This window comes from Kitasatospora sp. NPDC088134 (assembly GCF_044741705.1).
GTDB lineage: Bacteria > Actinomycetota > Actinomycetes > Streptomycetales > Streptomycetaceae > Kitasatospora.
Map to the genome: position 1 here is coordinate 1 of NZ_JBIUTD010000006.1, position 112,958 is coordinate 112,958.

General features: G+C 73.5%; 100 protein-coding genes, 3 tRNA genes and 1 riboswitch (1 of these 104 running past the window's edge). Of the genes, 39 read left to right on the forward strand and 64 right to left on the reverse strand.

Annotated elements, in window-relative coordinates:
- Nucleotides 1-150 precede the first annotated feature (150 nt).
- The 4 genes from ACIOHG_RS11760 (at nt 151) to ACIOHG_RS11775 (ending at nt 2,638) form a co-directional block, all read left to right on the forward strand.
- The gene (locus ACIOHG_RS11760; protein WP_400948526.1) at nt 151-606 is read left to right on the forward strand and encodes a hypothetical protein; all 456 of its coding nucleotides are present in this window, start codon (nt 151-153) and stop codon (nt 604-606) included.
- A 2-nt stretch (nt 607-608) separates the two neighbouring features.
- Nucleotides 609-761, forward strand: coding sequence for a hypothetical protein (locus ACIOHG_RS11765; RefSeq protein WP_400948529.1), 153 nt, complete (start codon nt 609-611; stop codon nt 759-761).
- The gene (locus ACIOHG_RS11770; protein WP_400948532.1) at nt 758-1,648 is read left to right on the forward strand and encodes a hypothetical protein; all 891 of its coding nucleotides are present in this window, start codon (nt 758-760) and stop codon (nt 1,646-1,648) included. The genes ACIOHG_RS11765 and ACIOHG_RS11770 overlap by 4 nt, the downstream gene beginning before the upstream one ends.
- A gap of 102 nt (nt 1,649-1,750) precedes the next feature.
- A complete protein-coding gene (locus ACIOHG_RS11775) occupies nt 1,751-2,638 on the forward strand; it encodes an LLM class flavin-dependent oxidoreductase (protein ID WP_400948535.1) in 888 nt (295 codons plus the stop codon).
- A gap of 81 nt (nt 2,639-2,719) precedes the next feature.
- On the opposite strand, the gene ACIOHG_RS11780 is transcribed toward ACIOHG_RS11775, so the two are convergent.
- From ACIOHG_RS11780 to hisC, 12 genes are all read right to left on the reverse strand, one after another.
- On the reverse strand, nt 2,720-4,573 hold the full coding sequence (locus ACIOHG_RS11780; RefSeq protein WP_400948537.1) for a GAF domain-containing sensor histidine kinase: 1,854 nt from the start codon (nt 4,571-4,573) through the stop codon (nt 2,720-2,722).
- A 50-nt stretch (nt 4,574-4,623) separates the two neighbouring features.
- Nucleotides 4,624-8,313: a thiol reductant ABC exporter subunit CydD gene (gene cydD / locus ACIOHG_RS11785; protein WP_400949259.1), complete on the reverse strand. Its 3,690-nt coding sequence runs from the start codon at nt 8,311-8,313 to the stop codon at nt 4,624-4,626.
- Between the two features lie 43 nt (nt 8,314-8,356).
- On the reverse strand, nt 8,357-9,358 hold the full coding sequence (gene cydB / locus ACIOHG_RS11790) for a cytochrome d ubiquinol oxidase subunit II (RefSeq protein WP_400948540.1): 1,002 nt from the start codon (nt 9,356-9,358) through the stop codon (nt 8,357-8,359).
- Between the two features lie 11 nt (nt 9,359-9,369).
- Nucleotides 9,370-10,911 carry a cytochrome ubiquinol oxidase subunit I gene (locus tag ACIOHG_RS11795; protein ID WP_400948542.1) on the reverse strand — a complete coding sequence of 514 codons (1,542 nt, stop codon included), beginning with the start codon at nt 10,909-10,911 and terminating at the stop codon, nt 9,370-9,372.
- A gap of 264 nt (nt 10,912-11,175) precedes the next feature.
- The gene (locus ACIOHG_RS11800; protein ID WP_400948543.1) at nt 11,176-12,669 is read right to left on the reverse strand and encodes a sensor histidine kinase; all 1,494 of its coding nucleotides are present in this window, start codon (nt 12,667-12,669) and stop codon (nt 11,176-11,178) included.
- Nucleotide 12,670: 1 nt separating this feature from the next.
- Nucleotides 12,671-13,432 carry a response regulator transcription factor gene (locus ACIOHG_RS11805; protein WP_400948545.1) on the reverse strand — a complete coding sequence of 254 codons (762 nt, stop codon included), beginning with the start codon at nt 13,430-13,432 and terminating at the stop codon, nt 12,671-12,673.
- Nucleotides 13,433-13,581: 149 nt separating this feature from the next.
- Complete coding sequence (locus ACIOHG_RS11810) at nt 13,582-14,196, reverse strand: hypothetical protein (protein ID WP_400948548.1); 615 nt, start codon at nt 14,194-14,196, stop codon at nt 13,582-13,584.
- Nucleotides 14,197-14,208: 12 nt separating this feature from the next.
- On the reverse strand, nt 14,209-15,411 hold the full coding sequence (locus ACIOHG_RS11815; RefSeq protein WP_400948550.1) for an ABC transporter permease: 1,203 nt from the start codon (nt 15,409-15,411) through the stop codon (nt 14,209-14,211).
- A complete protein-coding gene (locus ACIOHG_RS11820) occupies nt 15,408-16,187 on the reverse strand; it encodes an ABC transporter ATP-binding protein (protein WP_400948553.1) in 780 nt (259 codons plus the stop codon). The genes ACIOHG_RS11815 and ACIOHG_RS11820 overlap by 4 nt, the downstream gene beginning before the upstream one ends.
- A complete protein-coding gene (locus tag ACIOHG_RS11825; RefSeq protein ID WP_400948555.1) occupies nt 16,187-17,575 on the reverse strand; it encodes an efflux RND transporter periplasmic adaptor subunit in 1,389 nt (462 codons plus the stop codon). Before ACIOHG_RS11825 ends, ACIOHG_RS11820 begins: the two co-directional genes overlap by 1 nt.
- A 217-nt stretch (nt 17,576-17,792) precedes the next feature.
- Nucleotides 17,793-19,085 (reverse strand): TrpB-like pyridoxal phosphate-dependent enzyme, encoded by a 1,293-nt coding sequence (locus ACIOHG_RS11830; RefSeq protein ID WP_400948559.1) that lies wholly within the window; start codon nt 19,083-19,085, stop codon nt 17,793-17,795.
- A 125-nt stretch (nt 19,086-19,210) separates the two neighbouring features.
- The gene (gene hisC, locus ACIOHG_RS11835; RefSeq protein WP_400948560.1) at nt 19,211-20,287 is read right to left on the reverse strand and encodes a histidinol-phosphate transaminase; all 1,077 of its coding nucleotides are present in this window, start codon (nt 20,285-20,287) and stop codon (nt 19,211-19,213) included.
- Between the two features lie 287 nt (nt 20,288-20,574).
- Between hisC and ACIOHG_RS11840 the strand changes: the two genes are divergently transcribed.
- The 3 genes from ACIOHG_RS11840 to ACIOHG_RS11850 all read left to right on the forward strand — a co-directional run bounded on the left by ACIOHG_RS11840 (nt 20,575) and on the right by ACIOHG_RS11850 (nt 24,305).
- On the forward strand, nt 20,575-21,732 hold the full coding sequence (locus ACIOHG_RS11840) for a LacI family DNA-binding transcriptional regulator (RefSeq protein ID WP_400948563.1): 1,158 nt from the start codon (nt 20,575-20,577) through the stop codon (nt 21,730-21,732).
- Between the two features lie 145 nt (nt 21,733-21,877).
- Nucleotides 21,878-23,023, forward strand: coding sequence for a metallophosphoesterase (locus tag ACIOHG_RS11845; protein WP_400948566.1), 1,146 nt, complete (start codon nt 21,878-21,880; stop codon nt 23,021-23,023).
- Between the two features lie 154 nt (nt 23,024-23,177).
- Nucleotides 23,178-24,305: a hypothetical protein gene (locus ACIOHG_RS11850; protein ID WP_400948569.1), complete on the forward strand. Its 1,128-nt coding sequence runs from the start codon at nt 23,178-23,180 to the stop codon at nt 24,303-24,305.
- A 23-nt stretch (nt 24,306-24,328) separates the two neighbouring features.
- Here ACIOHG_RS11850 and ACIOHG_RS11855 read toward each other — a convergent pair whose 3' ends face one another.
- The gene (locus ACIOHG_RS11855) at nt 24,329-25,786 is read right to left on the reverse strand and encodes an MFS transporter (protein WP_400948572.1); all 1,458 of its coding nucleotides are present in this window, start codon (nt 25,784-25,786) and stop codon (nt 24,329-24,331) included.
- 119 nt (nt 25,787-25,905) lie between these two features.
- On the opposite strand from ACIOHG_RS11855, the gene ACIOHG_RS11860 reads away from it, so the two are divergent.
- On the forward strand, nt 25,906-26,904 hold the full coding sequence (locus ACIOHG_RS11860; RefSeq protein WP_400948574.1) for an Lrp/AsnC family transcriptional regulator: 999 nt from the start codon (nt 25,906-25,908) through the stop codon (nt 26,902-26,904).
- Nucleotides 26,905-27,166: 262 nt separating this feature from the next.
- Here ACIOHG_RS11860 and ACIOHG_RS11865 read toward each other — a convergent pair whose 3' ends face one another.
- Both ACIOHG_RS11865 and ACIOHG_RS11870 read right to left on the reverse strand, forming a co-directional pair.
- Nucleotides 27,167-28,387 (reverse strand): M20 family metallopeptidase, encoded by a 1,221-nt coding sequence (locus tag ACIOHG_RS11865; RefSeq protein WP_400948577.1) that lies wholly within the window; start codon nt 28,385-28,387, stop codon nt 27,167-27,169.
- Nucleotides 28,388-28,473: 86 nt separating this feature from the next.
- Complete coding sequence (locus tag ACIOHG_RS11870; protein ID WP_400948580.1) at nt 28,474-29,130, reverse strand: TetR/AcrR family transcriptional regulator; 657 nt, start codon at nt 29,128-29,130, stop codon at nt 28,474-28,476.
- 95 nt (nt 29,131-29,225) lie between these two features.
- On the opposite strand from ACIOHG_RS11870, the gene ACIOHG_RS11875 reads away from it, so the two are divergent.
- From ACIOHG_RS11875 to ACIOHG_RS11885, 3 genes are all read left to right on the forward strand, one after another.
- Nucleotides 29,226-29,750, forward strand: coding sequence for a carboxymuconolactone decarboxylase family protein (locus ACIOHG_RS11875; RefSeq protein ID WP_400948582.1), 525 nt, complete (start codon nt 29,226-29,228; stop codon nt 29,748-29,750).
- Nucleotides 29,747-29,947, forward strand: a complete 201-nt coding sequence (locus ACIOHG_RS11880; RefSeq protein WP_400948585.1) for a hypothetical protein — start codon at nt 29,747-29,749, stop codon at nt 29,945-29,947. The genes ACIOHG_RS11875 and ACIOHG_RS11880 overlap by 4 nt, the downstream gene beginning before the upstream one ends.
- A gap of 86 nt (nt 29,948-30,033) precedes the next feature.
- Nucleotides 30,034-30,921, forward strand: a complete 888-nt coding sequence (locus ACIOHG_RS11885; RefSeq protein WP_400948588.1) for a SecDF P1 head subdomain-containing protein — start codon at nt 30,034-30,036, stop codon at nt 30,919-30,921.
- 185 nt (nt 30,922-31,106) lie between these two features.
- On the opposite strand, the gene ACIOHG_RS11890 is transcribed toward ACIOHG_RS11885, so the two are convergent.
- From ACIOHG_RS11890 to ACIOHG_RS11910, 5 genes are all read right to left on the reverse strand, one after another.
- The gene (locus ACIOHG_RS11890; RefSeq protein ID WP_400948590.1) at nt 31,107-31,505 is read right to left on the reverse strand and encodes a type II toxin-antitoxin system VapC family toxin; all 399 of its coding nucleotides are present in this window, start codon (nt 31,503-31,505) and stop codon (nt 31,107-31,109) included.
- Between the two features lie 37 nt (nt 31,506-31,542).
- Nucleotides 31,543-31,770, reverse strand: a complete 228-nt coding sequence (locus ACIOHG_RS11895; protein ID WP_400948592.1) for an AbrB/MazE/SpoVT family DNA-binding domain-containing protein — start codon at nt 31,768-31,770, stop codon at nt 31,543-31,545.
- 348 nt (nt 31,771-32,118) lie between these two features.
- Nucleotides 32,119-32,538, reverse strand: a complete 420-nt coding sequence (locus ACIOHG_RS11900; RefSeq protein WP_400948595.1) for a PIN domain-containing protein — start codon at nt 32,536-32,538, stop codon at nt 32,119-32,121.
- Nucleotides 32,535-32,756 carry a type II toxin-antitoxin system VapB family antitoxin gene (locus tag ACIOHG_RS11905; protein WP_400948598.1) on the reverse strand — a complete coding sequence of 74 codons (222 nt, stop codon included), beginning with the start codon at nt 32,754-32,756 and terminating at the stop codon, nt 32,535-32,537. Before ACIOHG_RS11905 ends, ACIOHG_RS11900 begins: the two co-directional genes overlap by 4 nt.
- A gap of 137 nt (nt 32,757-32,893) precedes the next feature.
- Nucleotides 32,894-33,046 (reverse strand): thiamine biosynthesis protein ThiC, encoded by a 153-nt coding sequence (locus ACIOHG_RS11910; protein WP_400948600.1) that lies wholly within the window; start codon nt 33,044-33,046, stop codon nt 32,894-32,896.
- A gap of 156 nt (nt 33,047-33,202) precedes the next feature.
- On the opposite strand from ACIOHG_RS11910, the gene ACIOHG_RS11915 reads away from it, so the two are divergent.
- The gene (locus ACIOHG_RS11915; RefSeq protein WP_400948602.1) at nt 33,203-33,742 is read left to right on the forward strand and encodes a hypothetical protein; all 540 of its coding nucleotides are present in this window, start codon (nt 33,203-33,205) and stop codon (nt 33,740-33,742) included.
- A gap of 70 nt (nt 33,743-33,812) precedes the next feature.
- On the opposite strand, the gene thiC is transcribed toward ACIOHG_RS11915, so the two are convergent.
- On the reverse strand, nt 33,813-35,606 hold the full coding sequence (gene thiC, locus ACIOHG_RS11920) for a phosphomethylpyrimidine synthase ThiC (RefSeq protein ID WP_400948605.1): 1,794 nt from the start codon (nt 35,604-35,606) through the stop codon (nt 33,813-33,815).
- Nucleotides 35,602-35,735: riboswitch (TPP riboswitch) on the reverse strand. Its footprint overlaps the gene before it by 5 nt.
- A gap of 147 nt (nt 35,736-35,882) precedes the next feature.
- Between thiC and ACIOHG_RS11925 the strand changes: the two genes are divergently transcribed.
- From ACIOHG_RS11925 to ACIOHG_RS11955, 7 genes are all read left to right on the forward strand, one after another.
- A complete protein-coding gene (locus tag ACIOHG_RS11925) occupies nt 35,883-36,083 on the forward strand; it encodes a hypothetical protein (RefSeq protein ID WP_400948606.1) in 201 nt (66 codons plus the stop codon).
- A 188-nt stretch (nt 36,084-36,271) separates the two neighbouring features.
- A complete protein-coding gene (locus ACIOHG_RS11930; RefSeq protein WP_400948609.1) occupies nt 36,272-37,756 on the forward strand; it encodes a flotillin family protein in 1,485 nt (494 codons plus the stop codon).
- 160 nt (nt 37,757-37,916) lie between these two features.
- Nucleotides 37,917-38,924, forward strand: coding sequence for a 3-oxoacyl-ACP synthase III family protein (locus ACIOHG_RS11935; protein ID WP_400948611.1), 1,008 nt, complete (start codon nt 37,917-37,919; stop codon nt 38,922-38,924).
- Complete coding sequence (locus ACIOHG_RS11940; protein WP_400948614.1) at nt 38,921-39,661, forward strand: glycosyltransferase family A protein; 741 nt, start codon at nt 38,921-38,923, stop codon at nt 39,659-39,661. Before ACIOHG_RS11935 ends, ACIOHG_RS11940 begins: the two co-directional genes overlap by 4 nt.
- Nucleotides 39,662-39,914: 253 nt before the next feature.
- A complete protein-coding gene (locus ACIOHG_RS11945; protein ID WP_400948615.1) occupies nt 39,915-41,375 on the forward strand; it encodes a class I adenylate-forming enzyme family protein in 1,461 nt (486 codons plus the stop codon).
- On the forward strand, nt 41,372-42,445 hold the full coding sequence (locus ACIOHG_RS11950) for a cytochrome P450 (RefSeq protein WP_400948617.1): 1,074 nt from the start codon (nt 41,372-41,374) through the stop codon (nt 42,443-42,445). Before ACIOHG_RS11945 ends, ACIOHG_RS11950 begins: the two co-directional genes overlap by 4 nt.
- Nucleotides 42,446-42,706: 261 nt before the next feature.
- A complete protein-coding gene (locus ACIOHG_RS11955) occupies nt 42,707-43,603 on the forward strand; it encodes an NAD-dependent epimerase/dehydratase family protein (protein ID WP_400948619.1) in 897 nt (298 codons plus the stop codon).
- A gap of 63 nt (nt 43,604-43,666) precedes the next feature.
- On the opposite strand, the gene ACIOHG_RS11960 is transcribed toward ACIOHG_RS11955, so the two are convergent.
- From ACIOHG_RS11960 to ACIOHG_RS11970, 3 genes are all read right to left on the reverse strand, one after another.
- Nucleotides 43,667-43,867, reverse strand: a complete 201-nt coding sequence (locus tag ACIOHG_RS11960) for a hypothetical protein (RefSeq protein WP_400948622.1) — start codon at nt 43,865-43,867, stop codon at nt 43,667-43,669.
- A 164-nt stretch (nt 43,868-44,031) separates the two neighbouring features.
- Nucleotides 44,032-44,691 (reverse strand): thiaminase II, encoded by a 660-nt coding sequence (gene tenA, locus ACIOHG_RS11965; protein WP_400948624.1) that lies wholly within the window; start codon nt 44,689-44,691, stop codon nt 44,032-44,034.
- A 64-nt stretch (nt 44,692-44,755) separates the two neighbouring features.
- Complete coding sequence (locus ACIOHG_RS11970) at nt 44,756-45,073, reverse strand: cupin domain-containing protein (RefSeq protein ID WP_400948627.1); 318 nt, start codon at nt 45,071-45,073, stop codon at nt 44,756-44,758.
- 104 nt (nt 45,074-45,177) lie between these two features.
- On the opposite strand from ACIOHG_RS11970, the gene ACIOHG_RS11975 reads away from it, so the two are divergent.
- Nucleotides 45,178-45,552: a phage holin family protein gene (locus ACIOHG_RS11975; protein ID WP_400948630.1), complete on the forward strand. Its 375-nt coding sequence runs from the start codon at nt 45,178-45,180 to the stop codon at nt 45,550-45,552.
- 46 nt (nt 45,553-45,598) lie between these two features.
- Here the strand turns inward: ACIOHG_RS11975 and ACIOHG_RS11980 are convergent, their stop codons facing one another.
- Together ACIOHG_RS11980 and ACIOHG_RS11985 are read right to left on the reverse strand one after the other, a co-directional pair.
- Nucleotides 45,599-46,027: an SsgA family sporulation/cell division regulator gene (locus ACIOHG_RS11980; RefSeq protein WP_400948632.1), complete on the reverse strand. Its 429-nt coding sequence runs from the start codon at nt 46,025-46,027 to the stop codon at nt 45,599-45,601.
- Nucleotides 46,028-46,243: 216 nt separating this feature from the next.
- Complete coding sequence (locus tag ACIOHG_RS11985) at nt 46,244-47,053, reverse strand: IclR family transcriptional regulator (RefSeq protein WP_400948635.1); 810 nt, start codon at nt 47,051-47,053, stop codon at nt 46,244-46,246.
- A gap of 363 nt (nt 47,054-47,416) precedes the next feature.
- Here ACIOHG_RS11985 and ACIOHG_RS11990 point away from each other — a divergent pair, with 363 nt between their 5' ends.
- A complete protein-coding gene (locus tag ACIOHG_RS11990; RefSeq protein WP_400948637.1) occupies nt 47,417-47,944 on the forward strand; it encodes an NUDIX domain-containing protein in 528 nt (175 codons plus the stop codon).
- Nucleotides 47,945-47,951: 7 nt separating this feature from the next.
- On the opposite strand, the gene ACIOHG_RS11995 is transcribed toward ACIOHG_RS11990, so the two are convergent.
- The 4 genes from ACIOHG_RS11995 to pdhA form a co-directional block, all read right to left on the reverse strand.
- Nucleotides 47,952-49,640 carry a globin domain-containing protein gene (locus ACIOHG_RS11995; protein ID WP_400948640.1) on the reverse strand — a complete coding sequence of 563 codons (1,689 nt, stop codon included), beginning with the start codon at nt 49,638-49,640 and terminating at the stop codon, nt 47,952-47,954.
- A gap of 193 nt (nt 49,641-49,833) precedes the next feature.
- Nucleotides 49,834-51,144, reverse strand: coding sequence for a dihydrolipoamide acetyltransferase family protein (locus ACIOHG_RS12000; protein WP_400949261.1), 1,311 nt, complete (start codon nt 51,142-51,144; stop codon nt 49,834-49,836).
- A gap of 5 nt (nt 51,145-51,149) precedes the next feature.
- Nucleotides 51,150-52,157: an alpha-ketoacid dehydrogenase subunit beta gene (locus ACIOHG_RS12005; RefSeq protein ID WP_400948642.1), complete on the reverse strand. Its 1,008-nt coding sequence runs from the start codon at nt 52,155-52,157 to the stop codon at nt 51,150-51,152.
- Nucleotides 52,154-53,299, reverse strand: coding sequence for a pyruvate dehydrogenase (acetyl-transferring) E1 component subunit alpha (gene pdhA, locus ACIOHG_RS12010; protein WP_400948644.1), 1,146 nt, complete (start codon nt 53,297-53,299; stop codon nt 52,154-52,156). The genes ACIOHG_RS12005 and pdhA overlap by 4 nt, the downstream gene beginning before the upstream one ends.
- 147 nt (nt 53,300-53,446) lie before the next feature.
- Here pdhA and ACIOHG_RS12015 point away from each other — a divergent pair, with 147 nt between their 5' ends.
- A complete protein-coding gene (locus ACIOHG_RS12015) occupies nt 53,447-53,914 on the forward strand; it encodes an Lrp/AsnC family transcriptional regulator (RefSeq protein ID WP_400948645.1) in 468 nt (155 codons plus the stop codon).
- A gap of 4 nt (nt 53,915-53,918) precedes the next feature.
- Here the strand turns inward: ACIOHG_RS12015 and ACIOHG_RS12020 are convergent, their stop codons facing one another.
- From ACIOHG_RS12020 to ACIOHG_RS12030, 3 genes are read right to left on the reverse strand one after another with little or no spacing between them, the layout of a single operon-like run.
- Nucleotides 53,919-54,440 carry a hypothetical protein gene (locus ACIOHG_RS12020; RefSeq protein ID WP_400948648.1) on the reverse strand — a complete coding sequence of 174 codons (522 nt, stop codon included), beginning with the start codon at nt 54,438-54,440 and terminating at the stop codon, nt 53,919-53,921.
- On the reverse strand, nt 54,437-55,021 hold the full coding sequence (locus ACIOHG_RS12025) for a TetR/AcrR family transcriptional regulator (RefSeq protein WP_400948650.1): 585 nt from the start codon (nt 55,019-55,021) through the stop codon (nt 54,437-54,439). Before ACIOHG_RS12025 ends, ACIOHG_RS12020 begins: the two co-directional genes overlap by 4 nt.
- 57 nt (nt 55,022-55,078) lie before the next feature.
- A complete protein-coding gene (locus ACIOHG_RS12030) occupies nt 55,079-55,984 on the reverse strand; it encodes a glycosyltransferase family 2 protein (protein ID WP_400948653.1) in 906 nt (301 codons plus the stop codon).
- Between the two features lie 268 nt (nt 55,985-56,252).
- On the opposite strand from ACIOHG_RS12030, the gene ACIOHG_RS12035 reads away from it, so the two are divergent.
- Nucleotides 56,253-57,509 (forward strand): hypothetical protein, encoded by a 1,257-nt coding sequence (locus tag ACIOHG_RS12035; protein WP_400948655.1) that lies wholly within the window; start codon nt 56,253-56,255, stop codon nt 57,507-57,509.
- A 228-nt stretch (nt 57,510-57,737) separates the two neighbouring features.
- Here ACIOHG_RS12035 and ACIOHG_RS12040 read toward each other — a convergent pair whose 3' ends face one another.
- Together ACIOHG_RS12040 and ACIOHG_RS12045 are read right to left on the reverse strand one after the other, a co-directional pair.
- Nucleotides 57,738-58,151 (reverse strand): hypothetical protein, encoded by a 414-nt coding sequence (locus ACIOHG_RS12040; protein ID WP_400948658.1) that lies wholly within the window; start codon nt 58,149-58,151, stop codon nt 57,738-57,740.
- Nucleotides 58,148-58,375 (reverse strand): hypothetical protein, encoded by a 228-nt coding sequence (locus ACIOHG_RS12045; RefSeq protein WP_400948660.1) that lies wholly within the window; start codon nt 58,373-58,375, stop codon nt 58,148-58,150. The genes ACIOHG_RS12040 and ACIOHG_RS12045 overlap by 4 nt, the downstream gene beginning before the upstream one ends.
- A 168-nt stretch (nt 58,376-58,543) precedes the next feature.
- On the opposite strand from ACIOHG_RS12045, the gene paaN reads away from it, so the two are divergent.
- The gene (gene paaN / locus ACIOHG_RS12050; RefSeq protein WP_400948663.1) at nt 58,544-60,229 is read left to right on the forward strand and encodes a phenylacetic acid degradation protein PaaN; all 1,686 of its coding nucleotides are present in this window, start codon (nt 58,544-58,546) and stop codon (nt 60,227-60,229) included.
- A gap of 101 nt (nt 60,230-60,330) precedes the next feature.
- On the opposite strand, the gene ACIOHG_RS12055 is transcribed toward paaN, so the two are convergent.
- Nucleotides 60,331-61,566: a glycosyltransferase gene (locus ACIOHG_RS12055; RefSeq protein WP_400948666.1), complete on the reverse strand. Its 1,236-nt coding sequence runs from the start codon at nt 61,564-61,566 to the stop codon at nt 60,331-60,333.
- Between the two features lie 123 nt (nt 61,567-61,689).
- Between ACIOHG_RS12055 and ACIOHG_RS12060 the strand changes: the two genes are divergently transcribed.
- From ACIOHG_RS12060 to ACIOHG_RS12075, 4 genes are all read left to right on the forward strand, one after another.
- Nucleotides 61,690-63,165 (forward strand): FAD-dependent monooxygenase, encoded by a 1,476-nt coding sequence (locus tag ACIOHG_RS12060; RefSeq protein WP_400948668.1) that lies wholly within the window; start codon nt 61,690-61,692, stop codon nt 63,163-63,165.
- Nucleotides 63,166-63,343: 178 nt separating this feature from the next.
- Nucleotides 63,344-65,512 (forward strand): protease pro-enzyme activation domain-containing protein, encoded by a 2,169-nt coding sequence (locus ACIOHG_RS12065; RefSeq protein WP_400948671.1) that lies wholly within the window; start codon nt 63,344-63,346, stop codon nt 65,510-65,512.
- 250 nt (nt 65,513-65,762) lie between these two features.
- Nucleotides 65,763-66,794, forward strand: coding sequence for a hypothetical protein (locus ACIOHG_RS12070; protein WP_400948673.1), 1,032 nt, complete (start codon nt 65,763-65,765; stop codon nt 66,792-66,794).
- Nucleotides 66,795-67,002: 208 nt separating this feature from the next.
- Entirely contained in the window at nt 67,003-68,265 is a 1,263-nt protein-coding gene (locus tag ACIOHG_RS12075; protein WP_400948676.1) for a peptidoglycan-binding protein, read from the forward strand.
- A 7-nt stretch (nt 68,266-68,272) separates the two neighbouring features.
- On the opposite strand, the gene ACIOHG_RS12080 is transcribed toward ACIOHG_RS12075, so the two are convergent.
- From ACIOHG_RS12080 to ACIOHG_RS12100, 5 genes are read right to left on the reverse strand one after another with little or no spacing between them, the layout of a single operon-like run.
- Entirely contained in the window at nt 68,273-68,950 is a 678-nt protein-coding gene (locus ACIOHG_RS12080) for a TrmH family RNA methyltransferase (protein WP_400948678.1), read from the reverse strand.
- Nucleotides 68,947-71,091: an FUSC family protein gene (locus ACIOHG_RS12085; RefSeq protein ID WP_400948681.1), complete on the reverse strand. Its 2,145-nt coding sequence runs from the start codon at nt 71,089-71,091 to the stop codon at nt 68,947-68,949. Before ACIOHG_RS12085 ends, ACIOHG_RS12080 begins: the two co-directional genes overlap by 4 nt.
- Before the next feature lie 60 nt (nt 71,092-71,151).
- Complete coding sequence (locus tag ACIOHG_RS12090; protein ID WP_400948683.1) at nt 71,152-72,159, reverse strand: HTTM domain-containing protein; 1,008 nt, start codon at nt 72,157-72,159, stop codon at nt 71,152-71,154.
- Nucleotides 72,156-72,779 carry a DUF5819 family protein gene (locus ACIOHG_RS12095; RefSeq protein WP_400948686.1) on the reverse strand — a complete coding sequence of 208 codons (624 nt, stop codon included), beginning with the start codon at nt 72,777-72,779 and terminating at the stop codon, nt 72,156-72,158. The genes ACIOHG_RS12090 and ACIOHG_RS12095 overlap by 4 nt, the downstream gene beginning before the upstream one ends.
- A 54-nt stretch (nt 72,780-72,833) precedes the next feature.
- Nucleotides 72,834-73,955 carry a rhodanese-like domain-containing protein gene (locus ACIOHG_RS12100; protein WP_400948688.1) on the reverse strand — a complete coding sequence of 374 codons (1,122 nt, stop codon included), beginning with the start codon at nt 73,953-73,955 and terminating at the stop codon, nt 72,834-72,836.
- A gap of 216 nt (nt 73,956-74,171) precedes the next feature.
- On the opposite strand from ACIOHG_RS12100, the gene ACIOHG_RS12105 reads away from it, so the two are divergent.
- A complete protein-coding gene (locus tag ACIOHG_RS12105) occupies nt 74,172-76,877 on the forward strand; it encodes a SpoIIE family protein phosphatase (RefSeq protein ID WP_400948690.1) in 2,706 nt (901 codons plus the stop codon).
- 30 nt (nt 76,878-76,907) lie between these two features.
- Here ACIOHG_RS12105 and ACIOHG_RS12110 read toward each other — a convergent pair whose 3' ends face one another.
- Both ACIOHG_RS12110 and ACIOHG_RS12115 read right to left on the reverse strand, forming a co-directional pair.
- Nucleotides 76,908-77,675 carry a hypothetical protein gene (locus tag ACIOHG_RS12110; RefSeq protein ID WP_400948693.1) on the reverse strand — a complete coding sequence of 256 codons (768 nt, stop codon included), beginning with the start codon at nt 77,673-77,675 and terminating at the stop codon, nt 76,908-76,910.
- Between the two features lie 221 nt (nt 77,676-77,896).
- Nucleotides 77,897-79,645, reverse strand: coding sequence for a phosphatidylglycerol lysyltransferase domain-containing protein (locus tag ACIOHG_RS12115; protein WP_400948695.1), 1,749 nt, complete (start codon nt 79,643-79,645; stop codon nt 77,897-77,899).
- Between the two features lie 218 nt (nt 79,646-79,863).
- Between ACIOHG_RS12115 and ACIOHG_RS12120 the strand changes: the two genes are divergently transcribed.
- Both ACIOHG_RS12120 and ACIOHG_RS12125 read left to right on the forward strand, forming a co-directional pair.
- Entirely contained in the window at nt 79,864-80,535 is a 672-nt protein-coding gene (locus tag ACIOHG_RS12120; RefSeq protein ID WP_400948697.1) for a response regulator, read from the forward strand.
- Nucleotides 80,532-81,674 (forward strand): sensor histidine kinase, encoded by a 1,143-nt coding sequence (locus tag ACIOHG_RS12125; RefSeq protein WP_400948699.1) that lies wholly within the window; start codon nt 80,532-80,534, stop codon nt 81,672-81,674. Before ACIOHG_RS12120 ends, ACIOHG_RS12125 begins: the two co-directional genes overlap by 4 nt.
- Nucleotides 81,675-81,760: 86 nt before the next feature.
- Here the strand turns inward: ACIOHG_RS12125 and ACIOHG_RS12130 are convergent.
- Nucleotides 81,761-81,844, reverse strand: a tRNA-Leu gene (locus ACIOHG_RS12130).
- A gap of 352 nt (nt 81,845-82,196) precedes the next feature.
- On the opposite strand from ACIOHG_RS12130, the gene ACIOHG_RS12135 reads away from it, so the two are divergent.
- The 6 genes from ACIOHG_RS12135 to pknB all read left to right on the forward strand — a co-directional run bounded on the left by ACIOHG_RS12135 (nt 82,197) and on the right by pknB (nt 90,471).
- Nucleotides 82,197-83,057, forward strand: a complete 861-nt coding sequence (locus tag ACIOHG_RS12135; RefSeq protein ID WP_400948702.1) for an FhaA domain-containing protein — start codon at nt 82,197-82,199, stop codon at nt 83,055-83,057.
- Nucleotides 83,058-83,069: 12 nt separating this feature from the next.
- Entirely contained in the window at nt 83,070-83,585 is a 516-nt protein-coding gene (locus tag ACIOHG_RS12140; protein ID WP_400948705.1) for an FHA domain-containing protein, read from the forward strand.
- A 45-nt stretch (nt 83,586-83,630) separates the two neighbouring features.
- Nucleotides 83,631-85,157 (forward strand): PP2C family protein-serine/threonine phosphatase, encoded by a 1,527-nt coding sequence (locus ACIOHG_RS12145; RefSeq protein WP_400948706.1) that lies wholly within the window; start codon nt 83,631-83,633, stop codon nt 85,155-85,157.
- A gap of 33 nt (nt 85,158-85,190) precedes the next feature.
- Entirely contained in the window at nt 85,191-86,690 is a 1,500-nt protein-coding gene (locus ACIOHG_RS12150) for an FtsW/RodA/SpoVE family cell cycle protein (protein WP_400948709.1), read from the forward strand.
- On the forward strand, nt 86,687-88,144 hold the full coding sequence (locus ACIOHG_RS12155) for a peptidoglycan D,D-transpeptidase FtsI family protein (RefSeq protein ID WP_400948711.1): 1,458 nt from the start codon (nt 86,687-86,689) through the stop codon (nt 88,142-88,144). Before ACIOHG_RS12150 ends, ACIOHG_RS12155 begins: the two co-directional genes overlap by 4 nt.
- A 299-nt stretch (nt 88,145-88,443) precedes the next feature.
- Complete coding sequence (gene pknB / locus ACIOHG_RS12160; protein ID WP_400948713.1) at nt 88,444-90,471, forward strand: Stk1 family PASTA domain-containing Ser/Thr kinase; 2,028 nt, start codon at nt 88,444-88,446, stop codon at nt 90,469-90,471.
- An 85-nt stretch (nt 90,472-90,556) separates the two neighbouring features.
- Here the strand turns inward: pknB and ACIOHG_RS12165 are convergent, their stop codons facing one another.
- From ACIOHG_RS12165 to ACIOHG_RS12185, 5 genes are all read right to left on the reverse strand, one after another.
- Nucleotides 90,557-91,288: a class E sortase gene (locus ACIOHG_RS12165; RefSeq protein ID WP_400948716.1), complete on the reverse strand. Its 732-nt coding sequence runs from the start codon at nt 91,286-91,288 to the stop codon at nt 90,557-90,559.
- 20 nt (nt 91,289-91,308) lie between these two features.
- Nucleotides 91,309-92,292, reverse strand: coding sequence for a class E sortase (locus ACIOHG_RS12170; RefSeq protein ID WP_400948718.1), 984 nt, complete (start codon nt 92,290-92,292; stop codon nt 91,309-91,311).
- 4 nt (nt 92,293-92,296) lie between these two features.
- Nucleotides 92,297-92,959 (reverse strand): aminodeoxychorismate/anthranilate synthase component II, encoded by a 663-nt coding sequence (locus tag ACIOHG_RS12175; protein WP_400948720.1) that lies wholly within the window; start codon nt 92,957-92,959, stop codon nt 92,297-92,299.
- 56 nt (nt 92,960-93,015) lie between these two features.
- A complete protein-coding gene (locus ACIOHG_RS12180) occupies nt 93,016-93,186 on the reverse strand; it encodes a hypothetical protein (protein WP_400948723.1) in 171 nt (56 codons plus the stop codon).
- Nucleotides 93,187-93,277: 91 nt separating this feature from the next.
- On the reverse strand, nt 93,278-94,048 hold the full coding sequence (locus ACIOHG_RS12185; RefSeq protein WP_400948724.1) for a DUF881 domain-containing protein: 771 nt from the start codon (nt 94,046-94,048) through the stop codon (nt 93,278-93,280).
- Nucleotides 94,049-94,200: 152 nt separating this feature from the next.
- Between ACIOHG_RS12185 and crgA the strand changes: the two genes are divergently transcribed.
- Nucleotides 94,201-94,452 (forward strand): cell division protein CrgA, encoded by a 252-nt coding sequence (crgA, locus tag ACIOHG_RS12190; protein ID WP_400706592.1) that lies wholly within the window; start codon nt 94,201-94,203, stop codon nt 94,450-94,452.
- 308 nt (nt 94,453-94,760) lie between these two features.
- Here the strand turns inward: crgA and ACIOHG_RS12195 are convergent, their stop codons facing one another.
- Both ACIOHG_RS12195 and ACIOHG_RS12200 read right to left on the reverse strand, forming a co-directional pair.
- A complete protein-coding gene (locus ACIOHG_RS12195; protein ID WP_400948726.1) occupies nt 94,761-95,588 on the reverse strand; it encodes a rhomboid family intramembrane serine protease in 828 nt (275 codons plus the stop codon).
- A gap of 238 nt (nt 95,589-95,826) precedes the next feature.
- Nucleotides 95,827-96,354 (reverse strand): peptidylprolyl isomerase, encoded by a 528-nt coding sequence (locus ACIOHG_RS12200; RefSeq protein ID WP_400948728.1) that lies wholly within the window; start codon nt 96,352-96,354, stop codon nt 95,827-95,829.
- A gap of 169 nt (nt 96,355-96,523) precedes the next feature.
- Between ACIOHG_RS12200 and ACIOHG_RS12205 the strand changes: the two genes are divergently transcribed.
- Complete coding sequence (locus ACIOHG_RS12205; protein ID WP_400948731.1) at nt 96,524-97,357, forward strand: DUF5324 family protein; 834 nt, start codon at nt 96,524-96,526, stop codon at nt 97,355-97,357.
- 82 nt (nt 97,358-97,439) lie between these two features.
- On the opposite strand, the gene ACIOHG_RS12210 is transcribed toward ACIOHG_RS12205, so the two are convergent.
- From ACIOHG_RS12210 to dnaA, 13 genes are all read right to left on the reverse strand, one after another.
- Nucleotides 97,440-97,512: transfer RNA gene (locus tag ACIOHG_RS12210), tRNA-Ala, on the reverse strand.
- 109 nt (nt 97,513-97,621) lie between these two features.
- Nucleotides 97,622-97,750 (reverse strand): DLW-39 family protein, encoded by a 129-nt coding sequence (locus ACIOHG_RS12215; protein ID WP_014137031.1) that lies wholly within the window; start codon nt 97,748-97,750, stop codon nt 97,622-97,624.
- A 277-nt stretch (nt 97,751-98,027) separates the two neighbouring features.
- On the reverse strand, nt 98,028-98,792 hold the full coding sequence (locus tag ACIOHG_RS12220) for a hypothetical protein (RefSeq protein ID WP_400948733.1): 765 nt from the start codon (nt 98,790-98,792) through the stop codon (nt 98,028-98,030).
- 284 nt (nt 98,793-99,076) lie between these two features.
- Nucleotides 99,077-99,150 (reverse strand) — tRNA-Ile (locus tag ACIOHG_RS12225).
- Nucleotides 99,151-99,166: 16 nt separating this feature from the next.
- Complete coding sequence (locus ACIOHG_RS12230) at nt 99,167-100,543, reverse strand: class I SAM-dependent methyltransferase (RefSeq protein WP_400948735.1); 1,377 nt, start codon at nt 100,541-100,543, stop codon at nt 99,167-99,169.
- Nucleotides 100,544-100,777: 234 nt separating this feature from the next.
- Entirely contained in the window at nt 100,778-101,497 is a 720-nt protein-coding gene (locus tag ACIOHG_RS12235) for a DUF3566 domain-containing protein (RefSeq protein ID WP_400948738.1), read from the reverse strand.
- A gap of 156 nt (nt 101,498-101,653) precedes the next feature.
- Nucleotides 101,654-104,257: a DNA gyrase subunit A gene (gyrA, locus tag ACIOHG_RS12240; protein ID WP_400948740.1), complete on the reverse strand. Its 2,604-nt coding sequence runs from the start codon at nt 104,255-104,257 to the stop codon at nt 101,654-101,656.
- 38 nt (nt 104,258-104,295) lie between these two features.
- On the reverse strand, nt 104,296-106,287 hold the full coding sequence (gyrB, locus tag ACIOHG_RS12245; RefSeq protein WP_400948742.1) for a DNA topoisomerase (ATP-hydrolyzing) subunit B: 1,992 nt from the start codon (nt 106,285-106,287) through the stop codon (nt 104,296-104,298).
- Nucleotides 106,288-106,559: 272 nt separating this feature from the next.
- Nucleotides 106,560-107,072, reverse strand: coding sequence for a DUF721 domain-containing protein (locus ACIOHG_RS12250; protein ID WP_400706622.1), 513 nt, complete (start codon nt 107,070-107,072; stop codon nt 106,560-106,562).
- Between the two features lie 67 nt (nt 107,073-107,139).
- Entirely contained in the window at nt 107,140-108,276 is a 1,137-nt protein-coding gene (gene recF / locus ACIOHG_RS12255; protein WP_400948744.1) for a DNA replication/repair protein RecF, read from the reverse strand.
- A gap of 36 nt (nt 108,277-108,312) precedes the next feature.
- Nucleotides 108,313-109,188 carry a phosphogluconate dehydrogenase (NAD(+)-dependent, decarboxylating) gene (gene gnd, locus ACIOHG_RS12260; RefSeq protein ID WP_400948747.1) on the reverse strand — a complete coding sequence of 292 codons (876 nt, stop codon included), beginning with the start codon at nt 109,186-109,188 and terminating at the stop codon, nt 108,313-108,315.
- A 143-nt stretch (nt 109,189-109,331) separates the two neighbouring features.
- Nucleotides 109,332-110,462, reverse strand: coding sequence for a DNA polymerase III subunit beta (gene dnaN / locus ACIOHG_RS12265; RefSeq protein WP_400706631.1), 1,131 nt, complete (start codon nt 110,460-110,462; stop codon nt 109,332-109,334).
- 1,047 nt (nt 110,463-111,509) lie between these two features.
- On the reverse strand, nt 111,510-112,958 hold the 3' portion of the coding sequence (dnaA, locus tag ACIOHG_RS12270) for a chromosomal replication initiator protein DnaA (protein WP_400948750.1). It continues 447 nt past the right edge of the window; 1,449 of the gene's 1,896 nt are visible here — the last part of the coding sequence; the start codon falls outside the window, past its right edge; its stop codon occupies nt 111,510-111,512.

Genomic DNA, 112,958 nt, shown 5'->3' on the forward strand with positions numbered 1-112,958 from the left:
CCTCGTCCGGCACGCCGAGGACTACCGGCGCGACTACAACACCGTCCGACCCCACGAGGCCCTGGCCTGGAACCGGCCCAACGACGTCCACACCGACGCCGCGGACCCGCTCGTCCCCAACTTTCCCGAACCCGAAAACCTGCCAACTGCTTGACGCGGGACAACAACACCCGCGAGATCGAGGCCAAGCACACCAAGGACCTGAAGAAGATCCTGGAGCAAGGGAAGGAGGATGCCCGGCCGGTGGCCCTGTCCGCCAAGGCTTCATCTGCGGCGCACGGCGCGAAACCGGAAGGACCGCCATGGCCCGTGGTGGACGGTATTGCGGGCGCGGCGCGAGGCAAGAGTCTCAATCCTCCGCATCGGCGACACACGCTCGCCGGTGTGAAAGGTGGTCAGGTCAAGGCGGAGAACAGTGTCATCCTCAGGGGGTACGAGAGCGCGGTCCATGACGATGTCGCTCAGATCGCAGCCGGACAGGCCCACTGGAACGCGCAGACCCAGCGCTACGAGATCAGCAGACCCAGCGCTACGAGATCAACGGTCGGAGCTATGGTGTCGAGCCGCACGGAACCGTCTTCCCGGATTCCGGCGTCGGGATCGTGAATATGGATCGCAACGAATACGCAGCGTTGAAAGAGCTCGCCAAGGCCGACGGTGACCCGTCCAGGGTTCCGGCCTTCTCCAGGGACCCCCGGTTCCGCGACAACCCGCACGTGATCACCAAGGCTCATGCCGTCTACCACGGGACTCACAAATGACATACAACCTTTTTCTCACCGGCTCGCTGCAGCGGGACAGCATCACTGACGTGCTCGCGGAGCAGTTCGGTCGACCTGCCGACGATGTCGATGTCGCAGATGCGGACGACTACGACAGCCGGAACTGGGACGCGACCGTCAGCTGCACCTACGAGCAGGTCCACGGCGATGTCACCTGGTCGCTCGACATCCATGTTCCCGACGATCTCCCAGCCCGCCCGGCCGAGGGGCGGTTGGCCGCAGCATTGGCCGGGAAGCTGGGGCAACCGGTGCTGTTCGCCGCAGCGGAGCCGCTGCCGAGCGCCTACTGGCTGGCCGCTCCGGGCGGTTTGCTCACCCGGGCGCGCTTGTACGAGTCGGACGATGAGGATGCGACCTTCACCATCGACGCGGTGGCACAGCCGGTGCCCGAACTCCCGGATGTTCCGGTGGACCGCCAGGCCGAGGTCATCCGGGAGTACCGGGTCTCCACGCCCGTCACCGATGCGTTCGGCGCCTGGCTCGCCGGACGAGGAACATCCGGAAGCGAGGGGCAGAGCGAGGCGGAGTGGTACGCCCGAACTCGCCTGGGCGCCTGGGAGGGACTTACTGTCCGCATGTCCACGGCCTGGCCGCCGGACGGCTGGTACCCGGTCGACTTCTACCAGGAGGACCTCGACCTGCGGGATCAGCTGGTGCAGACCGCCGCCGAGCTCACCGGTGAGACCGCGGCCCGGTTCACGGAAGCGTTGGCCCGGGTCGATGAGCTCTTCCGGGAGCACACCGTCGACGACAAGGGCGTGGCGCTCAGCGAGACGCTGGGCCTTCCACGACTCGATCTCGCGCTACGGAACTGGTGGTGGCAGCGCCGACCGGACCCGATGCCGTGGCCGCTCCCGGGGGAGTGAGATCGCACGACCCCGAGTTCCGGGCCACCGACGCTGGCACGGTCACCAGGAACGGCCACCAACACTCTCTGGCCCGTTCCTGAGCCGCATAGGGTCGGCGGTATGCGACTGAGTACGGTGATCCTCCCCATCCACCGGTGGGCCGAGGGGCAGAAGATCTGGCGGCGGGCCGAGGAGCTGGGGTTCCACGCCGCCTACACGTACGACCACCTGAGCTGGCGGAGCTTCCGGGACGAGCCGTGGTTCGGGGCGGTGCCGACGTTGACGGCCGCGGCGGCGGCCACGGAGCGGATCAGGCTGGGGACGCTGGTGACCTCGCCGAACTTCCGGCATCCGGTGACGCTGGCGAAGGACCTGATCACGTTGGACGACGTGTCGGGCGGGCGGGTGACGCTGGGGATCGGGGCCGGCGGGGGCGGGTTCGACGCGACGGTGCTGGGGCAGGAGGCGTGGTCGCCGAAGGAGCGGGCGGACCGGTTCGCGGAGTTTCTGCCGCTGCTGGACGAGTTGCTGCGCAACGACGCCACCACCCGGGAGGGGACGTACTACTCGGCGGTGGAGGCGCGGAACGTCCCCGGCTGCGTGCAGGTGCCGCGGGTGCCGTTCTATGTCGCGGCGACCGGCCCGCGCGGGCTGCGGCTGGCCGCCGAGTACGGGCAGGGCTGGGTGACGTACGGGGACGCGAAGGGCCCGGCGGACGTGCCGGCCGAGCAGGCGCCCGGGGTGATCGCCCGGCAGCTCGAAAAGCTGGCGGTGGCCTGCGAGGCGAAGGGCCGGGACATCGGCGAGCTGGAGAAGGTGCTGCTGCAGGGCTCGACGCTGGAGCAGCCGCTGGAGTCGGTGGACGCGTTCGTCGACTGGGCGGGGACGTACCGGGAGCTGGGCATCACCGAGCTGGTGGTGCACTGGCCGGTGCCCGACTCGGTCTTCGCCAACGACCTCGGCGTGTTCGAGCGGATCGCCACCGAGGGCCTGGCCCAGCTGGGCTGAGCCGGGGCTGCTGACGGCGGGGCTGCTGACGGCGGGTCGACTGGCGGGGGGTCCGCTGATGGCAGGTCCGTTGACGGCGGGTCAGAGCCGGGCGGTCCAGCGGACCCGGGTGCCCTTGCCGTGCGGGCCGGGCTCGTGCCAGGCGTCGCCGCCCAGGGCCTCCGCGCGGCGGGTGAGGTTGCGCAGGCCGGAGCGGCGCCCGCCGTCCGGGATGCCTACCCCGTCGTCGGTGACGGTGAGCAGGACGCCGGGCAGGCCGGTGCGGGCCGGGTGCGCGGAGACCGGGCGGCCGTCCGCGTCGAGGTGGACGGTGGCGTCGAGCTCGACGGCGACCCGGGAGGCGCGGGCGTGCCGGGCCGTGTTGGAGAGCATCTCGCGCAGTGCGGCGAGGAGTTGGCGGGAGGTCTTCTCGCCGACCAGGCTCTCCACCGGCCCGGTGAAGGTGATGGTGGGCCGGAAGCCGAGCGCGGCCGCGGCCTGGCTGCCCTCGCGCAGCACCCGGGTGCGCAGGGTGTCGGGCCGGTCGTCGGTGTCGCCGTGCTGGAGCGCGTAGATGGTGGTGCGGACCTCCTGGATGGTGGCGTCCAGCTCGTCGACGGCCTGGCCGATCCGCTCCTGCACCTCGGGGACGACGGCGCGGCGGGCCGCGGACTCCAGCATCATCCCGGTGGCGAACAGCCGCTGGATGACCAGGTCGTGCAGGTCGCGGGCGATCCGGTCGCGGTCCTGGAAGACCGCCAGCCGCTGCTGGTTGAGCTGGTACTCGGCCAGCCGCAGGGCGAGCGCGGCCTGCGAGGCGAAGGTCTGGGCGAGCTGCTGCTCGCTGTCGGTGAAGGGCACGGTGCCGGCCCGCCGCCATACGCAGAGCGCGCCGAGGACCCGCCCGGAGGACACCATCGGGACGGCCATCGAGGGCCCGAACTCCCTTGCCAGCCGGTCGAACTGGGCGTCCGACCCGGTGTCGGGCGAGGTGGCCGGGTCGTCCAGGTGGACGGCCTCGCCGGCCAGCAGCCGGGACGCGAGGCCGTGCTCCGGGAGGAGTTCGCCGGTGAGGAACTCGGCCCGCTCGCCGGCCGCGTGGGCGACCCGCATCCGGTCCTCGCCGGCCGGCAGCAGCACCATCCCGGTCGCGCCCTCGGCGAGTTCGCGGACCTGCTCGGCGGCGACCGTCAGCGCGATCCGCGCCTCGTCGGTGGAGAGCAGCGCGGTGGTGACGGCGGCCGCGCCGGTGATCCAGCGCTCCCGGCGGCGCCCCTCCTCGTACAGCCGGGAGTTCTCGATCGCCACGCCGGCCGCGGCGGCCAGCGCCAGCACCACCTGCTCGTCCTCGGGCGTGAACGCGGCGCCGCCCTGCTTCTCGGTCAGGTACAGGTTGCCGAACACCTCGCCGCGGACCCGGATCGGGACGCCGAGGAAGGACACCATCGGCGGGTGCCCGGCCGGGAAGCCGACCGAGCGCGGGTCGGTGGACAGGTCGGTGAGCCGCAGCGGGCGCGGGTCGTCGATCAGCGCGCCGAGGATGCCGCGGCCGGACGGCAGGTGGCCGATCCGGTCGGCCGTGCCGTCCGCGATGCCGACGTGGATGAAGTCGGACAGGCCGCTGCCGTGCAGGTTGACCACCCCGAGCGCCGCGTACCGCGCGTCGACCAGCTCGGCCGCGCCGGAGGCGATCCGCTGCAGGGTGGCGTGCGGGTCGAGGCCCGCACCGACCGAGACCACGGCCTCCAGCAGGCGCTGCATCCGGTCGGTCACGGCGGCCGCCGACTGGAGCCGCTCGGAGACCTCGGTGACCAGGGTGTCCAGTCCGAGCGAGGAGATCTCGGGGATGCGCGGCTGGCCGCCCCCGGCGACCGGATCGACGGGATCGACCGGGTCGACCGGGTCGGCCGGGTGGTTCGAGCCGTTCGGGCCGTTCGGGTCCTCCGGGGTCTGCATGGCACCAGTGTGCCCGTTCATCACTTTTGTCCCCCCGGTTACGGCGCGACTTACGGGGCGGGGACACCCGCTCGGGCCAGACCCGCGCCGGCCGCCTCACCGGCCCGTTCCCGCTCGACCATCCCGGCCAGCCGGCCGCCGGGCCGCCCCGCCAGCTCCGACCAGCGCCCGCGCTCGACCACCCGGCCGCCGTCCAGCACCAGCACCTCGTCCACCGAATCGTCGTCCAGGCCGGCCAGCCGGTGGGTGATCAGCAGGGTGGTGCGGCCCGCGGTGGCGGCCAGCAGGTCGGCGGTCAGCGCGTCGGCGGTGGCGGTGTCCAGGTGCTCGGCGGGCTCGTCCAGCACCAGCACCGGGAAGTCCGCGAGCAGCGCCCGGGCCAGCGCCAGGCGCTGGCGCTGGCCGCCGGAGAGCCGGGCGCCGTGCTCGCCGACCGGGGTGTCCAGCCCGGCGGGGAGGCCGTCCACCCAGTCCAGCAGCCGAGCCCCGGCCAGCGCCGCGCGCAGCCGCCCCTCGTCGGCGTCCGGCCGGGCCAGCCGCAGGTTCTCCCGCACCGAACTGTCGAAGACGTGCGCGTCCTGCGCGCACAGTCCGACCACCCGGCGGACGTCCTCGCCGGACAGCTCGCGGACGTCCGTCTCCCCCGGCCCGCCGACCGCCAGCCGCACCGTCCCGGCCGCGGGCTCGACGAAGCGCAGCAGCACCTGCGCCAACGTGCTCTTGCCCGACCCCGACGGGCCCACCACCGCGACCCGCCGACCCGCCGTCAGCTCCAGGTCGACGCCGGACAGCGCGTCGCGCTCCGCGCCCGGCCAACGGACCGTCAGGCCGCTCACCACGAGCGGCAGCCGGACCTCCGGCAGCGGGCGCGGCTCGGCCGGCTCCCGCACCGGGACGGGCGCGGCCAGCACCTCGGCGAGGCGCTCGCGGGAGGCCCGGGCCCGCTCCCGGAACCGCACCGCGGTCGGCATCCCCGCCACCGCCTCGAACGCGGCCAGCGGCGTCAGCACCACCACCGCCAGGCAGACGCCCGGCAGCGTGCCGTCCGCGACGCCCCGCACGCCCGCCGCCGACGCGGCCACCACCGTCAGGCCGGAGACCAGTGCGACCAGGCCCGCCGAGAGGGCGGCGAGCGCCGCCGAACGGGCCGCCAGCCGGGTCAGCGCGCCGTCCGCGTCGCGGGCCGCCCGCAGCCGGGCCGGGAGCGCGCCCGCGACGGTCGCCTCGGCGGTGCCGGTCAGGGTGTCCAGCACGGCCGTCGCCAACTCGCCCCGGGCCGGGGCGTGCCGACGCTCGGTCCGGCCCGCGACCAGGCGCTCCAGCGCTGGGACGGCGACGCCCGCCAGCACCAGGCCCACCGCCAGCACCAGGCCCGCCACCGGCAGGAACGCGGCCAGCGCGAGCGAGGCGCCGACCGAGACCACGGCCGCGACGGCGGCCGGGAGCCGCCAGCGCAGGTGGAAGTCCTGGACGGCGTCGACGTCCGCGACCAGCCGGGACAGCAGGTCGCCGCGCCGGAACTGCGGCAGCCCGGCCGGGGCCAGCCGCTCCAGCCGCCGGTAGACCGCGACCCGGACCCCGCCCAGCGCCTTCAGCACCGCGTCGTGCGCGAGCAGCCGCTCGGCGTACCGGAACACGCTGCGCCCGATGCCGAACGCCCGCACCGAGGTGACGGCCACCATCAGGTACAGCACCGGCGGCATCTGCGCGGCCCGCGAGATCAGCCACCCGGACGTCCCCATCAGCGCCACCGCGCACCCGAGCGCGAGCGCCCCGAGCAGCACGGCCGGCCACAACCGGGGCCGGGCCACGGAGTCGACCCGACCCACCTCACGCCCCTGGCGGGGCGAGGAAGCAGCCGGTGCCGGGGAAACAACCTGATCCACCGTCCCTCCCGCCTCGCGCAGTTCCCCGCGCCCCTGGCGGGGCGAGAAAGCGGCGGGTACCGAGAAGTCGACCTGCTCTGCCCCGCGCCCCTGGCGGGGCGAGGAAGCAGCCGATGCCGAGGAAACAACCTGATCCACCGTCTCTTCCGCCTCGCGCAGTTCCCCGCGCCCCTGGCGGGGCGAGGAAGTGGCGGATACCGAGAAGTCGACCCGGTCCGGCTGGCGGGGCGTCGGAGGGGTGGGCGGGGTGGCCGGGGCCGGGAGGTGGAGGTGGTGGTGGGCGAGGGGGAGGAGGGTGGGGCGGTGGGTGATGAGGAGGACGGTGCGGTCGAGGGTGCGGAGGGTTTCGAGGAGGGCGGCTTCGGTGACGGGGTCGAGGTGGGCGGTGGGTTCGTCGAGGACGAGGAGGGGGCGGTCGGCGAGCAGGGCGCGGGCCAGGGCGAGGCGTTGGCGCTGGCCGGCAGAGAGGCCGTGGCCGTTCTCGGCGAGCGGGGTGTCGGGGGTGGTGAAGTCGACGTGCGCGGCGGCGAGGGCGGCGGCGAGTTCGGTGTCGGTGGCGTCGGGCCGGGCGAGGCGGACGTTCTCGGCGACGGTGCCGGCGAACAGGTGGGGGTGCTGCGGGACCCAGGCGATCCGGGCGTGCCAACTGGCCGGGTCGGTCTCGGCGAGGTCCTGACCGTCGATCAGGATCCGGCCGCCGTCCGGCCGGACGAAGCCGAGCAGGGCGTCGACCAGGGTGCTCTTGCCGGCGCCGCTGGGGCCGGTGAGGACGGTGGTGCGCCCGGCGGGGACGGTGAGGGTGAGGCCGTCCAGGGTGGCGGTCGGGCGGCCGGGGTGGCGGACCGTCAGGTTCTCGACCCGGATCTCGGGGCGGGCGGGGGCGGGCCGTCGGCCGTCCGCCGGCCGGGGGGTCTCCAGTACGTCGAAGATCCGGGCGGCGGCGGCCAGGCCCTCGGCGCTGGAGTGGTAGAGCGCGCCGACCTGCCGCAGCGGCAGGTACACCTCGGGGGCGAGGACCAGCACCAGCAGGCCGGTCTCCAGGTCGAGGGTGCCGCCCACCAGGCGGAAGCCGATCGAGACGGCGACCAGCGCGACGGAGAGGGTGGAGAGCAGTTCCAGCGCGAAGGAGGAGACGAAGGCGAGCCGCAGGGTGCGCAGGGTGGCGCGGCGGTAGTCCTCGGTGATCCGGCCGATCGCGGCGGCCTGCGCCTTCGCCCGGCCGAAGACCTTGAGGGTGGGCAGGCCGGCGACCACGTCGAGGAAGTGGTGGGAGAGCCGGGAGAGTCCGGCGAACTGGCGGTCGGTGCGGGCCTGGGTGGCGTACCCGATCAGGACCATGAAGAGCGGGATCAGCGGCAGCGTCACGCAGATGATCGCGGCGGACTCCCAGTCGGCGCCGAGGACGCGGGCCAGCACGACCAGCGGGACGACCACGGCGAGGGCCAGCTGCGGGAGGTAGCGGGCGAAGTAGTCGTCGAGGGCGTCGATGCCGCGGGTGGCGAGGGTGGCGAGGTCGCCGGTGCGGCGGCCGGCCAGGTAGCCGGGGCCGAGCGCGGTGGCGTGGTCGAGCAGCCGGCGGCGCAGGGTGGACTTCACGGCGGCCACCGAGCGGTGCGCGGTGAGTTCGGTCAGCCAGGCGACCAGGGCCCGCCCGGCCGAGACGGCGGCCAGGCCGAGCAGTTGCCCCCACAGGCCGGAGCGGCCGTCCTGGAAGGCCCCGACCACCAGCGAGGCGATCAGCGCGGCCTGGGCGACCAGCAGGAGGGCGCCCGCCCCGCCGAGGACGACCGTCCCGGCGAGGAAGGCGCGGGTGGTGCGGGCGTACGCCAGCAGCCGGGGGTCGATCGGACGCATCCGCTGCCGGCTTTCCATCAGCTGTGCTCCTGCGGGAGGGGGGTCAGTGGGCGGCGGGGATGTTGCGGACGCCGATCCGGCGGCGGAACACCCAGTACGTCCAGCTCTGGTAGAGCAGCACGAGCGGGGTGAAGATCACCGCGACCACCGTCATCACCTTGAGGGTGTAGGGCGAGGAGGAGGCGTTGCCGACGGTCAGCGACCAGGCCGGGTCCAGGGTGGAGGGCATCACGTCGGGGAACAGCGAGAGGAAGAGCATCCCGACGGCGGCGACGATGGTCAGGCCGCTGAAGGCGAACGCCCAGCCCTCCCGGACCAGCCGGGTGGCGGCCAGCGCGGCGAGCAGCGCGACCACGGCGAGGATCAGCGCGGCGAGGCTCCAGCCGTTGCCGGAGTGGGCCTGCGTCCAGACCAGGAAGACCAGGGCGAGCACCGCGGTGGCCAGGCCGAGCGCGGTGGCCTGGGCGCGGGCCCGGACCCGGATCTCGCCGTCGGTCTTCAGCGCGGCGAAGACCGCGCCGTGGAAGGTGAACAGCACCAGGGTGGTGAGGCCGCCGAGCAGGGCGTACGGGTTGAGCAGGTCCCAGAGGGTGCCGACGTAGTTCTTGTCCTGGTCGATGTCGACGCCGTGCACGATGTTGGCGAAGGCGACGCCCCACAGGAAGGCGGGCAGCAGCGAGGTCCAGAAGATGGCCAGTTCCCAGTTGCGCTGCCAGCGTTCGCCGCTGCGCTGGTGCCGGTACTCGAAGGAGACGCCGCGGACGATCAGGCAGACCAGGATCAGCAGCAGCGGGACGAAGAAGCCGCTGAACAGGGTGGCGTACCAGTCGGGGAAGGCCGCGAAGGTGGCGCCGCCCGCGGTGAGCAGCCAGACCTCGTTGCCGTCCCAGACCGGGCCGATGGTGTTGATCAGGACCCGGCGCTCGGTGGTGTTCCGGGCCAGGGTGCGGGTGAGGACGCCGATGCCGAAGTCGAAGCCCTCCAGGAAGAAGTAGCCGATCCACAGGACGGCGATCAGGATGAACCAGAAGTCGTGCAGCTGCATGTGATCCGTCCTCAGTACGCGAAGGCGAGGGGCTGGTCGGCGTCCTCGTCGGAGGAGGGGCCGCGCAGCGTCGGGTCCTGGGCGGGGGGCCGCTCGTCGGTGTCGGGGCCGGCCGCGGCGTACTTGGCGAGCAGCCGGACCTCGATGACGGCGAGGATCGCGTAGAGCAGGGTGAGGGTGGCCAGGCCGAGCACCTGGGTGCCGACGGTGACGTTGGGGGAGACCGCGTCCCTGGTCCGCATCAGGCCGAACACCACCCAGGGCTGCCGGCCCATCTCGGTGAAGATCCAGCCGAAGCTGTTGGCGACCAGCGGGAAGCCCATGGTGAGGATGCCGATCCGCCAGCTCCAGCGGGTGAAGAAGACGTTCATCTCGCGGTTCTTGGTCAGCATCAGCTTGGGCGGCTCGTCCTCGCCGGTGCGGTGCTCGGGGGCGAGCCAGAACTTCCGGCGGGTGGTCCACAGGCCGATCAGGGCGGCGACGAAGGACGTCATGCCGAAGCCGATCATCAGCCGGAAGCCCCAGTAGGTGACGAAGATGTTGGGGATGTAGTCGGTGGGCTGCCCGCCGTACTTGGCCACCTCGGCGGCGGCGGTGTCGTTGATGCCGGGCACCGCGGAGGAGAAGTCGCTGTGGGCGAGGAAGGACAGGAGCCCGGGGATCTCCAGCTCGACCGAGTTGCGGCCCTGGGTGACGTCGCCGACGGAGAACACCGAGAACGGGGCGGGGGCCTGGGTGTCCCAGAGGGCCTCGGCGGCGGCCATCTTCATCGGCTGCTGCTCGAACATCACCTTGCCGAGGGTGTCGCCGCTGATCGCAGTGCCGAGGCCGGCCACCACGGCGATGGCCAGGCCGACCCGGAGCGAGGTGCGCATCGCGGCGGTCTTCCGGCCGTCGGGCTGCTGTCCGCGCTTGGCCCGCCACAGGTGGAAGCTGGCGATGCCGACCACGAAGGCGGCGCCGGTGAGGAAGGCCGCGGTGAGGGTGTGGAAGACCTGCACCACGGTGGTGTTCTGGGTCAGCACCGCGACGATGTCGGTGAGCCGGGCCTTCCCGGTGGCCGGGTCGATCCGGTACCCGACCGGGTGCTGCATCCAGGAGTTGGCGGCCAGGATGAAGTACGCGGAGAGCGCGGTGCCCATCGCCACCAGCCAGATGCAGGCCAGGTGGATCTTCTTCGGCAGCTTGTCCCAGCCGAAGATCCACAGGCCGATGAAGGTGGACTCGAAGAAGAAGGCGATCAGCGCCTCCATCGCCAGCGGGGCGCCGAACACGTCGCCGACGAAGCGGGAGTAGTCGGACCAGTTCATGCCGAACTGGAACTCCTGGACGATGCCGGTGACCACGCCCATGGCGATGTTGATCAGGAAGAGCTTGCCCCAGAACTTGGTGGCGTGGAAGTACTTCTCCTTGCCCGTGCGCACCCACGCGGTCTGCAGGCCGGCCACGATCGAGGCCAGGCTGATGGTGAGCGGGACGAAGAGGAAGTGGTAGACGGTGGTGATGCCGAACTGCCATCGCGAGATGGTCTCGTGAGCGACTGCTAGATCCACTGCGCCCTCTCTCACAGGGTGTGTTGCATACCGGACAGACGCACACATAGCACGCAAACGCACCGAAGCGTGCCAAGCTTGCCCGCTTGTGAACGTGAACACGTTCACAAGGTGAGTATCCACGATGCTTATCGGCACGGATGCACGGGGGTGGGTGTTTTCGGACAAGCAGATGATCCGATGCCCGTCCGGGCCATCACAAGCAGCGGCCGGGCACGCCGGGTGGACCGAACGGCGCTTGACACCCGCCGCGCTGACGTCCCGTCAGTACTGTCGCGGCAGCGACACCCGGAACGCCGCGCCCTCGCCCGGCGCGGTCTGCAGGGTCAGCTCGCCGCCGTGCGCCGACACCAGCGCGGTGGCGATCGCCAGGCCGAGGCCCGCTCCCCCGCCCCCGCCCGGCCGGCGGCTGCGCGAGGCGTCCGCCCGGTAGAAGCGCTCGAACACCAGCGCCGCCTGCTCCTCGGTCAGGCCGGGCCCGCGGTCCGCGACCTCCAGCAGGCAGCCGCCGCCCGCCCGGCCCACGCCGATCCGCACCGCCGTGCCCGGCGGGGTGTGCTTGACCGCGTTGCCCACCAGGTTCGTCACCACCTGCCGCAGCCGGGCCTCGTCGCCCAGCACCGGGGCCGGCTGCGGGGCGCCCACCCCGTTCGGGCCGGTCAGCGCCACCGGGCGGCCCGGGTCCAGCGCGGTCAGGTCGTGCAGGGCGTCCGCCGCCAGCGTGCGCAGGTCCATCGGGGCCAGGTCGAGCGGGCGCTCCTCGTCCAGCCGGGCCAGCATCAGCAGGTCCTCCACCAGGCCGCCCATCCGGACCGCCTCCGACTCGATCCGGTCCATCGCCCGGTCCACGTCCTCCAGCGCGCCCATCCGGTGCAGCTCGGCGAAGCCCCGGATGCCCGCCAGCGGGGTGCGCAGCTCGTGCGAGGCGTCGGCGACGAAGCGGCGCATCCGGCGCTCCGAGGCGGCCCGGTCCGCGAACGCCTTCTCGATCTGCGCCAGCATCCCGTTCAGCGCCGCCGACAGCCGGCCCGCCTCGGTCCGGGCCGGCAGCTCCGGCATCCGGTGCGACAGGTCGCCGTCGGCGATCCGCTGCGCGCCCGCCTCCAGCTGGCGCAGCGGCCGCAGCCCGGCCCGGACGGCGACCGCGCCGAGGCCCGCCAGTCCGACCAGCACCGCGCAGCCGATGGTGAAGAAGGTGGTGCGCAGGTGCGCGATGGTCGACTCCAGCTCGTCCAGCGGCACCGCGACCTGCACGTACCGGGGCGAGGCGAAGTCGCTGCCGGAGGAGCGCTGCAGCGGCAGCACCAGGGAGCGCCAGTGGGTGCCGCGGGCACCCTTCGCGGTGGTGGGCCCGTTCTCCCCCGCGGCCAGCGCGGCGGCGGTCGGGTTGGGCAACTGCGGGGTCGGGTCGGAGTCCGCCACCGGCTGCCGGATCACCGACAGCACCGCGCCGTCCGCCCCCAGGTAGCGCACCACGTACTCGCTGGGCAGGGTCTGCCCGGCCCGCTTGCTGACGGTCTGCGGGCTGAACACCGAGACCGGGGTCTGCTTGGTCGGGGGGCGCCGGGACAGCGGCTCCGCGAACCGCTCCAGCTGCTGGTCGACCCGGTCCAGCAGCTGCCCGCGGACGGTGCCCAGCACCAGGGTGTCGCTCACCACCAGGCCGGTCGTGACCAGCAGCAGGGAGAGCACCAGCAGCCGGACCCGGAGCGAGAAGCGGGCCAGCGGGCGGCGCGGCAGCGGGAGGCGGCGGGCCATGTCAGGCGTTCGGCGGGCGGCGCAGCGCGTAGCCGATGCCGCGCACGGTGTGGATCAGCTTGGGGCCGTGGCCGGGGCCGGAGTCCAGCTTGCGGCGCAGGTAGGAGATGTAGGACTCGACGATGGAGAGGTCGCCGCCGAAGTCGTAGGCCCACACGTGGTCGAGGATCTGCGCCTTGGAGACCACCCGGCCGACGTTGGCCATCAGGTAGTGCAGCAGCTTGAACTCGGTGGGGGAGAGCGAGACCGGGACGCCGGCCCGGGTGACCTCGTGCGCGGTCGGGTCCAGGGTGAGGTCGGCCACCACCAGTCGGCCGTCGTCGGCGGGGCCGCCGGCGCGGCGCAGGATCGCCCGGATCCGGGCGATCAGCTCCTCCAGGCTGAACGGCTTGGTGACGTAGTCGTCGGCGCCGACCGCCAGGCCCTGCACCTTGTCGCCGGTGCCGTCCTTGGCGGTCAGGAACAGCACCGGGACGTGCTCGGGGCTCTGCGCCCACCTGCTCCGGTCGCGCAGCCGCTCGACCACGGTGAAGCCGTCCAGGTCCGGCAGCATCACGTCCAGCACCACCAGGTCGGGGCGCTCGGCGGCGACCGCCTCCAGGGCCTCCTGGCCGGTGGCGGCGGAGGCCACCCGGAAGCCGGAGAACCGCAGGCTGGCGGAGAGCAGCTCGCGGATGTTGGGCTCGTCGTCCACCACCAGCAGGTAGGGCTCGCCGCCCGCCGGAGTCGGCCGGTCCGGGTTCGACTGCGCTGTGCTCGACACGATTGCTCCGCCTCCCGGCCGGACGAATGGGCCGCCCCGGACGTCACGGGGCCTGTCCGACGGCGCGCTGCCGGGCCGAATCCGACCGAACACCGTCAGACAGACCCTAGCCCGGGCAGGCTACGCAAAGTGAATGAAGATTGGATTAGTCATCCGGTCGTGCTCGAACCGGTACCTGCTCCGGCCCCCGGCGCGGCCCCGCCGTTCCCGCCGCCGCGGCCGCCGAAGCCGCCCGCGCCGCCCTCGGTGAGCTGGGTGGCCGCGTAGGAGCCGTCCGCCCCCTTGCTGCCGAGCACCGTCACGGTCTGGCCGGGCTGCAGGTCCCCGACCTTGCCCTCCTTGGTGGTGGTGACCTTGGTGGAGTCACCGGTGGTGATCTTGATGGTCTCGCCGTTGGCACCGGTCAGGTAGACGGTGTCGCCCTCCACCGACTTGACGGTGCCGCGGGTGAAGCCGCCCGCCGCGCCGCCGGGGAACTGACCGCCGCCCTGGCCGGTGCCGCCCTGGCCGCCGCGGCGGCTGCCGTTCTGGCCGTAGCCGCCGGGGAACTGGCCGTTCTGGGCGCCGGCCCGGGTGCCGCCGGCGGGGGCGGGAGTGTCGCCCTTCTGGTACCAGACGCCGCCCGCGAAGGAGAGCACCGCGATGACGCAGCCGGCCAGCGCCAGGGTCGGCCAGGGGAGCTTGCGGCGCGGCGGCGCGGCCAGTTCGGCGGTGATGTCGCGGGCGTCCGGCGCGGTGGCCAGCAGCTCCTTGTCGTCGGACACGGGGGTCTCCTTCTACTCGTGCCGGAGGGCGTCGATGGGCCGCAGCCGGGCGGCCCGGTTGGCGGGGTAACTGCCGAAGAACAGGCCGATGGCGACGGCGATGGCGAACGCGCCGAGCACCGACTCGGGGATCACCACCGGCTTGATGCCGACCACCTGGAAGTGCGAGCCGACGATCCCGGCGAGCACGCCGAGGCCGGCCCCGATCACCGACAGCAGGGTGGACTCGGCGAGGAACTGGCCGAGGATGACCGCGCGGGGCGCGCCGAGCGCCTTGCGGATGCCGATCTCCCTGGTCCGCTCGGTGACGGTCACCAGCATGATGTTGGTGATCCCGATGCCGCCGACCAGCAGCGAGATCGCGGCGACCGCGCCGAGCAGGACGGTGAAGGTCCTGGTGGTGGACTCCCGGGCGGTCAGCAGCGAGCTCTGGTTGCTGATCCGGAAGTCGGCCTTGCTCGCGTCCTTGATCGCGTGGGTGCCCAGCAGGATGCGGGTGACGTCGGCCTGCGCCTCGGTGGTGGCCTCCGCGGAGGCGGCCTGCACCAGGATCTGGTTGACCGAGCCGAAGCCGGTGAACGCGTTCTGCACGGTCGGCAGCGGCGCGACCACCACGTCGTCCGGGTCGTTGAAGCCGGTGGCGCCCTTGGCCTTCAGCACGCCGACCACGGTGAACGGGGTGCCGCCGACGGTGATCCGCTTCCCGACCGGGTCCTCGGCGGCGAACAGCTCCTTGGCGGTGGTGGAGCCGAGCACCGCCACCTTGCGGGAGTTGAGCACGTCGTCGGCGGAGAAGTAGTCGCCCTTCTCGACCTTCTGGTTCGCGGTCTCGAAGTACGCCGGGTAGGTGCCGACGATCTGGCCGGGCTGGTACGAGATGTTCCCGTACAGCGCGGTGCCGGTGGTGGTGACCACCGGGGCGACCGACTTGATCGCCGGGGCGTCGGTGGCCGAGGCGAGCGCCTTGGCGTCCTCCACGGTGAGCTTCTTGGCGGCGGTCGCCGAACCGCGCGAGGCCGCGGAGGAGACGGTCAGGGAGTTGGTGCCGAGCGAGGTGATCGACTCCTTCACCGCCACCGAGGAGCCGTTGCCGACCGCGAGCAGCAGGATCACCGAGGCCACGCCGATCAGCACACCGAGCATGGTCAGCGCGGAGCGGACCTTGTTGGCGGCCAGGCCGCCGACCGCGAAGCGGAGCATCTGCCAGGCGATCACGCGACCACCCCCGGGGTCGCGGCCAGGGCCGGCGGCGGGCCGTCGACCGGGGCCTGCCGGACGTCGGAGACGATCGCGCCGTCGACCAGCCGGATCACCCGCTTCGCGTGCAGCGCCACCTCGTCCTCGTGGGTGATCACCACCACGGTGCGGCCGAGCGCGTTGAGGCCGTCGATGATGTCCAGCACCTCCGCGGTGGAGCGACTGTCGAGGTTGCCGGTGGGCTCGTCGGCGAGCAGCATCGCGGGCGCGGTGACCAGCGCCCGGGCCACCGCGACGCGCTGCTGCTGGCCGCCGGAGAGCTGGTTGGGCTTGTGCCCGCCCCGGTCGGCCAGGCCGACCAGGCCCAGCGCGGCCTGCGCCCGGCGGCGCCGCTCGGCGGCCCGCACGCCCGCGTAGGCCAGCGGCAGTTCGACCTGGGCGAGCGCGGTGGTGCGCGGCACCAGGTTGAAGGACTGGAAGACGAAGCCGATCCTGCGGTTGCGGACCAGCGCCAGCTGCCCCTCGTCGAGGTGGCCGACGTCGGTGCCGTCCAGCAGGTAGCGGCCGGAGGTGGGCACGTCCAGGCAGCCGAGGATGTTCATCAGCGTCGACTTGCCGGAGCCGGAGGAGCCCATCACCGCGACGTAGTCGCCCTCGGCGATGTCCAGGTCGACGCCGAGCGGTTCGCCGTCGGGGCCGCTCGGGCCGCGCAGGGCGTGCACCACGGCGTCGCCGTGGCCGTAGGACTTGGTGAGCCGGCGGATCCGGATCACCGGGGGCTTGGCGGTGCTCATCAGCGACCGCCCCCGCCGCCGCCGTTGCGGGAGCCGCCCCCGCCGTTGCCGCCGCCGCCGAAGCCGCCCGTGCCGCCGCCGAGGCCGCCGTTCAGGCCGGGGAACTGGCCGGACGGGAAGCCGTTGCCGGTGCCCGCGGTGGTGGCGGTCAGCTCGACCTTCTCGCCCTCGGTCAGGCCGTCGACGACCTGCACGGTGGTGTCGCCCTCGATGCCGACGGCGACCTGCACCCGCTCGGTGGAGCCGTCCTCGTGCACCACGGTGGCGGTCCGGGTGGCGCCGGTGCCCTGGAGGGCCGCGGCGGGCACCGAGAGGGCGTTCTCGGCCGAGCCGGTGGTGACCGAGATGGTGGCGCTCAGGCCGGTGCGCAGCGCCGAGGTGTCCGAGCCGATCTGCAGCACCGCGCCGTACTGCACCGCGCCGTTGGTGGAGCTGGAGGGCAGCGAGGAGACCGACAGGACGGTGGCCTGCAGCTTGGTGTCGGACTGCGCGTTGAGGGTGACGGTGGCCGCCTGGCCCTTCTTCAGCTTGAGCGAGTCCAGTTCGGAGAAGTTCGCGCTGACCTCCATCCCGGACGGGTTGGTCAGCACGATGAACCCGGTCGGGGTGGTGCTCGAACTGCCGCCTCCGGTCGAGGACTTGGCGCCCGAGGCGGAGCCGCCGCCGGAGCTGGAGCCGGAGCCGGTGCTGCCGGCGCCGGAGACGTTCTCGCCGACCTTGCCGGAGATCGAGGCGACGGTGCCGTCGGTGCCGGCGGTCAGCGTCGTCCCGGCCAGCGCGTCCTTGGCGTTGGAGAGGGCGGCCTCGGCGTTGTCGACCTGCTGCTGCGCGGCGGCGATCTGCGCCTGGTCGATCTTCACCGTGGTCGTGGTGGTGGCCGGCTGCGGGGTGGCGGCGGCGCTCGCCCCGCCGGAGCCGCCGCCGCGGCCGGAGGCACCGGTGGAGCCGCCCGCGGAACCGGCGGAGCCGGTGCCCGGAACGGTGGTGGTGACCGTCTCGCCCGCCTCGGCCTTGGTCAGGTTGGCCTCGGCGGTGTTCAGCGCGGCCTGCGCCTGGTCGACCTGCTGCTGCGCGGCAGTGGTGTCGACGGTGGCGAGCACCTGGCCCTTCTTCACCGCGTCGCCGACCGCGACCTTCACCGCCGTCAGCCGGCCGCCGGTGGTGAAGTCCTGCCCGGCGTCGGACGGCGAGAACAGCGTGCCCGATCCGGACACCGTGGCCTGGACCGTGCCCTTGGCGACGGTGGCGGTCCGGATCCTGGAGACGGTGGCGGCCTTGCCGGTGCCGCTGTCCACGGTGGTGTACGCCAGCGCGACCCCGCCCAGCAGGGCCACGCCGAGCGCGGAGTTGACGAGGACGGCCCCACGCCGTCGCGGAAGCACCTTCATGGCGCAGAAGCATCGCGGGAGGCTCTTGCGCCCCCCTGTGCGGAACCTGGGAGCGGGCTGGGTCCGTCGATCCGGACGAATCCGGACAGGCCACCCGCCCGGGGGCCGCGACCCCACCGGCGGACGACCGGCCCTTGACCCGCCTCCCAGGAACCTCCCAGCGAAGTCCGGTCACCGCTTCACCCGGCCGCCCGGCCCGACCGGCGGGCCACCCGGCTCAGTCGGTCAGCTTCCCGGCGAAGTGGTCGAGGTACGCCTGCATGTCGAAGTGGCCGTGCCCGGAGAGCGCGAACACGATCGCCTTCGACTCGCCGGACTCCCGGCAGGCCAGCGCCTCGTCGACGGCGACCCGCACCGCGTGGGTGGACTCGGGGGCGGGCACGATGCCCTCGGCCCGGGCGAAGGCGACGCCCGCCTCGAAGCAGGCGGTCTGCGGGACGGCCACCGCCTCGATCAGCCCGAGCTCCTTGAGATGGCTGACGATCGGCGACATGCCGTGGTAGCGCAGGCCGCCGGCGTGGATCGCGGGCGGGGTGAAGCCGTGCCCGAGGGTGTGCATCTTCATCAGCGGGGTGGTGCCGGCGCTGTCGCCGAAGTCGTAGTCGTAGCGGCCCGCGGTCAGCGAGGGGCAGGACGCGGGCTCCACCGCGACCGCCCGGACCGCCCGGCGGCCCGCCAACTGCTCGCCCAGGAACGGGAGGGCGAGGCCGCCGAAGTTGGAGCCGCCGCCGGCCGCGCCGATCACCACGTCCGGGTAGTCGTCGATCCGGGCGAACTGGGCCAGCGCCTCCTGCCCGATCACGGTCTGGTGCAGCAGCACGTGGTTGAGCACCGAGCCGAGCGCGTACTTGGCGCCGCCGCCGGAGCGGGCCACCGACTCGACGGCCTCGGAGATCGCCAGGCCGAGGCTGCCGGTGGCGGCCGGGTCGGCGAGCAGCGCGGCCCGGCCGGCCTCGGTGAGCTGCGAGGGGGAGGCGTGCACGGCGGCGCCGTAGGTCTCCATCAGGGCCCGCCGGTAGGGCTTCTGGTCGTAGGAGACCCGGACCATGAAGACCTCGCAGTCCAGCTCCAGGAAGGAGCAGGCCAGGCCGAGGGCGCTGCCCCACTGCCCGGCGCCGGTCTCGGTGACCAGCCGGGTCACCCCGGCCCGCTTGTTGTAGTACGCCTGCGCCAGCGCGGTGTTGAGCTTGTGCGAGCCGGTCGGGTTGCCGCCCTCGTACTTGTAGTAGATCCGGGCGGGGGTGCCGAGCGCCCGCTCCAGCCGCTCGGCGCGCACCAGCGGGGCGGGCCGGAAGCGGCGGTACAGGTCGAGGACGGCGCCGGGGACGTCCACCTCGCGCGGGCCGCCGAGTTCCTGGGCGACGAGTTCGGCGGGGAACAGCGGGGCGAGGTCCGCGGCGGTGACCGGCTCCCCGGTGCCCGGGTGCAGCATCGGCGGCACCGGCGCGGGCAGGTCCGGGAGGATGTTGTACCAGGTGGTGGGGATCGGGTCGGTGTCGTGCGGGCTCATCCGGGGTCTCCCTGCGGTGCGGTCGCGGCCGCAGGGGTCCTTCCACGCCGAGGGGGTGCGCAACCGCCGCGCGCACCCCCTGGACTGACGTTCGATCAGCTGGCGAGAGGCCAACTTCCGTCCGGTCAGAGCTCCTTGCGGAACGCCTCCGCGGCGGCCAGGAACAGGTCGTTGCCCGCGACCTCGCCGATCGACACCCGGACGCCCTCGCCGGGGAACGGGCGGACCACCACGCCGGCCTCGGCCGCGGCGGCGGCGAAGTCCAGGGTGCGCTCGCCGAGCCGCAGCCAGACGAAGTTGGCCTGCGAGTCGACGACCGTCCAGCCCTGGGCGCGCAGCGCGGCGCTCACCCGGGCGCGCTCGCCGACCAGCGCCTCGACCCGCTCCAGCAGCGCCTCCTCGGCGCGCAGCGAGGCGACCGCGGCGTCCTGGGCGAGCTGGCTGACGCCGAACGGGACGGCGGTCTTGCGCAGCGCGTCGGCGACCTGCTGGTGGGCGACGGCGAAGCCGACCCGCAGGCCGGCCAGGCCGTACGCCTTGGAGAAGGTGCGCAGCACGCAGACGTTGGGGCGGTCGCGGTACAGCTCGATGCCGTCCGGGACCTCCTCGTCGCGGATGAACTCGCGGTAGGCCTCGTCCAGCACCACCAGGACGTGCGCGGGGACGGCGTCCAGGAAGCGGACCAGCTCCTCGCGGTGGATCGCGGCGCCGGTCGGGTTGTTGGGGTTGCAGACGAAGATCAGCCTGGTCCGGTCGGTGACCGCGGCGAGCATCGCGTCGAGGTCGTGCGCCTCGTCGGCGGTCAGCGGGACGGGCACGGGGGTGGCACCGGCGACCCGGGTGATGATCGGGTACGCCTCGAAGGAGCGCCAGGCGAAGATCACCTCGTCGCCCTCGCCGGCGGTGGAGAGCACCAGGGACTGGGCGACGCCGACCGAACCGGTGCCGGTGGCGATGTGCTCGGCGGGGACGCCGAAGCGGGCGGCGAGCTCGGCGGTCAGCTCGCCGACGGCCATGTCGGGGTAGCGGTTGAAGCTCCCGGCGGCGGCGAGGGCGGCGTCCAGGACGCCCGGCAGCGGCGGGTAGGGGTTCTCGTTCGAGGACAGCTTGAAGGCGTCGGCGCCGGCCGGCTTGCCGGGCTTGTAGCTGGGGATGCCGTCCAGGTTCGGCCGCAGCCGGGGACCGTGCTCACGCTGAACCACGGGGTTCTCCGTTTCTTCTTCCTCGGCGGTGGCGCCGTTCCGTCCCCGGTCGGGTGCCGTGAACGATACCGACCGCCCTCACCCGTGAGGGTGAGATGCTCGTCCGGGTTACGGGTGCAGATCAGCCATTCTGCCGGGTTCCTTTGGCACATGTCAGAGGTATCCGAGCCGGAAAACCGCAGCTATCGAAGGGAACGCCCCAAACCTGTTCATGGAGAAACGTATCTTCTGCGACCTGTAGCGAAGCGGTCACGGAACGCCGTCATGAGCCATACGATCGGTCCGCCATGACAGCAGCAGCCAATCAGAACGGTCGTCGGACCACCGCATCACGGCGCCTGGAGCGGGCCGGCATCCGGGACGTCGCGGCGGCCGCCGGCGTGTCCATCACCACGGTCTCGGACGCCCTGAACGGCAAGGGCCGGCTCCCCGACGAGACCCGCAGCCGGGTCCGCGAGGTCGCCGAGCGGCTCGGGTACCGGCCCTCCGCCGCCGCCCGGACCTTGCGCACCGGGCGGTCCGGCCTGATCGGCCTGACCGTCACCACGTACGGCGAGGAGCCGTTCACCTTCACCGAGTTCGCCTACTTCGCGGAGATGGCGCGGGCCGCCACCAGCGCCGCGCTGGGCCGCGGCTACGCCCTGGTGGTGCTGCCCGCGTCCTCCCGGCACGACGTGTGGAGCAACATCGCGCTGGACGGCACGGTGGTGATCGACCCGCCCGACCAGGACCCGCTGGTCACCGAGCTGTACCGGTCCGGGGTGCCGGTGGTCTCGGACGGCAAACCGGGCAACTGCCCGGTCACCGCCTGGGTCGACAACGACCACGAGGCCGCCGTGCTGGGCATCCTGGAGCACCTGAGCGAGGTCGGCGCCCGCCGGATCGGCCTGCTCACCGGCACCTCCACCGACACCTACACCCGGCTCTCCACCGAGGCGTACCTGGCCTGGTGCGACCGGGTCGGCCAGGAACCGGTCTACGAGACCTACCCGGCGCACGACCCGGCGGCCGGCGCGGTCGCCGCCGACCGGCTGCTGGCCCGCCCGGACCGCCCGGACGCGGTCTACGGCCTGTTCGACCCGAACGGCACCGACCTGCTGGCCGCCGCCCGCCGCTACGGCCTGCGGGTCCCGGACGACCTGCTGCTGGTGTGCTGCAGCGAGTCCGACGTCTACGCCAACACCGAACCGCCGATCACCACCCTGTCGCTGAAACCCCGTCGGATCGGCACCACCGTGGTCAACCTGCTGATCGACGCGATCGAAGGAGTCGAGGCGGGCTCCGGCGCCGCCCCCGGCCGGCTGTTCCCGCCCCGCTACCGGACCGCCGGGCACGGCCCGCCGCCCGGCACCCTGATGCCGACCGAGCTGATCGTCCGGGCCTCCTCGCAGCGCCGCAGCCCGCGCACCACGGTCAGCCCGCCCCGCCCGCCCGGCGAGGTGTGACCCCGCCGCCCGCCCGCCGCCCGCTGGTCTGGACCAGCCCAGACCGGGGCAGACCGGGCGGCGGGGCGGCCCCGCCGCGGGGTCGGCGACATCGGATACCGACCGGGTGAGGACGCCGGGAGAGTGCGCTTCCTATGATGGGCGAATGACACCCGAGGACCTCTTCCGCGATCCCGAGCAGCCGTACTCGGGCCACGGCCCGCGCCAGGACCTCGACGTGCTCCCGCAGGGCTCCTGGTTCGAGCCGGCCGAACCCGCCGGCCACCCGTACGACGAGACCCACAGCACCTACGGCGGCGCCCGCTACCTCGAACAGCACTGGGCCCCCAGCGGCCAGTTCGGCGACGCGGCCCCCGTCCCCGGCCACTACGCGCCCACCGCGGCCGCCGCCTCGGAGGACCCGCCGACCATCGAGCTCGGCCCGCCGCTGGACGCCCCCCCGGTCGAGGTGCACTTCCCCTACCCGCAGCCCGAACCCGGCGAGGGCCCCGGGCCGCTGTTCGTCATCGGCGACGTGCACGGCTACCTCGACGAACTGCTCGCCGCCCTGCACCAGCAGGGCCTGATCGACGCCGAGGGCCACTGGTCGGCCGGCCGCTCCCGGGTCTGGTTCCTCGGCGACTTCACCGACCGCGGCCCCGACGGCATCGGCGTCATCGACCTGGTCATGCAGCTCGCCGCCGAGGCCGCCGCGGCCGGCGGCTACTGCCGCGCCCTGATGGGCAACCACGAACTGCTCTTCCTCGGCGCCGCCCGCTACGGCGACGAGGCCGTCCAGTCCACCGCCGGCACCGCCTCCTTCCTCGCCGCCTGGCGGCTCAACGGCGGCCAGCAGCACGACCTGGAGCGCCTGCAGCCGCACCACATCAGCTGGCTGTCCCGGCTGCCCGCGATGGCCCTGGAGGACGGCCACCTGCTGCTGCACTCCGACACCACCGCGTACCTCGAGTACGGCGAGACCGTCGCCGACGTCAACGACGCCGTGCACGCCCTGCTCGCCGACGAGGGCATCGACGAGTGGTGGGACGCCTTCCGCAAGTTCACCAAGCGGTTCGCCTTCCGCGGCCAGGCCGGCACCATGTCCGCCCAGGAACTGCTCGGCGTCTACGGCGGCTACCGGGTGGTGCACGGCCACAGCCCGATCCCGTACCTCACCGGCGACCAGCCCGAGGACGGCACCCCGCCGCACGTCCCCGGCCCCTACATCTACGCTGACGAGCTGGCCATCGCCATGGACGGCGGCGTGACCATGGACGGCCGCCTGCTGGTCGCCCGGCTGCCACTGAACTGACACCGCCGCGCGCGCCCGCGCACTGAACAACTGCACGGCGGCGCACGGCCGCTGACGGTCCTGAAGTTCCGGAAACAGGCTGTCCGCACGCTCCCGCGCACCCCTACGATCGAGGCCCACCGACTCTCCGTCGACCTCGTGGAACGGGGTACCCATGAGCAACCCCCCGCGCCTGCTCGCCGAGGACCGCGCCGCCTTCGCGCGCCTGCTCGACGACGCCCTGCGCGAACCCGGCGTCCGGCAGGCCCTCGCCGCACCCGGCGCACGCCGCACCGCCGAACAGCTGCACACCACGGCGCTCGCCGACGCCGACGCCGTCGCCGCGCCCGCCGCCCCCGAGTACGCGCACTACCTGGCGCTGCGCACCGCGCTCGCCGAACGCCCCACGGGTGTCCCGCCCGCCGGGCCCGGCGTCTTCCCCGTGCTCACCGTGCTCACCCCCGTGCTGGCCGGTGCGGCCGGCCTGATCCTGCTGCTGGTCGGCTGGCTGCTCCGGGCCGCCGACCCCGCGCTCGCGCTCGGCCGCTCCACCGTCACCGCCGGCGTCCTCGCCCTGGCCGTCGCCGCCGCCGCACTGCTGATCGGCGGCGCCGGACTCGTCCTCACCGCGCTGCGCGACGCCGCCGCCCCCGACCACGCCGATCCGCAGCAGCACGCCGACCTCGCCGAGGCCCGCGCCGCCTGGCAGGACGCGCTGCGCGAACGGGCCCTGCTGCCCTGGCTGCACGCCAACCTCGGCGCCGAACCCCCGGCCGCCCCCGTCCCGCGCCCCCGCACCGCCCCGCCCGAGCTGCACCGCCCCGGCTACAGCCGGGCCGCCTACGCCAGCCCCGGCTTCAGCAGCCCCGGCGCCGAAGGGCTCACCGACGCCGAGGGCCGGCGCCCCCGGCCCGCCGAGTTCAGCGGCCCCGGCTACTCCTCCCCCGACTTCACCAGCCCGGGCCCCGAAGGGCTCACCGACGCCGACGGCCGCCCCCGCCCCGACGGCCCCGGCTTCACCAGCCCCGGCCCGGAACGCCTCACCGACCCGCAGGGCCGCCCCCGCACCACCGACCGCAACCCCGGCTACACCGCGCCCGACTTCACCAGCCCCGCCGAGGGCCGCACCCCCCGCCGCCCCGGCTTCAGCAGCCCCGACCACGACAGCCCCGACTTCACCTCCCCCGACTTCGACAGCCCCGGCCCCGAGGGCATCACCGACGCCGACGGCCGCCGCCGGCCGCCCGGCTTCACCCCGCCCGGCCACGACAGCCCCGACTTCACCGGCCCGGACGAGGTCTGACCGGCCTCCGTCCTGACGGGCCGTCAGAGCCTTCGCTGCCGCAGTGCCAGCGCCACCGGCACGCCCAGCGCGCACGCCGCCGCACAGGCCGCCCACACCAGCGTGTAGGCGCCCTCCGAGGGCACGCCCGGCCGCAGCACCAGGCGGTCCAGCACCACCGCCGCCAGCACGCCCGCCGCCGCGCCCGCCAGCGACTTCAGCGTGTTGTACACGCCCGTGCCGACGCCCGTCCGGTCGGCCGGCAGCCGCCGCATCAGCAGCGCCGGCAGCAGGCTCAGCCCCAGCCCCGCCCCGTACCCCGCCAACGCCCCGCCCAGCACGAACTGCCAGGCCGCCGCGTGCCCCAGCGCGATCACCCCGTAGCCGGTGGCGCACAGCGCGAACCCCAGGCCCAGGACCCGCGACACGTCCTGACGGAGCGTCAACCGGTGCGCCGTCAGGGCGCCCAGCGTCGCCGCCGCCGTCTGCGGCAGCACCAGCAGGCCCAGCACCAGCGGCACCGCGCCCAGGCCGTACCCCGTCTCCGCAGGCCGCGCCGCCTGGAACGCCAGCGTCGGGCCCTGCGCCCCGTACAGCGCGCAGCCCAGCAGGAAGCTCAGCCCGAACACCGGGGCGGTGGCCCGGCGGGCCAGCAACCGGACGTCCACCACCGGGGTTTCCGCGCGCAGTTGCTGCCGGACGAACAGCGCCAGCAGCAGCACGCCCGCCGCCAGCAGCAGCCCCGTCACCGCCCCCGGCAGCACCCCGCTCGCGCCCAGGCCCGCCAGCAGCAGGGTCAGGCCCAGCGAGAGCAGCGCCGCCCCCGCCCGGTCGATCCGGCCCGCCGCCCGCACCTGCGACTCCGGGACCAGCCACCACACCACCGGCAGCACCGGCACCGGCAGCACCGCCAGCGCCCACAGCAGCGGCCGGGTCGCCGCCGGGTCCGCGCCCAGGCCGCCGACCGCCAGCGCGCCCAGCGTCGACCCCACCGTCAGCGCGCCCACCAGCGGGCCCACCGCGCGGCCGCCGCGCTCCTCGCCCAGCCGGTCCCGCAGGACGGCGAACTCCAGCGGCAGCCAGCACGCCAGGAACCCCGACAGCGCCCGGCCCGCCAGCAGCACCGGCAGGTCCGGGGCCAGCGCCGTCACCACGGAGCCCAGCAGCGTCAGCAGCACGGTGGCCCGCAGCAGCCTGCGGTGCCCGTACAGGTCGCCCAGCCGGGAGGTCAGCGGCACCGCGACGCCCGACACCAGGAACTCCGCGCCCAGCGCCAGGCTCAGGTCGGCGGCCCGCAGGTCCAGGTGCTCGCCGAGCCGCGGCAGCAGGATCGGGAACCCGCCCTGCAGCACGCCCGAGGCGAACTCGACCAGGGCGAGCAGCGGCACGGCCGCGGCGGCGGCCCGAACGGCAGGACGGGCGGGGTCGGCGGGGTCGGCGGGGTCAGCGGGGGAGTCGTCGGGGCCGGGGAGGTCGGCGGTCGGGCCGGCGGTCGTCGTCATCGGCGGTTCCACGGGGGTGCGCAGGGGTGGGGGTGGCCGACAGGATGGCTAACCTGGAGACCCCGGCAGCGCCCGCGCACGAATCCGTTCCTGCGGCCGACCCCGCGCAAGGATCAGCCATGATCGACGAGTTGGACCTGGCCCTGGTCGACGCCCTGCGCGTCGACCCGCGGGCCCCGTGGTCCCGGCTGGCCGCCCCGCTCGGCGTCGACCCGGCCACCCTGTCCCGCCGCTGGTCCCGGCTCACCGCCGACGGCAACGCCTGGGTCACCTGCTACCCCGACGCCGACCGGATCGGCCGGGGCCTCACCGCCCTGGTCCAGGTCGACTGCCCCGCCGACCGGGTCGGCCGGGTCGCCGCCGAGATCGCCCGGCACCCGCAGACCGCCAGCATCGAACTCGTCACCGGCGACGCCGACCTGCTGCTCACCGTCGCCGCCTACGACCACGCCTCGCTCACCGGCTACCTGCTCGACCGGCTCGGCACCGTCCCCGGCGTCCTGCGCACCCGCACCACCCTGGTCGAACGCACCCTGGTCGAGGGCAGCCGGTTCTCCAACGGCGCCCTCGACGCCGAACAGCGCCGTGCCATCGCCGCCCCGCCGCCGGGACCGGGCCGCCACGGGCCCGGCGGCCACCGCGTCGAGGAGGACCTCGCCCTCATCCAGGCCCTCGGCGCGGACGGCCGGATGTCCTACGCGGCACTCGCCGCCCGCACCGGCCTGCCCGCCAGCACCGTCCGCCGCCGCCTCGCCGAACTCCGCGACTCCGGCCGCGCGGTGCTCCGCTGCGACGCCTCGCCCCAGGTCACCGGCCACCCCGTCGGCGCGATGCTCTGGCTGGACGTCCCGCCCGCCGCCCTCCCCGACACCGCCCGCCACCTCACCGCCCTCCCGCAGACCCGGATGTGCGCCGTCACGGTCGGCCCCGCCAACCTCGCCCTCTACCTGATCACCCCGCAACTCCCCGACCTCCGCCGCATCGAACAGGACCTCGCCCACCACCACCCCGCCATCCGCGTCCACGACCGCCACGTCACCCTCCGCACCCTCAAACTCGTCGGCCACCTCCTCACCCCGGACGGCCGCCGCACCGCCTACGTCCCCATCGAGCCGTAGCTCGCGGCCGCCGCGCTCTCGCGGGAGCGAAGCTCCGTCCCGGGCCCGGGGTGGAGCGCAGCTCCATCCAGGGGCCCGGGGAACGGCGGAGCCGAGGGGCGGGTGTCCGACGGGCCGCGAGGCGCCACCCCGTTTCGGGCCGAAGGTCTTTCGGCCGACGCCCCGTGGCGCCCCACTGTGTCCCGGCGATCAGCCCCTCGGCCCCGCCGTTCCCCGGGCCCCTGATTTCTCCGTCCCGCCTGCCGAGAAGTTCCCCGGGCCCCTACCTGCCGTCCCGGGTGCCCAGGGCGAGGGCCGCGAGCAGGGCCGCCGCGTCCGCGAGGACGCTGTCGTCGAAGCGGGCCTCGGCCGAGTGGTTGTACGGGGCGGTGAACGGGTCGGCCTCCGCAGGACATGCGCCGAACATGACGTACGCGGCCGGCACGTGCCCCGCCAGCACCCCGAAGTCCTCCGAGCCCGCCAGCGGCCTCGGCATCTCGATGTACCGCTCCTCACCGAGCAGTTGACGCACCGTCCGCTCCACGTACCCGGCCTCGGCGGGGTCGTTGACCGTCACGGGGTAGCCGTGCTCGACCGTCGCGTCGACCTCGCAGCCGTGCGCCTCGCCGATGCCGCGGACCACCCGGACGGCCTCGGTGAGCACCCGTTCGCGGGCGGCGGGCGAGAAGGAGCGGACGGTCGCCGCGAACACCGCCTCGTCCGGGATGACGTTCTCGACCGTTCCGGCGTGGAAGGTCCCGACCGTCAGGACGACCGGGTCGAAGGCGTCGAAGCGCCGGGTGACCAGGGTCTGCAGGGCGAGGACGGCCTCGCACGCGGCCGGGACGGGGTCGAGGCCGAGGTGCGGGCTGGAGCCGTGGCCGCCGCGGCCACGGACCACCACGCGCAGGGTGTCGGAGGCGGCCATGATCGGCCCGGGCCGGCCCGCGACGTACCCGGCGGGCAGCAGCGCGGCCCCGACGTGCAGGGCGTACGCGGCGGCGACCCGCTCCCCGGCGGCGTCCAGCACGCCGTCCTCGACCATCAGGGCCGCTCCGCCGCCGCCCTCCTCGCCGGGCTGGAACATGAACACCACGCTGCCGGCGAGCTGTTCGCGCCGTTCGGCGAGCAGCCGGGCCGCGCCGACCAGCGCGGCGGTGTGCAGGTCGTGCCCGCAGGCGTGCATCGCGCCGGGGACCTCGGAGGCGTACGGCAGGCCGGTGTTCTCCTGCACGGGGAGGGCGTCCAGGTCGGCGCGGAGCAGGACGGCGGGACCGGGGCGGGCGCCGCGCAGCACGGCGGTGACGGAGGACAGCCGGGTCCCGAGGGTGAGCTCCAGCGGGAGGCCGTCGAGGGCGGCGAGCACCTTCTCCCGGGTGCGGGGGAGGTCGAGGCCGATCTCGGGTTCGCGGTGCAGGGCGCGGCGGAGCGCGACCAGTTCGGGCCGGAGCGCGGCGGCGGCGCCGCGCAGGGTGTCGAGTCCGGGGTGAACGTCGGCCGACATGGGTGCGCCTCCTGGGTGGACGGGGAGCGGACGGTTCTCCCGCATCCTCGCCCCGGGCCCCGGCGGGTCGGGCCGGGGCGCACGGATCACCCCCGATCGGCGGCTGCCGCGCACGATTCGTCCAGCGCCGCACCGCCCGCTCCCGCACCGCCCGCTCCCGCACCGGCCGTTCCCGCACCGGCCGTTCCCGTGCCCGCCCCCGCCAGCAGCGCGGCGGCGACGGCCCGGGCCTCGGCGGCGGCGGCCGGGGTGCCCTCGCGCAGGGCGGTGACGATGGCGCCGTCCATCAGCAGGACCAGGCGGCGGGCGAGGGCGGCGGCCTCTTCCTCGGAGCGGCCCTCGGCGGCGAGCAGGCCGGCCACGTATCCGACCACCGCGCGCTTGTGGGCGGCGGCGACCCGGTGCGCGGGGCTGTCCGGGTCGGCGGTCTCGACCATGGTGTTGATGAAGGCGCAGCCGCGGAAGTCGGCGCGGGCGAAGCGTTCGGCGAGGGCGTCGAAGACGTCCAGCGGGCGGCCGCCGCGCTCGGCGACGCCGGCGGCGAGCCAGTCGCGCCAGGCGCGGTCGCGGCGGGTGAGGACGGCGACGACCAGTTCGTCCTTGCCGGTGAAGTGCCGGTAGAAGGAGGCCCGGCCGACGCCGGACTCGGCGAGGATGCGCTCCACGCCGACGGCGCGGATGCCCTCGGCGTAGAAGAGTTCCTCGGCGGTGTCGAGCAGGCGGGCGCGTGCGTGGGTGGCCATGTCCCCAAGCCTAGCCGGTGGTTGACGAATTACGGTACCGATCAGTACCGTCTCTGCCGTCAGAACGGAACCGATCGGTACCATCTGGAGCGACCGTGCCACGCCTGCCACTACTCACCGCGGACCCGGACGGACTGCTGGAGCGCACCCGCGCCCGCCTCGGCCGTGTCCCGAACCTCTACGCCACCCTCGCCAACTCACCTGCCGCACTGGGTGGTTACCTCGCCCTGCACGAACAGCTGGGCAGCGGCGCGCTCGGCCCGAAGCTCCGCGAACAGCTCGCCCTGCTGACCGCCCAGCACAACGAGTGCACCTACTGCGTCAGCGCCCACACCCTGCGCGGCCGCCGCCTGCTCCACCTCACCGACGAGCAGCTCGCGCGGGCCCGCGAGGGCGCCGACGACACCGACCCGCACGCCGACGCGGTGCTGCGGCTGGCCGACCGCATCCTGCACACCCGCGGCCGGGTCACGGACGAGGAGCTCGCCACCGCCCGGGCGGCCGGCGTCACCGACGCCGAACTCGCCGAGATCACCGCCCACCTCGCCCTCAACACGCTCTCCAACTGGTTCAACCACCTGGCGCAGCCCGTCCTCGACTTCCCGGAGGTCCCCGCATGACCCCGCAGCCCCGCCGCGGCACCGTCGAACTCCGCCCCGGCTACACCGTCCTGGACGCCACCGGCACCCCCGTCGACCGGGCCGAGGACGTCGCCTTCACCCTCGAAGGCGGCTTCGTCCACCTCCGCCTCCCCGGCACCGACACCGTCCAGGTGGTCGCCGCCCCGGCCGTCCAACGCCTGGCGTACCCGGCCTGACGGATCATCAACTCTTGTCCTTTTCCTCCGAGTTGAACATTCCTTGACCGCCCCCGGGGCGGCGGCCCGGCTGCCAGAATGGCGTCATGAAGCCAACGATGCGGACCTCGACGCGGATCGCCGGCACCACCGTCCTGCTGCTCGCCTGCGCGGTCGGCGCCGCGGCCTGCGAGTCCGGCGGCCCGGCCCCGAAGGCGGCCGGCCCCCGGACGGTCACGGTCTTCCGCACGGACGGGCAGCTGAGCGGCGACGCGCTCACCCGGGCCGCCGAGCAGCTCCGCCGCCGGGCCGAGTTGCTCGGCCTGCCCGACCCGCAGGTCAGCACCGGCTCCGGCACGCTCTCGCTCTCCGTCGCCGGCCCGCCCCCGGGCGATCAGCTCGCCGCCCTCGTCCACCGGCCCGCCCTGGAGATCCGCCCCGTCCTCGCCGACGCGGTGGACGGCAGCGCGCCCGGGGCCACCGGGACCACCGTCCCGCCCGCCCTGCGCGCCGGGTTCGACGCCCTGCACTGCGCCGCGAGCCCGTCCGCCGGAGCCACCCCGTCCGTCAGTGCCACCCCGTCCGCCGCCGACCCGGCCGCCGGGGCCGTCGCCTGCGGCAACCCCGAGCCCGCCGACCGCACCCGCCACAAGTTCGCCCTCGGCCCGGTCGCCCTCAAGAACGCCGACATCGCCGACAGTTCCGCCGCCGCCGACCCGCAGGGCGGTGGCTGGCAGATCACCGTCCGCTTCACCCCGGCCGGCGGCACCGCCTTCGCCGACCTCACCGGCCGGATCGCCTCCGAACAGCCCCCCGGCAACCAACTCGCCGTCCTCCTCGACGGCACCGTCATCACCCACCCCTACGTCCAGCAGTCCATCACCGGCGGCGAGGCCGTCATCACCGGCACCTTCACCCAGGACCAGGCCAAGACCCTGGCCGCCCAACTCGCCACCGCCACCCTCCCCGCCGGCCTCCGCCCGGACTCCCCCTGACCCCACCCGGCGACCGGCGACCCGGCAGCCGGAGACAGCACGAAAAAAGGAAGCGCCGCGCCGGGAGACCCCCCTTCGTCTCCCGGTACGGCGCGCTCGATGACACCGGGTCAGTCGGCCGGCGGGAGGTGGACCCGGTTGCCCTGGGCGGCGAACTCGGCGGACTTCTCGGCCATACCGGCCGTTCAGGGGCAGATCAACTCAATGGTCGGGAAGTACGTGCGGTACCGCGTGGCGTCACGAGTGAGCAGGCGATGGCCCCGGACGGCCGCATGCGCGCCGATGTAGAAGTCCGGCAGCGGTGCGGCCTTCGTCCCGCCCTGCTTCCGGTACCGCAGGAATGCCTTCCCTGCCAGGAACCCCGCCTCATAGGGAAGCGGCTCACGGACGAACTCCTCGGCGGGCAGGACCGCGTCCAGGTCCTCGATCGCCGCGTACGCCACCGAGACCTCCGCGTAGACGATCGGATTGATCACCACCTGCCCCACATCCTGAGCCTTGGCCAGTTCGGCCTCGGACCAGTCGGCCCAGGTGGGGTCGTCCGTCATCAGATCCAGCAGCACGCACGAATCGACCAGGGTCACCGGCCGAATCCGCGCTTGTTCCACCAGCCTCAGCCGGCTACTCGCCACGCAGCAGCTCCATGATCTGGTCGGTGGACATGCCGCCGACAGCAGTGCCCCTCATGCGCTGTGCCAGCCGCTGCCCCCGGGTTCCGCTCCCGACCCGGCGCACTATCCGCAGCACGCCGTCCTCCTCGATCACGTCCACCTCGTCACCGGGGTGGAGACCGCACTTCTCACGAAGGTCCGCAGGGATGGTGACCTGCCCTTTGCTGTTGAGCCGCATCGCAACCTCCGGTATCCCGTAATACCCCTACTACGTAATACTACGCCGTCGCCAGCAAGGGCGGACGCTGCGCGAAACGCCGGAGCGCCGCGCCGGGAGACCCCCTCCGTCTCCCGGTGCGGCGCGATCGGTGGGGCCTGCGTCAGTCGGCCAGCGGCAGGTAGACCTTGTTGCCCAGGGCGGCGAACTCGGCGGACTTCTCGGCCATGCCGGCCGGCGCGGCCTACTCGGCCTCGCCGCCGTGCTCGTCGCGGATCTGCCGGGAGATCTTCATCGAGCAGAACTTGATCAAAGACAGCATCAGCAGGGTCGGTTGCCAATGCCTTTACAGCCCGCGATCACCAACGGCTACGCCGGGACGTCACGGACGCTGCGCTGGAGGACGTCCGGAAGAACACCGGCCGCGGTGACGAAGTCCTTGTCGTCATGCAGCACGATGAGCCCGTGGTGAGCTGCGGTGGCGCAGATCATCAGGTCCACGGTGGACAGCGCACGGACGGCACCACCGGCCTGCGCGAGCTTGAACTGGGCCGACTCGATCCAGCCCCACACGTTCTTCGGCAGGGGCACGTCCGGGTACAGGTCGCTGAACATCTCGCCCATCTGCTCGTAGTGCACGAGGTTGAGGGCGGAGCGTCGGAACTCCGTGCGCTGGGGAGCACACGATCCGATGACGCGTAGGTCGATGTCCTCTCCCCATGCGTCGTTCAGGTGCCGCTCGCGCTGCAGTCGCCATACGGCGGTGGAGTCCGCGAGGTAGCGGATCACTCCTCACCCTGCTTCTCGGCGTCGTGGAGTTGCCGCCATCCCTCGTAGTCCCACTGCTGGGCGGCCTGGAAGTGCCTGGCGCGCCGGGCAGCCTGTTCGTGCCTCTCGGCGTACTCGCGAAGGGCGGTGTTGACCACGTCCTTCTTGGTCGCGCCTGCGGAGAAACGCAGGGCCTTCGCGAGGGCGTCGTCGTCCAGGTCGATGGTCGTCACGCTCATGCATGCCTCCGATATATAAGGCCAACAACAATCATGAATATAGCAGCGGGCCCACCAGGATCGGGCCGGAAAGCACCGGGCGCCGCTCCCGGAGGTCAGCCTCCGGGAGCGGCGCCCGTCAGGGTCGCAGCCCTACCTCAGCCCGTCAGCGGCAGGTAGACCCGGTTGCCCTGGGCCGCGAACTCCGCCGACTTCTCGGCCATGCCGGCCAGGGCGTCGGCGTCGAACTCGGTGGCCACGGCCGACGATCCGTCACCGTGCTCGTCGCGGATCTGCTGGGAGACCTTCATCGACGACAACGTCAGCCCCCAACCAGCACATCCGTGGATATCGCCCCAGGACCGCCCTGTGAGGCATCATCGGGCAGAAGATCACGCTCCTTGACGGTGTCCACTCGAATGTTCGCCCGCCGTCTCCATGGCCGGGCCCAAGCCAGAGGCAGACCTGTGACGAGTCCGTCCGATCAAGAACTGTGGGCCGCTGTCGTTTCTGCTCGCCGCGAGCTCAACCGCGTGCAGGCCGAGTTCTACCAGAACGCCACCGACTCCACAGGTGTCCTACGAGATGCGCTCCGTGAGCGCGGCTGGGGTCAGACAACAGCTCTGCGCCACCTGGACGGACTCTCCCGAGACACACTGGATCTCCTGCCGGAGTTGGTGTGTCTGGTCATCTCCGACCGAACCCATCGATGGGCTGTCGAGGCGATCGACCACATCTCGCACGACAAGTTGATGCCTGCGCTTACACCCCTTGTCCGGCAACACCTGGACAGCGAGGACGCATACGAATACGGATGCCTCGCCAGTCTGGCTGCACGTATCCAGGCATGGCCCCTGCTGCAGGAGATCGTCCAGCGAGCACTGAGCAGTGCCGATCCCGAGATCCGGGAGCTTGGCCGGTTCTATGCCGAGAGGTATGACTTCCTTCAAGGAGTCGCCCAGGACGAGCTGGCCCCAGGAGAGACCTCGTCGGCCGCCAACGCCTGACGGGCCGAGCGCCCGCACCGGGAAGGCCCCCTCCTCCTTCCCGGTGCGGGCGCTGCTGCGAGCCGTTCCGTCAGTCGGCCAGCGGGAGGTAGACCCGGTTGCCGTTGGCAGCGAACTCCTCGGACTTGGCCTTCATGCCGGCTTCGGCCTCATCGTCGCTGGTCACGGCCATGTCGTCGCCGTAGGTGTCCATGATGCTTTTACTGATCTTCATCGAGCAGAACTTGGGGCCGCACATGGAGCAGAAGTGCGCGGTCTTGGCGGGCTCGGCGGGGAGGGTCTCGTCGTGGAAGTCGCGGGCGGTCTCCGGGTCGAGGGCCAGGTTGAACTGGTCCTCCCAGCGGAACTCGAAGCGGGCGTCGGAGAGCGCGTCGTCCCAGGCCTGCGCGCCGGGGTGGCCCTTGGCGAGGTCGGCGGCGTGGGCGGCGATCTTGTAGGTGATGACGCCGGTCTTCACGTCGTCCCGGTCGGGCAGGCCGAGGTGTTCCTTCGGGGTGACGTAGCAGAGCATCGCGGTGCCCCACCAGGCGATCATCGCGGCGCCGATGCCCGAGGTGATGTGGTCGTAGCCGGGCGCGACGTCGGTGGTCAGCGGGCCGAGGGTGTAGAACGGGGCCTCGTCGCAGATCTCCTTCTGCAGGTCCATGTTCTCGCGGATCTTGTGCATCGGGACGTGCCCGGGGCCCTCGATCATCACCTGGACGTCCTTGGCCCGGGCGATCCGGCCCAGCTCGCCCAGCGTGGTGAGTTCGGCGAACTGCGCCTCGTCGTTGGCGTCGGCGATCGAGCCGGGCCGCAGGCCGTCACCGAGCGAGAAGGTGACGTCGTAGGCGCGCAGCAGGTCGCAGAGCTCCTCGAAGTGGGTGTGGAGGAAGTTCTCCTGATGGTGCGCCAGGCACCAGGCGGCCATGATCGAGCCGCCGCGCGAGACGATGCCGGTCTTGCGCCGGGCGGTGAGCGGGACGTAGCGCAGCAGCACGCCGGCGTGCACCGTCATGTAGTCGACGCCCTGCTCGCACTGCTCAACCACGGTGTCCCGGTAGACCTCCCAGCTGAGCTCCTCGGCCCGGCCGTCGACCTTCTCCAGCGCCTGGTAGAGCGGGACGGTGCCGATCGGGACGGGGGAGTTGCGCAGGATCCACTCGCGGGTGGTGTGGATGTTGCGGCCGGTGGAGAGGTCCATGACGGTGTCGGCGCCCCAGCGGGTGGCCCAGGTCATCTTCTCCACCTCCTCCTCGATCGAGGAGGTGACCGCCGAGTTGCCGATGTTGGCGTTGATCTTCACCAGGAAGTCGGTGCCGATGATGGCCGGCTCGACCTCGGGGTGGTTCACGTTGACCGGGATGACGGCCCGGCCGCGCGCCACCTGCTCGCGGACGAACTCCGGTTCCAGGCCCTCCCGGAGCGCGACGAACTCCATCTCGGGGGTGACCAGGCCGCGCTTGGCGTAGCCGAGCTGGGTGACGGCGACGCCGTCCCGGGCGCGCAGCGGGCGGCGCGGCCGGCCGGGGAAGACCGCGTCCAGGTTGCGCAGGTCGCCGCCGCGCGGCGCGGTGTGCTTGATCCCGTCGTCCTCGGGGCGGGCCTCGCGGCCCTCGTACTCCTCGACGTCCCCGCGCTGCCTGATCCACGGGTCGCGCAGCGCGGGCAGTCCGCGCCGCACGTCGGTGGGGACGGCGGGGTCGGTGTACGGCCCGGAGGTGTCGTACAGCGGGACGGTCCCGCCGTTGGTGAGCCGGACCTCGCGGTAGGGGACCAGCAGGTCGGGGCGGCTGCCCCGGCGGTACGCCTTGCGCCAGGCCGGGGTGGGGTAGCCGGTGGCGGCCGACTGGTGGGCAGACGTGTCTTCGGCAAATGCGGTCATGCGACCTTCAACTCCCTACGCCGGCATTACCCGGTCAGGTTCCTGCGGTCGGCGCAGCAGGTGGTACGCGGGCCCGCGTACCGTCAGCGCCCTCTCAGCCCGGTGCTCCGAGCTCCCGTTCCGCGCAGGCGTTCGCCGCCTGCGTCCGTCGCTCACCGTAGGGCACCGGGCCCGCCCGGTCCAGGGCGCGTCCCTGGCCCCGCCATGCGCCGGAGGCGCAACTCCCGCGCGCCGCCGAGCTGTTCGCCACCCGGTCGACGTGGGAGAATGGCCCGGATGATCGGGCTGACGGGGCGGGTGACGGGGCGGATCGGCGCCGGGCTGGTCGGCGAGGTGATGGTGCACATCCCGGAGCGGCAGGGCACCGAGGCGTTCCTGGCGTACCTCGCCGTCCCGGGCGAGCGGCTGGAGCCCGGCTCGATGGTGGTCGTGGTCGAGTACCAGCCACCGCGCACGGTCTACGTCGCGCCGCTCTGAGCCTCCGTCAGCATGCGAACGGTTGAGGCCGTCCAGCTGTTTCGAGACGGTGACGGTCGACACCGGCGTTCCCTCTTCCACCGCGATCGGGACAGGCGCAGAATGCGGGCTGCCACCGGATTCCGCGCCATCCTGCACGACCGAAGCGCAGCCACGGAACCGGTGTGCCCTGAAGGGGGAGATTGCCGATGCTGATCGGCATTGTCGGCGGAGCCGTCGCTGGCCTCGTCGCACTGATCGTGCTGTTCAAACTCATGTGGCGGGTGGCCGAGCCCAACGAGGCCCTGGTCATCTCCGGTTCCAAGCACGGTGAGGGGCTCGGCTTCCGGGTCGTCACCGGCCGGGGCACCCTGGTGATCCCCGGCATGCAGGTGGTGCGCCGGCTGTCGCTGGACCTCAACGAGGCCGCGCTGGACGTCGAGTGCGTGACGTCGCAGGGCATCCCGGTGCACGTCAAGGGCGTGGTGATCTTCAAGGTGGGCGACGACAACGCGTCCATCGCCAACGCCGCCCGCCGTTTCCTGGACCAGCAGAAGATGATGGGCCACCGGGTGCACAACGTGTTCGCCGGCCACCTGCGCTCCATCGTCGGCGGGCTGACCGTCGAGGACATGATCCGCGACCGCGAGCGCCTCACCGGCGAGACCCGCTCCGCCTCGGGCATCGAGATGGAGAAGCTCGGCCTGATCATCGACTCGCTGCAGATCCAGGAGATCCTGGACCCGACCGGCTACATCACCAACCTGGCCGCGCCGCACGCCGCCGCCGTCCAGCGGGACGCCCGGATCGCGGCCGCCGAGGCCGACCGCCGGGCCACCGAGGCCGAGCAGGAGGCGTTCGCCCGGAAGGCCGAGGCGACGCGCAACTCCGGTATCCAGCAGGCCGGTTACCAGGCCGAGATGGACACTGCGGCGGCCCGCGCCATGCAGGCCGGACCGCTCGCCCAGGCCGCCGCCCGGCAGGAGGTGGTGGTCCAGGAGACCAAGGTCGCCGAGCTGGAGGCGCGCCGCAAGGAGCAGCAGCTCCAGGTCGACGTCCGCAAGCCCGCCGACGCCCGCGCCTACGAGACCCGCACCAAGGCCGAGGCCGACCGTGACGCCCGGATCTCCGCCGCCGAGGCGCTGTCCCGGGAGACCGAGCTGAAGACCGCCGCCGAGGCCAACCGGGTCAAGGTGGCCGCGGCCGCCGAGGCCGAGGCCACCCGGGCCCGCGGTCTGGCCGCCGCCGAGGCCACCCGCGCCACCGGTGAGGCGCAGGCCGCCGCCGAGGCCGCCAAGGGCCTCGCCGAGGCCGAGGCGTCCCGCGCCAAGGGCCTCGCCGAGGCCGAGGCCACCCGGGCCAAGGGCCTCGCCGAGGCCGAGGGCATCAAGGCCCGCGCCGCGGCGCTGGCCGAGAACCAGGAGGCGGTGGTCGCCCAGCAGCTCGCCGAGAACTGGCCCGCCATCGTCCGGGCCGGCGCCGACGCGTTCGGCAACGTCGAGCACATGGTGCTGCTGAACGGCGCCGAGGGCATGTCCGAGATGTTCGCCAAGGCCCTCACCATGGGCGGCACCGGCCTCGGCCTGGCCCGCCAGCTGCTCAACTCGATGACCCCGGACGCCCCGGCCGAGCCCGCGAAGGCCCCGGCCCCGGTGGCCCAGGTCATCCCGGTCCAGAGCACCGACTCCGAGTGACCGGCCGCTCCTGACGGGCCGTTCCGCACCACGACGCCCCGTCGGGAGCGCCGACCGATCCGCCCGGTGGAGGCCCCACCGGGCGGATCTCCACATTTCCCGCCCGCGCTGAGTACTCGTACTCACGCCCGAACGGCCGCCACCGCGCCAGCATCGAGACATGGACAGCCTGCCCCGCATCGGTATCACCGCCGTCGGCTCCGCCCTGCCCCGACAGACCGTCACCTCCGCGCAGCTCCAGCAGGAGGTCGCGGCGGGCTCCCGGCTGCCGCTGCCGGACGGCATGTTCGAGAAGGCCACCGGCATCCGCACCCGCCGCTTCGCCGGCCCCGACGAACACCCGTCCGCGCTCGCCCTGGCCGCCGGCCGCCGGGCGCTGGCCGCCCGCGGCCTCGAACCCGCCGACCTCGACCTGCTGATCTTCGCCTCCGCCTCCCGGGACGTCTGCGAACCCGCCACCGCCCACCTGGTCCAGGCCGAACTCGGCTCCCGGGCCCACGCGCTGGACGTCTCCAACGCCTGCAACAGCTTCCTCAACGGCATCGACACCGCCCGCGCGATGATCCTGGCCGGCCGCGCCCACCGGGCCCTGGTCGTCACCGGCGAGACCCCGAGCCGGGCGATGCGCCGCGACCCCTCCGGCCTCGCCGAGTTCCGCGACGGCTTCGCCGGCTACACCTTCGGCGACGGCGGCGCCGCCGTGGTCGTCGAGCGGGTCGAGCGCGGCGGCATCCTCGACATCGAGACCGAGACCGCCTCCGAGCACTGGGCGGTCGGCGGCATCCCCGGCGGCGGCTCCCGGCACCCGCGCGGCGACGAGTGGAGCTACTTCCGGGGCGGCGGCAAGGAGTTGCGCGGCGTCTTCGAGAAGATCGGCGCCGACATCCTCACCCGGGTCGCCGCCCGCACCGGCCTCGGCTGGGACGCCTACGCGCGCGTCCTGGTCCACCAGGTGACGCTGCCCTACCTGGAGCGCTTCGTCGAGCTGACCGGCGTCCCCGCCGAGAAGCTGGTGGTCACCGTGCCCGAGCTCGGCAACCTCGCCTCCGCCACGATAGGCGTCCAACTCGACCGGATCATGCCCGAGTTGAACCCCGGCGACAAGGTCCTGATGGTCGGCCTCGGCGGCGGCGTCAGCCTGATCACCATGGTCTGGGAGAAGTCGTGACCGCCCTCTGGGTGGTCGTACCCGCCTACCAGGAAGCCGCCCGGATCGACGGCGCCCTGCACGCCCTGGCCCGCCAGCACGACCGCGACTTCACCCTCCTCGTCGTCGACAACGGCTCCACCGACGCCACCGGCGACCGGGTCCGCGCCTTCGCCGAGCACGCCCCGTTCCCGGTCCACCTGCTGGTCGAACCCGAGAAGGGCGTCGGCAGCGCCGTCGACACCGGCTTCCGGCACGCCATCGACCACGGCGCCCGCCTGCTCGCCCGCACCGACGCCGACTGCCTCCCCGAACCCGGCTGGACCGCCGCCGCCCGGGCCGGCCTGCTCGCCTCCGGCGGCCTGGTCTGCGGACGGGTCACCGCCCGCCGCGACGAGCACGGCCCGGTCGGCCGCGGCGTCTTCCGCGCCCTGGTCGCCCTCGGCGCGCTCTTCGGCCGCGTCCGCCCCGCGCACCACCGCCGCCACGGCTACCTGACGCCCTACCGGATGCACGCCGGCAACAACATGGCCGTCACCGCCGACCTCTACCTCACCAGCGGCGGCATGCCCCGCCGCCCCTCCCCGACCGACCGCACCTTCATCAACCGGGTCCGCCGGCACACCACCGCGATCGTCCACCGCCCCGACATGGTCGTCCAGAACTCCACCCGCCGCATCCGCGCCTACGGCCTCCGCGGCACCGCCCGCTGGTACCTCGAACGCGGCGCGGGCCACCGCGACGTCGACATCCGCTGACTCCTGCGGAGAGCGCCGGGGGCCCAAGCTCCAGGGGCCCGGGGAACGGCGGTGCCGAGGGGCAGGTGTCTCACGGGCTGCGATGCGCCACCCCGTTTCGGGCCGAAGGTCTTTTGGCCGACGCCCCGTAGCGCCCCTCTGTGTCCCGGCGCATCGCCCCTCGGCCCCGCCGTTCCCCGGGCCCCTGTTTTCTCCCGTCCCGCCTGCCTGAAAGTTTCCCCCTGAATACCCCCGCTGCGAAAGGAACCTGCTCGTGCTGGACCGGCTCGATCGAACGCTGCGGGAGGGCGGCCCGCGCCCGGCGCTGCTGGGGAGCGGCGGGGCGCCGGCCCGTTGCGGTGAGCTGGCCGCCCTCGCCGACCAGTACGCCGCCGCCCTGCACCACCGCCACGGCCTGCGCCCCGGCGACACTCTCGGGGTCGCGGTCCGGCCCGGCCCGCGGGCTCTCGCCGTGCTGCTGGCCGCCCACCGCCTGGGCCTGCGGGCCGCAGTGCTGGACCCGTCGGCGGGGCCGGACGTGCTGCGGGCCCGGCTCGCCCTCGCCCCGCCCGCCCTGATCCTCGCCGACGCCGCCGTGCAGGCCGCGGCCGGCTGGGCCCGCCCGCTGGCCCGCCGCGTACACCTGGAGCTGCCGCCGCTGCACCTGCTCGGGCCGGTGGCGACCGTCGGCCGGCGCCTGCCGGGCTGCGCCCCGGGTCTCGGCGGGCACCCGGGGCCGCCGCCGAAGCCGTACGAGGGCGACGGGGACGCGGTGATCGTGTTCACCTCGGGGACCACCTCCGCCCCGCGCGGCGTCGTGCACTCCCGGGCCTCGCTGGCCGCCGGCATGCGCGCGGTGGACGCGCTGGTGCGGCCCGGCCCGGGCCGCCTGGTGCTGGGCGGGACGACCTTCGTGCTGGTCCCGGCCCTGGCGGCGGGCGCCACCGTCGCACTGCCCGCCCGCCGGAGCGCCGCGCTGCAACGGCAGATCGACCGGCTCGCCCCGGACGAGACCTACCTGACGCCGCCCCAGCTCCGGCCGCTGACCAGGCTCACCGGCCGGGTCTGGACCGGCTCCGCCCCGGCCGACGCCGCCCTGCTCCGGCGGGCCAAGCAGGCGGGCGCCAGCGAGGCGTGGGGGGTGTACGCGCTGACCGAGCTGTTCCCGGCGGCCGCCGTCGAGGAACGCGAGAAGAGCGCCCACGAAGGCCCCGGCGACCTGCTCGGCACACCGCTGCCCGGCATCCGGACCCGGCTCGGGGCGGACGGCGAACTGCTGCTCGCCGGGCCGTCCGCCCGCGACCGCTACCTCGGCGAGGACCCGGACCCGTGGGTGCGCACCGGCGACCGCGCCGCCCTCGACCCGGACGGGCGGATCGTGCTGGCGGGCCGGCTCAAGGACATGGTGCTGCGCCGCGCCGAGAACATCTATCCGGGCCTGTACGAGCCCTCCCTGCACCTGCCGGAGGTCGAACTCGCCGTCCTGGTGGGCGTTCCGGCCCCGGACGGCGACGAACGGCTGGTCGCCCTGGTCCAGCCCCGGGCCGGGGCCGACTACCGGCGCCTGCGCGCCGACCTGCGCGCGCCGCTGGCCCGGATGGGCTCCGCCCGCCCGGACGCCCTGCTGCTCGGGCCCGTCCCGCTGGCCGGGCGCTCCCGCAAGCCCGACCGGGCCGCCGCCGCCCGCCACTGCGCCGACCGGCTCGCCACCGACCCCACCGGGAGCACCCTTTGACGCTCCGTCGCACCGATCCCCGCCGGGCCGCCCGCCGCGCCGACCGGGCCGTCTACCTGCGCAGCCACCCGGTGCTGTTCGCGCTGCTCGCCGCCACCCGGCACCGGCCGCTGCTCCGGCTGGGCCGGACCGTCCTGGTCCACCACCCCGACGCGTACCGGCAGATCCTCACCAAGGTTCCGCTCGACCGCACCGCCGAGCACACCACCGGCGGCACCGCGGCCCGCCTCACCGGCGGGGGCCTGCTGTTCGACCAGAGCGGGGCCGAGCACCGCGCCTCCCGGCGGGCCCTGGGCCACCTGCTCAGCAGCGAAGGCATCGCCGAACTGCGGCCCGGCTGGCATCAGTTGATCGACAGTCGGCTCACCGGCGGCCGCGTCGACCTGGTCCCGGTGGTCCGACTGCTCGCCGGCACCACCGCCACCGCCCTCACCGGCAGCACCGCCGACCCCCTGGAACTGGCCCGCGCCGCCGAACGGGTCGCCGCCGCGACCGCCCGCACCCACCTGCCCGGACTCCCCCGGCCCGGTGCACGGCGCCGCGCCCGCGCCGCCGCGGAACAGCTGCGCCTGCTGCTCCCGGACCCGCAGGACGCGATGCTCGCCGTCGCCGCCGTCAACACCACCCTGGCCGCCCTGCCCCGCGCCGTCGCCTGGTGCGCCCGCGCCCACTGGTGGGACCGGGCCCGGCAGGACCCCGACGCGCTCGCCGCCGAACTGCTCCGCCTCACCGCCGCCTCCCCCGTCCTCCCCCGGGCGGCCGCCGCCGAGGCCACCGTCCTCGGCCACCGCCTGCGCCCCGGTGACCGCCTCCTGCTGGTCGCCCGCCACGCCGCCCAGGCCCACCGCGACACCCCCGACCACCCCCTCGCCACCCGGGCCCCCTTCGGCCTCGGCCCCCACACCTGCCCCGGCGCCGCCCTCGCCCGCGCCCAACTCACCACCCTCCTCACCACCCTGACGCCCCACCACCCCCGCCTCCACCGCACCACCCCGAACCCCCGCAGCGCCCTCCCCTCCTACCGCACCTGCCTCCTGACCCTCCGGGGAACCCCGTCAGGGGCCTACTGAGCTTCGCCCGGCCCGGGGAGCGAAGCTCCGTCCCGGGCCCGCCGGGCTTCGCGTTCCGGGCCCGGGGAGCGAAGCTCCAGGGGCCCGGGGAACGGCGGAGCCGAGTGGCTGGTGACCGACGGGCCGCTGGGCGCCACCCCGTTTCGGGCCGAAGGTCCTCGGCGAAAGCCCCGTCGCGCCCCACTGTGTCCCGGCCCCACACCCCTCGGCCCCGCCGTTCCCCGGGCCCCTGTTTTCCCCCACCGCGAAAGGAACTCCCCCGTGCCCCCGCTGACCCTCGCGCTGACCGGTGCCACCGGCTTCTGCGGTTCGTACGTGGCCGAGCTGGCCGTCTCCCGGGGGCATCGCGTCCTCGCGCTGGGCCGGCGCCCGGCCCGGCACGGCGAGCACGTGCCGTGGGACGCCACCGACCGGGAGGTCCCGGAGCTGCGGGGAGCGGACGCGGTGGTGCACTGCGCGGCAGCCGTCGGTGACCTGCCGCCGGGTTCGGCGGGCGAGGCGGCACAGTGGGCGGTGAACGTCGAAGCGACCGAGCGGCTCCTCGCGGCGGCGGCCGGTCGGCCTTTCGTGTTCGTGAGCAGCGCCAGCGTGTACGACCCCCGCCCGGACCGGTCACTGGTCACCGAGGAACACCCCACCGAGGGCGGGCACTTGAACGCCTACGGGCAGACGAAAGCGGTCGCCGACCGGCTCGCTCTCGCCGCGGGCGCCGTCGTGCTGCGCCCGCGCGCGGTGTACGGGGCGGGGGACCCGCACCTGGTGCCGCGGCTGCTGGGCTCGGTGCGCCGGGGAGTGCTGGCGCTGCCGGGCGGGGACGTGGAGCTGAGCCTGACCGCGGTGGAGAACCTCGCGGCGGCGTGCCTCGCGGCCGTGGACTGGCCCGCGGGGGCGTACAACGTGGCGGACGCCCGGCCGTACCGGCGCGACGCGGCGCTGCGCGGGGTGCTGGCGGCGCACGGCCGCTCCGCCCGGCTGCTGCACCTGCCGGGCCCGGTGGCGGGCTTGGCGGTGGGGCGGCGGGAGGGCGTGACCAGGTACGCGCTGGACCAGCTGGCCCGGCCGGTGGTGCTGGACACGACGAAGTCCCGGCTCCGGGGCTTCACCCCGGGCCGGGACCTCGACGACTACCTCGCACGGCCGGGCCGCCCGTCCCCCTGAGCGGACGACCCCCGCCGCGTCGAGCGCAGCACCCCCGTACCCCCTGCCCCCGTCCCCCGGGGGCTAGCTCTTGGCGGCCTTCTTGACCAGGATCACCACGGCCGCGGCGATGCCGACCAGGACCAGGATGTTGACGGCGAAGCCGATCGCACCGAGCACCGCGCCCACGATCGTCCAGAAGACCTTCCAGGCGATCACGAGCAGGATGATCGGGACGACGATGTTGCGCACCCACGAGGGCAGCGACTTCCAGAACTCGGCCATGTCCGTACCTTCTCCCCTCGGGCTCGGTGCCGGTGGTTCCGGCTGCGTTCCCGCTCCCTCGATCTCGACACTTCGATCCTAGGCGGGCCGGAAGGGCGGAACGAGGCTTCCCGGCCCGGAGAGAACCCGGAGATCGACCCCGAGCCGCCGCCGGGGGAGAACCCTCAGACCGGCCAGGTCTCGCCGCGCCAGGCGGCGTCCCAGAACATCCACTCGTAGCGCGAGGTGGTGGTGAAGTGGGCCAGCACGCGGGCGCGTTCGGTGCTGGAGAGCTCCTCGCCGAGCCGGTCGGTGAGGGCGAGGACCCGGCGGACGACCTGCTGGAACTCCTCCCCGCCGTAGGCGGCGATCCACTGGGCGTAGAGCGGCTCGGGGGAGGAGTGCCGGGCGAGCTCCTCGCCGACCCGGGCGTAGATCCAGTAGCAGGGCAGCACCGCGCCCAGCGCCTCGGCGAAGGAGCCGCCGTACACGGTGGCCAGCAGGTAGCTGGTGTAGGCCCGGGTGGTGGGCAGCACCGGTTCGGCGTCGACGCCGGGGCCGTCGCCGAGCGCGGACATGAACTCGGCGTGCATCTGCCGCTCGGCGGCGATCGCGCCGACCGCGTCGTTGGCGAAGGCCAGCACCTGGTCGTCGGTGGGGGCCTTGGCGGCGCAGACGGCCAGCGCCCGGGCGTAGTCGCGCAGGTAGTGGGAGTCCTGGACGACGAAGTGGCGGAACGCGGCCCGGGGGAGGGTGCCGTCGGCGAGCCCGGTCAGGAAGGGGTGGTCGAGGATCTGCCGGTACACCGGCTCGGCGGCGGCCCACAGTTCTTCGGTCAGCTTCACGGGAGTCGTCCCTCCTGGACGGATGGTCGAACGGGCGGCGGGGGCGGGGGTGCCGGGCCCGGGGTCAGTCCTCCGGCGGGGAGAAGACCACCAGCACCCGCAGTTCCTCGGTGACGTGATGGAAGCGGTGCTCGGTCCCGGCGGGGACGAACACCACGCTGCCGCGGCCGACGCTCGCGGTCTCCCGGCCGACCGTCAGCTCGGCCCGGCCGCTGACCACCAGGTAGATCTCGTCCTGGGCGTGCGGGGTCTGCGGGTCGGCGTCGCCGGGGGAGAGCGCGTACAGGCCGGCGGACATCGTCGGCTGCTTCAGGAAGCGCAGGTACGCGCCGTCGCTCGCGGCGCGTTCGGCGTCGAGTTCGTCCAGCCGGAACAGCTTCATCGGGGCACGGCTCCTCTCCCGGTCCGGCCCCATTCAACCGCACCGCGCCACCCGGCCGACCGGGGAGCTTCCCCCTGGGCGCCCCGGCCTGTCACCATCCGCGCATGAAGAATTTCGTGATCAAAACGCTCATCAACGCGGTGGCGATCTGGATCGCCGCCTGGATCGTCACCGGGATCACGCTGTCGGGCGACGACTGGCAGCACAAGACGCTCACCGTGATCGCGGTGGCGCTGGTGTTCGGCGTGGTCAACTTCCTGATCAAGCCGCTGGTGAAGCTGCTCTCGCTGCCGCTGTTCATCCTGACGCTGGGTCTGTTCACCTTCGTGATCAACGCCCTGATGCTCTGGCTGACCTCCTGGGCCTCGGACAAGCTGAGCCTGGACTTCCACGTCGAGGGCTTCGGGTCGGCGCTGCTCGGCGCGCTGATCATCAGCGTGGTGTCCTGGGGCCTCAACCTCGCCCTCGGCGACGACTGATCCCGGCCGCGCCACGGCCCCGCGGGCCGGCCCCGGGCCCCCGGGGTCAGCCCGCGTTCCCCGGCCCGGTGGCGGAGAGGATGCCGGCCAGCTCCTGGTCGAGGTCGTCGCCCGCCAGCTCCTGGCCCATCGGGACCACCCGGTCGGTGCGGGCCAGGAAGGCGAGCAGCGGCGGGACGGCCGTGTGCATCAGCGCGTCGCCCTCGGGGGAGCGCAGCAGCAGGGCGGCCTCGGCGAGGTCGTCGCCGATCGGCTCGATCCGCACGTCGCCCTCGCCGCTGGGCCGGCCGAGCCCGTCCACCAGCAGCTCGCGGGCGAACACCCAGGCCACCGGCTCGTCGCCGGGCAGGTGGAAGGTGAAGCGGACGGCGAAGGGGTCGGCGCCGTCGTAGTCCAGGTCGACCACGATCCGGAAGGAGAGCTCGCTCGACACCACCAGGTGCATGGTGGTGCTGGCTCGGACCGTGTTGTGCATGGCCGGTACCTCTCGTTCTGTCCGCCCGGCGCGCGGTGGGGTCGGGCACGGTTTCGCTGGGTCGGTTCGCTCTCGGTTCGGGCGGGGTCGGACGGTCGGGCGTCGGTTCTGCGGGTTTCTGTCCCCTTGCGTCGACCTTCGAACCCATGGTCCCCGTTTGGGGGCTTTGCGGACAAGGTGTGCTTTTTCAAATGGTGAACGGGTTTCCGCCCCCGGTCACCCCACGAACAGCGGGAACATCGCCCCCACCAGGGAGCGCAGCCGGGCCGCGGCGGGGCCGAGCCGGTCGGCGCGCTCCGCCGGCAGCGAGATCGCCAGGGTGGCGACCACCGGGCCGACGGTGATCGGGACCGCCGCGCAGACCGTGCCGAGCGCGTACTCCTGCCGCTCCAGCACCGGCATGGTCGGCCGGACCCGGTCGAGCCGGCGCAGCACCGTGCGGACGTCCGCCGCGGTGGACGGGGTGAGCGCGGTGGGGTGGTGGCGGGAGAGGTGGTCGCGCCGCTCCTCCGCGCCGAGCTGGGAGAGCAGGCAGAGCCCCACGGCGTGCGCGTGGGCGGTGGCCCGGAAGTCGGCCCACTCCTCGACCGGCGGCTGCGCCGGGCCGGAGACCACCTCGACCACCTTGACCTCGCCGTCCTCGTAGACCGCGTGGTAGACGGCGGCGCCGAGTTCGTCGCGCAGCTCCGCCATCCGGGTCCGCAGGCCGGCCCGCTCGGACTGCCGCCGCCCGGCCCGGCCGATCCCGTCGAGCGAGGCGCCGTAGCGGAACCGGCCGCCGTCCCGGCGCAGGTAGCCCTCGTGGGTGAGGGTGCGCAGCAGGTGGTAGGTGGTGCCGAGGGGGAGCGCGGCGCTGCGGGCGAGCTGCTTGGCGGTGGCGCCGTGGACGTGGCCGCCGACCGCCTCCAGCAGGCGCAGGGCGCGCTGCACGGAGGAGATCAGGGTGGGTGTGCGCGGCGCGCGTATGCCGTCGGCCGCCGTGGTCCTGCCGCCGCCGACCGCTTCCCCGGTCCGGTGCATGCTCATCCCCATCCCCCGGGCCCGGAGGGGCGTTCGGAGGAGGCTGCTCCGAACCGGCCCGGCAGGCGGACATTGCAGCACAGAGCGGACACGGCTGCAATCACAATGTCCCGCACATCGGGCAAATCACCTTCACTTTCCAGCCACCTCTCGCCCCGTATTCGTGGATTCGGAGGCGGCAACCCGACAGATCCGGCCAATCCAAGATCCATGACGGCCGGGCCCGTCGTTCCCGTCCGGAGCACCCGGGCACGGCGCCCCACCCGGACGGCGGAACAGGTCCCTCCGAATCGCCCGCGCGTGCGAGTTTCACCGGCGCCGCCGCGCGGGAGACTCCCGCACAACGCTCGTGCCCCGGAGGTGGCAGCCATGTCGGGCCAGGTCCGTCCCGTCGTCAAACGCACTGCCCGCGCGATCCTGCTGGAGACCGACCCGGACGACCCGCACGGCCCCGCCTCGCTGGTGCTGATCCGCCGGGTCCGCCCCGGCTCGCCGCACCCGTACTGGATCACCCCCGGCGGCGGCGTCGAGCCGACCGACACCAGCGTGGTCGCCGCCCTGCACCGCGAGGTGGACGAGGAACTCGGCGGCAAGGTCACCGACGTGGTGCCCGCCTTCGTCGACACCGTCGCGCACGCGCACCACGAGGACGGCTCCCCCGCGCACCCGCACGGCGTCAAGGTGCAGCACTTCTTCGCCTGCCGGCTCGCCTCGATCGACCCGTCCCGCCGGCACGGACCCGAGGTGGAGCAGCCCAACGGCGAGTACGAGATCGTCCGGGTGCCGTTCACCCGCGAGGGCGTCACCTCGGTCAACGTCGTCCCTCCCAGCCTGCGCGCCTATCTCGCCGCCAACATCGAGGGCGTCCGCGCCCTGCTCGCCGAGGACCTCGGCTGACCGTCCGTCAGGGCCGGGGCAGCAGCGACGGCGACAGGTCGTGCCGCAGCCGCTCCTCCGGCACCCCGCAGCGGCGCAGCGCCGCCACCCCGCCGCGGACCATCGCCACCGGGCCGCTCAGGCAGGCCGTGAAGCCGTGCCAGGGCGCGTACCGGGCCACCACCTCGGGCAGCTCGCCGAGCAGTTCGCCGCCGCTCGCCGACCCCTCCGCGGACAGCACCGGGCGGACCGTCAACCACGGGTGCCGGTCCGCCAGTTCGCGCAGCTCGGCCAGCCGGTAGAGGTCCGCGGCCCGCCGCGCCCCGTAGAACACCTCGACCCGGCGGCCGGCCGCGCCGTGCTCGGCCACCTCCTCCACCAGGGCCCCGATCGGGCCGATCCCGGTGCCGCCGCCCAGGCAGAGCAGGTTCTCCCCCGCCGCGTGGTCGACCGTCATGGCGCCCTCGGCCGCGCCCAGCCGCAGCACGTCGCCCGGCCGGGCCCGGTGCACCAGCGCGTTGCTCACCCAGCCCGCCTGCACCGCCTTCACGTGCAGCGTCAGCAGCCCGTCCGCCCGGGGCGCCGAGCCGAAGGAGTACGACCGCCACACCCGCGGCCACCACGGCGTCTCCAGCGCCGCCCACTGCCCGGCCCGGAACGGGTACGCCTGGTCCGGCCGGAGCGTCAGCACCGCGACGTCCGGGGTGGCCTGCCGGTGCTCCACCACCTCGGCCTGCCACCACGGCGGGACGGTCCGGGCCTCCTCCTGCGCGCCCTCCACCATCAGGTGCGCGCCCAGCGCCAGCAGCCGCCGCCAGGCCGCCTCGGTGCGCGCGTCCCAGCTCCCGCCCGCGTACCGGGCCAGCGCCGCCACCAGGCACTCCTCCATCGAGGCGTAGTGCTCGGGCCGCGCCCCGTACTTGCGGTGCCGGCGCCCCAGCGGGACCAGGTACTCGCGCAGCTCCGCCGCGTCCTCGCCGTACCCGGCGCAGCGCCGCAGCGCCCGGAACAGCCGCTCGCGCTGGTCGTCCATGGCGGCCGGGAACATCGCCCGCAGCTCGGGGTGGCGCAGGAACATCAGCGCGTGGAAGTGCGCCATCGCCCGGTCCGCGGCGGGCTGGACGGCCGCCAGCGCGGCCCGGATCAGCACCAGTTCCTCGGCGTTCGGCGGCCGCGGCGGACCGGCGGGCCGCTCCGCCGGGGCGGCCGGTTCCAGCTCGGGCACCACCCGCCCGGCCGGGGGCAGGCCCCAGGCCCGGGTCCAACGGTCGTCCGGGCCCACCCAGTTGAGCGCCGGGGCGTCCCGGAACAGCGGCTCGAAGGCGGGCAGCGCGGGCAACGCGGGCAACGTCGCTGCCCCGGCCGGCTCGAACCCGGGCAGCGGCGGCACCAGCGGCGGCCGGACGGGCTTCGCCGGGACGGCCGGCACGGGGGTGAGCAGCACCGGAGTGAGCGGCACCGGCGTCAGGCCGGGCCCGGCGGAGGCCGGCGCCGGGCCGGCGGAGGGTTCCTCCGCCGGACCGGCCGGACCCCGCTGCTCCACGGCGGTCGGGGGCTCGTCCGCCGGCTCGGCCGGTCCGGACGGGGTGGGGACGGGAGCGGGAGCGGCGGCGCCGGTCGCGGCCGCCGAGCCGGGCAGTGCGGCGACGGCCGCGCTGCCCCGGGCGATCCGGACCCGCAGCGGCCGGCTCTCCAGTGCGAGCTGACGAGTACTCAAGAGAATCGTTTCGCTTCCGGTCGAACTGTCTGCTGACGCCCTCAGCACAGTGACACCGGCCGCACAGCTCATCCGACAAATCCGGGGAACCCCGGACATCCGGCCCGCCGACCCGCTACCCTCCCCCACCCACCGGTTCCGGCGGCCGCCCGTGGCGGCCCGCCGGAACCGGGTCGGAGCCCGCTACAGCCCGCTACAGCCCGCGCAGCAGCGTCCCCGGACGCTCCACGCAGTCCGCGACGAAGCGCAGGAAGCCGCCCGCCGTCCCGCCGTCGCAGACCCGGTGGTCGAAGGTGAAGGACAGCTGGGTGACCCGGCGGACCGCCAGCTCCCCCTCGTGCACCCACGGCTTGGGGGTGATCCGGCCGACCCCGAGCATCGCCGCCTCCGGGTGGTTGAGGATCGGCGTGGAGCCGTCCACCCCGAACACCCCGTAGTTGTTCAACGTGAAGGTGCCGCCGGTCAGTTCGGCCGGACCGAGGGTCCCGACCCGGGCCGCCTCGGTGAGCCGGGCCAGCTCCTCCGACAGCCGCTCGGTGCTCAGCCGCCGGGCGTCCCGGACCACCGGCACCACCAGGCCGCGCTGCCCCTGCGCCGCGAAGCCCAGGTGCACGGCGGAGTGCCGCCGGATCGCCTCGCCCTCCACACTGGAGTTGAGCTCCGGGAAGCGCTCCAGACCGGCCAGGCAGATCCGCGCCAGCAGCGCCAGCACGCTCACCTTCGGACCCGGCACCGCGTTCAACTGCGCCCGCAGCGCCATCAGTTCGGTGGCGTCGGCGTCCACCCAGCAGGTCGCGGCCGGGATCTCCCGGTGACTGCGGGTCAGCTTCTCGGCGACGGTGCGGCGCAGTCCGCGCAGCGGGACCAGCTCGCCGTCCGGCTCGGTTCCACGTGGAACAACCACCGCCGCGGGCTCGACGGCGAGGGCAGCGGACGCGATCGCCCGCTCCACGTCCCGCCGGGTGATCAGCCCGTCCGGCCCGCTGCCGGGCACCCCGGCCAGGTCCACCCCGTGCTCGCGGGCGAGCCGACGCACCAGCGGCGAGATCACCGCCAGCACCGCCGGGGCCGCCGGAACCGGCGCGGCCGGGACGGCGGGCCCGGCCGGAACGAAGGGCCCGGCGGGCCCGGCGGACACCGCCGGCGCGGGCGCCCCGCCCGGCAGCACCCGGCGGCGGCCGGCCCGGCGGGACTCCGCGACCCCGTAGCCGACCAGCGGCCGCTCCGGCTCCGTCGCCGGGGCCGCGCCGCCGGGCGCCGCCGCCACCGCGACGGTCACCAGCGGGGCGCCCACCGGCACCTCCTGCCCGACCTCGCCGTACCGCGCGGTGACCACCCCGCCGTACGGGCAGGGCACCTCCACCACCGCCTTGGCGGTCTCCACCTCCACCACCGGCTGGTCCACGGCGATCACCTCGCCGACCTCGACCATCCAGCGCACCACCTCGGCCCCGGTGAGTCCCTCACCGAGGTCGGGCAGCGTGAACTCGCGGACCACCGCCACCGCCATCACTCCTCCCACTGGAGCCGGGCGACGGCGTCCAGGATCCGGTCCACCCCGGGCAGGTGGTGGTGCTCCAGCATCGGCGGCGGGTACGGGATGTCGAAGCCGGTGACCCGCAGCACGGGCGCGGCCAGGTGGTGAAAGCACTTCTCGGTCAGCCGGGCGGCCAGTTCCGCCCCGGCGCCGCCGAAGCCGGCCGCCTCGTGCACCACCACGGCCCGGCCCAGCGAGCGGACCACCTCGCAGGCGGTGGCCTCGTCGAACGGCACCAGCGAGCGCAGGTCCAGCACCGCCAGGTCCCACCCCTCGGCCTTCGCCGCCTCGGCGGCCTCCAGGCAGACCGGCAGCGAGGGCCCGTAGGTGATCAGCACCGCCGAGCTGCCGGGGCGGCGCAGCACGGCCTTCCCGATCGGCTCGACGGCCGCCGCCGGGTCCCACTCGGCCTTGCCCCAGTACAGCCGCTTGGGCTCCAGGAACACCACCGGGTCGTCCGAGGCGATCGACGCCCGCAGCAGCCCGTACGCGTCCTGCACGGTGGCGGGCGTGACCACGTGCAGCCCGGGGGTGTGCGCGTAGTACGCCTCGGAGGCGTCGCTGTGGTGCTCGACGCCGCCGATGCCGCCGCCGTACGGGATGCGGATCGTGATCGGCATCGGCAGCCTGCCGGCGGTGCGGTTGCGCATCTTGGCGACGTGCGAGAACAGCTGCTCCAGCGCCGGGTAGGCGAAGGCGTCGAACTGCATCTCCACCACCGGCCGCAGCCCGTACATGGCCATGCCGACGGCGGTGCCGAGGATGCCCGCCTCGGCCAGCGGGGTGTCCAGGCAGCGCTCCGGTCCGAACTCGGCGGTCAGGCCGTCGGTGATCCGGAAGACGCCGCCGAGCGCGCCGACGTCCTCGCCCAGCACGTGCACGGCCTTGTCGGCGTGCATCGCGTCGCGCAGCGCGCCGTTCAGGGCCTGCGCCATGGTGCCGGTGCGCAGGCCGGACTGCTCGCGGGTGGCGGTGGTCATCGGCCGTGCACCTCGGCCTCCGCGGCGAGCTCGGCGGCCAGCTGCGCGGCCTGCTCGCGCAGCTGCTGGGTGGGTTCGGCGTAGACGTGCGCGAACAGCGACATCGGGTCCAGTTCGGGGTCGGCGTGGAACTCGGCGCGCATCCGGGCGGCCAGCTGCTCGGCCCGCTCGGTCGCGTCGGCGACCAGGGCGTCGTCCAGCAGGCCGCGGTGGCGCAGGGCGTCCTCCAGCAGCCGGATCGGGTCGTGCGCCTGCCAGGCCGCGACCTCCTCGGCGTGCCGGTAGCGGGTGGCGTCGTCGGCGTTGGTGTGCGCCTCGACCCGGTAGGTGAGCGCCTCCACCAGGGTCGGGCCGCCGCCGGTGCGGGCCCGCTCGACGGCCTCGGTGAGCACCGCGTGCACGGCGAGCGCGTCGTTGCCGTCGACCAGCCGGCCGGGCATGCCGTAGCCGACCGCCTTGTGGGCCAGGGTCGGCGCGGCGGACTGCCGGGTCAGCGGGACGGAGATCGCGTAGCCGTTGTTCTGCACCAGGAAGACCACGGGGGCGTTCAGCACGGCCGCGAAGTTCAGGCCCTCGTGGAAGTCGCCCTCGCTGCTGCCGCCGTCGCCGAGCAGGGCGAGCGCCACCGTGTCGTCGCCGGACAGCCGGGCGGCGTGCGCCAGGCCCACCGCGTGCGGGACCTGGGTGCCCAGCGGGGTGCAGAGCGGGGCGGTGCGGGTGGCGCGCGGGTCGTAGCCGGTGTGCGCGTTGCCGCGCAGCAGGGTGAGCGCCTCCAGCGGGTCGACGCCGCGGGCGACCACCGCGAGGGTGTCCCGGTAGGAGGGGAACAGCCAGTCCTCGGCGTGCAGCGCGAGCGCGGCCGCCACCTGGCAGGCCTCCTGGCCGGTGGAGGCCGGGTAGACGGCGAGCCGGCCCTGCTTGGTCAGGGTGGTGGCCTGCTGGTTGTACCGGCGCCCGGCGACCAGTCGGCGGTACAGCTCGCGCAGCAGCTCCGGGTCGGCCGCGTCGGCGGCGGGGGTGCCCAGCACGCGGTACGGCTCGGCGTCCGGCAGCAGCGGGGCGGGGTCGGTGCGCGGCGCGGTGGCGCCGGGCAGCCAGCCGGGGACGGGGGCCCGGTCGGGCCTGTGGTCGAGAACGGTCATCTCGGGCACCTCCGGGGTGGTGGGGGCTCCCTACCGATTGTTCGGTCGTCTGGTCATCTTGGCCATATCCGCGTCAAGAAGGTGGACAGTCGGCCGAAAGGGCGGTCTGCTGGGGCCAGCACGTCCAATCACCAGGGATGGGGGGCCATGTCGGCTGAACAGGTGTCCAGACTCGACCGCGTCGACCGTTCGATCCTGCGGCTGCTGCGGCAGGACGGCCGGGCCTCGATCCGCTCGGTGGCCGAACGGGTGCACGTGTCCCGGGCGAACGCGTACGCCCGGATCTCCAGGATGGTCGAGGACGGCGTGATCCGCGGCTTCACCGCCCGGGTGGACCACGAGAAGGCCGGGCAGGGCGCGTCCGCGTACGTCACCCTGCGGATCGTGCAGAACTCCTGGCGGGCCGTCCGCGAGCAGCTGCTGCAGCTGCCCGGGGTCGCGCACATCGCGCTGGTCGGCGGCGACTACGACGTGCTGATGCTGGTCCACACCGCCGACAACCGGGAGCTGCGCGAGCTGGTGCTGGGCAGCATCCAGTCGATCCCGCAGGTGCTCAGCACCCGGACCATGCTGGTGTTCGAGGAGACCGACCTGATCCCGCCGGACGGGCCGTAGCGGCTCAGTCCTCCCCGGTGGAGACCAGCACCACCGTCCACCCGCCGCCGATCCCGACCAGCGCGGCGTCGAAGGTGTACGGGGTGACCGGGTCCCAGTGGCGGTTGCCGCTCGGCGGGGGGTGCGCGGCGTAGCCGTTGGCCCGCCAGTCCGCGTCCGGGCCGAGCAGCTCGACCAGCGGGGCGGCCAGCACCCGGGCCGCCCCGATCGACCGGAACGAGCCGTACACCAGATCCTGCCCGAGCGTGTGGGCCGCCCAGCCCTCCGCGTCCGCGACCGGGACGCGCACCCCCAGGCGCTCGTGCATCATCCGGTCGCTGTGCGGGCTGCTGTGCCACCCGCGACTGCGGCACCGGCAGGTCGGGCCCACCAGCGGGTTCGGCCCGTGCGCCAGCACCTCCCAGCACAGCTGCCCGTGGTCCAGCCCGCGGTCCTCGGCGATCACCGCCACCTGCTCGTCCCAGGCGGTCCACTCGGCCAGCAGCTCGCGCAGCGCCTCCAGCTCCCCCGGCAGGTGGACGCTCACCGGGCGCGCAGGCCGTCGAAGGCCAGCCGGACCACCGCGTCCGGCAGCGCCTCGGCGCCGCGCTGGCCCGGGCGGTACCACTCCGCCAGCGAGTTGATCATGCCGAACAGCAGCCGGGTGGCCAGCCGGGGCTCCAGGTCGGCCCGCAACTGCCCGGCCGCGACGGCCTGCTGCAGCAGTTCGGCCACCCGGTGGTCGAAGTCACGCCGCCGCTCCAGCGCCCACTGCTCGGTCGCGGTGTTCCCACGCACCCTCAACAGCAGCGTCACGTACGGCAGTTCGGCCAACAGCACCTCGACGGTGCGGCGCACCACGTGCTCCAGCCGGTCCACCGGACGGCCCTCGACCGCGCCCGGCTCGGCCAGGATGCCGAACAGCGCGTCCAGCGCCCGGCCGACCGCGAGCCGCAGCAACTCCTCCTTGCCGCGCACGTGGTGGTAGATCGAGGACTTCGAGATCCCGGCGGCCCTGGACAGGTCCTCCATCGAGGTGCCGTCGTAGCCGCGGTCGTTGAAGACCCGCACGGTGACGGCGAGCAGCGACTCGACGGTGTACGAGGCGCGCGGGGAGTGATCGGCCATGCGACGAGTATCCCCGGGGCGGCGGCGGACCGCCCCGGGGGGTGCGGCGCGGAGGGCTCAGCCCTTCGGGCGGGTGTCCTCGGCGACGAAGTACGCGGGACGGTTCTGCACCGCGGTGTAGATCCGGGCCACGTACTCGCCGAGCAGGCCGACGCAGATCAGTTGCACCGCCCCGACGAACAGCACGCCGACGAACAGCGAGGTCCAGCCCGGGACCGGGTTGCCGGTCAGGTACACCGTGATCGAGAAGGCCACCAGCAGGAGGCAGGCGAAGAAGGCCAGGGTGCCGAGCCAGGTGGCCAGCTTCAGCGGGGCCGAGGAGAAGCCGGTGATGCTGTCCACGGCGAGCCGGACCATCTTGCTCAGCGGGTACTTGGTCTCGCCGGCCACCCGCTCCTCGCGGGTGTAGTAGACCTCCCCGCTCGGGAAGCCCAGCCACGGCACCAGCAGCCGGTAGACCCGCTGCTGGTCCGGCAGCGCCCGCAGCGCCTCGACGGCGTCCCGGGACAGCAGTCGGAAGTCACCCGCGTTGGACGGCACCTGGCGGCCCACCATGCGGCGCATCAGCCGGTAGTAGGCGCCGGCCGTCCAGCGCTTGAAGCCGGTGTCGGTGGAACGGTCGTCGCGCACGCCGTAGACGATGTCCAGCTGGTCGTGCTGCGCCAGCTCCAACATCTCCGCGATCTTCTCCGGCGGATCCTGCAGGTCGGCGTCGATGCTGGCCACGTAGTCGCCGACGGCCAGGTTCAGGCCCGCGGTCAGCGCCGCCTGGTGGCCGCTGTTGCGGCGCAGGCGGACCATCCGCAGTTCCGGCCAGACCGAGGTGAGGTCGCGGAGCAGGGCGGCGGTCTTGTCGGCGCTGCCGTCGTCGACGGCGACCACCTCGTAGGCGACGCCCAGGCCGTCCAGGACCGGACGGAGCCGGGCGGTGAAGGCGGGGAGTGCCTCCTCCTCGTTGTACATGGGGACAACGACCGACAGAACGGTGCTTCCGTTTGTCGATGCGTTCATCAGGTCTCCCGCGCTATGGGTCCGAACCGGCAAGTGCTGTGGAGTGTATCCAGCCGGGCACGCCTGGCCCCCGGCAGGTACGGACCACGGCCGGGTATCGTAGGCTCGCCCGAAGTGTCCGGGCGGCCCGGCGGCCCGGCGGCCCGTTCGCAGGCGGCCGAGCGCCCAGTGATTCCGGCCGGCCCGGCGGGGCCGAGACTTCAGACAGGACCTGATGGTAATGGCAACACGTCCCGACACCGACGTGGCCGAGCGTCCGGACCCCTCCTTGGAGGCGGCCGCCCCGGTGGGTGCGCGGGCCCGTTTCCGGCAGGCGACCCGCGAGTACGGTCCGGCGCTGGCGGTGTTCGGCACGGTCCGGCTGATCGCGTTCGCCACGTTCATGGCACTGCTGTCGAAGTCCGGGGAGTACGCCACCAAAACCCCGCGCTACGGCGGCGGCAAGCACCCCTGGGACGTGCTGCTCAGCTGGGACGGCTGGTGGTACCAGCAGATCGCCCTGCACGGCTACGACCCGAAGCTGGTGCCGATCAGCAACGGCCCGTGGGCCATCGAGCAGAACTCGGTCGCGTTCTTCCCGCTGTACCCGGGCCTGGTCAAGCTCGTGTCCGCGGTGACCGGCCTGGGCACCTTCGGCGCGGGCATCCTGGTCTCGGTGGTGACCTCCTTCGTCGCCGCGGCCGGCATCTACGCACTGGCGAACGTGCTGATCGGGCGGCGCGCGGCGGTGATCGCGGCGGCGGTGTGGGGTGTCTTCCCCGGCTCCGGTGTCGAGTGGGCGGTGTACTCCGACTCGCTGTTCGTCGCGCTGGCGGCCTGGGCCTGCTACTTCGTGGTGACCCGCAAGTGGCTGGCGGCCGGTGCCGTCACCTTCGTCGCCGGCCTGAACCGGCCGACCGCCGCCGCGCTGGCCGCCGCGGTCGGCGTCGCCGCGCTGATCGCCCTGTGGAAGCGCCAGGACGGCATCCTGCGGCCGCTGGCCGCGATGGTGCTGGCCCCGCTCGGCTTCATCGGGTACCTGACCTGGGCGAACTGGCGGATGGGCAGCCCCACCGCCTACTTCGAGCTGCAGCGCGGCGCCTGGCTGCACTTCTTCGACTGGGGCGCGCACACCCGGAAGGTGATCACCAGCGTCCTGTTCGGGCACACCGACTACCTCTTCGCCTTCCCCACCGAGGACCTGATCGCGGTCTTCCTGGTGTTCAGCCTGCCGATCCTGATCTTCCTGCTGATCCGGCTGCGGCTCCCGGTCTTCCTGCTGGTCTACACCGCCGTCACGCTGGTGATGGTGCTGGGCAGCCAGCAGATCTTCGGCAACACCTCGCGCTACCTGCTGCCGTGCTTCCCGCTGTTCCTGCCGATCGCGGTCGGCCTGAAGCGGCTGTCCCGCCCCTCGCTCGCGGTCACCTTCAGCACCGTGGCGCTGGCCTCCGGCTGGTACGCCGGGTACGTCCTGTTCGAGGTGGGCGTCCCGTAGACCGGACCACCCCCGGAGGCCCGGACCACCCCCCGGAGGCCCGGACCACCCCCCGGAGGCCCGGACCACCCCACGGTGGTCCGGGCCTCCGCCGTTCGGGCGCGGGGTCGGTTCGGGGCGAGCGGCATCGCCGGGAAGCCGTCGAACAGGCAGGTCGTGGTCACGCAGTGACACGGTCGCTGGGCTCCAGGGTACGAAGGGAAAAAGCAGGCAGCGGAATCGGACGGATCACTTCTCGTCCTCCTCGTCGTCGAGGTACTCCACCTCGGTCACGACCCAGTCCGACCAGAACCTCGGGTCGTCGGACGGCGGCAGGCGTTCCGGATCGGGCGGCATCGGCTGGTGCTCCACGCCCTCGAAGAAGTACGCGTACACCTCGGCGAGGTACCCGTACAGCTCGTCCTCCGAGTAGTACTGGGTCCCCGACAGCGCCAACCAGTTGTCGATCGTGGCCGGCCGGTGCTCCAGCAGGTGCTCCATGCTCACCCGCAGCCGCTCCGAGTACGCGCTGCCCTCGGTCGCACCGCCCTTGTAGCGGTCCATCTCGTAGTACGCGAACGGACTGAACGCGTGCTTGTAGAACGACCGCAGCCGCTCGTCCTCGTGCCAGCCCGGCAGGTCCCAGAACGTCCACCGGCTCACCCCACGCATCGGGACCCGGAGACGACCGAAGTCATTTCTCGTCCTCCTCGGCGAAATACGGCTCTCCGCTCACCCACTCCGACCAGAACCCCGGGTCGTCGGAGGGCGGCGAACTCCCGCACGGGCGAGGCCCGTTCGCACAACTCGTCCTCGTCCCCGTCCGGCCGGTTCAGGCCGATCAGGTTCATCACCCGGGCGAGTTCGTCCGGCAGCTCGATGGACATGCCGATGCTCCCCCTTTGTCGTTCCCCGTGCGGTCCGCGCGAGCGGACCCCGACAGCCGCCCAGTATGGGCCCGGGGGCCGGGACGGGAACAGCGGGGGGCCTTGCACCGACCGATCGTTCGGTTACCCTGAGGCGTGTCCCGCCTCTGCCCCCGTGAGGAGCGCACCATGGCCGCCGCGACGACCGTCGCCGAACTGATCGCCCGCCACCAGGACACCCTCGATCGCGCGCTGACCGCGATCGCCGAGCGGGACTACTGGTCCCCGTACCCCGAGTTCGCCAAGGCGTACGGGGAGAGCGCCCCCGCCGACGGGAAGGCCGCCTTCGAGGCGCTGCTGGGCCGCGAGTTCGAGCTGCCCGGGCACCCGGCCGGCGGCGAGCCGGTGACCGGCGAGGCCTCCCCGTGGGGCATCGAGCTGGGCGTCTCCTACCCGCACGCCGAGCCCGCGGACCTGCTGGCGGCCCTGGAGGCGGCCCGGCCCGGCTGGGCGAAGGCCACCCCGGCCGAGCGCGCCGCGGTCTGCCTGGAGATCCTGGCCCGGATCAACGCCCGCTCGCACGAGTTCGCGCAGGCGGTGACGCACACCACCGGCCAGGCGTACGGCATGGCGTTCCAGGCCGGCGGCCCGCACGCGCAGGACCGCGGCCTGGAGGCGGTGGCGTACGCGTACGCCGAGCAGACCCGGCTGCCCCGCTCCGCGCGGTGGACCAAGCCGCAGGGCAAGCGCGACCCGCTCACCATGACCAAGGAGTTCGTCGCGGTGCCGCGCGGCACCGCGCTGCTGGTCGGCTGCAACACCTTCCCGACCTGGAACGGCTACCCGGGCCTGTTCGCCTCGCTGGCCACCGGCAACGGCGTGCTGGTCAAGCCGCACCCGCGGGCCGTGCTGCCGCTGGCGCTGACCGTGCGGATCGCCCGCGAGGTGCTCGCCGAGGCCGGCTTCGACCCGAACCTGGTCTGCCTGGCCGCCGAGCACGAGGGCGCCGCGATCGCCAAGGTGCTCGCCGTCCGCCCCGAGGTGAAGCTGATCGACTACACCGGCTCCACCGCGTTCGGCGACTGGCTGGAGGACAACGCCCGGCAGGCGCAGGTGTACACCGAGAAGGCCGGCGTCAACACCGTCGTGCTGGACTCCACCGACGACTACCGCGGCATGCTGAACAACCTGGCGTTCGCGCTCAGCCTGTACAGCGGCCAGATGTGCACCACCCCGCAGAACCTGCTGATCCCGCGCACCGGCATCCGCACCGAGGACGGCGAGCGCTCCTACGAGCAGGTGGTGTCCGACCTGGCCGCCGCGATCGAGGGCCTGCTCGGCGACGACGCCCGGGCCGCCGCGATCCTCGGCGCCGTGGTCAACCCGGGCGTGCTGCAGCGCTCGGCCGCCGCGGCCGGCGGCGAACTGGGCGAACTCGCCCTCGCGCCGCGGGTGGTGGCCTCAGCCGAGTTCCCCGGCGCGACCCTCCGCACGCCCGCCCTGCTGAAGGCCGACGCCGACAAGCCGGACGACCGCGCCCGCTTCCTCACCGAGTGCTTCGGCCCGATCGCCTTCGCGGTCGCCGTGGAGTCCACCGCCGCCGCCGTCGAGCTGCTGCGCCGCACCACGGCCGAGCACGGCGCGATGACGGCCGGCGCGTACACCACCGACCCGGCGGTCGAGGAGGCCCTGGTCGAGGCCTGCCTGGACGCCGGCGTCTCGCTCTCGCTGAACCTGACCGGCGGGGTGTACGTCAACCAGACCGCCGCCTACTCGGACCTGCACGGTACCGGCGCCAACCCGGCCGCCAACTCGGCGTACTGCGACGCCGCGTTCGTCGCCAACCGGTTCCGCACCGTCGAGATCCGCAAGTAGCCCCGCGGGCAAGCCCGACGGCGCGCACGAGCGGGCCCGGACGCCGTTCCACCACGGCCGTCCGGGCCCGCTCCCCTGTCCCCGGGGGGAGGACAGGGGTCTCAGGAGCGCCGCGGGTGGAACACCCACGCCCGCAGCAGCACGAAGCGCACCAGGGTCGCGGCCGCGTTCGCCGACACCAGCACGGCCAGTTCGACGCCGTGCCCGGCCCCGGGGGAGGCCGCGTGCAGGCCCGCCACCGCGCCGCTGGTCAGCGCCAAGCCGATCAGGAAGGCCAGCCCGCCCTCCAGTTGGTGCCGCAGGGCGTGCCGACGGCCCGTCACCCCGAAGGTGAAGCGCCGGTTCGCGGCCGTGTTGCCGACCGCCGTGACGGCCAGCGCCAGCGCGTTCGCGGCCAGCGCCGGCACCGCCTGACGCAGCGCCAGGTACAGCAGCAGGTAGGCCAGCGTGCACAGGGCGCCGACCGCCGCGAAGCCGGCCGCCTGCCGGACCGACCCGGTCCGCACCTCCACCCGCCGGGCCCGCTCCGGGAGTTCGACCGTCCCCCGGCCCGCCAGGGTCCGCCGGGCGACCCGGGCCATGCCCTTCAGGTCGTCGAGCACGGTGCGGACGATGTCGACCCGGCTGTCCGGGTCGTCCACCCAGTCCACCGGCACCTCGTGGATGCGCAGGCCCGACGCCTCGGCCAGCAGCAGGAGTTCGGTGTCGAAGAACCAGGCGTTGTCCTCGACCTCCGCCAGCAGCCGCCGCACCACCTCGGTCCGCCCGGCCTTGAACCCGCACTGGGCGTCGGAGAACCCGGCGGCCATGGTGGTCCGCAGCAGCAGGTTGTAGGTCCGCGAGAGGAACTCCCGCTTGGGGCCCCGCACCACCGCCGAACCCCGGTGCAGGCGGCTGCCGATGGCCAGGTCGCTGTGCCCGGACAGCAGCGGCGCGACCAGCGGCAGGAAGGCGTCCAGCCCGGTCGACAGGTCGACGTCCATGTACGCCACCACGTCCGCCGCGCTGCTGCCCCAGACCTCGCGCAGCGCCCGGCCCCGGCCCTTCAGGTCCAGGTGCACGGCGCGCACCGGCGCGAGTTCGGCGGCGAGCGCGGTGGCGACCTCCCAGGTGCCGTCGACCGAGGCGTTGTCGGCCACCGTGATCAGGTAGTCGTACGGGAAGGTCGCGGACAGGTGGGCGTGCAGCTCGCGGACGCAGCGCTCCAGCGCGTGCTGCTCGTTGTACACGGGTACGACGATCTCCACGAGCCGGGTGCGGACCGCGGTGCCGGCCGCGTCCCGACCGTCCGCCGGCGGGACGGCCGGGAGCGCCGGGCGCATCGCTGACTGTGTCATGGGAAGGAGGTTCACAGCCCCTGATGGGCCCGCGATGATGGCAGTCTGAGAGCGCGCTGAGAACCCGTGCGCCGAGGACGCCGCGGCCCCGGCCGACGGTTGCGAGACGAACGGGAGAGACGGATGTCCGAGACGGAGTTCACCGCCGACGTCGTGGTGGTCGGCGCCGGGCCGACCGGCCTGCTGCTGGCGGGCGACCTGGCCGCGGCCGGCCTACGGGTGACGGTGCTGGAGAAGCGGGCCGAGGAGTCCAACCTGACCAGGGCGTTCGGCGTGCACGCCCGCACCCTCGAACTGCTGGACGCCCGCGGGCTGGCCGACGAGCTGATCGCCACCGGCCGCCCCACGCCCTCGCTCCAGGTGTTCGGCCGGCTCCGGGTCGACCTGGCCGGCCTGCCCAGCCGGTTCCCGTTCGTGCTGATCACCCCGCAGTCCCACACCGAGCGGGTGCTGCGCGAACGGGCCGTCAAGTCCGGTGCCGACCTGCGCCGCGGCGCCGAGCTGACCGGCCTGCGGCAGGACGCCACCGGCGTCACGCTGACCGCCCGCACCGCCGACGGCGAGCAGCTGCACCGGGCCCGCTACGCGGTCGGCGCGGACGGCGTGCACTCCGCCGTCCGCGACCTGCTGGGCGTCCCGTTCCCCGGCGAGGCGGTGCTGCGCTCGGTGATGCTGGCCGACGTCCGGCTCACCGGCGACCCCGACGAGTCGTTCACCGCCGCTGTCGGCGACGCCGGGTTCGCCTTCCTTGCCCCGTTCGGCGACGGCTGGTTCCGGGTGGTCGGCTGGGACCGCGAGCACCAACTCCCGGACACCGCACCGGTGGTGACGGCCGACCTGGAGGCGCTGCTGCGCGAGGTGACAGGCCGTGACCTGGAGTTCGCCGAGGTCCGCTGGACCTCCCGGTTCCACAGCGACGAGCGGCAGGTGGCGAGCTACCGCTCCGGCCGGGTCTTCCTGGCCGGCGACGCCGCGCACTGCCACTCCCCGGCCGGCGGCCAGGGCATGAACACCGGCATCCAGGACGCCGCCAACCTCAGCTGGAAGCTGGTCGCGGCCGTCCGCGGCTGGGCCCCGGACGCCCTGCTGGACACCTACCAGACCGAGCGGCACCCGGTCGGCCGGGCCGTGCTGCGCAGCTCCGGCGCGCTGGTCCGGCTCGCCCAGGGCCGGCACGCCCCGGTCCGGGCGCTGCGCTCGGCGCTCGGCGCGGCCGCCGGACACCTGGGCCCGCTGGCCGAGCTGGGCGCCAAGCAGGTCTCCGGCATCGGCTACGCCTACCCCGCCGAGAAGGGCGCGCACCCGCTGACCGGCCGCCGGGTCCCCGACCTGCGGCTGGCCGTCGACGTGCCCGGCGGTCCGTCCCGGCTGCACGAGGCGCTGCGGGCCGGCAAGGCGGTGCTGATCAGCAACGACGAGGTGTCGGTGGCCGACTCCTGGGCGGACCGGGTGGTCACCGCCGCGCCCGCCGACCCGCACGGCAAGCTGCGCGACACCGTGCTGCTGGTCCGCCCGGACGGCCACGCGGCCTGGGCCTGCGCCGATCCGACCCGGGGGGAGCTGCGGGAGGCGCTCGGCCGGTGGCTGGGCCGCCCCTGACATTCAGTTGACCCCGCCCGGCATTCAGTTCATTCACTGAATTCCTTTCCCATTCCACAGTTGACTGTTTTTTAGTAAGCAATTGCTCAGGCATGGGCCTATTCCTGAGTGTTCTCTGAGAGATTCTGGCGAGCGCTTTCCGAAGAACCGGAACGCCCCCAGATTTCCGGAGGAGCCCGTGCGACCCCGCTCGCTCGCCCTTGCCGCAGCTCTCGCTGTCGTTCCCCTCACCGCCGTCTCGCTGGGCGTCGGCACCGCTCAGGCGGCGCCGACCCCGAACGCCACCGCCTCCCGGGTGGCGCTGCCGCAGACCGTCACCCCCGCGGTGGCGCGTTCGCAGAAGCAGGGCGACGTCCCCGCCGACCGCCGGATATCCGTCGCGGTCTCGTTGAAGCTGCGCAACACCGCCGAACTCGACCGCTTCCTCACGGCGGTCGCCACTCCGGGAACCGCCGAGTACGGGCACTACCTGACGCCGGCTCAATTCACCGAGCGTTTCGGCCCGACCTCCTCCGACGTCGACCAGGTCCGGGCGTTCCTCACCGCCCAGGGCCTGAAGGTGGACTCGGTCAGCGCCAACCGCCAGGTGGTCAACGCCACCGGCACCAGCGCGCAGCTGGCCGCCGCCTTCGGCACCCACGAGTCGACCTACACCGACCCGCAGCAGGGCGGCCGGGCGTTCTTCGCCAACGACGCCGCCGCCTCGGTGCCGGCCGCGCTGGCCGGCGTGGTCGAGGGCGTCAGCGGCCTGAACGACCACACCGTGCGCACCACCCGGATCGCCAAGCCGAACGCCTCGACCCCGCACGCCACCCCGTCCGGCTTCGGCCCGGCCACCTACGACGGCGCGTACCGGCTGAACCAGCTGGGCGCCGACGGCACCGGCTCGACCGTCGCGCTCTGGGAGTTCGACGGCTACAAGTCCTCCAACCTGACCACCTACGACAGCCAGTTCGGCCTGTCCGGCCCGGCGGTCAGCACCGTCTCGGTGGACGGCGCGAACTACGACTCGGCGCCCGGCCAGGGCCAGGGCGAGGTCGAGCTGGACTCCGAGATCGTCCGCGGTGTCGCCCCCAAGGCGACCCAGCTGGTCTACGAGGCCCCGAACAGCGACCAGGGCGAGATCGACATGGCCGCCAAGATCGTCGCGGACAACCGGGTCTCGGTCATCTCCATCTCCTGGGGCTCCTGCGAGCCGGACACCACCGCCTCCTCGATGACCGCGGTGAACAACTCCTTCAAGCAGGCCGCCGCCCAGGGCATCTCGATCTTCTCGGCCTCCGGCGACGACGGCTCCCGGGACTGCACCCGCTCCACCTCCGGCTCCACCGTGAAGGCCGTGGACTTCCCCGCCTCCAGCCCGTACAACACCGGCGTCGGCGGCACCAACCTCAAGGTCTCCGGCACCACCTACAGCTCGGAGAGCGCCTGGTCCACCGCGGGCGGCGGCGTCTCCACCCAGTTCGCCAAGCCGACCTGGCAGACCGGCACCGGCGTCTCGGGCACCATGCGCACCGTCCCGGACGTCTCCTCCAACGCCGACCCGAACAGCGGCTTCGCCATCTACACCCAGGGCACCAGCAGCGCCGGCTGGCAGGTCTACGGCGGCACCTCCGCGGCCGCCCCGCTCTGGTCCGGCTTCGCCGCCCTCTACAACCAGAAGGCGCTGGCCGCCGCCAAGCCGGTGCTCGGCGAGGCCAACCCGAAGATCTACGCCGTCACCAACTCCGCCTCGTACGGCAGCGCCTTCCACGACGTCACCAGCGGCGCCAACCAGGACTTCTCCACCAAGGCCGGCTACGACCAGGTCACCGGCTGGGGCACCCCGATCGCCGACGGCCTGGCCACCGCCCTGCTCGGCGGCGGCGGCACCACCCCGCCGCCCACCGGCGGCTGCACCGCCGCCCAGCTGCTCGGCAACCCCGGCTTCGAGACCGGCACCGCCGCGCCGTGGACCGCCTCCTCCGGCGTCGTCGACAACTCCTCCTCCCAGGCCGCGCACTCCGGCTCCTGGAAGGCGTGGATGGACGGCTACGGCTCCGCCCACACCGACAGCGTCTCCCAGTCGGTGGCGATCCCGGCCGGCTGCAAGGCGACGCTGAGCTTCTGGCTGCACGTCGACACCGCCGAGACCGGCACGACCGCGTACGACAAGCTGACCGTCTCGGTCAACGGCACCTCGGTCGCCACGTACTCCAACCTCGACAAGAACACCGGCTACGCGCAGAAGACCATCGACCTGTCCTCGTACGCCGGACAGACCGTCACGGTGAAGTTCAACGGCGTGGAGGACTCCTCGCTGCAGACCTCCTTCGTGATCGACGACACCGCGCTCTCCGTTTCCTGACGATCCGTCACCGGACCCCGCCGGAAGGGCCCCGCCCGGGCCCTTCCGGCGCTCGTGTGTCAGGAGTGTTTCCTGTTCGATCCGTCTGCGAAATGCTTGTCGTGACCACTGTCATATGTCCGGATTGATGACGTAGCCTCTCAACCCTCAATAGGGTTCCCACACGCTCGGCGGCGGACCACCGACGTCATACCGGGGCCGTGGCTCCGGGGTGGACCCGCCGAACCCGCCGGGTGGGGGAAGGTCTCGCATGGGCTCACAGCAACCGCAGCACGCCGGTCGGCTCCGACTGGTCGGACAGCGCGACCCCGGCAGCGAGCAACGGCCGGCGGGCGGGGTGCCCCCCGCCGGACCGGTGCCCGTCCCCGCTCCCGCCGCCGCACCGGCCCCGAACGGCTTCGCCGAGGCCCTCAACTCCGCGATCGAGCACAGCGGCCTCAGCCTGGACCGGATCCGCGCCGCCCTCGCCAAGCAGGGCGTCCGGGTCAGCGTCACCACCCTCAGCTACTGGCGGCGCGGCCGCAGCCAGCCCGAACGCGCCACCTCACTGCGCGCCGTCCACCTGCTCGAGGAGTTGCTCGGCCTGCGCCACACCGCCCTCACCGCCCTGCTCGGCCCGCCCCGTCCGCGCGGCCGCTGGGTCTCCCAGGGCCCCGCCCCCGACGGCCTGCGGGTCGAACAGGTCTGGCCCGGCCAGGCCGACATCGCCGAGGTCTTCGCCGAACTCGACGCCCCGCCCGCCGGCCAGTTGGAACGCCAGTCGATCCACGACTCCTACTACGTCGACTCCGCCCGCCGCGGCCACCTGCTGCGGATGCGCCAGGTCGTCCGCGCCACCGTGGACGGCGTCACCCGGCACGTCGTGGTGCACAAGGCCGACGAGGGCGTGGAGAGCTGCCCCGAGATCACCTCGGTCCGGCACGCCCGGCTCGGCCGGGTCCGCCGCCGCCCCGCCGGCGGACTGCTGGTCGCCGAACTGCTGCTGGACCGCCCGCTCGCGCTCGGCGACTCCACCGTCCTCGAGTACGAGGTCAGCATCCCCGACTCCGGCCCCACCACCGACTACGGCCGGTTCTTCCCCAGCCCCGTGCGGGAGTACGTCCTCCAGGTGCACTTCGACCCCGACGCCGTCCCGGTCCAGTGCGAACGCTTCGACCGCACCCCCGGCACCGAGGTCGACCGCCACCGCGAACCGCTGTGGATCGGCGCCTCCGCCAGCGCGCACGTCCTCGCCTCCGACCAGCAGCCCGGCCAGGTCGGCATCCGCTGGCAGTGGGAGTGACCGCACCGTCCGACGCACCGTCACTCCTCCTCCCCTCGCAGCCGATCGCGACGCGCCCGACCCCGCGGTGCGCGCGTTCACCCGAACCGCCCTGTCCGATCCCCGATCAGGTGGTCCCGGCCCTCTCCTCCTAGGAACGTGAGTCCCACTCACCCGGGTTCACCCGGATCCGAGCGGGTTCACAGGAGAGGCAGGTCCGTCCGTGCTGATGGAGTTCAACGAGGTCGAACCGGACGACTCGTGCGCGTGCGGCGGCTGCGACGGCCGGCGCCGGGCCCGGCTGCTGGCCGTCCGCTCCGGCCGGGTGGTGCCCCGCCGGACCAGGCGGGCCGCGGTGCTGCTGGCCGCGGTCGGCAGCGTGCTGGGCGGCGGCGGGGCGGCGTCCATAGCCGTCGCCGCACCGGGAACGGACAGCGGCACGCAGATACCCGGCTCCCCGCAGGGCGAGGTCTCCGGACTGTACGGCGGGTCGGGGGCCCGCCGCGGCCTGGCCGCGCAGCCCGCCACCACCCGGGCCGAGATCATCCACCGGGCCCAGTCCTGGGTGGACCAGCAGGTCCCGTACAGCATGGGCCGGTACTGGTCGGACGGCTACCGCCAGGACTGCTCGGGCTTCGTCTCGATGGCCTGGGGCCTGGGCAGCAGTCAGACCACCTGGACGCTGCCGGACTTCGCGGAGCGGATCTCCAAGGACGAGCTGCAGCCGGGCGACGCGCTGATCTACAACAACGCCGCCGACCCGCAGGGCGGTTCGCACGTGGTCCTGTTCGGCGGCTGGACGGACGCCGCGCACACCAGGTACACCGCGCTGGAGCAGACCCGCCCCCACACCCTGAAGCGCACCACCCCGTACGCGTACTGGAGCCACGCGGGCAGCTACCTGCCGTACCGCTACAAGGGGTTGAGCCAGCCGATGCCCGCGCCGGAGAACTCCGACGCCTTCCCGGGCGCGGACAAGTTCGGCCCCGGCCGGGTCAACCCGTACGTGACCCGGCTCGGGAAGATGCTGGTGGACCGGGGCGGCACCCGGTTCTACGGGGAGGGCCCGAGCCCCGACTGGGGCGAGGCGGACCGGCGGGCCACCGAGGCGTTCCAGCTGGCGCAGGGCTGGCACGGCGCGGAGGCGGACGGCTACCCGGGCAAGGACACCTGGGACCTGCTGGTGCGCCGCCTCGGCCAGGACATCCCGGCAGCCGCGGGCACCCCCTCGCCGCCCCCGCCGCCCGCCGGAGCCCCGGCCTTCCCGGGCGCGGACAGGTTCGGCCCCGGCCAGGTCAACGACTGGGTCCTGCAACTGGGGCAGCAGCTGGTCCGGAAGGGCTTCGGCGCCGCCTACCGGGAGGGCCCGAGCCGGGACTGGGGCGAGGCCGACCGGCTGAACGTCGCCGCCTTCCAGCGCGCCCAGGGCTGGTCCGGCGCCGAGGCGGACGGCTACCCGGGCCCGGACACCTGGAAGCTGCTGTTCTCCTGACGGAGCCTCACCCCCGCGGGAGCGCGCCCGAGGCGTGCTCCCGCACCCACGCGTGCATGGCGATCGCGGCGGCCGCGCCCGCGTTGATCGAGCGGGTCGACCCGAACTGGGCGATCGAGCAGACCGCCGCCGAGTGCGCCCACGCCTCCTCGGTCAGCCCCGGCCCCTCCTGCCCGAACAGCAGCACGCAGCGCTCCGGCAGCGGGTAGGTCTCCAGCGGGACGGCCCCCGGCAGGTTGTCGATCCCGATGATCGGCAGCCCGCGCTCGGCCGCGTACCCGGCCAGCGAGGCCACCGAGCCGTGGTGCCGGACGTGCTGGTACCGGTCGGTGACCATCGCGCCGCGCCGGTTCCAGCGGCGCCGGCCGACGATGTGCACCTCCCCCGCCAGGAAGGCGTTGGCGGTGCGCACCACCGAGCCGATGTTGAAGTCGTGCTGCCAGTTCTCCACCGCGACGTGGAAGCCGTGCCGCCGGGTGTCCAGGTCCGCCACGATCGCCTCGTGCCGCCAGTACCGGTACCCGTCCACGACGTTGCGCCGGTCCCCGCCGGCCAGCAGCTCCGGATCCAGCCGGGGGTCGTCCGGCCAGGGCTCGGGGTGCGGGCCGACGCCGATCTCCCGGTCGTCGGGGAGGTGTCCGTCGTCGTACTGCTCGCCCAGCTGGGGCACCGAGGTGTCGCTCACGCGCCCAACGGTACGTGCTCCCCGGCGGTGGCCGGCGGGCGCGTCCGGACGGCCCGCTCCAGCTCGGCCAGGGCCTGCACGGTGAGCCTGGCCCCGGCCCGGAGCACGTCGATCCCGTCGTCCCGGGGCAGCCCGGACAGCTGCCGGTCCCAGGTCCGGTGGGCCTCCCGGAGCGCCGAGAAGTCGACGTCCTGGCCGAGCAGCACCGCGGCGGCGGCGATCGCGGTGGCGTCCCGCAGCTCCTCGCCGAACGCGGCGGCCCCGGGCACCGGCGGGGCGTCCCCGGCCGGGATGTGCGCCTCCAGCAGCACGGTGCAGCGGTCCAGCATGCCGACCGCGGACCGGGCCCGGTCGAACTGCTTGCGGCTCAGCTCCGGCACCTGCTCGGCGTGCCGGACCGGCTCCACCTCGGCCCGGTCCAGCGCCGCCAGCATCTCGCTGCGCGCCTCCCGGACGTCCAGCAGGGCCGGCCGCACGTCCTGCTCGGCGTGCCCGCCCGCCGGGTCCCCGTACGCCGTGAACACCGCCGCCGCGTACCGCCCGGCGGCGGCCAGCCACTCGGCCAGCCGCTCCGGCAGCCGGGCGGTCTGCCAGGTCGGGAACAGCGCGTACGCGGCGAGCGCGACGAAACCGCCGAGCAGCGTCATCGCCACCCGGTCGACGGCCAGCCGGAGCGGGTCGCCGGGCTGCAGGCCGAGCAGGAACACCACGTACGAGGAGATCGCCACCGTCATCACCGCGTACCCGGTGCGCAGCGTCAGGTAGGCGAAGCCCATGCAGGTGACGGCGAGCACGGCCAGCACCCAGTCGCCCGGGTCGAAGAGCTGCACCACGGCGGTCGCCAGCAGGACGCCGGTGGCGGTGCCGGCCACCCGGGCGACGCCCCGGCTGAAGGTCTGCGCGAAGTCGGGGCGCATCACCATCGCCGAGGTCATCGGCGCCCAGTAGCCGTGCTCGAAGCCCACCAGCCGGGCCGCCAGGTAGGCGGAGGTCACCACCGCGGACATCCGCACCGCGTGGTGCAGGATCGCCGAGTGCCGGTGCAGCTGCCGCCCGACGGTGGCCAGCGCGGCCGGCACCACCTTGACCAGCGGCGGGCGGCGCAGCCCGCCGCCGTCCGGGACGCCGCGGGTCGGGACGGTGCTGCGGTCCTGCCGGTCGAGGCGGTCGGCGGCCCGGCCGAGCAGGCCGGACAGCCGGCGGGCCGAGCGGCGGGCGCCGCCGCGCAGCAGGTCCTCGCCCTCGCCGGGGCGGGCCAGCGCCAGCGCGGGGGTGTCCTTGGGCAGCCGGACCGGGTCGCCGGTGCGGATCGCCCGGGCCAGCGCGTCCAGCACCTCGGCGGCGGCGGCCAGCACCTCGCGGGCCCGGTCCCGCTCCGGCCCCTCCTCGGCGGCCCCGACCCGGGGGTCGGCGAGCGCGGCCAGCGCGGGCCTGATCCGCTCCGCGAGGGTGCGCAGGCCGCGCAGCTCGGGCGGGCGGCGGCGGGCCTGGCGGGCGGTCAGCCGGGCGGCCTGCCGGCCGACGATGAACGGCTCCGGGTCGACCTCGGCGACCGGGTCGTGGCGCAGCCGGCGGGCGTAGTCGCCGAGCCCGGCGTAGATGTCGGCCAGGGCGTCGCGCTGGGCCCGCCAGCTGTCGATCGGCCAGAGCGTGATCACCAGGGCCTGGACGGCGCCGCCGACCGAGCAGAGCAGCCCGTGCTCGACGGCGGTGGGCACCGACACCGGGAGCTGCACCACCACCATCATCACCGCGAGGGTGTTGGCGGCGACCACCCCGGCGGTCGGCCCGATCGCCCAGGCCAGTCCGGCACCGAACGCCCACAGCGCGAGCAGCACCGGGAACGCGCCGGGGATGCCGACCGCGACGTAGCCGAGGAAGGTCGACAGGCCCAGCCCGGCCGCGGCCACCAGGGCGAGCGAGGCGCGCGGGCGGAACGAGCGCTGGAAGGTCGCCGTCCCGGCGATGAACGCGCCCATCGCGGCCGAGGTGGCCTGCGCGGGTCCGAGCAGCGCCAGCGTCGGGAACACCACCAGCGCGGCGGCGACCGCGCCGCGCAGGGCGCGCCGCGGGTTGGTGAGCGAGCGGTCCACGGTCAGCCCGGCCTTCGCGGTGTCGCGCAGGGCCGTGAACCAGGACATAACGGGAGCCTACCGACTTTTCGCCGACCGGCCCGCCGGACCGACGCCCCGTCAGGCCCGTCAGGTCTGTTCGGCCCGCTCGCCCCGCTCGCCCCGCTCGACCTGTTCGGCCCGCTCGGTCCGCCGGAGCCGGCCCGCCGCCGCCGTCACGCCGCGCTGCACCGCGAGCAGCGCGGCCGTCGGCACGAACACCGCGTCCGCGGAGAGCATCGCCAGCGAGAAGAACGGCAGCCCGAGCAGCACCGCGATCCCCAGGTGCTCGGCCGCCATCACCACCAGCAGCGCGTTCTTCAGCCGCCGGGCGGCCAGCGAGAACGGGAAGCCGACCTGCAGGACCACCGTGCCGTAGGTGAACAGGAAGGTCAGCAGCAGGCTCCCGGTCAGCAGCCCGGACAGCTCCGGCCAGGGCGTGAAGTAGTCCAGGTGCAGCGGGTAGTGCACGGCGGTGCCGTCCTGCCAGCGGGCGCCCTGCACCTTGTACCAGCCGGCCGTGCCGTAGACCAGCACCACCTGGGCGGCGATCACCAGCATCGCGCAGTTGTGCAGCATCGCGGCCAGCGCGTCCGCCACCGCCCGCGGCTCGCCCCACTCGGCCGGGTCCTTGCCGGGGCGCCGGGCCCGGCGCCGGGCGTCCAGCGACCAGACCGCGCCGCACCGGGTGAACACCAGGTAGATCGCCAGCAGGTGGACCAGGTTGTCGCCGCCGTCGCCGACGAACACGTTGCGGTTCTGCAGCGACAGCACGGTCAGCGCGAACAGCACCGAGGAGGCCCGGGTGCGCCAGCCGAGCGCCGTCGCGGCCGCCGCGAGCAGCGCCAGCAGGTACACCGCCTCGAACCACCAGCGGCCGTCGCTCCAGGCCAGCGCGGTGAAGGCGTGGGTGTCGCCGATCAGCCGGCCGTTCAGCTCCGCCGACCACGGCGAGCGGTCCCCGTACAGCACCCGCCGGTTCGGCCACTCGCGGAGCAGGAACGCGCCCCAGGTCCCGGCCGTGCCGATCCGCACCACGGCGGCCTGGTGCGGGGCCAGCGTGGTCAGCAGGCGGGGCAGCGCGGCGCGGAGCGTCACAGGTCCCGCCAGTCCTCGGCGGCCACCGGCCACCAGGGCAGCTCGCGCAGGTGCGCGGCGGTGTCGACCTGCTCGGCGCTCCAGGCCGGCGGGGCGACCGTCGCGGTGCCGACCCGCAGCTGCACCTGCAGCACCCGCTCGCCGCCGGGGCCGATCCGCTGCAGCGCGATCCGCTTCAGGTACTGCTCGGCCAGCCGCCCGCGGGAGCCCGCCGGGGACGGCGCGTCACCGTCCCCGTGGGTGGACTCGTAGAAGTCCCAGGCCCGCCGCAGCAGGTTCTGGTCGGCGTGGCTGGGCGCCGGGTCGTGCCGGATCGCCGCCAGGTCCCGGGCGGTCAGGCCCTGCCAGTCGCGGGTGGTGATCCGGCCGTCCTCGGCGATGGTCTGCACCCGGGCGTCGACCGTGACGTTGCGCTGCAGCGGGTCCGGCGCGAACAGCTTCCAGTTCTGCTCGAACTCGGGGTACACCACCGCGTCGATCCGGGCCCGGTACTCCCGGGACACCGCGTTCTCCGGGGCCACGTTCAGGAAGAGCGCACCGAGGAACGCCAGGGCACCGGCCGCCAGTCCCACCCCGGCGGTCACCAGCACCACCCGGGCGGATTTCGACCAGACGCGCACGGCGGCCATCCTGCCGCACCGCCCACGCGTTCGAACAGGGGTCGGGGGCGACCGCTACAGGACGAACGGCTGCTGCCCGTCGCCGCCGACCATCGGACGGCCCGCGGCCTCCCAGGCGAACATCCCGCCGTCCACGTTCACCGCGTCCCGGCCGTTGGCCACCAGGTACTGCACCACCTGCGCGGACCGGCCGCCGACCCGGCACAGCACGTACAGCCGGCCCTCGGGCAGCTCGTCGAGCCGGGCCACCACCTGGCCGATCGGGATGTGCAGCGCGCCGTCCACGTGCCCGGCGTCCCACTCGTCCTGCTCGCGGACGTCGAGCAGGGCGGCGTCGGCGGGCACCGAGGCGGCGTCGGCGGTGGGCAGCTGAGCGAACATCTGGGGCGTCTCCTGAGGGGTTTCGGACGGTTCGTTCCGGCCATTGTCGGGCAGCAGCGCGGCCAGTCTCGCCTGCCGCTCGGCGGCGGTGGCCAGCAGCTGCTCGGCGAGGTCCTCCAGCAGCCGCTCCGGCTCGTCCGGGCGCAGCAGCAGGATCTCGCCCATCGGGGTGCGCTCCAGCCGGACCCGCTCCACGGCGAGCGCGGTGATCCGGCCGGTCAGCCACTCCAGGCGCTGGCGCAGCCAGGCCAGGCGGTCGGGGGAGTCGGCGGCGGGCGCCGAGTCCGGCGAGGTCGACCACTCCTCGGCCAGCTCGGCCAGCTGCCCGGCGTCGGCCAGCGCGTACGCCTCGTTGACCCGGGCGATGAACGCCGAGCGGCGCTCCTGCTCGGCCGGGTCGGTGGTCAGGTCGGGGTGGGCCCGCCGGGCCAGCTCCCGGTAGATCCGCTGGGCCTCCTTGGCCGGGCGGACCTTCCGGGCCTGCGGCTCGCCCTCGCGCGGCCCGCGCTCCGCGGCCGGCTCGACCCGCTCCCGGGCCTCCCGGGCCCGCCGCAGGTCCTCCGGGTCGCCGCTGAGCGCCGCCACCGACTCGGCGATCAGCGCGTCCAGCTCGTCGAGCTCGGCGTACAGCGGGCCGAGCAGCTGGTGGTGGGCGAGCGCGAAGTTGTCGATCTCCACCCGCAGGGTGGCCACGTCGACGTCCAGCGTCAGCCAGGCCAACTCGGCCGCCGCGACCCGCTCCTCCAGGTCCTGCCGCTCCGGGTCCGCCCACACCTCGACGCTCGGTACGCTCACCCGGACCACCCTACCGGGGCCCCGCGCGCGGCCCGCCGGGTGCGGGCGGAGCGCTCCCGGGGCGTGCCCGGAGCGACACGCAACTGATACGGACGAATCTGCCCGATTACCTACCTGAGGTCGGCATGTCCGTGCTTCATTTGAGGATGCGCGCAAGGACGCGCGCACCGGCCAGGAGGAGCAGCGAACAGCCACCAAAGGGGCAGACCGATATCCATGGCGCACCAGCCCAACTCCACACCGGACCGGGCCGACGGCCCGGGCGGCCACCCTGCCGGGGTGGTGGCACTGCTGCGGGTCGCCGCCGTGCTGGTGGACCCGGACGGCCGGATCGCCCTGTGGAACCGCACCGCCGAAGAACTGTTCGGGCACCGCGCCGAAGTCGCCCTCGGCCGCACCGCGCACGGCCTGCTGCCCGCCGTCGAACCCCGCCAGGACAGCGCCGCCCCCGCCCACCGCTGCGACGCCTTCGACACCCTCGACGACCTCACCCTGCACGGCCCGTGGGCCGGCGCGATGCCCGTGCACGACCGCGAGGAGCGGCTGCGCGACGTCCTCTGGTGGGCCTACCCGCTGGTCGAACCGGCCGGCCGCTCGCTGCTCGCGCTCGCCGCCGACGCCCGCCCGCTGCGCACCACCGGCCCGCGGATCGCCCTCGGCGAGCGCCTCGTCCCGTACGCCGCCGCGCCCGCCGCGGCCCGCCCGCAGCAGGTCACCGCCGTGCTGGCGCCGCCCGACGGCACGCCCTGCGAGGCGCTGTCCGGGCTGCTCCCGCCCGGCTCGCCGGAGCGCCGGGCCCGGCTGCTGGCCGCGATCGCCGCGGCCGGTGCGCCCGCCCTCGGGGTGGACGCCGCGACCCGGCTGCCGGTGGTGCCCTACCAGTCCTCGCCGGCCGGCCCGGCCGGCACCGCCCGGATCGCCGCCGGCCTGGGCCGCCGCTACCCGACCCCGCAGCAGCGCGCCGCCCAGCAGCGCGAGCGGGCCGCCCACCGGCCGGTGGAGCCGCCGCCCGGCACGGGTGTGCCGGGCCCACTCGGGGTACGGATACGGGCTGCCGGTCCCGCGGCCGCCCCGGAGGGCGCGCCGGGGCCCGGCAGCACCGTCCCAGGCCCGCGCGAAGCCGTCGGCCACGGCCCGACCCCGGGAGGCCCCGCCATCGACCCCGCAGCCGCAGCCGCCCCCGAACCGACCTCCGCCCCGGCGCCGGTGCCCGCGAGCCGCCCGGCCGTCCTCGGCGGCGTCGAGGTGATCCACGGGCTGCCCGACGACGCCGACCTGGCGCTGCTCGCCTCGGTCGGCAGCCAGGTCGGCACCACCCTCGACCTGGACACCACCGCCCGCGAACTCTGCGCGGTGCTGGTCCCCCGGGTCGCCGACTTCGCCTGCGTCGACCTGCTCGACGGCCTGATCTCGGACTCCGAGCTCCCGGCCGGCGCCCCCGACGACACCACCATGCTGCGCCGGGTCGCCCGCACCTTCAACGCCGCCCAGCAGCGCTGGAACCACGTGCTGGACGAGGGCGCGCTGCTGGCCATGCCCCGCTCCACCCCGCCCGGCCTGGCCCTGCAGGAGAACCGGCCGGTGCTGGTGCCGCTGATCTCCGCCGACGTCGCGGTCGACTACGCGGCCTCGCTGGGCGGCCCCGAGCTGGAGCCCGCCGTGGTGGGCCGCTCGATGCTGGTGCTGCCGCTGTCCGCCCGCGGCGCCGTGCTGGGCATCCTCAAGCTGCTGCGGCTCTCCGACCGGGCACCGTTCACCCGCTCCGACGCCGACACCCTGAAGGAGATCGCCGCCCGCGCCGCGCTCTCGCTGGACAACGCCCGGCTGCACCGGGCCGAGTCCAAGGTCGCCACCACCCTGCAGCGCTCGATGATCCCGACCCGCCCGCCGAAGATCCCCGGCGTGCAGATCGCCCACCGCTACATGCCCGGCGACCGCAAGGCCGAGGTCGGCGGCGACTGGTTCGACGCCATCCAGCTCCCCGGCAGCCGGGTCGCCCTGGTGGTCGGCGACGTGATGGGCCACGGCCTGCACTCGGCCGCCGCGATGGGCCGCTTCCGCACCGCCATGCAGACCCTGGCCGCCCTCGACCTGCCGCCCGGCCAGCTGCTGCGCCACCTCGACAACCTGGCCCAGAAGCTCGGCGACGACCACCTGGCGACCTGCCTGTACGCCGTCTACGACCCGATCAACCGCACCTGCGAACTCGCCTCCGCCGGCCACGTCCCGCCCGTCCTGGTCCACCCCGACGGCCGCGGCGAGCTGCTCGAACTGCCCTCCGGCGCACCGATCGGCGTCGGCGGGGTGCCCTTCCTCACCAAGAAGATCGACGTCTCGGACGGCTCGATGCTGGTGCTCTGCACCGACGGCCTGGTCGAGGTCCGCGGCGGCGACATAGGGGAGGGCCTGGCCGCGCTCTGCGGCAACCTGATCGACCCCAAGCAGACCCCGGACGAGGCCTGCGACCGGGTGCTGAACACCCTGCACTCCGACGACCGGCAGGACGACATCGCCCTGCTGGTGGCCCGCTTCGACGGCGTCCCGCCGACCGAGGTCGCCACCTGGCAGCTCGGCGTCACCGAGCTGGAGGTCGGCCGGGCCCGCCGCCTGGTCCGCGACCAGCTGGCCGCCTGGCGGCTGACGGCGCTCACCGAGACGGTCGAGCTGCTGGTCTCCGAACTGGTCACCAACGCCGTCCGGGTGGCCAGGTCCGAGGTGCAGCTCCAGCTGATCCGGGTCGACAAGCTGCTGGTCGAGGTCAGCGACGACAACCACAACCTGCCCTCGCTGGAGCCCGCCGAGTCGCTGTCCGAGCACGGCCGCGGCCTGAACCTGGTCAGCAAGCTGTCCGAGAAGTGGGGCACCGCCCGGAAGGCGGTCGGCAAGGTCGTCTACTTCGAGATGCCGCTGCCGCGCGGCTGAACGAGCCGCGCGGCTGAACGATTCGCCGGGTCAGGGCGTGACGGCCCTGGCCCGGCCCTGGGCGGCCACCGAGGTCGCCGCGCCGACGCCCGTCAGCACCCGCGGCCAGTAGTCGCCGAACACCTCGACCCAGACCGCGATCAGCACCGCCGCGCTCAGCGCCACCAGGTGTTCGAGGCCCGCCAGGTTCGGCAGCACCACGGCCTCCACCACCATCGACAGCACCACCGCCCCGCCCGTCCACCAGGCCCGGCAGCGGAACGCCACCACCACGGCCAGCGCCACCACCGCCGCCGAGGGGCCGGTGTCCCGCACGTGCGCCACCCAGCGCGGGAAGCCCAGGAAGTGGTGCGGGCCCAGCGCCACCGCGATCCGGGCGAACAGCGTGCCCGCCAGCGTGCAGACGTAGGCGACCACCAGGGTCAGCCGCCGGCCCAGCACGAGCTCGGCGATCCCGAACACCAGGAACACCTGTGCCAGCGCACCCCACACCGGCAGGTCCAGGGCCGGCACGTACAGCGACAGCGGCGTCCGCAGCAGCGACACGTCCAGCGGCAGGGCCGCCTTCACCACCCCGACCTCGGAGACCAGCCGGTCCCCGCCCGGCAGGTGCTGGACGATCGAGAACAGCAGCACCAGCGCGGTCGCCCCGGTCGCCAGCGGCAACGCCGCGAACCTCCGCCGCACCAGCTGGTCCTTCACCGTGCTGAACAGCGCCCCCCACTCGGCGACCGCGGCCCGGCGGAATACCGCCCACAGCCCCGACCGCACGCCCCCCGCGTGGGTGATCTGCTTCACGACCGGCTCTCCCGTCCCGAATCCGCCCGAATCCGGGCGGACGTCCTTCACGCGTTCTTCTACGCCTCGTCTCCGACCCTACGCATCGGATTAATCAACAGCATCAACTTAGAAGTCCGGACGAGTCATACCGGAGTCTGATGTCCAGGTCCGCTCCGCCCCCCGGCGGAGGGACCACCCCCCGTCCCCCGGTCCCACCGGGCCCGGGGGAAGCCGTGTCCTCAGCCGCCGCCGTGCCGGCGGCGGAACAGCGCCGGCATGCTCGGCACCGTGATGAAGCCCTCCGCGCGGGCCGAGGCGAGGCCGATCCGCGGAATCTCGCTGCTCTTCTCGAAGAGCAGATAACGCGGCTCCCAGATCGGCCGGTATTTCGCGTTCGCCCGGTAGAGGGACTCGATCTGCCACCAGCGCGAGAAGAAACCCAGCACCGAACGCCACAGCCGCAGCACCGGCCCGGCGCCCAGCTTGGAACCGCGCTCGAAAACCGACCGGAACATGGCGAAGTTCAGCGACACCCGCTCCAGTTCGACCTCCTTCGCCCGCTGCAGGAGTTCGATCACCATGAACTCCATCAGGCCGTTCTCGCTGTCCCGGTCGCGCCGCATCAGGTCCAGCGACAGGCCGTGCGCGCCCCACGGGACGAAGCTCAGCAGCGCCCGCAGCTCGCCCTCCCCGTCGAAGCACTCCAGCATCACGCAGCGCCCGTCGCCCGGGTCCCCGAGCCGGCCCAGCGCCATCGAGAAGCCGCGCTCGGTCGCGCCGTCCCGCCAGTGGTCGGCCTTCGCCACCAGCTCGGCCATCTCGCTCTCCGGGATGTCCTCGTGCCGCCGGATGCGCACCGTGTAGCCGGCCCGCTTGACCCGGTTGTAGGCCTGCCGGACCACCCGCATCGCGCGGCCGTCCAACGAGAACTCGTCCAGCTCGACGATCGCCTCGTCGCCCAGCTCCAGCGCGTCCAGCCCGTGCCGGGCGTAGATCACCCCGGCCTCCTCGGAGGCGCCCATCACGGCCGGCACCCAGGCGTGCTCGCGGGCCTCGGTCAGCCAGGCCTCGATCGCGCCCGGCCAGGCCTCCGGGTCGCCGATCGGGTCGCCGGAGGCCAGCGTCACGCCGCCCACCACCCGGTAGGCCACCGCCGCCTTGCCGGACGGCGAGAACACCACCGCCTTGTCCCGGCGCAGCGCGAAGTACCCCAGCGAGTCCCGCTCGCCCTGCCGGTCCAGCAGCTCGCGCAGCCGCCGCTCCTCCTCGTCGCTCTGCAGCTCCTCGCCGCGCGGCGAGCGGAACGCCACCCACAGCACCAGCAGGAACAGCACCGCGCTCATCGCGTTGATCACCGCGTTCACCCAGGTCGGCACGGAGACCACGTCGGCGATCCGCTCGGACGGCGCCAGGGTGATCATCCGGTGCACGGCGTAGCTGAACCGGGTACCGAAGTTCGCCCCCGGGACGGTGTTGGTCAGCTGCACCAGCAGCGAGCCGATCAGGCCGCCCAGCACCAGGCCGCCGAGGCCGGCCGCCACCGCCGTCTTCGGGTTCGAGCGGTCGCCCTTGGAGGTGAACTCCTTGCGCGACACCAGCAGCGCCAGCAGGAACAGCCCCGTCAGCACCACCGAGAAGTAGTTCCACGGGTGCGCGGCGTAGCGGTGGCCCAGGGAGAGCAGCAGCACGAAGCCGACGAAGGTCAGGCCCGCCAGCCCCGTGTTGAAGATCCACGCGGCCCGCTTGCGGCGGCGCATCGCCACCGCCAGGAACAGCGACAGCAGGACCGAGACCAGGCCGGCCGTCATCAGGTAGGGGGTGAAGAACTCCCCCTCGTTGTGGCGCTGCACCTGGTCCCGGAACGGCACCGAGAGCACCGCCACCAGGTTCAACAGGGCCATCAGGCGCAGGTACCAGACCGTCGAGGCGGCGGCCCTCGGCCGCCACCTCGCCAGCGGGCCTGGTTCCTCGCCCCGGGTGGGGGACACGGCCGAGCCAGCCGCCTTCACAGTGGACACAGCAACCATTCCAGACGATCGATCATCGGGGCGCATCCGCTCGCGGTCGCGCGCTCTCCACCCCGATTTCCATGGTTGCCCAGCGAAGATGAGAATTGCGTGAATCCGGTAGCGGATTCCTACCCCCGCCGATCGGCGGGGGTAGGGGGAGGCGCCGGGGCCGAAACCGCCCTCACCAGGGGAGAGACATGCCGACGATCCGGGTCCTGATCGTGGACGACGAGGTACTGGTCCGCTCCGGGCTCGGCCTGATCGTCGGCTCGGCGCCCGACCTGGAGGTGGTCGGCGACTGCTCCGGCGGCCAGGCCGAGGCACTGACCAGGGCGCTCGCCCCGCAGGTGGTGCTGCTCGACGTCCGGATGCCCGACCTGGACGGCATCAGCGTGCTGCGCCGGCTGCGCGCCCTGCCCGACCCGCCGGTGGTCGCCATGCTCACCACCTTCGACACCGACGAGTACATCGGCACCGCGCTGCGGGCCGGCGCGGCCGGCTTCCTGCTCAAGGACACCGCGCCCGAGCAGCTGGTGCACGCCGTCCGGGTGCTCGCCACCGGCGGCAGCGTGCTCTCCCCCACCGTGGCCCGCACCGTGATCAGCGGCTACGTCGACGGCGGCGGCCCCGACCTGGCCGCCGCCGCCCTCACCTGCCGGCTCACCGGCCGCGAGCTCGACGTGCTCGCGCTGCTCGGCGAGGGGCTCTCCAACTCCGAGATAGCGGACCGGCTGTTCCTCGGCACCGGCACCGTCAAGGACCACATCAGCGCCATCCTCGGCAAGCTCGGCGCCGCGAACCGGGTCCAGGCCGCCGTCCTCGCGCACCGGGCCGGCCTGGTCCGCGACCACCGGAACGGCGCCGAGTGACCGTCCCGGCGCCCGCCGCCGACCGCTGGGCCCGGCTGCGCTCCCCCCGCGTCACCCTGGTCGCGCCGGTGCTGCTCGCCGCGCTGGACTCCGCGCTGGTCGCCAAGGGCTCCGCGCCCTGGCAGCTCGCGCTCTCCGCGCTCTCCGTGCTCGCCCTGCTCTGGCGCCGCCGCCACCCGCTGCCGGTGGTGCTGCTCACCCTCCCCGGGGCCTTCTTCAACGAGATCTGGCTGGCGCCCGTCACCGCCGTCTACGCCGTCGCCGCGGCCTGGCCCGGGCCCCGGGTGCCGGTCGCCTCCGCCACCGCCTTCGCCCTGGTCGAGCTCTTCCACTGGCCGGTCGCCGCGGACCTGTTCGTGCTCAGTCGCGACAACGCCCTGTACGCCATCCAGTCGGTGATGCTCGGCGCCGGGCCGGCCGCGCTCGGCCGGCTCGCCCGGACCCGGCGCGAGCTCGCCGAACGGGTCGAGGAGCTGACCGCCGGCCGCCGCCGGGAGAGCCGGCTGCTCGCCGAGCAGGTGCTCACCGCCGAACGCGCCCGGCTCGCCCGGGAGATGCACGACGTGGTCTCCCACCAGGTCAGCCTGATCTCCGTGCAGGCCGGGGCGCTCCAGGTGTCCAGCACCGACCCGGCCGCCCGGGACGGCGCCCGCACCATCCGCGAGCTGTCCGTCCGCACCCTGGAGGAGCTCCGGCAGATGGTCGGCGTGCTGCGCACCTCCGGGGCCGGGCAGGGCACCCCGCTCGCCCCGCAGCCCACCCTGGCCGACCTGCCCCGGCTGATCGACGGCAGCGGCCTGCCCGTCGCCCGGCGGCTCGACCCGGGCCGCCGGGACTGGCCGGAAGCGGTCGAACGGGCCGCCTACCGGACCGTCCAGGAGGGGCTCACCAACATCCGGAAGCACGCGCCCGGCGCCGAGGTCACCGTCCGGGTGGCCGCCCGCGGCCACCGGCTGCACGTCGAGGTCCGCAACGGGCCGCCCACCGGACCCGCCCCCGCCGCCCCGCTCCCCGGCGGCGGCCACGGCCTGGTCGGCCTGCGCGAGCGCGCCGCTCTGCTCGGCGGCACCTTCACCGCCGCCCCCACCTCCGACGGCGGCTTCGCCCTGCACGCCGTCCTCCCCGCCTCCGGCGCCTGACCGCGGCACCACGGGCACCGCGCAGAAGAAGGGCCCCGGGAGAACGAGAAAGCCCCGCAGATCCGTAGATCTGCGGGGCTTCGCTGTGCGCGAGGGGGGAGTTGAACCCCCACGCCCTTTCGGGCACTGGAACCTGAATCCAGCGCGTCTGCCTATTCCGCCACCCGCGCAAGGGTGTTGTCTTCAGATGCTTACCGCTCTTCCGACTCGTTGAGAAGCTTACCGCATCTCTCCGGGTCTTCCGTTCGGCTCCCTCTCGGGCGCCCCTTCCGACATGGAAAACATTAGCACGCCCCACGCCGCACCTGCGAATCCATTCCCCCCGGCACCCCGCACGGACCCCGGCGGGCCGCAACCGCGGCGGAGGCGAACGAGTGATCGGACCGTCCGACGGGTACCCCTCCGAACGCGACCTGCCCGGGGAACCGTACGGAAGGGCCGGGCGTGGATACGATCAGTACGGAAGTACCGCCATCAAGCCGACGAGCCGGCCCGACCGACGCCCTGAGAGGGGGTGCCCCCGTGGGAGTCCTGAAGAAGTTCGAGCAGCGACTCGAAGGTCTGGTGAACGGCACCTTCGCCAAGGTGTTCAAGTCCGAGGTCCAGCCGGTGGAGATCGCCGGAGCGCTGCAGCGCGAGTGCGACAACAACGCCAGCATCTGGAACCGCGACCGCACGGTCGTCCCGAACGACTTCATCGTCGAGCTCAGCCCGCACGACCACGAGCGGCTCAGCCCGTACGCCGCCCAGCTCGGCACCGAACTGGCCGGGATGGTGCGGGAGTACGCCGAGGCGCAGCGGTACAGCTTCATGGGCCCGCTCCAGGTCGCCCTGGAGAAGGCCGACGACCTGGACACCGGCCTCTACCGGGTGCGCAGCCGCACGCTCGCCGCCGAGGAGGCCGCGCCGGCCGCGCCGCCGGCCGCTCCGCCCGGGTACGGCCGCCAGCCCACCCCGCCCGCGCCGGGCGCCCCCTGGCACCAGGGCGCGGCCGCCCCCTACGGCGCGCCGCCGCCGCCCACCGCCCCGCCCGCGATGCCGTCCGCCCCGCCCACCGCGGGCAACGTGCGCCCCTTCCCGGGCGCCGGGCACGGCGGCGCGGGCACCCGGCGCTGGGTCGAGGTGAACGGCGCCCGGCACCAGATCAGCCAGAACGCGGTGGTGCTGGGCCGCTCCACCGAGGCGGACATCCGGATCGACGACCCCGGGGTGTCCCGCAAGCACGCGGAGATCCGCCCCGGGACGCCCGCGATGGTGCTGGACCTCGGGTCCACCAACGGCATCGTGGTGGACGGACAGCACACCCAGCGCGCTACGCTCCGCGACGGCTCCCGGATCGTCCTGGGGTCGACCACCATCGTCTACCGACAGGTCGAAGGGTAGAAGCGGGCCGGTATGTCTGATCTGACCCTGACGGTCATGCGGCTGGGGTTCCTCGCCGTCCTCTGGCTGTTCGTCATCGTCGCGGTGCAGGTGATCCGCGGTGACCTGTTCAACACCAAGGCCGCCGCGCGCCCCGCCCAGCGGTCCGCCGCCGCGCCGGCCCCCGCCGGGGCCGCCCGCCCGCCGCAGGGGCCGCCCGCCGCCGCCCAGCAGCAGGCCAGGCAGCGCCGCGGCCAGCCGACCCACCTGGTGGTGACCCAGGGCTCGCTGGCCGGAACGACGGTCGCGCTGCAGGGCCAGACCATCACGCTCGGGCGGGCGCACGACTCCACCATCGTCCTCGACGACGACTACGCCTCCTCCCGGCATGCCAGGATCTACCCGGATCGGACTGGGCAGTGGACGGTGGAGGATCTAGGCTCCACCAACGGCACCTATCTGGACCGGCAGCGGCTCACCACCCCGATGCCGCTCCAGCTCGGCGTGCCGATCAGAATCGGCCGGACCGTCATCGAACTGCGGAAGTAGTCAGCGCATGAGGACCAGCTCCACCCGAAGGAGGGCCCGGACAGCATGAGTCTCGTGCTGCGCTTCGCCGCCGGCTCGCACAAGGGCCTGATCCGCGAGGGGAACGAGGACTCCGGCTACGCCGGGCCGCGGCTGCTCGCGGTGGCCGACGGCATGGGTGGGGCGGCGGCCGGCGAGGTCGCCTCCTCCGAGGTGATCGGGTCGATCGTCCGCCTCGACGAGCCGAACCCCGGCACCGACCTGCTGAGCCTGCTCAACGAGGCGGTGCAGACCGCCAACGACCGGCTCCGGCAGATGGTCGAGCAGGACCCGCAGCTGGAGGGCATGGGCTGCACCCTGACCGCGCTGCTCTGGGACGGCCGCCGGCTGGGCCAGGTGCACATCGGCGACTCCCGGGCCTACCTGCTGCGGGACGGCCGGCTCGACCAGATCACCCAGGACCACACCTGGGTGCAGCGGCTGGTCGACGAGGGCCGGATCACCGCCGAGGAGGCCGAGACCCACCCGCAGCGCTCGCTGCTGATGCGCGCCCTGGACGGCCGCGGCCAGGTCGAGCCCGACCTGTCGATCCGCGAGGTCCGGGCCGGCGACCGCTACCTGATCTGCTCCGACGGCCTGTCCGGCCCGGTCAGCCACCAGACCCTGGAGGAGACGCTCGGCAGCTACTACGCGCCCGAGCAGACCATCCAGGAGCTGATCCAGCTGGCGCTGCGCGGCGGCGGCCCGGACAACATCACCTGCATCGTCGCCGACGTGATCGACGTCGGCGCCACCGACACCCTCAGCGGCCTGGCCGTCGAGGCCCCCGTGGTGGTCGGGGCGGTCGCCGACAGCCAGCCGCACCACTTCACCGACCCGCAGCTGCTGGACACCCCGGCCGGCCGCGCCGCCGGCCTCGGCCGCGGCCCCGCCGCGCAGCCCCCGCAGGGCGCCTTCGGGCCCGCCCAGGGCTACGCGGGCGGTTACGAGCAGCAGCCCGGCTACGGCGCCCCGGCCGGCGACTTCGGCCCCCCCGAGGGCTACCTCGGGGACGGCTACGGCGAGGGCGGCTACGGCGAGGGCGGCTACGGGGAGGGCGGCGAGGGCGAGTTCGGCGCGGCCACCGAGCCGTACGGGAGCCCGGCGCCGACCAGCCGGCGGAAGAAGAAGCGCGGCCTGAAGCTGACCGTGGTCGGCCTGCTGGTGCTGGCGCTGCTCGGGGCCGGCGGCTTCTTCGCCTGGCAGTGGAACCAGGACCAGTACTACGTCGGCGCGCAGGACGGCCACGTCGCCCTCTACCGGGGGCTGGACCAGGACCTGTTCGGCCTGAAGCTCAGCTCGGTCGACCACCAGTACACCGAGATCGAGACCAGGTTCCTGACCGCCGACCAGCGCGACAAGCTGGCCAACGCCACCCAGGCGGGCAGCCGCGGCGAGGCCGAGAAGCAGGTCGACGCCCTGCGGGCGCAGGCCGCCGTCTGCAAGAAGCTCGCCGAGTCCAAGCAGGCCCCCGTCACCGAGGGCAGCACGCCGTCCGCCCCGCCGCTGACCGAGCAGGAGCAGCAGCTCGCCGCGTCCTGCGCGGCGCAGTAGGCCGCGGGCGAACCCGGGGGGTTTCACACAGGCATGAGCACCTTCGAGCAGAGCGGCTCCGCCGCGCCCGCGGGCCGGGGGCGGCGGCGCCGCCTCACCGATCCGGTCACCGTGGACGGCGCGCCGACCCCGCGGAACACCGAACTGCTGATGCTGGCCTTCGCGGTCGCCGTCCCGATGCTGGCGTACGCCAACGTCGGGCTAGCGATGGACGACAAACTGCCCGGCGACCTGCTGAAGTACGGGCTCGGCATGGGCACGCTGGCGGCCTTCGCGCACCTGGCGGTGCGCCGGTTCGCGCCGTACGCGGACCCGCTGCTGCTGCCGCTGGCCACGCTGCTGAACGGGCTCGGCGTGGTGATGATCTGGCGGCTCGACAAGGCCGGCAAGCTGCTCGCCAACAACTACCCGGCGGCCGGGAACCAGCTGATGTGGTCCGGGCTCGGGATCGCCTTCTTCATCGGCGTGGTGCTGCTGCTGAAGGACCACCGCATCCTGCAGCGCTACACCTACATCTCGATGGTGGTGGCGCTGGTGCTGCTCGCCGCGCCGGCCTTCTTCCCGTCCCGGGCCGAGGACTTCGGCGCGAAGATCTGGATCAGGTTCGGCTCGTTCTCGATCCAGCCCGGCGAGTTCGCCAAGATCATCCTGACGGTGTTCTTCGCCGGCTTCCTGATGGTCAAGAAGGACGCCCTGGCGCTGGCCAGCCGCAAGTTCATGGGCCTGTACCTGCCGCGCGGGCGCGACCTGGGCCCGATCATCGTGGTCTGGCTGCTGTCGATCCTGATCCTCGTCTTCGAGACCGACCTGGGCACCTCGTTCCTGTTCTTCGGCCTGTTCGTGGTGATGCTGTACGTCGCCACCGAGCGGACCAGCTGGATCGTCTTCGGTCTGCTGATGTCCTTCGGCGGCGCGGCGGTGGTGGCCACCTCCGAGCCGCACGTGAAGACCCGGATCAACGCCTGGCTGGACCCGATGGCCGCGTTCGGGCCGAACGCGCCGAAGCAGTCCTCGGAGCAGATCGGGCAGACCCTGATGTCGCTCGGCTCCGGCGGCACCGTCGGCACCGGGCTGGGGCAGGGCCGCAGCTGGCTGATCCAGTTCGCGGCGAAGAGCGACTTCATCCTCGGCTCGTTCGGCGAGGAGCTGGGCCTGACCGGCCTGATGGCGCTGTTCATGCTCTACGGGCTGGTGGTCCAGCGCGGCCTGCGGACGGCGCTGGCGGCCCGCGACCCGTTCGGCAAGCTGCTGGCGGTCGGCCTGAGCTCGGCGTTCGCGCTCCAGGTGTTCGTGGTCGCGGGCGGCGTCACCGGTCTGATCCCGCTGACCGGCATGACGATGCCGTTCCTGGCCCAGGGCGGTTCCTCGGTGGTGGCGAACTGGGCCCTGATCGCCGTCCTGATGAAGATCAGCGACACCGCGCGGCGCCCGGCCGTCGAACCCGCCGCCATCCCGGAACCGGCCGGGCCGGACCGCCGCGGACCGGCGGCCGGCCTCGGGGCACCGGACCAGAGCAGGGGAGCGTCCTCGTGAACAAGCCGATCCGCCGGGTGTCGATCTTCTGCCTGGTCCTGATCCTCGCCCTGCTGGTCCGGGTGAACTGGGTGCAGGGCGTCCAGGCGTCGGCCTGGGCGACCAACAGCCACAACGACCGGGTGAAGTACGACCGGTACGCCTACCCGCGCGGCAACATCATCGTCGGCGGCCAGGCCGTCACCAAGTCCGACTTCGTCAACGGCCTGCGCTACAAGTACAAGCGGGCCTGGGTGGACGGGGCGATGTACGCACCGGTCACCGGCTACTCCTCGCAGGCCTTCGACTCGACCCAGCTGGAGAAGCTGGAGGACGGCGTGCTGTCCGGCTCGGACTCCCGGCTGTTCTTCCGCAACACCCTGGACATGCTGACCGGCAAGCCCAAGCAGGGCGGCGACGTGGTCACCACCATCGACCCGAAGGTGCAGCGGGCCGGCTTCGAGGGCCTGGGCGACAAGAAGGGCGCGGCGGTGGCGATCGACCCGCGCACCGGGGCGATCCTGGGCCTGGTCTCCACCCCGTCCTACGACCCGACCACCTTCTCCGGCGGCGCCGACTCCGACGCCAAGGCGAAGGCCGCGCTGGACGCCGACCCGAACAAGCCGCTGCTCAACCGGGCGCTGCGGGAGACCTACCCGCCCGGTTCGACCTTCAAGCTGGTCACCGCGGCGACCGCGTTCGAGGCCGGCAAGTACCAGAACCCGACCGACACCACCGACACCCCGAACCCGTACGTCCTGCCGGGCACCAGCACCGAGCTGAAGAACTCCAGCGCCACCGAGCCCTGCCAGAACGCCACCGTGCAGGACGCGATGGACCTGTCCTGCAACACGGTGTTCGGCAAGATGGGCGCCGAGCTGGGCGGCGACAAGCTGCGCGCCCAGGCCGAGAAGTTCGGCTTCAACAACGACCAGGTGGACATCCCGATCCGGGCCTCGGCCAGCTTCTTCCCGAAGGGCTCGGCGCCCGACGGCACCGCGATGGACGCGATCGGCCAGCACGACACCCGGGCCACCCCGCTGCAGATGGCCATGGTCGCGGCGGCGATCTGCAACAACGGCTCGCTGATGCAGCCGTACCTGGTCGCCCAGGAGGGCTCGGCCGGGAACGTGATCTCCACCCACACCGAGCACCAGCTGTCCCAGGCGGTGTCCCCCGCCACCGCGCAGAAGCTGCAGCAGCTGATGGAGTCGGTGGTGCAGAACGGCACCGGCAAGAACGCGAAGATCCCGGGCGTGACGGTCGGCGGCAAGACCGGCACCGCGCAGCACGGCCAGGACAACTCGGGCCTGCCGTTCGCCTGGTTCGTCTCCTACGGCAAGACCGCGGACGGCAAGCAGGTCGCGGTCGCGGTGGTGGTCGAGGACGGCGCCGCCGAGCGCAACGAGATCACCGGCGGCGGCCTGGCCGCGCCGATCGCCAAGGCGATGATGCAGGCGTCGCTGGGGAAGTAGCGGCCGGTCGCATGCGTCACATTCCGGCCGCCGGTCCTCGATCGGTGGCCGGAATTGTCACAATGGGACGGTCCTGATCGGTACCGGTCTGGTCTCGGCCGCCGTCCTGCGCGGGGCCGCTCAGGTTCGCCCGGTAGCGTATCCGCCAGCAGCGGGTGTACCCGCAGCCCGAACCGCGGCCGGCACGGCCGCGGGGCCGGGGCCGTGAAACCACCGCGGCCGCGGCCGCGTCCAAGACAGAGCGTGCGGGGACACCTACGTCACATCCTCACCGGCCGGTGGGGGAGAGGGTCGGAGATATGGAAGAGCCTCGTCGTCTAGGCGGCAGGTACGAGCTCGGCGGCGTCCTCGGACGCGGTGGCATGGCCGAGGTGTACCTCGCCCACGACACCCGGCTCGGCCGTACGGTCGCGGTGAAGACCCTCCGCACCGACATGGCCCGCGACCCGTCGTTCCAGGCCCGGTTCCGCCGCGAGGCGCAGTCCGCGGCCTCGCTGAACCACCCGGCCATCGTCGCGGTCTACGACACCGGCGAGGACTACATCGACGGGATCTCCATCCCGTACATCGTCATGGAGTACGTCGAGGGCTCCACCCTGCGCGAACTGCTGCACACCGGGCGGCGGCTGCTGCCCGAGCGGGCGCTGGAGATGACCATCGGCATCCTGCAGGCGCTGGAGTACTCGCACCGGGCCGGCATCGTGCACCGCGACATCAAGCCCGCCAACGTCATGCTGACCCGGCAGGGCAACGTCAAGGTGATGGACTTCGGCATCGCCCGCGCCATGGGCGACGCCGGCATGACGATGACCCAGACCTCCGCGGTCATCGGCACCGCCCAGTACCTCTCCCCCGAGCAGGCCAAGGGCGAGACCGTCGACGCCCGCTCCGACCTGTACTCCACCGGCTGCCTGCTGTACGAACTCCTCACCGTGCGACCGCCGTTCATCGGCGACTCACCGGTCGCGGTGGCCTACCAGCACGTCCGCGAGGAGGCCGCCCCGCCGTCCGCGTACGACCCGGAGATCCGCCCGGAGATCGACGCGATCGTACTGAAGGCGCTGGCCAAGGAGCGCGACTACCGCTACCAGTCCGCCGACGAGATGCGCGACGACATCGAGCGCTTCCTCGACGGCCTGCCGGTGGCCGCCGCCCAGCAGGCCGCCTACGGCATGGGCGCGGCCGGCTACGGCTACGACCAGGGCGGCCACCAGTACGACCCGTACGGCCAGACCAACGTGCTGCCGCAGCAGGGCGGCGTCCCGACCGCGATGATGCAGCCGGCCGGTGGCCCGCAGCAGGGCTACGGCGGCTACGACGACGGCCGGGGCGGCTACGAGGACGAGCGCGAGGAGCGCGGCAGCCGGCGGCGCGAGGACCCCCCGAAGAAGAACAACACCTCCTGGATCGTCCTGGCCGTCGCGGCGGTGCTGGTCCTGGTCGGCGCCTTCTTCGTGGTGCAGGCCATGGTGAAGACCAACACCGGCGGCGGCAAGGTCGCGGTGCCGAACCTGGTCGGCAAGACGCTGGCCGACGCACAGGCCGCGGCGAAGGCGCAGAACCCGGACCTGACGGTGGTCGCGGGCGACCCGGTGCAGTGCCCGGACGTGAAGGTCCAGAAGGACCAGGTCTGCACCCAGGATCCGGCCGTCGGCACCGAGGTCGCCACCAAGAGCAAGATCACCGTGCACCTGTCCTCCGGCCCCACCCAGGCCGACGTCCCCGACGTCACCGGCCAGACCAAGGACGCCGCCACGGCGGCCCTGAAGGGCAAGGGCTTCGAGGTCGTCGTCAACTACGCCAACGACGACAAGGTCGAGCAGGACAAGGTCATCTCGCAGAACCCGACCGGCAAGGCCGCCGCGGGCGCCACCGTCACGCTGAGCGTCTCCTCCGGCCAGCAGAAGGTCTCCGTCCCGAACGTGATCGGCCAGGCCCAGGACAACGCCAGCCAGGTGCTGAACGACGCCGGCTTCACCCCCGTGGTGAAGACCCAGACCGTCACCGACAGCACCAAGGTGGGCCAGGTCCTCGACCAGACCCCGAAGACCGGCCAGTTCAAGAAGGGCACCTCGGTCACCCTCACGGTCGGCAAGATGGCCGACAAGGCGACGGTGCCGATCACCGCGGGCCGCACCTACAAGCAGGTCTTCGCCGACCTGCAGCAGCGCGGCCTCACCCCGCAGGTGGTGGCCGGCCCGCAGGACGAGAACGCGGTCGTGATCCAGAGCGACCCGCCGTCCGGCACCCAGGTCGACCCGGCCACCGTCATCCGGCTGTGGACCAGGCCCGGCGAGAAGACCACGCCGCCCACCGGCGGCAACTGACCGGGGATCAACGCCGAGGGGCCGCACCGTTCGTGACGAATGGTGCGGCCCCTCGGCGTTGACGGGCCCGCGGACCGACGGGGCGTCAGCGCAGCTCGGCCGGCGGGGTGCGCCGCGCGTCCACCGGGTCGACCCGGACCAGCTGCGCCCACACCGCCATCCGGTAGCGGGAGGTGTACACCGGCGTGCAGGTGGTCAGCGTCAGGTAGCGGCCCGGGCCGGTGAACGGCGAGCCCTGCGGGACGGGGGCGACCACGCCCACGTTGAACTTGGAGGTCTGCGGCAGCGTCCCGGCGACCTTGTAGACGTACCAGGCGTCCTTGGTCTCCACCACCACCGGGTCGCCGGCCGCCAGCTTGTCCAGGTCGTGGAACTTGGCGCCGTGGCCGTCCCGGTGCGCGGCGAGCGTGAAGTTGCCCTGCGCGTCCCAGGGCATCGCGGAGCGGTACGGCTCCTCGTACACCCCGGCCACGCCCTCGTTCAGCACCTCCGGCGCGGTGCCCATCTTGATCATTATCTGGTTGCCCCGGCCGAGCGCCGGGACGTGCAGGAAGCCCACCCCGTCCCCGGGCGCGTACACCGGCGCGGCGGGCGTGCTCCCCCCGCCGCCCCCGGGCGGCGCCGACGGGGCCGTCCAGGTCTGCCGGAGCCGGTCCCCGGCCTGCCCGGCGGAGCGGTCCGCCACCACGTCCGTCCACCAGAGCGAGTAGGCGACGAACAGGCCCATCAGCAGCCCGAGCGTGATCAGCAGCTCGCCCGTCACCCCCAGGACCGCCGCGAACCGCCCGCGCTTCGGCTTGCCGTGCCGTTTCCCCATGCTGTGCCGTGCCTCGCTGCTCAGTTCTGCCCCGCCAGCGCCTCGGGCCGGCCTTGGCTCCGCGGCCGTTCCTCGACCATCTTGCCAAAGACGATCAACCGCGAGGTGGCGCTGTACTCCGGGGTGCAGGTGGTCATCGTCAGGTAGCGGCCGGGCCCGGTGAAGGGGGAGCCCTTCGGCACGGGCTTCAGCACCGCCACGTTGGTCGGCGGCGTCACCGGGATGCCGCCCACCACCTCGTAGGTGTAGTACGCCGTCGCGGTCTCCACCACGACCTTGTCGCCCGGCACCAGCCTGGTGATGTACCGGAACGGCTCGCCGTGCGTGGTGCGGTGCGCGGCCACCGCGAAGTTCCCGCTCGGGTCGGACGGCATCGCGGTGCCCGCGTAGTGGCCCACCAGGCCCTTGTCGAGCACCTGCTGCTTGTTGGTGCCCTCGGCGATCGGGTACCGCAGGCCGAGCTTCGGGATGTGGATGAGGGCGAAGCCCTGCCCGGGCTCGAACGCGGTCTGCGGCGCCGCCGTCGCCCCGCCGCCGGATGCCCCGGCCGGGCCGGTCTGCGGCTGCGCCCACTGCTGCTCCAGCCGCTTGCCGGCCGCGTCGGCGGCCTGGTCGGCCTGCAGGTTGGTCCACCACAGCTGGTAGGAGACGAACAGCAGCAGGACCAGGCCGAGGGTGATGAACCACTCCCCCACCAGCCGGGCCGCCCGCACCCGGCGCCGCTCCTTGGGCCGCGGCGGGCGCGGCCCGGCGGCCCGCCCGACCGCCCGGCGCCGCCCGGTGCCCGGCTTCAGCCCGACCCGGCGCCCTCCCCCGCCGTCCTCCGGCTGCCCGCCGCCGCTCGGCTCCCCGCCCCGGCCGGACGGCGGCTCCGCGGCCGCGGCGGGCAGCCGGAGCCGCAGGGTCTGCTCGACGAGTTGCTCGCCCGGCGACACGTAGACGCTCCAGTCGTCCGGATCGCCGAGCTCTCCGGAGACGCCCCCCTCCGGGCGCACGGCCGTCACGCGGTCAGCTCCGGCCGATGACCGGTGCGAGGCCCGCCGAGCGCCCCACCGCCTCCGGGAAGCCGCACTCGGCGAGCCAGTTGGCCAACATCCGGTGGCCGCCCTCGGTGAGCACCGACTCGGGGTGGAACTGCACGCCCTCGACCGGGAGTTCACGGTGCCTCAGCCCCATGATGACGCCGCTGTCGGTGCGCGAGGTGACCAACAGCTCGGCGGGCACCGTCTCCGGCGCCACCGCCAGCGAGTGGTAGCGGGTCGCGGTCAGCGGCGAGGGCAGCCCCTCGAACACCCCGCCGTCCTCGTGCAGCACCGGCGAGGTCTTGCCGTGCAGCAGCTCGGGGGCCCGGCCGACCACCGCCCCGTAGGCCACCGCGATCGACTGCAGGCCCAGGCAGACCCCGAACACCGGCAGGCCGATCCGCGCGCAGTGGTGCACCATCTCCACGCACACCCCGGCCTCCTCGGGCGTGCCGGGCCCGGGGGAGAGCAGCACCCCGTCGTAGCCCTGCTCGCCGTCCCGGAGCCGGGCGTCGGCCACCGCCAGCTCGTCGTTGCGGACCACCTCGCAGACCGCGCCCAACTGGTACAGGTACTGGACGAGGTTGAAGACGAAGCTGTCGTAGTTGTCGACCACGAGGATGCGGGGCGGGCGGCCGGCGGGGGTCATCGCTACTCCTGGGATGCGGGTGCTTCGGGGGCGGGGCACGGACGGGACGGACCGGTTCAGCCGCCCGCGCCCTGATCCACCGTCACGTTCCCGAAGGGGAGCAGCGGCTCGGCCCACGGGAAGACGTACTGGAACAGGACGTAGACCACCCCGAGGACGAGCAGCAGCGCGACCAGCGCACGCACCGGCGCGGGGCCCGGGAGATGCCGCCAGATCCAGCCGTACATGGTGCTCCTCGGTGTTTCGGGTCTGCCCAAGCGTAGACGCCCCGACGCCCGGCCCAGGAGGGGATCCGGGCAACGGGACGCCCCCGGCGCGCTACTGGGCGGCGGCCGCCCGCAGATCGGCCGATCCGGCGTACCCCGGCAGGTTCAGCTCGCCGTTCTCCTGGACCTTCCAGCCCAGCCCGTAGGCGGCCACGTAGCCCAGGTAGTTGCGGATGGTCGGGTCGCCGTCGACCGCGGCGCGCAGCGCCTCGGTCCGCCCCACCGCGCGGATCACGTAGGGCGGCGAGTAGACCCGGCCCTGCAGCAGCAGGGTGTTGCCGACGCAGCGCACCGCGCTGGTGGAGATCAGCCGCTGGTCCATCACCTGGACGCCCTCGGCGCCGCCCCGCCAGAGGGCGTTCACCACGGCCTGGATGTCCTGCTGGTGGATCACCAGGTCGTTCACCCCGGGCGCGGGCACCCCGGGGATGCGCGCGGTGGCGTTCGGCGGGGCGTCGTCCAGCGTGATCGTCATTCCGGGCCCGCGCAGCGGCTCCAGCCCCGCGGCCGACCGCAGCGCGGCCAGCCGGGCGGCGTCGTCCGGGCTCTGCCCCTGCTGCCGGGCCAGCCGGTCGGCCCGGGCCTGGTCGTCGGCGACCCGCGCCTCCAGCTCCTGGTTCTCGGTGGAGCGCTGCCGTATCACGTCGCTCAGCTTGAGCAGCGAGTTGTCGGTGCGCAGATCGGTGCCGCGGGCGGTCTCCGCGCTCACGTAGAAGAGCAGCCCGGCGAGCGCGAAGACGGTGCAGGTCAGGGCACGTCCGACAATTCGCCCTCGGCGCGGGCGCGGAGCCGGGGCGACGGAAGAAATCGTGGAATCAGGCACCGTACCCTTATCTCCTCAAGACCCGGCGAGCCACTACGCTAACGGACGCCGGTGGCATGTGCGGAGCACCAACCGCACGGACCGGCCCCTTCGCCGCCCGCCCCACGCTGACCCACCTGCGCGGTCCCAGCGCATCGACAGGAGAGCCCCTCGTGCCGAAGTCTCGACTCCGCAAGAAGGCCGACTACACGCCGCCGAGCACCGCGACGGCCGTGAAGATCAGTTCCGGCCGGAGCTGGGTGGCCCCGCTGATGCTGGTGCTGTTCCTGATCGGCCTGGTCTGGATCGTCACCTACTACGTGACCAGCAGCGACTGGCCGGTCCACAGCTGGGGCAACTGGAACATCCTGGTCGGCTTCGGCTTCATCGCCGCGGGCTTCGGCGTCTCCACCCAGTGGAAGTGAGACCGGCGCCGCCCAGCCGGCGGCTCCCGGTCCCGCTCCTCCGCGTCACCCGCACCGCTCCGGCCACCGCGCGCCGGGGCGGTGTTCGTCATGCCCCGACCGCCCCGGCCCGCCCGCGCTCCGCGCGTCCCGAACGTTTATCCACAGGGTTGTCCACACTGGGGAAAACTCCGCCCAGCCTGTGGATAACTCGCAACGTGGCAGCATAACGCGCGTAGAGCGGGAAAATCCAATCGGCCGCCCACCCACCTCGCCCACCGGCTGTGGACAACCGCGGCCGCCGACCGGCGTCCCGCCCCCGGCCCGGCTCACCCCGGCAGGCGCGCCGTCCCGAGCAGCATCAGCACCAGCGAGAGCGCCAGCACCCCCGCCACCGTCAACCCCTGCACCAGGTTCCGGTGCGCCCGTGGGGCGTACATCAGCCCCGCCCCGGTGACGAGGCCCGCCACCAGGCCACCGACGTGCGCCCGCCAGTCGATGTTGATGACGTCGCCATGCAGCGAGAAGGTGAAGACCAGGTTCACCACCAGCAGGGCGATCACCGGCTGCATCGGCGTCCCGGTCACCTTGAACAGCACCGCGGTGGCACCCATCAGCCCGTAGATCGCCCCGGAGGCGCCCACCGAGCGCAGGTCCGCACCGACCAGCAGGTAGGCCAGCGCGTTGCCCGCGATGCCCGACACCAGGTACAGGCCGAGGTAGCGCAGCCGCCCCAGCACCCGTTCCAGCTGGGGGCCGAGCACCCAGAGCGAGAACATGTTCATCACCAGGTGCAGCAGGCCGGCGTGCACGAACATCGCCGACACCAGCCGGTACCACTCGTCCGGCCCGGCGGCGAGGCCTTCCCGCGCCCCCGAGGAGTCCGCCCTGCTCCACAGCTCCAGACGACCGGCCTGCAGGCCGTCGGCGAAGTACTCGGTGTACAGGAACACCAGCACGTTGAGGCCGATCAGCACCTTGGTGACCAGCGCCCCGTCGCCGAGCGCCAGCAGCCCGCGGGCGGTGGTCCGGGGCGGCTGCGGCGGGTACTGCTGCCGCGCGGCCTCCCCGTGCACGCACTCGGGGCACTGGAAGCCCACCGCGGCGGGCACCATGCACTCCGGGCAGACCGGCCGCCCGCAGCGGGTGCAGGACACCCCGGCCTCCCGCTCCGGGTGCCGGTGGCAGCGGGCCGGCCCGCTCCCCCGCTCCCGGCAGTCCGTCGGCGTCGGCCCCACGGGCTCCTCCGGATGCATCGCCGCAGTCCCTCCTCGAACAGCCTCGAACAGCACGGTCCCGGCGCCGCCGCCGTGCGAACACGGGGCACCACCGGGACCGCCCAGGCTACTGCGCGCCGGAGCGCGCGGGGCCGCCCGCGGGCGGCGGGGGCCGGAATCAGCCGCCCGAGACGACGACCGACTCGATCACCACGTCGTTGACCGGGCGGTCGTACGGCTTGGTAGTGGCGGTGGTGGCGATCTCGTCGACGACCTTCTGGCTGGCCGCGTCCACGACCTCGCCGAAGATGGTGTGCTTGCGGGTCAGCCAGCTGGTCGGGGCGACCGTGATGAAGAACTGCGAACCGTTGGTGCCCGGGCCCGCGTTGGCCATCGCCAGCAGGTACGGCTTGGTGAAGGCGAGGTCCGGGTGGAACTCGTCGGCGAACTTGTAGCCCGGGCCGCCGGTGCCGTTGCCCAGCGGGTCGCCGCCCTGGATCATGAAGCCCTCGATCACCCGGTGGAACACCGTGCCGTCGTACAGCGGCTTGGCGGCCACCTCGCCGGTCTCCGGGTTCTTCCACTCGCGGGTGCCCTGGGCCAGCTCCACGAAGTTGGCGACGGTCTTGGGGGCGTGGTTCGGGAAGAGCTCGACCACGATGTCGCCGCGGTTGGTCTTCAGGGTGGCGGTGAGTGCCTCGGCCACGGGAGTACCTTCCTGTCTCTTTGAGCTGACTATCCGAAGAATGATCCCACGGAGATCGCGGACGGCTCAGCCGAAGGTGCCCGGCGGCCGGGCGACAGGCATGATCTCCTACCAGGTGGAAAAGTGCATAGCGGACACCCACCGGAGACCCGCCGACAAGGAGAAGCCCGTGAGCCGTACGGACACCGCGCGCGAGACCGCCGGACGGGCGAAGGACGCCGTGGCGCCCTACGCCGCCTCCGCCAAGGACGCCGCCCTGCACTACGCCGAGGAGGCCAAGCAGGTGCTCGGCCCCCGGCTGGAGGCGCTCGGCCCGAAGGCCGCGGCCGCCGGGGCACAGGCCAGGGCCGGCGCCGGTCAGGCCGCGCAGACCGCCCGGGTGCAGTACGCCAAGCACCTCGCCCCGCACCTGGAGCACGCCTTCTTCAGCCTCCCCCCGGACACCCAGAAGGCCGCGCTGAAGGCCGTCCACCGGGCCCAGGAGGCCGCGCTCGCCGCCAAGCTCTCGGCCGGCCAGGCCGCCGGGCAGGCCCGCAGCACGGTGGTGCCCAAGGTCGCCGAGACCTTCCAGGCCGCCAAGGAGACCGTGACCCCGCTGGCCCAGGAGGCGCAGACCCGCGGCGCCGCCGCGATCACCGCCCTGCACGGCAACGTCACCGCCGCCGAGATCGGCGGGCTGGCCGCGAAGAACGCCCGGAAGCAGCACCGCAGCGGCTGGACCACCGGCCTCGCGGTGACCGGCGCACTGGCAATCGGCGCCGGCGTGCTGGCCTGGCAGTGGTACCGCAAGCAGAACAACCCCGACTGGCTGACCGAGCCCCCGATGCCCGCCACCACCCCGGCCCCGACCCCGCCGCCGGCCGCCGCCCCGGCCCCGGCGGTCCCCGACGCCCCCGTCGGCGGCGCCGCGCTCAACGGATCGACGCCCCACGAGGACCAGGACGACGCCGCCCACCCGGCCGACGACCGGCCCAAGCCGCACGACCCGCGCAAGCCGCACTGAACCCGGCCGAACCCCTCGGGACGGCCCGGCGGCAGACGACGACACCCCCGATCGCGGAACGCGATCGGGGGTGTCGTGTTTGTGGAGCCTAGGGGAGTCGAACCCCTGACATCTGCCATGCAAAGACAGCGCTCTACCAACTGAGCTAAGGCCCCGAGCAACGGGGACCAGCCTACCCGCTCACGGGCGACGCCCCGCGCGGGTTTCGGACCGGCCGCGGCCCGTGCTCCGCCGGCCGGCCCGAGAGGGCTTTCGTCCGACGGCTCAGCGGCCGGCGGGGACCGGGTCGGTGGCCTCGGTCCACAGGTCCTGCTCGGCGCGGTCCGCCTGGACCTGACGGTAGACAAAGAAGCCGCCGAGGGCGACCAGGGCGACCAGGAGGAGCTTCTTCACCGCGGGACCTCGTCCTTCTTGCTTGCTTGGATGGGGAGCACGAACCAGCGGTCAGGCTGCAGACCGCCCTGGGGCCGATGATACACACCGGTAACCGGTTCAAGAGCGGCCCCCGCCACCGCCAACCGGCCGATCCGCCACCGTCTTTGACGCTCCCCCACCAGTAGGATCGTCCGACCCCGGGCCGACCGGGCGCCTCACCGCGACCCCGCCCACCAGGTCCACCGTCGACAACGCCCCCGGGCCGGCCCGCCCGACCCGGGGGCGCCGCTACCGGCTAGCCGCGACGGCGCCGGCGCCCGCGCAGCTGCGCGACGTCCCGCCGGATCGCCCGGACGTCCTCGGCCAGGTCGTCGATCCGCGACTCCTGCCGGGAGACCCGCTCACCGATCGCCGCGATCAGCGCTCCCTGGACGTCCAGCCGCCGCTCGATCGACCCCACCGGGGCCACCGGGTCGGCCCGCCCCGCCGGGTACTCGTCCCACCGCAGCTCGCTCCACCGCCGCCACGGCCGGACCTGGAACTCCTGCACCACCGGCGGCTCCGCCACCGGCCGCGCCGCCGCCTCCACGACGTCCAGCAGTCGGCCGCGCACCCGCCGCGCGACCTCGCTGGCCCGCAGCAGCATCGCCACGTTCAGCACGGCCCGCCGGGAGTACAGCGCGATGCCGTTGCCGCCGCCCTGCGGGCGGCCGATCCGGTTATCCACAGGGGACACGAACGAATCGGTGCCCAGCGACGCCCGAAATCCCCCGTCCAGGTCGCTGACCTGCGAGAGTGACACGTTGTCACTCTGGCCTGCGGGGTTTTTCACGGGCTTGAAAACGGTGAATCCGTTGCTCTCCAGCTCCAGGCGGTGGCGGCGGGCCATCTTCCGGAGGGTCTGCTCGCCGACCTCGAAGTAGTCGGCGACCATCCGCGTGGTGGCGTGCAGCCCGTCGGGCAGCAGGACGAGCGCCTTGACCTGGTCGAGGACCTCGGTGCGCTCGCACAGGCCGCTGCGGAGCGTCCTGGATTCGAGCAGCGCGGCTTCCATGGACATGGGTGTGCCTCACAGGGTGAAAGAAGACATGACGTGGGAACCGCCCTGTCGCCCGGGGCGGGCGGGGCCGGATCATCCGCCGGCCGGAGCAGAGGTCGCGCTACGTCCCACGTCACCCAATGACCGGGACTGTCGCCCGGCTATCCCCGATTTCACGTCAGTTTCGAGTCGGCTCACCCTGTGTTGCCTCTGCGCACCCGGTCCAACGACCGCCACCGGCACGGGGTTACGGGCCAAACACGTCGAAGGCCCCGATCACCAGGTGATCGGGGCCTTCGCGCCGGTGGGCCTAACAGGACTTGAACCTGTGGCCTCTTCCTTATCAGGGAAGCGCTCTAACCGTCTGAGCTATAGGCCCTTGCCGCACTGAAAGATTAGCGGACCGACGGCCGATCTCCCAAATCCGTATCCCGGGCCCCCTCCGGACGGCCCTGCTCAGCGGCCCCGGCGAGCCACTCGGCCCGGGTCGCGGGGAGGCCGGAGGCTCCGGCGGGGGTGGGGCGGACGGCCAGGACCTGGTTGACGCCGATGTGGTTCTGCTCGAAGGCGACGGCGGAGGCGGCCATGTAGAGGCGCCAGACCCGGGCCCGGCCGCGGCCCGCCAGCGCGACGGCCTCCGGCCAGTGCGCCTCCAGGTTGGCGACCCACTCGCGCAGGGTGCGGCCGTAGTGCTCGCGCAGCGCCTCGACGTCGCGGACCTCGAAGCCGGCCTCCTCCAGCCGGGCGACGGTGCTGCCGACCGGGGAGAGTTCGCCGTCGGGGAAGACGTAGCGGTCGATGAAGGGGGAGAGCCGGTAGGTCTCGCCGGGCGGGAGCGGGCGGCGGGCGATCTGGTGGTTCAGCAGGCGGCCGCCGGGAGCCAGCAGCCCGTACAGCCGGCGGGCGTAGACCAGGTACTGGGCGGAGCCGACGTGCTCGGCCATGCCGATGCTGGAGACGGCGTCGAACGGGCCGTCGGGGATCTCCCGGTAGTCCTGGAGCCGGATCTCCACCCGGTCGGCCAGACCGGCCGCGGCGACCCGCTCGCGGGCCAGCGCGACCTGCTCGGCGGAGATGGAGACGCCGACCGCCCGGACGCCGTAGTGGCGGGCCGCGTGCAGGACCAGCGAGCCCCAGCCGCAGCCGACGTCCAGCAGGCGCGTGCCGGGGCGGAGGCCGAGCTTGCGGCAGACCAGGTCGAGCTTGGCGGTCTGGGCGTCCTCCAGGCTCCTGCCGCCGGGCTCCCAGTAGGCGCAGGAGTAGACCAGGGTGGGACCGAGGACGAGCCGGTAGAAGTCGTTGCCGACGTCGTAGTGGTGGCTGATCGCGGCGCGGTCCCGGCGGCGGCTGTGGCTGGCGCCGCGGCGGTGGCGGACCTCCTCCGGCGGGGGCGTGGGCCGCGGGCCGATCGCGCCCTGGCGCAGCCCGGCGGCGAGCAGGCGGCGGCCGGGGGCGCCGAGGTACTGGCGGGGGCCGATCCGGCTGCCGCGGTGCTCCGGGTCCTCGGCGAAGGCGGTGACGGCGCCCAGCAGTTCGTACAGGTCGGTGTCGGCGGCGGGTTCGAGGTCGCCGGCCACGTAGGCCCGGGCGAGGCCGAGCTCGCCGGGGGACCAGAACAGGTGGCGCAGCGCGCGGCGGTTGCGCAGCACCACGGTGGGGGCGCCGGGCGGGCCGGCCGGGGCGCCGTCCCGGAGGCGGACCCGGACCGGGAGCCGGCGGCCGATCAGGCCCTCCAGCGCGTCGACGAGTTGCTGTGCGTCCTGTGCTGCCATCGCGGACCTCCGGCCGACCGTTCCGCCGGGGCCGCCGGTGGCCGCCCTGCTGCGGCCGGACGGGCCCCGTGCCCGTTTCCCGCCCTCCATTTGTCCACGGCGGGCGGTGCGCCTCCTCCCGGCGCGCCGCCCGGTCACCCGATTGCCCGGGGACGGCAACGGGCCCCGCAGGCTTCAACAGCCTCCGGGGCCCGGGGAATTCCGCTCCGCTGACGTTCCGTCAGGGGTGGCCGGTCAGTCCTCCTCGGCGAGGGTCAGCTCGATGCCGCCGGTGAAGCCGGCCGCCGAGTTGTAGATGAACGCGGCCAGCGTGCACAGGGCGGTCATCAGGACCACGTCGACCACCGCGATCAGGGTGGTGAACAGCATGACCTTGCCGAACCCGATGTAGTCCATCAGGTTGAAGGCGCCGGAGCTGTCGGTGCCGGTGATGTCCTTGAAGGTGCTGGTCAGCGAGTCGAAGACGCCGAGGCCGTCCAGGGTCATCCAGAGCACGGCGGCGGCCACGATCACGATCACGCCGATGGCCAGCGAGAGCAGGAAGCTGACCTTCATCACCGACCACGGGTCGGCCTTGACCACCCGCAGCCGGGCCTTGCGGGTCCGGCCGGTGCCCGCGGCCGGAGTACCGCCGCCGGGGCGGCGGGCCGGGCCCTGCCCCTGGCCGGGGCTGCCGGCACCGGTGGTGCGGGTGCCGCGCGGCGGGGTGGGCTGGCCCTTGGTGTAGGTGGTCGGGGTGGAGAAGCCGCCGCCGGCCGTGGGCGGGGCGCTCGGCGGCGGGGGCGGGGTCTGGCCGCCGTAGCCCTGTTGGCCGCCGGCCTGGCCGACCGGGGGCATCACCGAGGTGGACGAGGCCGGGTGCTCGGCCGGGCGCTGCGGTGTGCCGTACGGCACACCGCCCTGGCCGCCCGACACGCCGCCCGTGGCACCTCCAGCACCCGTGGCTCCGCTCACCGTGGTCCTCCCGAACCGTTCGCCAGGTCGGCCGCACCGCCCTGGACCGTGTTGTGCTCCTGCTCCGCCTGCCCCGGTGGCCTGCGGTCACCCGGGCCGCCCGCTCCGCCCCGCGGTGGGCGGGGCGGAGCGGGCGGCCCGGTCGGCGTCCTGGGATCAGCCCTGGTCGGGCGTGCCGTCCGCCGCCTGCTCGGTAGTGGTCGCGGACTCCGCCGCCTCGGCGTCGTCCGTGCCCTCCTCCTCGTCGGCCTCCGCGTTGCGGGCCATGCCCACCACCGCGTCGCGCTTTCCGAGGTTGATCAGTTGGACGCCCATCGTGTCACGTCCGGTTTCACGGACTTCCGAAACCCTGGTCCGGATCACGCCGCCGGAGAGCGTGATGGCCATGATCTCGTCGGTCTCCTCGACCACCAGGGCGCCGACCAGCGAGCCCCGGCCCTCGACGATCTTCGCCGCCTTGATGCCGAAGCCGCCGCGTCCCTGGACACGGTACTCGTCGACCGAGGTGCGCTTGGCGTAGCCGCCGTCGGTGGCCGTGAACACGAAGGTGCTCGGCCGGACGACGTTCATCGAGAGCAGTTCGTCGTCCTCGCGGAAGGCCATGCCCTTGACGCCGGAGGTGGCCCGGCTCATCGGGCGGAGCGCCTCGTCGGTGGCCTTGAACCGGATCGACTGGGCCTTCCGGGAGATCAGCAGCAGGTCGTCCTCGGCGGAGACCAGCTCGGCGCCGATCAGCTCGTCGTCCCGGCCCTCCTCGTCCTGGCGCAGGTTGATCGCGATCAGGCCGCCGGAGCGCGGGGAGTCGTAGTCCTTGAGCGGGGTCTTCTTGACCAGGCCGCCGCGGGTGGCGAGGACCAGGTACGGCTTGTCCTCGTAGGTGCGGACGGCCATCACCTGGGTGATGTGCTCCTCCGGCTGGAAGGCGAGCAGGTTGGCGACGTGCTGGCCGCGGGCGTCGCGCCCGGCGTCCGGCAGCTCGTAGCCCTTGGCCCGGTAGACCCGGCCCTTGTTGGTGAAGAACAGGATCCAGTTGTGGGTGGTGGTCACGAAGAAGTGGTCGACGATGTCGTCCTGCTTCAGCTGCGCGCCGCGCACGCCCTTGCCGCCGCGCTTCTGCGAGCGGTAGAGGTCGGAGCGGGTGCGCTTGACGTAGCCGCCGCGGGTGATGGTGACCACGATGTCCTCCTCGGCGATGAGGTCCTCGATCGAGAGGTCGCCGTCGGAGGGGATCAGGGTGGAGCGCCGCTCGTCGCCGTACTTCTCGACGATCGCGGTGAGCTCCTCGGAGACGATCTCGCGCTGCCGGGAGGGCGAGGCGAGGATCGCGTTGTACTCGTTGATCTTGGCCTGGAGCTCGTCGTGCTCGCTGAGGATGCGGGCGCTCTCCAGGGCGGCGAGGCGGCGCAGCTGCATCTCGAGGATCGCGTTGGCCTGCAGCTCGTCGATGGCGAGCAGCTGCATCAGGCCGGTGCGGGCGGCGTCGGCGCTCTCCGAGGCGCGGATCAGCGCGATCACCGCGTCGATCTGGTCGAGCGCCTTGAGCAGGGCGCGCAGGATGTGCGCGCGCTCCTCGGCCTTGCGCAGCCGGAAGGTGGTCCGGCGGACGATGACCTCGATCTGGTGGGCGACCCAGTGCCGGATGAAGGCGTCCAGCGAGAGGGTGCGCGGCACGCCGTCGACCAGGGCGAGCATGTTGGCGCCGAAGTTGGTCTGCAGGTCGGTGTGCTTGTACAGGTTGTTGAGCACGACCTTGGCGACCGCGTCCCGCTTGAGCACGATGACCAGGCGCTGGCCGGTGCGCGAGGAGGACTCGTCGCGGACGTCGGCGATGCCGGCGATCCGGCCGTCCTTGACCAGGTCGGCGATCTTGAGGGCCAGGTTGTCCGGGTTGACCTGGTACGGCAGCTCGGTGATCACCAGGCACTGGCGGCCCTGGATCTCCTCGACCTCGACCACCGCGCGCATGGTGATCGAGCCGCGCCCGGTGCGGTAGGCGTCCTCGATGCCTCGGCGGCCGACGATCAGCGCGCCGGTCGGGAAGTCGGGGGCCTTGATCCGCTCGATCAGGGCTTCCAGCAGCTCCTCGTTGGACGCCTCGGGGTGCTCCAGCGCCCAGAGCGCGCCGGAGGCGACCTCGCGCAGGTTGTGCGGCGGGATGTTGGTGGCCATGCCGACCGCGATGCCGGTGGCGCCGTTGATCAGCAGGTTGGGGATGCGCGCGGGCAGGACGGTCGGCTCCTGCTGCCGGCCGTCGTAGTTGGCGGCGAAGTCGACGGTCTCCTCGTCGATGTCGCGCATCATCTCCATCGCCAGCGGCATCATCTTGCACTCGGTGTAGCGCATCGCCGCGGCCGGGTCGTTGCCCGGGGAGCCGAAGTTGCCGTTGCCGTCGACCAGCGGCATCCGCATCGACCAGGTCTGGGCGAGTCGGACCAGGGTGTCGTAGATGGAGGTGTCGCCGTGCGGGTGGTAGTTGCCCATCACGTCGCCGACCACGCGGGCGCACTTGTAGTAGCCCTTCTCGGGCCGGTAGCCGCCGTCGTACATCGCGTAGAGCACGCGCCGGTGCACCGGCTTGAGGCCGTCGCGGACCTCGGGCAGCGCGCGCGACACGATGACGCTCATCGCGTAGTCGAGGTAGGAGCGCTGCATCTCGGTCTCGAGCTCGATCAGCTCGACCCGGCCGGCACTCTGGTCGGTGGTGGTGATGGTGCTGTCCTCGGGCTGCTCGCCGCCGTCCGGACGGTTGTCGTCGACCACTGGTGGTCAGTTTCCTTTCAACGATCCTTGACGGGACGTCAGACGTCCAGGAAGCGGACGTCCTTCGCGTTGCGCTGGATGAAGGAGCGGCGGGCCTCGACGTCCTCGCCCATCAGGACGGAGAACAGGTCGTCGGCGCGGGCGGCGTCCTCCAGGGTGACCTGGAGCAGCAGGCGGTGCGCGGCGTCCATGGTGGTGACGCGCAGCTCCTCGGCGTTCATCTCGCCGAGGCCCTTGAAGCGCTGGATCGCGTCGTCCTTGGGCAGCCGGCGGCCGCTCTCCACCCCGGCGGCGATCAGCGCGTCGCGCTCGCGGTCGGAGTAGGCGTACTCGAACTCGTCCCGGCCCCACTTGATCTTGTACAGCGGGGGCATCGCCAGGTAGACGTACCCGGCCTCGACCAGCGGCCGCATGAAGCGGAACAGCAGGGTCAGCAGCAGGGTGCGGATGTGCTGTCCGTCGACGTCGGCGTCGGCCATCAGGACGATCTTGTGATAGCGCAGCTTCTCGGCGTCGTAGTCCTCCTGGATGCCGCAGCCGAAGGCCGAGATCAGCGCCTGGACCTCGGTGTTCTGCAGCACCTTGTCGATCCGGGCCTTCTCGACGTTCAGGATCTTGCCGCGGATCGGGAGGATCGCCTGGGTGCGCGGGTCGCGGCCCTGCTTGGCGGAGCCGCCGGCCGAGTCGCCCTCGACGATGAAGATCTCGCACTCGGCCGGGTCCTTGGACTGGCAGTCCGAGAGCTTGCCGGGCAGCGAGGCGGACTCCAGCAGGCCCTTGCGCCGGGTCAGGTCGCGGGCCTTGCGGGCGGCGACCCGGGCGCTGGCGGCCTGGATGGACTTGCGGATGATGTCCGCGGCCTCGGTGGGGTTGCGGTCCAGCCAGTCGGCCAGGTGCTCGTTGACCACCTTCTGGACGAAGGTCTTGGCCTCGGTGTTGCCGAGCTTGTCCTTGGTCTGGCCCTCGAACTGCGGCTCGCCGAGCTTGACCGAGATGATCGCGGTCAGGCCCTCGCGGATGTCCTCGCCGGAGAGGTTGTCGTCCTTCTCACGGAGCAGCTTCTTGTCGCGCGCGTAACGGTTCATCAGACCGGTCAGCGCGGAGCGGAAGCCCTCCTCGTGGGTACCGCCGCCATGGGTGTGGATGGTGTTGGCGAAGGAGTACACGCCCTCGGTGTAGGACGAGTTCCACTGCATGGCGATCTCGGCGGAGATCCGCTTCTCCTTGTCCTCCGCCTCGAAGTCGATCACCGAGGGGTGGACGACCTCGCCCTTGCGGGAGTTGAGGTGGGCCACGAAGTCGGCGATGCCGCCGTCGTACCGGTAGGTGACGGAGAGCGGCTTGCCCTCGTCGTCCACGTGCTCGGGGCGCTCGTCGGTCAGCGAGATGGTCAGGCCCTTGTTGAGGAAGGCCATCTCCTGGAAGCGGCGGGAGAGCGTCTCGAAGGAGTAGACGGTGGTCTCGAAGATGTCCGGGTCGGCCCAGAAGGTGACCGTGGTGCCGGTCTCGGCGGTCTCCTCGTGCCGGGCCAGCGGGGCGGTCGGGGCGCCGGACTTGTACTCCTGCGTCCAGCGGGCGCCGTCGGTGCGGATGTCCACCGCGAGGCGGGTGGAGAGCGCGTTCACCACCGAGATGCCGACGCCGTGCAGACCGCCGGAGACCGCGTAGCCGGCGCCGCCGAACTTGCCGCCCGCGTGCAGCACCGTCAGCACGACCTCGACGGCGGGCTTGTCCTGGCCGGGCATGATGCCGACCGGGATGCCTCGTCCGTTGTCCACCACCCGCACGCCGCCGTCGGCCAGGATCGTCACGTCGATGGTGTCGGCGTGGCCCGCCAACGCCTCGTCGACCGAGTTGTCGACGATCTCGTACACGAGGTGGTGCAGGCCGCGCTCACCGGTCGAACCGATGTACATGCCCGGGCGCTTGCGGACGGCGTCGAGCCCCTCCAGCACCTGGATCGCGCTGGCGTCGTAGGCCTTGTTGTCGGACGGGTCTGGGGTCTGGCTGGGGTTGCCGGAATCGGCCACGAAGCGCCCTCTCTGGCACAGCGCGGGTCGCGCCCCTCCCCGGTGTACGGGCAGGTGTGCGACCACAGCGTTTCGTCTCGGTTGCTGCACACAACGGTGATTGCGCTTCAGTCTACCGGTACGACCGACAGTGAGGGGCGTTTGGCAGCCTCTGAGGGCAGATGTGCCGCCCTGAATCCCCTCTGGACGTGTCCCGATACTCGCCAGGGGGTCTCAGAGCGCCTGGCAGGGCCGCCAGCGATTCCGGAGCGGACCGCTCCGCCCCGGTCGGGTCAGCCCCAGGTGTCGCCCGGACCCTTGCTGCCCGGCGCGCGCAGCCGCCCGTACCCGCGGACCGGCGCGTCCGGGCCCAGCACCTTGATCACCCGGACCGTGCCGTGGCCCAGCTCGTGGTTCAGGCGTGCCACCAACTGACGTGCCAGCAAACGGAGTTGAGTGGCCCACGCGGTGGAGTCGCACTGCACGGTCAGCACCGCCTCGGCCTCCGCGTACGACTTGGGCACGCAGTGCGCGGCGATGTCCGGACCGACGATCTGCGACCAGCGGCCCATCACCCCGCCCACCGCGGCGGGCGCCTCCCAGCCGCGCTCGGTGATCAGCCGGTTCAGCGCCGCCCCCAGCGGCACCGGGTCGCGGCCGTCCGCGCGGGCGCCGCTGCGCAGCCCGGTCCGCTTCGCCTCCCGGCGCTCGCGCACCTGCTCGCCGCGCAGCCGGGCCTGCTCCTTGGCCGCGCGCAGCGCCACCCGGGCCAGGTCCACCCCGGAAAGCTCCGGACCCTCGGTCATCGCGCTCCATCCCCAGGCTGTGGACAACTCCGCCGACGAGCCGCCCAGGGTACGTGGTTCCCGGGACTCACGGGGTGAGACGGACCACAGTGCCGTCCGAGACCCCGTACCGGGCGCCGCTCAGCGCCTTCGGCACGTCCTCGGCGACGGCGGCGGTGACCAGCACCTGCTCGCCGCCCGCCACCAGCTCGGCCAACCGGTCCCGGCGGCGGGCGTCCAGCTCGGCGAACACGTCGTCCAGGATCAGCACCGGCTCCCCGCCCTCCGCGCGCAGCAGCTCGTACGAGGCCAGCCGGAGCGCCAGCGCGTAGGACCAGGACTCGCCGTGGCTGGCGTAGCCCTTGGCGGGCAGTGGGCCGAGCCGCAGCAGCAGCTCGTCCCGGTGCGGGCCGACCAGGGTCAGGCCGCGCTCGACCTCCTGCTTGCGCGTCGCCCGCAGGGCGTCCAGCAGCTGCTGCTCGGCCTGCTCGCGGCTGCCGGGCAGCTCGCCCTCGAAGGAGGAGCGGTACTCCAGCACGGTCTCCCCCGCGCCCGGGGCCAGCTGGCGGTACGCCTCGCCGACCAGCGGCTGCAGGGCGGCCACCAGCTGGATCCGAAAAGCCGTCAACTCGGCGCCGGTGCGGGCGAGATGGCCGTCCCAGACCTCCAGGGTGGACAGGTCGGCGGCCTTCCCGCCGCCGGCCCGGCGGGCCGTCGCCACCGTCTTCAGCAGGGCGTTGCGCTGCTTGAGCACCCGCTCGTAGTCGGACCGCACCCCGGCCAGCCGGGGGGCCCGGGCGGTCAGCAGCTCGTCCAGGAAGCGCCGCCGCTCCCCCGGGTCGCCCTTGACCAGCGCGAGGTCCTCCGGGGCGAACAGCACGGTGCGCAGCACGCCCAGCACGTCGCGCGGGCGGATGTTGTCGGAGCGGTTCAGCCGGGCCCGGTTGGCCTTGCCCGGGGTCAGCTCCAGCTCCACCAGGGTGCTCCGGCCGCCCTGGGCGACCACGCCGGCCCGGATCACCGCCCGCTCGGCGCCGAGCCGGACCAGCGGGGCGTCGGTGGCCACCCGGTGGCTGCCCAGGGTGGCGACGTAGCCGATCGCCTCGACCAGGTTGGTCTTGCCCTGCCCGTTCGGGCCGACGAACGCGGTGACGCCCGGGTCGAGCGGGACCTCGACCCGGGCGTAGGAACGGAAGTCGGCGAGCGACAGGTGCGCGACGTGCATGACGGTGGACTGCGCTCGCCTTCTGGCCGTGGGGACTTACTTGGACTCGACCGCGTGGCCGCCGAACTGGTTGCGCAGGGCGGCGATCATCTTCATCTGCGGGGAGTCCTCCTGGCGGGAGGCGAACCGGGCGAACAGCGAGGCGGTGATCGCCGGCAGCGGCACCGCGTGGTCGATCGCGGCCTCGACCGTCCAGCGGCCCTCGCCGGAGTCCGCGGCCCAGCCCTTGAGCTTGGCCAGGTGCTCGTCGTCGTCCAGCGCCCGGACGGCCAGGTCGAGCAGCCAGGAGCGGATCACCGTGCCCTCCTGCCAGCTGCGGAAGACCTCGCGCACGTCGGTGACCTCGGGGGCCGCCTCCAGCAGCTCCCAGCCCTCGGCGAAGGCCTGCATCATCGCGTACTCGATGCCGTTGTGGACCATCTTGGCGAAGTGGCCGGCGCCGACCTTGCCGGCGTGCACCGAGCCGAACTCGCCCGCGGGCTTGAGCGCGTCGAAGACCGGCTGCACCTTGGCGACGTTCGCCGCCTCGCCGCCGTACATCAGCGCGTAGCCGTTCTCCAGGCCCCAGACGCCGCCGGAGACGCCGCAGTCGACGAAGCCGATGCCCTTGGCGGACAGCAGCTCGGCGTGCTGGATGTCGTCGGTCCAGCGGGAGTTGCCGCCGTCCACCACCACGTCGCCGGGGGAGAGCAGCTCGGCCAGCTGCTCGACGGTCTCCTGGGTCGGGCCGCCGGCCGGGACCATCACCCACACCACGCGGGGGGCCTCCAGCTTGGCGACCAGCTGCTCGACGCTTTCGACGTCGGCGAGGTCCGGGTTGCGGTCGTAGCCGATGACGGTGTGGCCGGCGCGGCGGATGCGCTCGCGCATGTTGCCGCCCATCTTGCCGAGACCGATGAGGCCGAGCTCCATGACAAGTCCTTCACTGTGGTGTCGTGCCTGATGACGGCGCCGTTGCCGCACCCACTGAGCCTACGCCGACGGGGCGGGAGTGCCGGGCAGCCACAGGGGCGCGGAGGCAGTCGCCCCTCGCGCCCCTGGTGGTCGGTGCCGGGTCAGCCGGAGAGGCGGACCGGCATGATCAGGTACTGGTACGCCTCGTCCGGTTCGGCGTCCACGGCCGGCTTGCCGGTGAGCAGGGCCGGCTTGGTCGGGGTGGTGAAGCTCAGCTGCGCGTACGCGGCGTCGATCGCCTTGAGCCCCTCCTCCAGGTAGCCGGGGTTGAAGGCGATCGAGATGTCGTCGCCCTCCAGGTCGGCCTCGACCCGCTCGGACGCCTGCGCGTCGTCGCCCGAGCCGGCCTCCAGGGTCAGCACGCCCTGCTCGAAGCTCAGCCGGACCGGGGTGTTGCGCTCGGCCACCAGCGAGACGCGCTTGAGCGCCTCCAGGAAGGGCTGGGTCTGCACCGCGGCGACCGCCGAGAACTCGGTCGGGAAGATCGACCGGAACTTCGGGAACTCGCCCTCCAGCAGGCGGGTGGTGGTCCGCCGGCCGGCGCCCTCGAAGCCGATCAGGCCCTCGCCGGCCCCGCCGGTGGACAGCGCGATCGACACGTGGTCGCCGCTGCCGAGCGACTTGGCGATGTCCTGCAGGGTCTTGGCGGGCACCAGCGCCACGGCGTTGATGTCGTCCTGCTCGGGCTTCCAGAGCAGCTCGCGGACGGCGAACCGGTACCGGTCGGTGGCGGCCAGGGTGATCCCGCTGCCGTTGATCTCGACCCGGACGCCGGTGAGCACCGGCAGGGTGTCGTCCCGCCCGGCGGCGACCGCGGCCTGGCTGACCGCCGAGGCGAACACGTCGCCCGGGACGGTGCCGGTGGCGGTCGGCATCTGCGGGAGCGTCGGGTACTCGTCCACCGGCAGGGTCGGCAGCGTGAAGCGCGAGCTGCCGCAGACCACGGTCACCCGCATGCCGTCGGTGGAGATCTCCACCGGGCGGTTCGGCAGGTTCCGCGAGATGTCGTTCAGCAGCCGGCCGGAGACCAGGACGGTGCCGGCCTCCTCGATGTCCGCCTCCAGCTCGACCCGGGCCGAGACCTCGTAGTCGAACCCGGAGAGCGCCAGCGTGCCCTCCTGCGCCGTCAGCAGCAGGCCGGCCAGCACCGGCACCGGCGGCCGCGCGGGGAGGCTGCGGGCAGCCCAGGCCACCGCCTCCGCGAGGACATCACGCTCCACCCGGAACTTCACCGGTAACCGCCTCCTGGCTGCTGTCGCCGCGCGCCCGGCCCGGGTGGCCGATCCGCGCTGTTGATCTCGTCTTCGGGCTCCCGGCCGGGCCGACCACTCCGCCTGCTCTCCGGTTGCCGAAGGACAGTCTGACGTACTCGGCCGACAGTCGGGGCAGATGGGCACAACCGGACCGAACAGATGTCGGGGCCCGGTTGTCCACAGATTCGGCCCACCCCCACTGTTGATCAAGTCGGGAGCTCTCTATGTGTAGCAGTAGTAGTAGGGCCTGTGGATACCGTGGATAACCCCGTTTGCGCAGGTCAACACCCAGATTTTGTCCACAGGACCTGTGGATGGCGGCTGTGGACAACCAGGCCCTCCTGTGGACAGCGGAGCGTAATCCACAGGGCACGCTGAGTATCCACAGGTTATCCCCAGCTTCGTCCACAGATATCGGCCCGGTTATCCCCAGCGCCGGATCAACATCACGTGACGCCATTCACACGCAGGACTGACAAGGGAGTTGATGTTGCCGAACTGTGGACAGGGCTGTGGACAACCTGGGGATAACTTCCGCTTTCCTGTGGACAGCCGGTGGATAACTCTGTGGACTGTCTGACGGACCCTCAGTTCTCCACAGGCTGTGGATAACCGTTGTGCACAAGTCCACAGGCAGCTGACCTGCGCCAAAGAGAGTAGCGGTGATCCCCCTGTGGAGGAACCTCGGGATAACTCCGCCTCCGGAGCCTGTGGACGGGGAAAACTCACCCGTTCCTGTGGACAACTCCGATACGCATCCGAACCGTTCGATTTGCTGCGCAAATGTTCGGGCCTGCGGTCGGCCCCTCGGGGATGCCATTCGAACGATTCCTGCCCCGTCCGGAGCCCCGCCACACCTGCCGGACCGCCGGATTCACCGGCACGCCCGCGGGGCGGTGGGAGCCGTCCGGCGCTCCGCCGACTCGGCCGGCGGGCGTCCGGGAACGCCGAAGGGGAGTGCGACCGGTGCGGCCGCACTCCCCTTCCGAGTCCCAACTCCCTTGCCCCGGTCAGCTCTTGCCCCGGTTAGCTCTTGATCCGGTTGGTCAGCTCGGTGACCTGGTTGTAGATGGACCGCCGCTCGGCCATCAGCGAGCGGATCTTGCGGTCCGCGTGCATCACCGTGGTGTGGTCGCGGCCGCCGAACTGCGCGCCGATCTTGGGCAGCGAGAGGTCGGTCAGCTCCCGGCACAGGTACATGGCGATCTGCCGGGCCGTCACCAGCACCCGGCTGCGCGAGGAGCCGCACAGGTCCTCGACGCCCAGGCCGAAGTAGGCGGCCGTCTGCTGCATGATCACCTGCGCGGTGATCTCCGGCCCGGCGTCCTCGTCCCCGCCCGGGATCAGGTCCTTGAGGACGATGCCGGCCAGTTCCAGGTCCACCGGTGCCCGGTTCAGGTTGGCGAACGCGGTGACCCGGATCAGCGCGCCCTCCAGCTCCCGGATGTTGCGGGTGATCCGGGACGCGATGAACTCCAACACGTCTGCGGGAGCGTTGAGTTGCTCCTGGATCGCCTTCTTCCGCAGGATCGCGATCCGGGTCTCCAGCTCCGGCGGGGTGACGTCGGTGATCAGTCCCCACTCGAAGCGGTTGCGGAGCCGGTCCTCCAGCGTGATCAGCTGCTTGGGCGGCCGGTCCGAGGAGAGCACGATCTGCTTGTTGGCGTTGTGCAGGGTGTTGAAGGTGTGGAAGAACTCCTCCTGCGTCGACTCCTTGCTGGCCAGGAACTGGATGTCGTCGACCAGCAGGATGTCGATGTCCCGGTAGCGCTTGCGGAACGCGTCCGCCTTGCCGTCCCGGATCGAGTTGATGAACTCGTTGGTGAACTCCTCCGAGCTCACGTACCGCACCCGGGTGCCCGGGAACAGGCTGCGCGAGTAGTGCCCGATGGCGTGCAGCAGGTGGGTCTTGCCCAGCCCGGACTCGCCGTAGACGAAGAGCGGGTTGTACGCCTTGGCCGGGGCCTCGGCCACCGCCACCGCGGCGGCGTGCGCGAAGCGGTTGCTGGCGCCGATCACGAAGGTGTCGAACAGGTACTTGGGGTTCAGTCGGGCGTTGGGCTCGTCCTTGCGGGCCCCCGCGGGCGGGGCGCCGGGCGGGGCCGGGACGCCGGGGGCCGGGGTCCGCTCGGCCGGTCCGGAGTGCTGCGCGGCCGCCCGCGGTGCGCCCCGGCGGGCACCGCCCGCCCGTGGCCGGTCCTCGTCGGGGGAGCCGAGCGCGCCGCCGAACAGGTCGCCCTGCGCGGAGTCCGCGGCCGGGCGCCCGGCCCGCCGCGGGGCCGGCTCGGGCCGCCGCTCGGGCACCGGGGCCGGCTCCCAGCCGCCTCGGTCGGAGCGGTCGCCGTACGGGTCCGGCCCGGGGGCGCCGTAGGCCGCGGCCGGCGGGTAGTCCTGCGGGTAGCCGGGGTGCGGCGGGTAGTCGCCGCCGGGCCGGACCGGCCAACTGCCGGGGCGCGGCTGCGGCTGCTGGTGGGG

What these genes read in the sequence shown, in the direction of transcription:
- ACIOHG_RS11765 (WP_400948529.1), top strand. Translation starts at nt 609, where the DNA reads ATGGATCGCAACGAATACGCAGCGTTGAAAGAGCTCGCCAAGGCCGAC.
- ACIOHG_RS11770 (WP_400948532.1), top strand. Translation starts at nt 758, where the DNA reads ATGACATACAACCTTTTTCTCACCGGCTCGCTGCAGCGGGACAGCATC.
- ACIOHG_RS11775 (WP_400948535.1), top strand. Translation starts at nt 1,751, where the DNA reads ATGCGACTGAGTACGGTGATCCTCCCCATCCACCGGTGGGCCGAGGGG.
- ACIOHG_RS11780 (WP_400948537.1), bottom strand. Translation starts at nt 4,573, where the DNA reads ATGCAGACCCCGGAGGACCCGAACGGCCCGAACGGCTCGAACCACCCG.
- cydD (WP_400949259.1), bottom strand. Translation starts at nt 8,313, where the DNA reads ATGCGTCCGATCGACCCCCGGCTGCTGGCGTACGCCCGCACCACCCGC.
- cydB (WP_400948540.1), bottom strand. Translation starts at nt 9,358, where the DNA reads ATGCAGCTGCACGACTTCTGGTTCATCCTGATCGCCGTCCTGTGGATC.
- ACIOHG_RS11800 (WP_400948543.1), bottom strand. Translation starts at nt 12,669, where the DNA reads ATGGCCCGCCGCCTCCCGCTGCCGCGCCGCCCGCTGGCCCGCTTCTCG.
- ACIOHG_RS11820 (WP_400948553.1), bottom strand. Translation starts at nt 16,187, where the DNA reads ATGAGCACCGCCAAGCCCCCGGTGATCCGGATCCGCCGGCTCACCAAG.
- ACIOHG_RS11825 (WP_400948555.1), bottom strand. Translation starts at nt 17,575, where the DNA reads ATGAAGGTGCTTCCGCGACGGCGTGGGGCCGTCCTCGTCAACTCCGCG.
- ACIOHG_RS11830 (WP_400948559.1), bottom strand. Translation starts at nt 19,085, where the DNA reads ATGAGCCCGCACGACACCGACCCGATCCCCACCACCTGGTACAACATC.
- ACIOHG_RS11840 (WP_400948563.1), top strand. Translation starts at nt 20,575, where the DNA reads ATGACAGCAGCAGCCAATCAGAACGGTCGTCGGACCACCGCATCACGG.
- ACIOHG_RS11845 (WP_400948566.1), top strand. Translation starts at nt 21,878, where the DNA reads ATGACACCCGAGGACCTCTTCCGCGATCCCGAGCAGCCGTACTCGGGC.
- ACIOHG_RS11850 (WP_400948569.1), top strand. Translation starts at nt 23,178, where the DNA reads ATGAGCAACCCCCCGCGCCTGCTCGCCGAGGACCGCGCCGCCTTCGCG.
- ACIOHG_RS11855 (WP_400948572.1), bottom strand. Translation starts at nt 25,786, where the DNA reads ATGACGACGACCGCCGGCCCGACCGCCGACCTCCCCGGCCCCGACGAC.
- ACIOHG_RS11860 (WP_400948574.1), top strand. Translation starts at nt 25,906, where the DNA reads ATGATCGACGAGTTGGACCTGGCCCTGGTCGACGCCCTGCGCGTCGAC.
- ACIOHG_RS11865 (WP_400948577.1), bottom strand. Translation starts at nt 28,387, where the DNA reads ATGTCGGCCGACGTTCACCCCGGACTCGACACCCTGCGCGGCGCCGCC.
- ACIOHG_RS11870 (WP_400948580.1), bottom strand. Translation starts at nt 29,130, where the DNA reads ATGGCCACCCACGCACGCGCCCGCCTGCTCGACACCGCCGAGGAACTC.
- ACIOHG_RS11880 (WP_400948585.1), top strand. Translation starts at nt 29,747, where the DNA reads ATGACCCCGCAGCCCCGCCGCGGCACCGTCGAACTCCGCCCCGGCTAC.
- ACIOHG_RS11885 (WP_400948588.1), top strand. Translation starts at nt 30,034, where the DNA reads ATGAAGCCAACGATGCGGACCTCGACGCGGATCGCCGGCACCACCGTC.
- ACIOHG_RS11895 (WP_400948592.1), bottom strand. Translation starts at nt 31,770, where the DNA reads ATGCGGCTCAACAGCAAAGGGCAGGTCACCATCCCTGCGGACCTTCGT.
- ACIOHG_RS11905 (WP_400948598.1), bottom strand. Translation starts at nt 32,756, where the DNA reads ATGAGCGTGACGACCATCGACCTGGACGACGACGCCCTCGCGAAGGCC.
- ACIOHG_RS11910 (WP_400948600.1), bottom strand. Translation starts at nt 33,046, where the DNA reads ATGAAGGTCTCCCAGCAGATCCGCGACGAGCACGGTGACGGATCGTCG.
- thiC (WP_400948605.1), bottom strand. Translation starts at nt 35,606, where the DNA reads ATGACCGCATTTGCCGAAGACACGTCTGCCCACCAGTCGGCCGCCACC.
- ACIOHG_RS11925 (WP_400948606.1), top strand. Translation starts at nt 35,883, where the DNA reads ATGATCGGGCTGACGGGGCGGGTGACGGGGCGGATCGGCGCCGGGCTG.
- ACIOHG_RS11930 (WP_400948609.1), top strand. Translation starts at nt 36,272, where the DNA reads ATGCTGATCGGCATTGTCGGCGGAGCCGTCGCTGGCCTCGTCGCACTG.
- ACIOHG_RS11935 (WP_400948611.1), top strand. Translation starts at nt 37,917, where the DNA reads ATGGACAGCCTGCCCCGCATCGGTATCACCGCCGTCGGCTCCGCCCTG.
- ACIOHG_RS11960 (WP_400948622.1), bottom strand. Translation starts at nt 43,867, where the DNA reads ATGGCCGAGTTCTGGAAGTCGCTGCCCTCGTGGGTGCGCAACATCGTC.
- ACIOHG_RS11970 (WP_400948627.1), bottom strand. Translation starts at nt 45,073, where the DNA reads ATGAAGCTGTTCCGGCTGGACGAACTCGACGCCGAACGCGCCGCGAGC.
- ACIOHG_RS11975 (WP_400948630.1), top strand. Translation starts at nt 45,178, where the DNA reads ATGAAGAATTTCGTGATCAAAACGCTCATCAACGCGGTGGCGATCTGG.
- ACIOHG_RS11980 (WP_400948632.1), bottom strand. Translation starts at nt 46,027, where the DNA reads ATGCACAACACGGTCCGAGCCAGCACCACCATGCACCTGGTGGTGTCG.
- ACIOHG_RS11985 (WP_400948635.1), bottom strand. Translation starts at nt 47,053, where the DNA reads ATGAGCATGCACCGGACCGGGGAAGCGGTCGGCGGCGGCAGGACCACG.
- ACIOHG_RS11990 (WP_400948637.1), top strand. Translation starts at nt 47,417, where the DNA reads ATGTCGGGCCAGGTCCGTCCCGTCGTCAAACGCACTGCCCGCGCGATC.
- ACIOHG_RS12005 (WP_400948642.1), bottom strand. Translation starts at nt 52,157, where the DNA reads ATGACCACCGCCACCCGCGAGCAGTCCGGCCTGCGCACCGGCACCATG.
- pdhA (WP_400948644.1), bottom strand. Translation starts at nt 53,299, where the DNA reads ATGACCGTTCTCGACCACAGGCCCGACCGGGCCCCCGTCCCCGGCTGG.
- ACIOHG_RS12015 (WP_400948645.1), top strand. Translation starts at nt 53,447, where the DNA reads ATGTCGGCTGAACAGGTGTCCAGACTCGACCGCGTCGACCGTTCGATC.
- ACIOHG_RS12025 (WP_400948650.1), bottom strand. Translation starts at nt 55,021, where the DNA reads ATGGCCGATCACTCCCCGCGCGCCTCGTACACCGTCGAGTCGCTGCTC.
- ACIOHG_RS12030 (WP_400948653.1), bottom strand. Translation starts at nt 55,984, where the DNA reads ATGTACAACGAGGAGGAGGCACTCCCCGCCTTCACCGCCCGGCTCCGT.
- ACIOHG_RS12035 (WP_400948655.1), top strand. Translation starts at nt 56,253, where the DNA reads ATGGCAACACGTCCCGACACCGACGTGGCCGAGCGTCCGGACCCCTCC.
- ACIOHG_RS12045 (WP_400948660.1), bottom strand. Translation starts at nt 58,375, where the DNA reads ATGTCCATCGAGCTGCCGGACGAACTCGCCCGGGTGATGAACCTGATC.
- paaN (WP_400948663.1), top strand. Translation starts at nt 58,544, where the DNA reads ATGGCCGCCGCGACGACCGTCGCCGAACTGATCGCCCGCCACCAGGAC.
- ACIOHG_RS12055 (WP_400948666.1), bottom strand. Translation starts at nt 61,566, where the DNA reads ATGACACAGTCAGCGATGCGCCCGGCGCTCCCGGCCGTCCCGCCGGCG.
- ACIOHG_RS12060 (WP_400948668.1), top strand. Translation starts at nt 61,690, where the DNA reads ATGTCCGAGACGGAGTTCACCGCCGACGTCGTGGTGGTCGGCGCCGGG.
- ACIOHG_RS12070 (WP_400948673.1), top strand. Translation starts at nt 65,763, where the DNA reads ATGGGCTCACAGCAACCGCAGCACGCCGGTCGGCTCCGACTGGTCGGA.
- ACIOHG_RS12075 (WP_400948676.1), top strand. Translation starts at nt 67,003, where the DNA reads ATGGAGTTCAACGAGGTCGAACCGGACGACTCGTGCGCGTGCGGCGGC.
- ACIOHG_RS12085 (WP_400948681.1), bottom strand. Translation starts at nt 71,091, where the DNA reads ATGTCCTGGTTCACGGCCCTGCGCGACACCGCGAAGGCCGGGCTGACC.
- ACIOHG_RS12105 (WP_400948690.1), top strand. Translation starts at nt 74,172, where the DNA reads ATGGCGCACCAGCCCAACTCCACACCGGACCGGGCCGACGGCCCGGGC.
- ACIOHG_RS12120 (WP_400948697.1), top strand. Translation starts at nt 79,864, where the DNA reads ATGCCGACGATCCGGGTCCTGATCGTGGACGACGAGGTACTGGTCCGC.
- ACIOHG_RS12140 (WP_400948705.1), top strand. Translation starts at nt 83,070, where the DNA reads ATGTCTGATCTGACCCTGACGGTCATGCGGCTGGGGTTCCTCGCCGTC.
- ACIOHG_RS12145 (WP_400948706.1), top strand. Translation starts at nt 83,631, where the DNA reads ATGAGTCTCGTGCTGCGCTTCGCCGCCGGCTCGCACAAGGGCCTGATC.
- ACIOHG_RS12150 (WP_400948709.1), top strand. Translation starts at nt 85,191, where the DNA reads ATGAGCACCTTCGAGCAGAGCGGCTCCGCCGCGCCCGCGGGCCGGGGG.
- pknB (WP_400948713.1), top strand. Translation starts at nt 88,444, where the DNA reads ATGGAAGAGCCTCGTCGTCTAGGCGGCAGGTACGAGCTCGGCGGCGTC.
- ACIOHG_RS12165 (WP_400948716.1), bottom strand. Translation starts at nt 91,288, where the DNA reads ATGGGGAAACGGCACGGCAAGCCGAAGCGCGGGCGGTTCGCGGCGGTC.
- ACIOHG_RS12175 (WP_400948720.1), bottom strand. Translation starts at nt 92,959, where the DNA reads ATGACCCCCGCCGGCCGCCCGCCCCGCATCCTCGTGGTCGACAACTAC.
- ACIOHG_RS12180 (WP_400948723.1), bottom strand. Translation starts at nt 93,186, where the DNA reads ATGTACGGCTGGATCTGGCGGCATCTCCCGGGCCCCGCGCCGGTGCGT.
- ACIOHG_RS12220 (WP_400948733.1), bottom strand. Translation starts at nt 98,792, where the DNA reads ATGTCCATGGAAGCCGCGCTGCTCGAATCCAGGACGCTCCGCAGCGGC.
- ACIOHG_RS12230 (WP_400948735.1), bottom strand. Translation starts at nt 100,543, where the DNA reads ATGGCAGCACAGGACGCACAGCAACTCGTCGACGCGCTGGAGGGCCTG.
- ACIOHG_RS12250 (WP_400706622.1), bottom strand. Translation starts at nt 107,072, where the DNA reads ATGACCGAGGGTCCGGAGCTTTCCGGGGTGGACCTGGCCCGGGTGGCG.
- recF (WP_400948744.1), bottom strand. Translation starts at nt 108,276, where the DNA reads ATGCACGTCGCGCACCTGTCGCTCGCCGACTTCCGTTCCTACGCCCGG.
- gnd (WP_400948747.1), bottom strand. Translation starts at nt 109,188, where the DNA reads ATGGAGCTCGGCCTCATCGGTCTCGGCAAGATGGGCGGCAACATGCGC.